The sequence below is a fragment of the Pseudomonas syringae genome, from assembly GCF_002157375.1.
In the GTDB taxonomy this organism is placed as follows: domain Bacteria; phylum Pseudomonadota; class Gammaproteobacteria; order Pseudomonadales; family Pseudomonadaceae; genus Aquipseudomonas; species Aquipseudomonas syringae_T.
Genome location: NZ_MTSA01000007.1, coordinates 57672 through 172411, shown reverse-complemented (window position 1 = coordinate 172411; position 114740 = coordinate 57672). Strand labels below are relative to the sequence as shown.

106 protein-coding genes, 2 tRNA genes, 4 pseudogenes and 1 riboswitch are annotated in these 114740 nt (G+C 57.8%); of the genes and pseudogenes, 69 read left to right on the top strand and 43 right to left on the bottom strand.

The window, feature by feature from the left end; translation table 11 throughout:
- Positions 1 to 206 precede the first annotated feature (206 nt).
- Entirely contained in the window at positions 207 to 1118 is a 912-nt protein-coding gene (locus BW686_RS10945; RefSeq protein WP_084916481.1) for an SDR family oxidoreductase, read from the bottom strand.
- Positions 1119 to 1229: 111 nt separating this feature from the next.
- Positions 1230 to 1682, bottom strand: a complete 453-nt coding sequence (locus tag BW686_RS10940; RefSeq protein ID WP_084916478.1) for a flavodoxin — start codon at positions 1680 to 1682, stop codon at positions 1230 to 1232.
- A gap of 188 nt (positions 1683 to 1870) precedes the next feature.
- Between BW686_RS10940 and BW686_RS10935 the strand changes: the two genes are divergently transcribed.
- The 7 genes from BW686_RS10935 to BW686_RS10905 all read left to right on the top strand — a co-directional run bounded on the left by BW686_RS10935 (position 1871) and on the right by BW686_RS10905 (position 5770).
- Entirely contained in the window at positions 1871 to 2476 is a 606-nt protein-coding gene (locus tag BW686_RS10935) for a hypothetical protein (RefSeq protein WP_084916475.1), read from the top strand.
- Positions 2477 to 2625: 149 nt separating this feature from the next.
- Positions 2626 to 3195: an antibiotic biosynthesis monooxygenase gene (locus BW686_RS10930; RefSeq protein ID WP_084916473.1), complete on the top strand. Its 570-nt coding sequence runs from the start codon at positions 2626 to 2628 to the stop codon at positions 3193 to 3195.
- Positions 3196 to 3430: 235 nt separating this feature from the next.
- Positions 3431 to 4141: a dihydromonapterin reductase gene (gene folM, locus BW686_RS10925; protein ID WP_084916470.1), complete on the top strand. Its 711-nt coding sequence runs from the start codon at positions 3431 to 3433 to the stop codon at positions 4139 to 4141.
- Positions 4142 to 4161: 20 nt separating this feature from the next.
- A complete protein-coding gene (folE, locus tag BW686_RS10920; RefSeq protein WP_084916467.1) occupies positions 4162 to 4725 on the top strand; it encodes a GTP cyclohydrolase I FolE in 564 nt (187 codons plus the stop codon).
- On the top strand, positions 4725 to 5096 hold the full coding sequence (gene folX / locus BW686_RS10915) for a dihydroneopterin triphosphate 2'-epimerase (protein WP_084916464.1): 372 nt from the start codon (positions 4725 to 4727) through the stop codon (positions 5094 to 5096). The genes folE and folX overlap by 1 nt, the downstream gene beginning before the upstream one ends.
- Positions 5097 to 5139: 43 nt before the next feature.
- A complete protein-coding gene (locus BW686_RS10910; RefSeq protein WP_084916461.1) occupies positions 5140 to 5436 on the top strand; it encodes a DUF1244 domain-containing protein in 297 nt (98 codons plus the stop codon).
- Positions 5429 to 5770 carry a HopJ type III effector protein gene (locus tag BW686_RS10905; RefSeq protein WP_084916458.1) on the top strand — a complete coding sequence of 114 codons (342 nt, stop codon included), beginning with the start codon at positions 5429 to 5431 and terminating at the stop codon, positions 5768 to 5770. Before BW686_RS10910 ends, BW686_RS10905 begins: the two co-directional genes overlap by 8 nt.
- Positions 5771 to 5834: 64 nt before the next feature.
- On the opposite strand, the gene trxB is transcribed toward BW686_RS10905, so the two are convergent.
- Both trxB and BW686_RS10895 read right to left on the bottom strand, forming a co-directional pair.
- The gene (gene trxB, locus BW686_RS10900; protein ID WP_084916456.1) at positions 5835 to 6797 is read right to left on the bottom strand and encodes a thioredoxin-disulfide reductase; all 963 of its coding nucleotides are present in this window, start codon (positions 6795 to 6797) and stop codon (positions 5835 to 5837) included.
- 153 nt (positions 6798 to 6950) lie between these two features.
- Entirely contained in the window at positions 6951 to 7550 is a 600-nt protein-coding gene (locus BW686_RS10895) for a peroxiredoxin (RefSeq protein ID WP_084916453.1), read from the bottom strand.
- Between the two features lie 330 nt (positions 7551 to 7880).
- Here BW686_RS10895 and cysZ point away from each other — a divergent pair, with 330 nt between their 5' ends.
- Entirely contained in the window at positions 7881 to 8642 is a 762-nt protein-coding gene (gene cysZ, locus BW686_RS10890) for a sulfate transporter CysZ (RefSeq protein WP_084916751.1), read from the top strand.
- Between the two features lie 187 nt (positions 8643 to 8829).
- Entirely contained in the window at positions 8830 to 9180 is a 351-nt protein-coding gene (locus BW686_RS10885; RefSeq protein WP_084916451.1) for a hypothetical protein, read from the top strand.
- Between the two features lie 88 nt (positions 9181 to 9268).
- Here the strand turns inward: BW686_RS10885 and BW686_RS10880 are convergent, their stop codons facing one another.
- Positions 9269 to 9865: a hypothetical protein gene (locus tag BW686_RS10880; RefSeq protein ID WP_084916448.1), complete on the bottom strand. Its 597-nt coding sequence runs from the start codon at positions 9863 to 9865 to the stop codon at positions 9269 to 9271.
- Positions 9866 to 10185: 320 nt separating this feature from the next.
- Between BW686_RS10880 and BW686_RS10875 the strand changes: the two genes are divergently transcribed.
- Both BW686_RS10875 and BW686_RS10870 read left to right on the top strand, forming a co-directional pair.
- Positions 10186 to 10491 (top strand): hypothetical protein, encoded by a 306-nt coding sequence (locus BW686_RS10875; protein ID WP_084916445.1) that lies wholly within the window; start codon positions 10186 to 10188, stop codon positions 10489 to 10491.
- Between the two features lie 84 nt (positions 10492 to 10575).
- The gene (locus BW686_RS10870) at positions 10576 to 11787 is read left to right on the top strand and encodes a glycosyltransferase family 4 protein (protein ID WP_084916442.1); all 1212 of its coding nucleotides are present in this window, start codon (positions 10576 to 10578) and stop codon (positions 11785 to 11787) included.
- Here BW686_RS10870 and BW686_RS10865 read toward each other — a convergent pair.
- The 4 genes from BW686_RS10865 to BW686_RS10855 all read right to left on the bottom strand — a co-directional run bounded on the left by BW686_RS10865 (position 11756) and on the right by BW686_RS10855 (position 14139).
- Positions 11756 to 12859, bottom strand: coding sequence for an NADH:flavin oxidoreductase (locus BW686_RS10865; protein WP_084916439.1), 1104 nt, complete (start codon positions 12857 to 12859; stop codon positions 11756 to 11758). The two genes, BW686_RS10870 and BW686_RS10865, sit on opposite strands and share 32 nt — an antisense overlap.
- Positions 12860 to 13035: 176 nt before the next feature.
- Positions 13036 to 13524 carry a glutathione peroxidase gene (locus BW686_RS10860; protein WP_084916436.1) on the bottom strand — a complete coding sequence of 163 codons (489 nt, stop codon included), beginning with the start codon at positions 13522 to 13524 and terminating at the stop codon, positions 13036 to 13038.
- On the bottom strand, positions 13521 to 13691 hold the full coding sequence (locus tag BW686_RS26820) for a hypothetical protein (protein ID WP_179149238.1): 171 nt from the start codon (positions 13689 to 13691) through the stop codon (positions 13521 to 13523). The genes BW686_RS10860 and BW686_RS26820 overlap by 4 nt, the downstream gene beginning before the upstream one ends.
- Positions 13654 to 14139: an FKBP-type peptidyl-prolyl cis-trans isomerase gene (locus BW686_RS10855; RefSeq protein WP_084916433.1), complete on the bottom strand. Its 486-nt coding sequence runs from the start codon at positions 14137 to 14139 to the stop codon at positions 13654 to 13656. Before BW686_RS10855 ends, BW686_RS26820 begins: the two co-directional genes overlap by 38 nt.
- 13 nt (positions 14140 to 14152) lie before the next feature.
- On the opposite strand from BW686_RS10855, the pseudogene BW686_RS27120 reads away from it, so the two are divergent.
- The 3 genes and pseudogenes from BW686_RS27120 to BW686_RS10840 form a co-directional block, all read left to right on the top strand.
- A pseudogene (locus BW686_RS27120) lies at positions 14153 to 14275 on the top strand (DUF3565 domain-containing protein); the annotation flags it as partial.
- 248 nt (positions 14276 to 14523) lie between these two features.
- Positions 14524 to 16614, top strand: a complete 2091-nt coding sequence (gene pta / locus BW686_RS10845) for a phosphate acetyltransferase (protein ID WP_084916430.1) — start codon at positions 14524 to 14526, stop codon at positions 16612 to 16614.
- A 63-nt stretch (positions 16615 to 16677) separates the two neighbouring features.
- Entirely contained in the window at positions 16678 to 17583 is a 906-nt protein-coding gene (locus BW686_RS10840; protein ID WP_084916427.1) for an acyltransferase, read from the top strand.
- Positions 17584 to 18115: 532 nt separating this feature from the next.
- On the opposite strand, the gene BW686_RS10835 is transcribed toward BW686_RS10840, so the two are convergent.
- The 6 genes from BW686_RS10835 to rutR all read right to left on the bottom strand — a co-directional run bounded on the left by BW686_RS10835 (position 18116) and on the right by rutR (position 24493).
- Positions 18116 to 18805: an OmpA family protein gene (locus BW686_RS10835; protein WP_084916424.1), complete on the bottom strand. Its 690-nt coding sequence runs from the start codon at positions 18803 to 18805 to the stop codon at positions 18116 to 18118.
- A gap of 113 nt (positions 18806 to 18918) precedes the next feature.
- Positions 18919 to 19845 (bottom strand): ABC transporter permease, encoded by a 927-nt coding sequence (locus tag BW686_RS10830; RefSeq protein ID WP_084916421.1) that lies wholly within the window; start codon positions 19843 to 19845, stop codon positions 18919 to 18921.
- Positions 19845 to 20954, bottom strand: a complete 1110-nt coding sequence (locus BW686_RS10825; RefSeq protein WP_084916418.1) for an ABC transporter permease — start codon at positions 20952 to 20954, stop codon at positions 19845 to 19847. Before BW686_RS10825 ends, BW686_RS10830 begins: the two co-directional genes overlap by 1 nt.
- A complete protein-coding gene (locus BW686_RS10820; RefSeq protein WP_084916416.1) occupies positions 20947 to 22458 on the bottom strand; it encodes an ABC transporter ATP-binding protein in 1512 nt (503 codons plus the stop codon). The genes BW686_RS10825 and BW686_RS10820 overlap by 8 nt, the downstream gene beginning before the upstream one ends.
- Positions 22455 to 23546, bottom strand: a complete 1092-nt coding sequence (locus BW686_RS10815) for a BMP family ABC transporter substrate-binding protein (RefSeq protein WP_084916402.1) — start codon at positions 23544 to 23546, stop codon at positions 22455 to 22457. Before BW686_RS10815 ends, BW686_RS10820 begins: the two co-directional genes overlap by 4 nt.
- Before the next feature lie 218 nt (positions 23547 to 23764).
- Complete coding sequence (gene rutR / locus BW686_RS10810) at positions 23765 to 24493, bottom strand: pyrimidine utilization regulatory protein R (protein ID WP_179149237.1); 729 nt, start codon at positions 24491 to 24493, stop codon at positions 23765 to 23767.
- Positions 24494 to 24752: 259 nt separating this feature from the next.
- On the opposite strand from rutR, the gene rutA reads away from it, so the two are divergent.
- The 6 genes from rutA (at position 24753) to BW686_RS10780 (ending at position 29901) form a co-directional block, all read left to right on the top strand.
- Complete coding sequence (gene rutA, locus BW686_RS10805) at positions 24753 to 25835, top strand: pyrimidine utilization protein A (RefSeq protein ID WP_084916400.1); 1083 nt, start codon at positions 24753 to 24755, stop codon at positions 25833 to 25835.
- Positions 25835 to 26566 (top strand): pyrimidine utilization protein B, encoded by a 732-nt coding sequence (rutB, locus tag BW686_RS10800; protein ID WP_084916398.1) that lies wholly within the window; start codon positions 25835 to 25837, stop codon positions 26564 to 26566. The genes rutA and rutB overlap by 1 nt, the downstream gene beginning before the upstream one ends.
- 19 nt (positions 26567 to 26585) lie before the next feature.
- Positions 26586 to 26969 carry a pyrimidine utilization protein C gene (gene rutC, locus BW686_RS10795; protein ID WP_002552194.1) on the top strand — a complete coding sequence of 128 codons (384 nt, stop codon included), beginning with the start codon at positions 26586 to 26588 and terminating at the stop codon, positions 26967 to 26969.
- Positions 26970 to 27028: 59 nt separating this feature from the next.
- Positions 27029 to 27844: a pyrimidine utilization protein D gene (gene rutD / locus BW686_RS10790; RefSeq protein ID WP_084916395.1), complete on the top strand. Its 816-nt coding sequence runs from the start codon at positions 27029 to 27031 to the stop codon at positions 27842 to 27844.
- A 26-nt stretch (positions 27845 to 27870) separates the two neighbouring features.
- Positions 27871 to 28416 (top strand): NADH-dependent FMN reductase RutF, encoded by a 546-nt coding sequence (gene rutF / locus BW686_RS10785; RefSeq protein WP_084916392.1) that lies wholly within the window; start codon positions 27871 to 27873, stop codon positions 28414 to 28416.
- Positions 28417 to 28704: 288 nt separating this feature from the next.
- Positions 28705 to 29901, top strand: a complete 1197-nt coding sequence (locus tag BW686_RS10780) for an HD-GYP domain-containing protein (protein WP_084916389.1) — start codon at positions 28705 to 28707, stop codon at positions 29899 to 29901.
- A gap of 14 nt (positions 29902 to 29915) precedes the next feature.
- Here the strand turns inward: BW686_RS10780 and BW686_RS10775 are convergent, their stop codons facing one another.
- The 5 genes from BW686_RS10775 to BW686_RS10755 form a co-directional block, all read right to left on the bottom strand.
- On the bottom strand, positions 29916 to 32648 hold the full coding sequence (locus BW686_RS10775) for a LuxR C-terminal-related transcriptional regulator (RefSeq protein WP_084916386.1): 2733 nt from the start codon (positions 32646 to 32648) through the stop codon (positions 29916 to 29918).
- Positions 32649 to 32870: 222 nt separating this feature from the next.
- Positions 32871 to 34235, bottom strand: a complete 1365-nt coding sequence (locus BW686_RS10770; RefSeq protein ID WP_179149236.1) for a DUF1329 domain-containing protein — start codon at positions 34233 to 34235, stop codon at positions 32871 to 32873.
- A 28-nt stretch (positions 34236 to 34263) separates the two neighbouring features.
- Positions 34264 to 36201 (bottom strand): DUF1302 domain-containing protein, encoded by a 1938-nt coding sequence (locus tag BW686_RS10765; protein ID WP_084916381.1) that lies wholly within the window; start codon positions 36199 to 36201, stop codon positions 34264 to 34266.
- Positions 36202 to 36511: 310 nt separating this feature from the next.
- Positions 36512 to 38194, bottom strand: a complete 1683-nt coding sequence (locus BW686_RS10760; protein WP_084916377.1) for a fatty acid--CoA ligase — start codon at positions 38192 to 38194, stop codon at positions 36512 to 36514.
- A gap of 148 nt (positions 38195 to 38342) precedes the next feature.
- Positions 38343 to 38975, bottom strand: a complete 633-nt coding sequence (locus tag BW686_RS10755) for a LysE family translocator (RefSeq protein ID WP_084916373.1) — start codon at positions 38973 to 38975, stop codon at positions 38343 to 38345.
- A 493-nt stretch (positions 38976 to 39468) separates the two neighbouring features.
- Between BW686_RS10755 and BW686_RS10740 the strand changes: the two genes are divergently transcribed.
- Together BW686_RS10740 and BW686_RS10735 are read left to right on the top strand one after the other, a co-directional pair.
- Entirely contained in the window at positions 39469 to 40467 is a 999-nt protein-coding gene (locus BW686_RS10740; RefSeq protein ID WP_084916367.1) for a class I SAM-dependent methyltransferase, read from the top strand.
- 39 nt (positions 40468 to 40506) lie between these two features.
- Positions 40507 to 40645, top strand: a riboswitch (yybP-ykoY riboswitch).
- A 68-nt stretch (positions 40646 to 40713) separates the two neighbouring features.
- Positions 40714 to 41298: a TMEM165/GDT1 family protein gene (locus tag BW686_RS10735; protein ID WP_084916364.1), complete on the top strand. Its 585-nt coding sequence runs from the start codon at positions 40714 to 40716 to the stop codon at positions 41296 to 41298.
- A 54-nt stretch (positions 41299 to 41352) separates the two neighbouring features.
- Here BW686_RS10735 and BW686_RS10730 read toward each other — a convergent pair whose 3' ends face one another.
- The 4 genes from BW686_RS10730 to BW686_RS10715 form a co-directional block, all read right to left on the bottom strand.
- A complete protein-coding gene (locus BW686_RS10730; protein ID WP_084916361.1) occupies positions 41353 to 42171 on the bottom strand; it encodes a M48 family metallopeptidase in 819 nt (272 codons plus the stop codon).
- A 184-nt stretch (positions 42172 to 42355) separates the two neighbouring features.
- Positions 42356 to 42985: an SOS response-associated peptidase gene (locus BW686_RS10725; RefSeq protein WP_084916358.1), complete on the bottom strand. Its 630-nt coding sequence runs from the start codon at positions 42983 to 42985 to the stop codon at positions 42356 to 42358.
- Positions 42986 to 43014: 29 nt separating this feature from the next.
- Positions 43015 to 43275, bottom strand: coding sequence for a putative signal transducing protein (locus BW686_RS10720; protein WP_084916747.1), 261 nt, complete (start codon positions 43273 to 43275; stop codon positions 43015 to 43017).
- Complete coding sequence (locus tag BW686_RS10715) at positions 43275 to 43457, bottom strand: CPXCG motif-containing cysteine-rich protein (RefSeq protein ID WP_084916355.1); 183 nt, start codon at positions 43455 to 43457, stop codon at positions 43275 to 43277. Before BW686_RS10715 ends, BW686_RS10720 begins: the two co-directional genes overlap by 1 nt.
- A 102-nt stretch (positions 43458 to 43559) precedes the next feature.
- Here BW686_RS10715 and BW686_RS10710 point away from each other — a divergent pair, with 102 nt between their 5' ends.
- Positions 43560 to 44726 carry a 1-acyl-sn-glycerol-3-phosphate acyltransferase gene (locus BW686_RS10710; RefSeq protein WP_086934808.1) on the top strand — a complete coding sequence of 389 codons (1167 nt, stop codon included), beginning with the start codon at positions 43560 to 43562 and terminating at the stop codon, positions 44724 to 44726.
- Positions 44727 to 45030: 304 nt separating this feature from the next.
- Complete coding sequence (locus BW686_RS10705) at positions 45031 to 45237, top strand: hypothetical protein (protein WP_084916349.1); 207 nt, start codon at positions 45031 to 45033, stop codon at positions 45235 to 45237.
- A 69-nt stretch (positions 45238 to 45306) separates the two neighbouring features.
- On the opposite strand, the gene BW686_RS10700 is transcribed toward BW686_RS10705, so the two are convergent.
- A complete protein-coding gene (locus BW686_RS10700; RefSeq protein WP_084916346.1) occupies positions 45307 to 45888 on the bottom strand; it encodes a YajG family lipoprotein in 582 nt (193 codons plus the stop codon).
- Positions 45889 to 46088: 200 nt separating this feature from the next.
- Between BW686_RS10700 and BW686_RS10695 the strand changes: the two genes are divergently transcribed.
- The gene (locus BW686_RS10695; protein WP_084916343.1) at positions 46089 to 46322 is read left to right on the top strand and encodes a hypothetical protein; all 234 of its coding nucleotides are present in this window, start codon (positions 46089 to 46091) and stop codon (positions 46320 to 46322) included.
- A gap of 720 nt (positions 46323 to 47042) precedes the next feature.
- Entirely contained in the window at positions 47043 to 48551 is a 1509-nt protein-coding gene (mqo, locus tag BW686_RS10690) for a malate dehydrogenase (quinone) (RefSeq protein WP_084916339.1), read from the top strand.
- A gap of 95 nt (positions 48552 to 48646) precedes the next feature.
- Here mqo and BW686_RS10685 read toward each other — a convergent pair whose 3' ends face one another.
- Positions 48647 to 49543 carry a homocysteine S-methyltransferase family protein gene (locus BW686_RS10685; RefSeq protein WP_179149235.1) on the bottom strand — a complete coding sequence of 299 codons (897 nt, stop codon included), beginning with the start codon at positions 49541 to 49543 and terminating at the stop codon, positions 48647 to 48649.
- Positions 49544 to 49653: 110 nt separating this feature from the next.
- Here BW686_RS10685 and BW686_RS10680 point away from each other — a divergent pair, with 110 nt between their 5' ends.
- Together BW686_RS10680 and BW686_RS10675 are read left to right on the top strand one after the other, a co-directional pair.
- Positions 49654 to 50475, top strand: a complete 822-nt coding sequence (locus BW686_RS10680; protein WP_084916334.1) for an ABC transporter substrate-binding protein — start codon at positions 49654 to 49656, stop codon at positions 50473 to 50475.
- On the top strand, positions 50472 to 51305 hold the full coding sequence (locus BW686_RS10675) for an amino acid ABC transporter permease (protein ID WP_084916331.1): 834 nt from the start codon (positions 50472 to 50474) through the stop codon (positions 51303 to 51305). Before BW686_RS10680 ends, BW686_RS10675 begins: the two co-directional genes overlap by 4 nt.
- A gap of 375 nt (positions 51306 to 51680) precedes the next feature.
- Here BW686_RS10675 and BW686_RS10670 read toward each other — a convergent pair whose 3' ends face one another.
- The 3 genes from BW686_RS10670 to BW686_RS10660 form a co-directional block, all read right to left on the bottom strand.
- Entirely contained in the window at positions 51681 to 51968 is a 288-nt protein-coding gene (locus BW686_RS10670) for a PA4642 family protein (RefSeq protein WP_084916328.1), read from the bottom strand.
- 66 nt (positions 51969 to 52034) lie between these two features.
- Positions 52035 to 52538 carry a hypothetical protein gene (locus BW686_RS10665; protein ID WP_084916326.1) on the bottom strand — a complete coding sequence of 168 codons (504 nt, stop codon included), beginning with the start codon at positions 52536 to 52538 and terminating at the stop codon, positions 52035 to 52037.
- An 80-nt stretch (positions 52539 to 52618) separates the two neighbouring features.
- Complete coding sequence (locus BW686_RS10660) at positions 52619 to 53176, bottom strand: hypoxanthine-guanine phosphoribosyltransferase (RefSeq protein ID WP_005615224.1); 558 nt, start codon at positions 53174 to 53176, stop codon at positions 52619 to 52621.
- A gap of 208 nt (positions 53177 to 53384) precedes the next feature.
- Here BW686_RS10660 and upp point away from each other — a divergent pair, with 208 nt between their 5' ends.
- Together upp and BW686_RS10650 are read left to right on the top strand one after the other, a co-directional pair.
- The gene (gene upp, locus BW686_RS10655) at positions 53385 to 54023 is read left to right on the top strand and encodes a uracil phosphoribosyltransferase (RefSeq protein ID WP_084916324.1); all 639 of its coding nucleotides are present in this window, start codon (positions 53385 to 53387) and stop codon (positions 54021 to 54023) included.
- A gap of 4 nt (positions 54024 to 54027) precedes the next feature.
- Entirely contained in the window at positions 54028 to 55305 is a 1278-nt protein-coding gene (locus tag BW686_RS10650) for a uracil-xanthine permease family protein (RefSeq protein ID WP_084916321.1), read from the top strand.
- 101 nt (positions 55306 to 55406) lie between these two features.
- On the opposite strand, the gene hemH is transcribed toward BW686_RS10650, so the two are convergent.
- Both hemH and BW686_RS10640 read right to left on the bottom strand, forming a co-directional pair.
- A complete protein-coding gene (gene hemH / locus BW686_RS10645) occupies positions 55407 to 56429 on the bottom strand; it encodes a ferrochelatase (RefSeq protein WP_084916318.1) in 1023 nt (340 codons plus the stop codon).
- Positions 56430 to 56452: 23 nt separating this feature from the next.
- Complete coding sequence (locus BW686_RS10640) at positions 56453 to 57355, bottom strand: TIGR01777 family oxidoreductase (protein ID WP_084916315.1); 903 nt, start codon at positions 57353 to 57355, stop codon at positions 56453 to 56455.
- A gap of 290 nt (positions 57356 to 57645) precedes the next feature.
- Between BW686_RS10640 and BW686_RS10635 the strand changes: the two genes are divergently transcribed.
- The 12 genes from BW686_RS10635 (at position 57646) to BW686_RS10580 (ending at position 67712) form a co-directional block, all read left to right on the top strand.
- Complete coding sequence (locus tag BW686_RS10635) at positions 57646 to 58632, top strand: NAD(P)/FAD-dependent oxidoreductase (RefSeq protein ID WP_084916312.1); 987 nt, start codon at positions 57646 to 57648, stop codon at positions 58630 to 58632.
- A complete protein-coding gene (locus BW686_RS10630; protein ID WP_084916310.1) occupies positions 58629 to 58844 on the top strand; it encodes a TIGR02450 family Trp-rich protein in 216 nt (71 codons plus the stop codon). Before BW686_RS10635 ends, BW686_RS10630 begins: the two co-directional genes overlap by 4 nt.
- 218 nt (positions 58845 to 59062) lie before the next feature.
- Entirely contained in the window at positions 59063 to 60019 is a 957-nt protein-coding gene (locus BW686_RS10625) for a YbgA family protein (RefSeq protein WP_084916745.1), read from the top strand.
- Between the two features lie 5 nt (positions 60020 to 60024).
- Positions 60025 to 60933: a MerR family transcriptional regulator gene (locus BW686_RS10620; RefSeq protein ID WP_084916307.1), complete on the top strand. Its 909-nt coding sequence runs from the start codon at positions 60025 to 60027 to the stop codon at positions 60931 to 60933.
- A gap of 9 nt (positions 60934 to 60942) precedes the next feature.
- A complete protein-coding gene (gene phrB / locus BW686_RS10615; RefSeq protein WP_084916304.1) occupies positions 60943 to 62391 on the top strand; it encodes a deoxyribodipyrimidine photo-lyase in 1449 nt (482 codons plus the stop codon).
- The gene (locus BW686_RS10610; RefSeq protein WP_084916301.1) at positions 62384 to 62806 is read left to right on the top strand and encodes a nuclear transport factor 2 family protein; all 423 of its coding nucleotides are present in this window, start codon (positions 62384 to 62386) and stop codon (positions 62804 to 62806) included. The genes phrB and BW686_RS10610 overlap by 8 nt, the downstream gene beginning before the upstream one ends.
- Positions 62803 to 63591: an SDR family NAD(P)-dependent oxidoreductase gene (locus BW686_RS10605; protein ID WP_084916299.1), complete on the top strand. Its 789-nt coding sequence runs from the start codon at positions 62803 to 62805 to the stop codon at positions 63589 to 63591. The genes BW686_RS10610 and BW686_RS10605 overlap by 4 nt, the downstream gene beginning before the upstream one ends.
- Positions 63588 to 64835, top strand: coding sequence for an NAD(P)/FAD-dependent oxidoreductase (locus tag BW686_RS10600; protein ID WP_084916297.1), 1248 nt, complete (start codon positions 63588 to 63590; stop codon positions 64833 to 64835). Before BW686_RS10605 ends, BW686_RS10600 begins: the two co-directional genes overlap by 4 nt.
- Positions 64832 to 65632, top strand: a complete 801-nt coding sequence (locus BW686_RS10595; protein WP_084916294.1) for a DUF1365 domain-containing protein — start codon at positions 64832 to 64834, stop codon at positions 65630 to 65632. The genes BW686_RS10600 and BW686_RS10595 overlap by 4 nt, the downstream gene beginning before the upstream one ends.
- On the top strand, positions 65619 to 66887 hold the full coding sequence (locus BW686_RS10590; protein WP_084916292.1) for an SAM-dependent methyltransferase: 1269 nt from the start codon (positions 65619 to 65621) through the stop codon (positions 66885 to 66887). The genes BW686_RS10595 and BW686_RS10590 overlap by 14 nt, the downstream gene beginning before the upstream one ends.
- Entirely contained in the window at positions 66880 to 67401 is a 522-nt protein-coding gene (locus BW686_RS10585) for a DUF2878 domain-containing protein (protein ID WP_084916285.1), read from the top strand. Before BW686_RS10590 ends, BW686_RS10585 begins: the two co-directional genes overlap by 8 nt.
- The gene (locus BW686_RS10580) at positions 67344 to 67712 is read left to right on the top strand and encodes a YkgJ family cysteine cluster protein (protein ID WP_373271000.1); all 369 of its coding nucleotides are present in this window, start codon (positions 67344 to 67346) and stop codon (positions 67710 to 67712) included. The genes BW686_RS10585 and BW686_RS10580 overlap by 58 nt, the downstream gene beginning before the upstream one ends.
- A 173-nt stretch (positions 67713 to 67885) precedes the next feature.
- Here BW686_RS10580 and BW686_RS10570 read toward each other — a convergent pair whose 3' ends face one another.
- The 6 genes from BW686_RS10570 to hemA all read right to left on the bottom strand — a co-directional run bounded on the left by BW686_RS10570 (position 67886) and on the right by hemA (position 73286).
- On the bottom strand, positions 67886 to 68404 hold the full coding sequence (locus tag BW686_RS10570; protein ID WP_005891163.1) for an acyloxyacyl hydrolase: 519 nt from the start codon (positions 68402 to 68404) through the stop codon (positions 67886 to 67888).
- Positions 68405 to 68523: 119 nt separating this feature from the next.
- The gene (gene murI / locus BW686_RS10565; protein ID WP_084916282.1) at positions 68524 to 69339 is read right to left on the bottom strand and encodes a glutamate racemase; all 816 of its coding nucleotides are present in this window, start codon (positions 69337 to 69339) and stop codon (positions 68524 to 68526) included.
- The gene (locus BW686_RS10560; RefSeq protein ID WP_179149234.1) at positions 69332 to 70102 is read right to left on the bottom strand and encodes a molybdopterin-synthase adenylyltransferase MoeB; all 771 of its coding nucleotides are present in this window, start codon (positions 70100 to 70102) and stop codon (positions 69332 to 69334) included. The genes murI and BW686_RS10560 overlap by 8 nt, the downstream gene beginning before the upstream one ends.
- Positions 70096 to 70929, bottom strand: a complete 834-nt coding sequence (prmC, locus tag BW686_RS10555; RefSeq protein WP_084916276.1) for a peptide chain release factor N(5)-glutamine methyltransferase — start codon at positions 70927 to 70929, stop codon at positions 70096 to 70098. The genes BW686_RS10560 and prmC overlap by 7 nt, the downstream gene beginning before the upstream one ends.
- A complete protein-coding gene (gene prfA / locus BW686_RS10550) occupies positions 70930 to 72012 on the bottom strand; it encodes a peptide chain release factor 1 (protein WP_084916274.1) in 1083 nt (360 codons plus the stop codon).
- Positions 72009 to 73286, bottom strand: coding sequence for a glutamyl-tRNA reductase (hemA, locus tag BW686_RS10545; protein WP_005891147.1), 1278 nt, complete (start codon positions 73284 to 73286; stop codon positions 72009 to 72011). The genes prfA and hemA overlap by 4 nt, the downstream gene beginning before the upstream one ends.
- Positions 73287 to 73512: 226 nt before the next feature.
- Between hemA and BW686_RS10540 the strand changes: the two genes are divergently transcribed.
- The 21 genes from BW686_RS10540 (at position 73513) to BW686_RS10435 (ending at position 97957) form a co-directional block, all read left to right on the top strand.
- Positions 73513 to 75240, top strand: a complete 1728-nt coding sequence (locus tag BW686_RS10540) for a tetratricopeptide repeat protein (RefSeq protein WP_084916271.1) — start codon at positions 73513 to 73515, stop codon at positions 75238 to 75240.
- 4 nt (positions 75241 to 75244) lie between these two features.
- Positions 75245 to 75862 carry a lipoprotein insertase outer membrane protein LolB gene (lolB, locus tag BW686_RS10535; protein ID WP_084916268.1) on the top strand — a complete coding sequence of 206 codons (618 nt, stop codon included), beginning with the start codon at positions 75245 to 75247 and terminating at the stop codon, positions 75860 to 75862.
- A gap of 2 nt (positions 75863 to 75864) precedes the next feature.
- Entirely contained in the window at positions 75865 to 76713 is an 849-nt protein-coding gene (gene ispE, locus BW686_RS10530; protein ID WP_084916740.1) for a 4-(cytidine 5'-diphospho)-2-C-methyl-D-erythritol kinase, read from the top strand.
- A gap of 37 nt (positions 76714 to 76750) precedes the next feature.
- Positions 76751 to 76825 (top strand) — tRNA-Gln (locus tag BW686_RS10525).
- Positions 76826 to 76870: 45 nt separating this feature from the next.
- Positions 76871 to 77812 carry a ribose-phosphate pyrophosphokinase gene (locus BW686_RS10520; protein ID WP_003317125.1) on the top strand — a complete coding sequence of 314 codons (942 nt, stop codon included), beginning with the start codon at positions 76871 to 76873 and terminating at the stop codon, positions 77810 to 77812.
- Positions 77813 to 77950: 138 nt separating this feature from the next.
- Positions 77951 to 78565, top strand: a complete 615-nt coding sequence (locus BW686_RS10515; protein WP_084916266.1) for a 50S ribosomal protein L25/general stress protein Ctc — start codon at positions 77951 to 77953, stop codon at positions 78563 to 78565.
- Between the two features lie 156 nt (positions 78566 to 78721).
- Entirely contained in the window at positions 78722 to 79306 is a 585-nt protein-coding gene (pth, locus tag BW686_RS10510) for an aminoacyl-tRNA hydrolase (RefSeq protein WP_003317127.1), read from the top strand.
- 21 nt (positions 79307 to 79327) lie between these two features.
- Entirely contained in the window at positions 79328 to 80428 is a 1101-nt protein-coding gene (gene ychF / locus BW686_RS10505; RefSeq protein ID WP_084916263.1) for a redox-regulated ATPase YchF, read from the top strand.
- Positions 80429 to 80716: 288 nt separating this feature from the next.
- On the top strand, positions 80717 to 81790 hold the full coding sequence (gene rfbB / locus BW686_RS10500) for a dTDP-glucose 4,6-dehydratase (protein WP_084916260.1): 1074 nt from the start codon (positions 80717 to 80719) through the stop codon (positions 81788 to 81790).
- Complete coding sequence (gene rfbD, locus BW686_RS10495) at positions 81790 to 82695, top strand: dTDP-4-dehydrorhamnose reductase (protein WP_084916258.1); 906 nt, start codon at positions 81790 to 81792, stop codon at positions 82693 to 82695. The genes rfbB and rfbD overlap by 1 nt, the downstream gene beginning before the upstream one ends.
- Positions 82692 to 83582: a glucose-1-phosphate thymidylyltransferase RfbA gene (gene rfbA / locus BW686_RS10490; protein WP_084916256.1), complete on the top strand. Its 891-nt coding sequence runs from the start codon at positions 82692 to 82694 to the stop codon at positions 83580 to 83582. The genes rfbD and rfbA overlap by 4 nt, the downstream gene beginning before the upstream one ends.
- A 42-nt stretch (positions 83583 to 83624) precedes the next feature.
- Positions 83625 to 84554 carry a glycosyltransferase family 2 protein gene (locus BW686_RS10485; RefSeq protein ID WP_084916253.1) on the top strand — a complete coding sequence of 310 codons (930 nt, stop codon included), beginning with the start codon at positions 83625 to 83627 and terminating at the stop codon, positions 84552 to 84554.
- Positions 84555 to 85224: 670 nt separating this feature from the next.
- The gene (rfbC, locus tag BW686_RS10475; RefSeq protein WP_084916240.1) at positions 85225 to 85770 is read left to right on the top strand and encodes a dTDP-4-dehydrorhamnose 3,5-epimerase; all 546 of its coding nucleotides are present in this window, start codon (positions 85225 to 85227) and stop codon (positions 85768 to 85770) included.
- Positions 85770 to 86597: an ABC transporter permease gene (locus BW686_RS10470; protein ID WP_084916237.1), complete on the top strand. Its 828-nt coding sequence runs from the start codon at positions 85770 to 85772 to the stop codon at positions 86595 to 86597. The genes rfbC and BW686_RS10470 overlap by 1 nt, the downstream gene beginning before the upstream one ends.
- Positions 86587 to 87954, top strand: a complete 1368-nt coding sequence (locus BW686_RS10465) for an ABC transporter ATP-binding protein (RefSeq protein ID WP_084916235.1) — start codon at positions 86587 to 86589, stop codon at positions 87952 to 87954. Before BW686_RS10470 ends, BW686_RS10465 begins: the two co-directional genes overlap by 11 nt.
- On the top strand, positions 87947 to 92611 hold the full coding sequence (locus tag BW686_RS10460) for a glycosyltransferase (protein WP_084916233.1): 4665 nt from the start codon (positions 87947 to 87949) through the stop codon (positions 92609 to 92611). Before BW686_RS10465 ends, BW686_RS10460 begins: the two co-directional genes overlap by 8 nt.
- A gap of 55 nt (positions 92612 to 92666) precedes the next feature.
- Positions 92667 to 94529 carry a hypothetical protein gene (locus BW686_RS10455; protein ID WP_084916230.1) on the top strand — a complete coding sequence of 621 codons (1863 nt, stop codon included), beginning with the start codon at positions 92667 to 92669 and terminating at the stop codon, positions 94527 to 94529.
- A 16-nt stretch (positions 94530 to 94545) separates the two neighbouring features.
- A complete protein-coding gene (locus BW686_RS10450; protein ID WP_084916226.1) occupies positions 94546 to 95655 on the top strand; it encodes a DegT/DnrJ/EryC1/StrS family aminotransferase in 1110 nt (369 codons plus the stop codon).
- Positions 95652 to 96602 (top strand): glycosyltransferase family 2 protein, encoded by a 951-nt coding sequence (locus tag BW686_RS10445; RefSeq protein WP_005771391.1) that lies wholly within the window; start codon positions 95652 to 95654, stop codon positions 96600 to 96602. Before BW686_RS10450 ends, BW686_RS10445 begins: the two co-directional genes overlap by 4 nt.
- Positions 96589 to 97539, top strand: a complete 951-nt coding sequence (locus tag BW686_RS27300) for a WxcM-like domain-containing protein (protein ID WP_084916224.1) — start codon at positions 96589 to 96591, stop codon at positions 97537 to 97539. Before BW686_RS10445 ends, BW686_RS27300 begins: the two co-directional genes overlap by 14 nt.
- Positions 97540 to 97549: 10 nt before the next feature.
- The gene (locus BW686_RS10435; RefSeq protein WP_084916223.1) at positions 97550 to 97957 is read left to right on the top strand and encodes a GtrA family protein; all 408 of its coding nucleotides are present in this window, start codon (positions 97550 to 97552) and stop codon (positions 97955 to 97957) included.
- A gap of 81 nt (positions 97958 to 98038) precedes the next feature.
- Here BW686_RS10435 and BW686_RS10430 read toward each other — a convergent pair whose 3' ends face one another.
- The 3 genes from BW686_RS10430 to BW686_RS27685 all read right to left on the bottom strand — a co-directional run bounded on the left by BW686_RS10430 (position 98039) and on the right by BW686_RS27685 (position 103723).
- Complete coding sequence (locus tag BW686_RS10430; RefSeq protein ID WP_084916222.1) at positions 98039 to 100123, bottom strand: glycosyltransferase; 2085 nt, start codon at positions 100121 to 100123, stop codon at positions 98039 to 98041.
- A 358-nt stretch (positions 100124 to 100481) separates the two neighbouring features.
- Complete coding sequence (locus BW686_RS10425; RefSeq protein ID WP_179149244.1) at positions 100482 to 101381, bottom strand: glycosyltransferase family 2 protein; 900 nt, start codon at positions 101379 to 101381, stop codon at positions 100482 to 100484.
- 284 nt (positions 101382 to 101665) lie between these two features.
- Entirely contained in the window at positions 101666 to 103723 is a 2058-nt protein-coding gene (locus BW686_RS27685) for a methyl-accepting chemotaxis protein (protein ID WP_084916734.1), read from the bottom strand.
- Between the two features lie 520 nt (positions 103724 to 104243).
- Between BW686_RS27685 and BW686_RS10415 the strand changes: the two genes are divergently transcribed.
- The 4 genes and pseudogenes from BW686_RS10415 (at position 104244) to BW686_RS10400 (ending at position 108868) form a co-directional block, all read left to right on the top strand.
- Positions 104244 to 104320 (top strand) — tRNA-Met (locus BW686_RS10415).
- A gap of 166 nt (positions 104321 to 104486) precedes the next feature.
- A pseudogene (locus BW686_RS27105) lies at positions 104487 to 104675 on the top strand (chromosome segregation protein SMC); the annotation flags it as partial.
- Positions 104676 to 105096: 421 nt separating this feature from the next.
- A complete protein-coding gene (locus tag BW686_RS10405; RefSeq protein WP_179149243.1) occupies positions 105097 to 105918 on the top strand; it encodes a phosphate/phosphite/phosphonate ABC transporter substrate-binding protein in 822 nt (273 codons plus the stop codon).
- A 31-nt stretch (positions 105919 to 105949) separates the two neighbouring features.
- Positions 105950 to 108868 carry a putative bifunctional diguanylate cyclase/phosphodiesterase gene (locus BW686_RS10400; protein ID WP_084916220.1) on the top strand — a complete coding sequence of 973 codons (2919 nt, stop codon included), beginning with the start codon at positions 105950 to 105952 and terminating at the stop codon, positions 108866 to 108868.
- Between the two features lie 445 nt (positions 108869 to 109313).
- Here BW686_RS10400 and BW686_RS27490 read toward each other — a convergent pair whose 3' ends face one another.
- Positions 109314 to 110039, bottom strand: coding sequence for a methyl-accepting chemotaxis protein (locus BW686_RS27490; RefSeq protein ID WP_373271007.1), 726 nt, complete (start codon positions 110037 to 110039; stop codon positions 109314 to 109316).
- Between the two features lie 180 nt (positions 110040 to 110219).
- Positions 110220 to 111194, bottom strand: a pseudogene (locus BW686_RS27485) (cache domain-containing protein); the annotation flags it as partial.
- A 348-nt stretch (positions 111195 to 111542) separates the two neighbouring features.
- Here BW686_RS27485 and BW686_RS27480 point away from each other — a divergent pair.
- A pseudogene (locus BW686_RS27480) lies at positions 111543 to 112583 on the top strand (methyl-accepting chemotaxis protein); the annotation flags it as partial.
- 39 nt (positions 112584 to 112622) lie between these two features.
- Positions 112623 to 113486: a methyl-accepting chemotaxis protein gene (locus BW686_RS27475; protein ID WP_373271006.1), complete on the top strand. Its 864-nt coding sequence runs from the start codon at positions 112623 to 112625 to the stop codon at positions 113484 to 113486.
- A gap of 104 nt (positions 113487 to 113590) precedes the next feature.
- Here the strand turns inward: BW686_RS27475 and BW686_RS10385 are convergent, their stop codons facing one another.
- Positions 113591 to 114355: an SDR family NAD(P)-dependent oxidoreductase gene (locus tag BW686_RS10385; RefSeq protein ID WP_084916217.1), complete on the bottom strand. Its 765-nt coding sequence runs from the start codon at positions 114353 to 114355 to the stop codon at positions 113591 to 113593.
- Positions 114356 to 114740: the final 385 nt, after the last annotated feature.

Here is a 114740-nt window from a genome sequence, read left to right as displayed (position 1 = left end):
TATGAATGGGTTCAAACTTCATATCGGAGCTGAAATGAATGAATTAACGGCATCGTGAAAATCAATACTTGCACTACATAGCCATCAGACACTTCTTACATAAAACAGTAAAGCGTCCTATATATATTTATAAACACCGATTCTTCCGACAGGCTTCGGGCCGGACAGGTACTGGCTGCCCAACCCGTTGACTGCAGCAAACGATGTTACCTGACGAACTTCTGCAGGTTGGCCATCATCTCCTTCAAGGCCTCGATATTGTCAGCAGGATGCACAGCCCCTTCAAAATCACTGATGGTCTGCCATTGCGCAGCGACATCTTCAGGGGTGAAGCCGGCCTGCGGGTCAAAGTTTGCGCCCGCACTGCGCTCCCAGCGAACCTTGCCGATCCATCCGCCACCCACTTCAAACAGCTCGCCGCTGTCCTGGCACTGCTCGCTTCCCAGGTACACCACCAGCGGGCTGACACACTCGGGCTTGAGCAACTCGAATACATTGGCCGGGATCAGCCCCTCGGTCATGCGCGTGCCACCTGTCGGCGCGATGGCGTTGACGAAAATCCGGTTCTTGCGCCCTTCCAGTGCCAGCGTGCGGGTCAACCCATAAAGCCCGAGTTTGGCCGTTGCGTAATTGGACTGTCCAAAATTGCCGTAGATGCCGGATGTCGATGACGTGAAGATCACACGCCCGTAGTTCTGCTCGCGCATGTACGGCCAGGCGGCGTGGGTCACTTTATAGGCGCCTTCCACGTGGACACGGTAGACAAGATCCCAGTCGTCATCCTCCATTTTGGCGAAGGTCCTGTCGCGCAGGATGCCGGCATTATTGACCACGACATCGACACGACCGAAGGCGTCCATCGCGTGCTGCACGATCCGCCCGCCCTCGGTCACCGAATCGTGATTGGCAACGGCATTGCCACCGGCTTCGCGGATCTCGGCCACAACGCGGTCGGCAGCAGAAGCACTGGCCCCCTCGCCGCTGGCCGAGCCGCCCAGATCATTGACCACCACCCGCGCGCCGTGCTTCGCAAACAGCAGTGCATGAGCTCGTCCGAGCCCTCCACCGGCGCCCGTCACGATCACGACTTTATCTTCAAAACGCACCGACTCGTTCATTGCTGGCTCCATGCTCAGAGGACACATGGCCGTGAGTGTCGGCCAGGCACGCGCCGGCCACAATCAACACCGGCTGCGCTGAATCATGTCCGATAACGAAGCGGGATGGTTTCACCCAAGGTGCTGGATGAATTCCGCCAGCCAGGGTTCGGCGTCGGTTTCAGGGGTGACGCTCTCGCTGCCGTCCAGACGCAGCATGCCCTGCAACTCGACAACGCCCAGCTCGGCAAACAGTTCACGCATCTGCTCGCCACCGGCACAGAAGGTGTCGCCATAGCTGGCATCACCCAATGCAATCACACCACCGGGCACGCCCCGCAAGGCGGCGGGCAGGAGGTCACGCAGTTGAGAATACAGAGGCATGACATTGTCGGGCAATTCGCCCATGCCGGTAGTCGATGTCACCGCAAGGATCGCCTGCGGCTCGAACGCCAGCAGGTCGGGCAATGCAAGCCGAGGGTTGATGAGCGTCTCGTGACCGGCGGCACGCAGCAACGTTGAAGCGTGTCTGGCAACTTCTTCGGCCGATCCGTAGACCGATCCGCACACAATGGCGACTTTCATGACTCTCCCTGCAGCAGCTTAAAAAAGTGAAACATTATGCCTTAGAATACCGTCTGATTTTTTGACTGCCTCCTGAGCCATCGGCAGTCAGGCTGAAACACTGATCTGGAAAAATATGATCAATGGTCGGAACACTTTGCGGAATCAATGGTCTTTGTTCTCAATAACCGGTTAGACCGAGCCCCGTCATGCAACCTGATTCACTCCTCACACAGGCTGAACTGGATTTCATCCAGAGCATGCAGCGCAACCCGAAGCTGAATGTGCGAGACAGCACCCGCAGCCTGCTGGTCAATGGCGGGGTTCAGATCCAGGATTTGCTGACCCGACTCGCTGCACATGAACAAGTCACGATCCACGCGCAATTCGAAAACCAGCAGATGAATTTTCCGCTGCATCTGGTGGAAGACGAGTTCCATGCGCTGCATCTGGAACTGGGTGCGCCGAGCATCTTTGAAGAAGGCCCCAAGATTCGCCCCTGGCGTCTTGTGCTGCCCGAGCCCATCCCGCTCGAGACGGAAAAAGGCTCACTGACTGCACTTTGGGTTCACGAGCTGTCGTTCAAAGGCGTGCTGCTCGAATACCGCAAGGAGGGCAAGCTGCCGAGGAGCTTTTCAGCCTGGTTCAGCCCTGTGGGTCAGTCCCCCATTCCGATGCGCGGCAAGCTGGAACGCATGATCGACACCAACTTCGGTGCGTATCATTTCAGCAAGCACGGCAAGGAAGACGGCGAGCGCCTGCGTCAGTACATCCTGCAAGAGCACCGTCGCAAACACCCTTCGTTGCACAAGTAGTCGTCAACGCACCGAAGCCCTACCGGTCGGGCGCCGTTTCAGGAATAATCCTTGCTTGCTTTTCAGTGAAGCTGTCGCGACCCACCACCCCGGATCGCGGCATGTGACCTCCCTACCCGGGAATCTCACGCCTCTACCGGAGATACACAATGTCTACCTCACCCGTCACCTTGATGGTTGCCCGCCGCGTTGCGCAGGGTCGCTACCAGGAAATGATGACCTGGCTGCATGAAGGCGAGCTGCTGGCCACGGACTTTCCGGGTTATCTGGGTTCCGGCGTACTGGCTCCCCCGCCCGGGGGTGACGAATTCCAGATCATTTTCCGCTTTACCGATGAGCACACGATGCACGCCTGGGAGCATTCCGCGTCTCGGCGCTCCTGGCTGGTGCGCGGCGGCGGTCTTTTTGCCCAGCCCTCTGAACACCGTGTCAGCGGGATCGACGGCTGGTTTGGCGCAGTCGATCAGCGCCCGCCCCGCTGGAAACAGGCCGTGGCCATCTGGCTGGCCTTCTTTCCGGTGTCGTTGATGTTCAACTTCCTGCTGGGTCCGCTGCTCAGCCCTCTGGATCTGTTGCCACGCATCATGGTCAGTACAGCGGCACTCACCCCGCTGATGGTTTACCTGTTCATTCCACTGTCCACACGCCTGCTCGCTTCATGGCTGCAAACCCCGCCAGCCCCCTCGGCACGCCCGACCCAGTCGCCTTCGCCTCGGTAACGCCCTTCAAGACCTGTACACACTGCGCGTTCAGGTACAGGTCTTGATCTGCTCAGAGCCACCGTCCCGGCCGAATAAATCATCGACACGCGCCTCGCTTCAGCGGGGTGAGTGAGTTTAATGCTGGCCAGGGTTGTACAAAGAAATTCTCTGGTATAACTTTGCCTGTAAACCGGAAGACACAATCGACCGTAGAATCCACGTCCACTCCGGACATTTGATACGTGAGCTGTCGATGGCATTATCTTCTGCACCGATCCTGATTACCGGCGCCAGCCAACGCGTCGGCCTGCACTGTGCGCTGCGACTGCTGGAGCATGGGCATCGGGTCATCATCAGTTATCGCACGGAACACGCAAGCGTGACCGAGCTGCGTCAGGCCGGTGCGGTGGCGATACACGGTGATTTTTCGAGCGAAGCCGGGATCATGGCATTCATCGAGCGGTTGAAAGCCCAGACCTCGAGCCTGCGCGCGATCGTACACAACGCGTCCGAGTGGCTGGCTGAAGTGCCAGGCGACGAAGCCGACAATTTCACCCGGATGTTCAGTGTCCACATGCTGGCGCCCTACCTGATCAACCTGCATTGCGAACACCTGCTCACCGCGAGCGAGGTCGCTGACATCGTGCATATCAGCGATGACGTGACCCGCAAAGGCAGCAGCAAACACATCGCTTATTGCGCAACCAAGGCAGGACTGGAAAACCTGACGCTGTCTTTCGCGGCCCGGTTTGCCCCGCTTGTCAAAGTCAACGGCATAGCCCCGGCGCTGTTGATGTTCCAACCCAAGGACGATGCGGCCTACCGCGCCAACGCCCTGGCCAAGTCGGCCATGGGCATAGAGCCAGGTGCAGAAGTGATCTACCAGAGCCTGCGCTACCTTCTGGACAGCACTTATGTCACCGGCACAACACTGACCGTAAACGGCGGACGGCACGTCAAGTAAGCCGCCCCGAGGACCATCTGATGAGTTCATCCCTGCCACAGCACTACCGAGACATTCTGCTCGGACTGGGCGAAAACCCCGACCGCGAAGGTCTGCTGGACACCCCGAAGCGCGCATCCAAAGCGATGCAGTACCTGTGTCACGGCTACACCCAGAGCGTCGAAGAGATCGTCAACGGCGCCCTGTTCGCTTCCGACAATGATGAAATGGTCATCGTCCAGAACATCGAGCTGTACTCGCTTTGCGAGCACCACCTGCTGCCCTTCATAGGCAAGGCACACGTGGCCTACATTCCGACCGGCAAGGTACTGGGCCTGTCGAAGATCGCCCGCATCGTGGACATGTTTGCAAGGCGCCTGCAGATTCAGGAAAACCTCACCAAACAGATTGCCGATGCCATCCAGGGTGTCACAGGCGCTTCGGGTGTGGCAGTGGTCATTGAAGCTCAACACATGTGCATGATGATGCGCGGCGTGGAGAAACAGAATTCGACCATGAACACCTCGGTCATGCTGGGCGCTTTCAGAGAGTCGAGCACCACCCGCATGGAGTTTCTGCAATTGATCGGACGGAGCAGACAATAATGGCAAGACTCGAACCCGGGACTGCCCGCATACGTGTCAAGGACCTGCGCCTGCGCACCTATATCGGTATCAACGAAGACGAAATCCTCAACAAGCAGGACGTGCTGATCAACCTGACGATTCTTTACGCCGCGCAGGAAGCCGTTCGCGATAACGACATCGAACACGCGCTCAACTACCGCACCATCACCAAAGCCATCATTCAGCATGTCGAAGGCAATCGCTTTGCGTTGCTGGAACGGCTGACACAAGAAGTGCTCGACCTGGTCATGACTCATGAGGCGGTCACCTACGCCGAAGTAGAAGTCGACAAGCCGCACGCGCTGCGTTTCGCGGAATCGGTGTCGATCACGCTCGCCGGTCAGCGCTGAACCTCTTATCATGACGCGACTCAACGACTGAACAGAGCCCGTCATGACCGAACAAGAACGCCTCGAACTCGAAGCCGCAGCCTTTCGCCGACTGGTCGCGCATCTGGACAGCCGCAAGGATGTCCAGAACATCGACCTGATGAACCTGTCCGGTTTCTGCCGCAACTGCCTGTCCAAATGGTACAAGGCCGCTGCCGACGAAAAACACATCGACATCAGCCTCGATGATGCCCGCGAAGTGGTCTACGGCATGCCGTACAGCGAGTGGAAAGCCCAGTACCAGAAAGAAGCCAGCGCCGAGCAACAGGCGGCGTTTGCCAAGGAAACCAGACATGACTGATCTGAACGCGCTGCGTGTCAGCCTGAACAGCGGCGAACACCTGTTCGCCGACACGCTGGCTTTTATTGCAGAAGGTTACGACTACCAGCCCCAACCATTCAAAAACGGCAACGTCGACAACGCCGCCGGGCAGAACGAGGGTTCATGCAAGACACTTGGCCTGGCGTTGCTCGAAGGCTTGACTGATGAAGAGGCGTTGCTGGCATTTGGCGAGCATTACCGCTCGGTACAAGCCACGCCGGAAGGCAGCGATCACGGCAACATCCGCGCACTGATCGAGAACGGTCTGGCGGGCGTGCAGTTTGAAAGCGAACCGCTCAAGCGCAAGGCTTGACCAGTCGGGATGAAATCAGAGTGACTCTCGTACCAGGGCTGGCACGAGAGTCAGGCGACGCTCATCAGAACGAAACGTCGGCCAGCCCGTCGAGGTAACGCTCGACGTCCAGCGCAGCCATGCAGCCGGCACCTGCCGAGGTGATTGCCTGGCGATAAACGTGGTCAGCCACGTCACCGGCGGCGAACACACCTTCCACGCTGGTGGCAGTTGCATTGCCTTCACGACCGCCCTGCACAACCATGTAGCCGTCTTTCAAGGCCAACTGACCTTCGAACAACGACGTGTTCGGCGTGTGCCCGATGGCGATGAATACGCCGTCGACTTTCAGCTCGTCGCTGCTGCCGTCGTTGTTTTTCAGACGCGCACCCGTCACGCCCATGTTGTCACCCAGCACCTCGTCCAGCGTGGCGTTGAGCTTGAGTTCGATCTTGCCTTCAGCCACACGTGCGTGCAGCTTGTCGATCAGGATCTTCTCGGCGCGGAACGTCTCGCGGCGGTGAACCAGCGTGACCTTGCTGGCGATGTTAGCCAGGTACAGCGCCTCTTCCACTGCCGTGTTACCACCGCCGACAACTGCAACTTCACGGTTGCGATAGAAGAAACCGTCGCACGTCGCACAGGCAGAAACGCCTTTGCCCATGAACGCTTCTTCCGAAGGCAGACCCAGATAACGGGCACTGGCGCCTGTGGCGATGATCAACGCATCGCAGGTATAGGTCGCGCTGTCACCTTGCAGGCTGAACGGCTTGCCGGCCAGGTCCACAGAGTTGATGTGGTCGAAGACGATTTCGGTCTCGAAACGCTCGGCGTGCTCGCGCATACGCTCCATCAGCGCAGGACCGGTCAGCCCGTGGGGATCACCCGGCCAGTTGTCGACTTCGGTGGTCGTGGTCAACTGACCGCCAGCCTGCATGCCGGTGATCAGCAGTGGCTTCAAATTGGCGCGTGCAGCATAGACCGCCGCGCTGTAACCGGCAGGGCCGGAGCCGAGAATAATCACTCGGGAATGACGTACGTCTGACATGACACACTCCTGTCGACCGACTGCAGGACGCCGCAGTCGGGCCGCTGAATAAAAAAGGACCGCCGAAACACTTGGGGAAGTGTCATTACACTCGGCAGGTCCTGAAAGTTCTGACACTGCGAACCGGCTTGCGTGCCGGTCCGCAGCCGTCGATTACAGATTTTTTGCGTTCGAGGCCAGGTAGTCAGCCACGCCCTGGGCGTCGGCTTTCATGCCTTTCTGACCTGGACGCCAGCCGGCAGGGCAGACTTCACCGTGCTCTTCGGTAAATTGCAGCGCTTCGACCAGACGTACCATGTCGTCCACGTCGCGACCCAGTGGCAGGTTGTTCACCACCTGGTGCTGCACCACGCCTTCCTTGTCGATCAGGAAAGAAGCGCGCAACGCAACGCCGTCATCGTGTTCGATACCGTAAGCGCGAGTGATCTCGTGCTTGACGTCAGCCACCATCGTGAACTCGACTTCGCCGATGCCACCCTTCTCGACCGGCGTGCTGCGCCATGCGAAGTGGGTGAATTGCGAATCGATGGAAACGCCGACCACTTCGACACCCAGCTCACGAAACCTGGCGATACGGTTGTTGTGGGCAATGATTTCCGAAGGGCATACGAACGTGAAATCCAGCGGCCAGAAGAACAAGACCACGTATTTACCGCGCAGCGAGGACAACTTGAAACTGTCGACGATGGACCCGTCGCCCAGCACTGCCGCTGCATCGAAATCCGGGGCAAGCTTGTTTACCAGTACGCTCATTGATAACTCCATGAAAATTTGAAGGACAGGCCCTGAAATTGCTGCCAAGCCTATCGGGGTGACAAAGGTTAAGGAAATATCGTTTCACAATCCACTCTATAGGTCACCTCTATAGCCTGCTCGTCCGATGCCCCTCCATCTGTAGCGTTATCAACGCATATTTCGCCGCGAGCATGGCATATGCCCCCCCTTGCAACAGTCGGTGCAAACGCCCTTGCGTGGTCACGTTGACCTGCCCGCCAGCAATGTCCTCTGCACAATGCACTCATGGGCTTTCATGGCCATTGCAAAGCCGGTAAGGTCACGCCTTTCGAGTACTCGGAGGCTGCCATGCCCGCTCCCGCCCTTACCGGCCCGCAATACCTCAGAGAAGGCCTGAAACTGGTCCTCAGCCCTGGCTTGCGCCTGTTTGTTTTGCTGCCGCTGAGCATCAATGTGGTGCTGTTCTGCGGCTTGATCTATCTGGCGGTGCATCAGTTCGAGTTGTGGGTCGATACATTCATGCCCACGCTGCCCCACTGGCTGAGCTTTCTCAGCTACATCCTCTGGCCGCTGTTCGTGGCCCTGGTGCTGTTGATGGTGTTTTTCACTTTCACAGTGGTCGCCAACATCATTGCCGCGCCGTTCAATGGCTTTCTGTCTGAAAAGGTAGAAGCCGTGATTCGCGGCGTGGACGAATCGCCTGCGTTCAGCTGGGCCGAGCTGTTCGCAATGGTTCCGCGCACCCTGGCACGCGAGGCACGCAAGCTGGGCTATATGCTGCCGCGCATGCTCGGGTTGTTCATTCTGTCCTTCATCCCGGTGGCCAACATCATTGCCGCGCCGCTGTGGCTGCTGTTTGGCGTGTGGATGATGGCAATCCAGTACATCGACTACCCCGCCGATAACCACAAGCTTGGCTGGAACGAAATGCTCGGCTGGCTGAAAAGCAAACGCTGGCAGAGCCTGAGCTTCGGCGGCATCGTCTACGTGGCGCTGCTGATCCCGGTGGTCAACTTGCTGATGATGCCTGCCGCCGTAGCGGCTGCGACGCTGTTCTGGGTACGCGAGCGCGGAGCAGACGCGTTACCGGTGACCCACGCACGCGGCTGAATGCAGAAATGCCGGGGCGTGCAATACGCACCCGGCACACCTGAAAGAAAAAAAACCCAAACACTATAATTATTTACCGCACTCGGCACTGACGACCAAGGTTAAATAGGGCCTCAACCAACCCGTTCATGTGAAGCCCGCTTCTATCGAACATGACGACACATGAACTTAACAAGGAAGTTAAATCATGAATAACCATGCAACCCCTAGCGCCATCGCCAAGCAAGAAAACGCTGCAGAGATCAAAGAAAAAATTCAGGCTTTTCTGGTCAGCGAACTGTCCGAGTGGTCCATCGATCCGGACCAGGTTTATATCAACGCCGTGAACGACCCGGAAGAAGGCATCGTTATTTTCTCTGCCTCGCTTGCTGAAGACGCCTGGAATCGTGTTTACGAAAACGATGCTCCGTCTTACTCCCCTCGTACCGCCGGCCTGTTCACTGTGGCGTATTCGTATGCCGATGAACATCGCCTGGCAGCACCGGACCTGGCAAAAATCAGTGAAGTGATTGGCCAGCTGGTTAATGACCTGGGCTGATAGCGCTGATTGACTGGCTCAGTCAATACAAGCTGATAAAGGTGCCGAACGGAGGATGGATAATCTGTTCGGCACTTTGACGGGCTTTCTACCCCAAGGCAGACCCGGAGAGATAGGTCGGCATACTCATCAACCACATGGCACACCCGGCAACAATCCAGAAACCATTGGCCAGCGTTAACCTTGAGTTGCTGCTCCCGTCGGGATCAAGCGCCGCGACATTCATCTTTGACTGCACCAGCATCATATTAAGCGTCTGCGCTGTTGCCAGCAGAACGGCCCACACCAGCCAGCCTCCGGGCATTTCAAATCGCAGATTCCCTGAAGCCCCTTGCGCCAGCAGCGTCCCTGCAATCGTCAACGCCAGCGACACCGAGGCGACGAGCGCCCAATACGCCAGGTGGCCGCTCCCTTGCCGCCGCAGGCTCTTGTCCACTGTACGAAACAATGCAAAAGCGTAGATAAAGGAGAACACCACCCGCGCGACAGGCCACACGTTACTGCCCGAAAACTTCTTGTTCAACGCCCAGTTTCGATAGAACCAGTAAATTGAAAAGAACCCCGACGTCAAAAAATACAGAATAAAAAACTTCTGCAGGGACACGACATAAAACTCTGGGCCTCCACTGGCCGACGCTTCCTTATCAAGACTGGCTTTGGGTGGCGCATATATTAGATCTGACATTTCATATCCTTCTGAAAAGGAGTTGATACTATCAGACCGACATAAACCCGGCAAAAAAGATAAACATAAAGACATCTCCTACAGAAGAAAAGTCCCAGCCTTACAATCAGCGCCAAAAGCGTCTAACTGACCGCTGGCAAACCGTTGCCGCCAAAGACCAAACGTTGCCAGCATTTCAAAAAGTGTCATGTAGGCAGTCTCTGTAGGTCAAACAAATCACCGCCCCGCCCGATTGATTCAAGCCTGTAGGACTACACCAATCATCTACATTGGCATTGCGTTTGCTCCTGTTGCCTCTAAACAACAGGAGCAGTAAAGCAATGGAAAACATCGTCAATACCGCAACAACCAAAGCAGTCACCACCCCACGATCTGCCAGCCTGGAGACTCTCCCGGAATCGCGCTCAGGTCGCTTTAGCCAGATATTGAACCAAATGACTACTCAGGTGGCCGACAAGCCTGCACCGGTCGCGTCCGCGACGCCAGGCAAACAGACCCAGCCCCGCTCGACCTTTTTCATGAACAGCATGAGCCTCGAGCAACGCAAGTCTGTGATCGACGAGAAGGGCTTTCTGCCAAAACCCGCTGCAATGGAGAGCATCGCCGCCCCTCAACATCGCCATTGAAATAAACCCGCGCGGTTGATGTGAAGCCACTGAAGTTCACACAACCGCCACATAACCGAAATGTAACCAGCCGAAACTGCTCCCATGAGCCAAATTCTTAATGTCACCCTGATCACTGAAACCTTCACTCCCGAGATCAACGGCGTTGCCAATACCCTGGGGCGGCTTTGTGACGGGCTGCGAATGCGTGGGCATCGGGTAGAACTGGTCCGCCCCCGCCAGAGTGAAGAGCTTCTTTCCGGCGCGGCCGATGACCTGATGTTGTGCCGGGGCTGGCCAATACCGGGTTATCCGGGTTTGCAGTGGGGTCAGTCTTCGATGCACAAACTGCTGCGACGCTGGCAGCGGCGTCGCCCTGATGTGCTGTATATCGCCACGGAAGGCCCGTTGGGGCTGTCGGCATTGCGGGCAGCAAGACGGCTGGGCATTGCGGTGATCAGCGGTTTTCACACCAACTTTCCGCAATACACACAACAGTACGGCATGGGGTTCATTACCCGGCTGCTGACGCACTACCTGCGCTGGTTTCACAACCGTTCGCGCGTCACCCTGGTGCCGAGCATCAGTCAGAAGGTGGAACTGGAACGCCGCGGCTTTGAACGGATCGAGCTGCTGTCTCGCGGCGTCGACAGCCAGCTGTTCAGCCCGTCCAGACGTTCACAGACGTTGCGCGACAGTTGGGGCCTGCAAGCCGGTGATGTAGGCGTCATGCACGTTGGACGTCTTGCGCCGGAGAAAAACCTGGGCCTGCTCAAGGCCAGCTTCGAAGCACTCAAGGAAAGTTACCCACAGCGCACGCTCAAACTGATCGTGGTCGGCGACGGGCCACAGCGTACCCAGCTTGAGCAACAAATACCCGACGCTATTTTCTGCGGTACTCAACGCGGGGAAGTATTGGCGACACACTACGCCTCGGGAGACATGTTCCTGTTCCCGAGCCTGACCGAGACATTCGGCAATGTGGTGCTTGAAGCCCTGGCTTCAGGGTTGGGTGTCGTGGCCTATGACGAAGCGGCTGCCGGGCAGCATATCCGTCATGGCCATAACGGCGCGTTGGCGATGCCGGGCGACGAAGCCGCATTCATCGACGCCGCCCGCTGGATGCTTGAAGACAGCGAAACATTGCGTCGGGTGCGCCTGAATGCCAGACAACATGCCAGCCGCCACGGCTGGACGGCTATCATCGATCAGTTCGAGCGGCAGTTGCGTGAGGCGTGCCCGAGCGGGTCTGTCAAAGAAGCCAGGCCGGTGCGCGAAAAAACCATCAGACCAGTGTCGTCAGTGCCTCTCGACTGAACGGCAGAATGTCCTGCTCGCGCCCTTCGCGCACTTTCACGGCCCAGTCCGGGTCGACCAGCAGCGCGCGCCCCACGGCCACCAGGTCGAACTCCTCGTTACCCAGCCGTTCAAGCAGGTTTTCCAGGCTGGCGGGTTGCGCGACCTTGTCGGTATTGACCATGAACTGCAGAAACTCGCCGTCCAGCCCGACGCTGCCAACGGTAATCGTTGGTTTGCCGGTGAGCTGGCGTGTCCAGCCTGCCAGGTTCAATTCGGAGCCTTCGAATTCGGGCTCCCAGAAACGCCGCGTAGAACAATGGAAGATGTCCACGCCTGCGTCAGACAATGGCTGAAGGAATTCACCCAACGCTTCGGGTGTTTGCACCAGACGTGCGGTGTAATCCTGCTGTTTCCATTGTGAGAAGCGGAAGATGATCGGATAATCCGGCCCTACCGCCGCACGCACGGCTTTGATCAATTCGATGGCAAACCGCGAGCGATTGGCAAGGCTGCCGCCGTACTCGTCGGTGCGCTGATTACTGCCTTCCCAGAAAAACTGGTCCACCAGATAACCGTGCGCGCCGTGGATCTCGACGCCGTCCATGCCTATCGCCTTGGCATCGACAGCTGCCTGGGCGAAGGCGGCAACGACGTCGTCGATGTCCTGCTTGCTCATGCCATGCACCAGCACCTGACCGTCCTTGATTTTCTCCATCGGGCCGTAAGCGGGTACGCTGCCGTCAGGCTCGGTGCCTGGACGACGAACCGCGCCCACGTGCCAGAGCTGTGGCACGATCTTGCCGCCTTCTGCATGGACCGCATCGACCACTTTTTTCCAGCCGGCCAGCGGCGCTTCGCCAAAAAACTGCGGAACGTTCGGGTAGCCGTTGGACGCCTTGTGGTTGACCGTGGTGCCTTCAGTCACGATCAGCCCGACACCGGCCGCCGCTCGACGCCGGTAGTATTCGACCACCTTGGCGTTGGGCACATGCCCCGGCGAGAACGACCGGGTCATGGGCGCCATGACCACCCGTGATGACAACTCCAGACTGCCCAGACGAAAAGGTGTGAACAAGGCTTGTGCCGGCATGCGGAACTCCGAGGAAAAATAGTCGATGGCTATACGGCGCCGGGCGCCAGATCAGACGCGCAGAATATCGCCGGGCGTCTGCGGCGGCCCAGTACTATTGATCGGGTTGATTTGAGTCAAGAAGCCGCGAATGCGGAAGTCAGCCGGGCGAGCAGGATCGCTTCCCGGCCAAGCGCTCAGCTGTGCGCCAAGGCCTTTTCGATAGCCTGGATGACGGCAGCATCGTCTGGCGGAGTGCGTGGTGAAAAACGTGCGCTGACGCCACCATTCTTGCCCACCAGGAATTTTTCGAAGTTCCAGGTGATGTCGCCTGGAAACTCGGCCCCCTCGCCCGCCAGCAGACGGTAGAGCGAATGACGGTTCGGCCCGTTGACGTCGAGCTTTTCACCCAGCGGAAAGGTCACACCGTAATTGAGCTGGCAAAACTCGGCAATTTCCTGCTCGGTGCCTGGTTCCTGCCCGGCAAACTGATTGCACGGCAGCCCCAATATCACCAGGCCTTTGTCCTTGTATTGCTGATACAGGTTTTCAAGCGCCGCGTACTGCGGTGTCAGCCCGCACTTGGAAGCAACGTTGACCACCAGAACAACCTTGTTCTTGAAATCAGCCAGTGGCAGTTCCTGACCACCCAGCGCTTTCAATTTGATGTCGTGAAAAGCACTCATGAGAACCCCTTTTGAAACAAGTAGCCCTCGGCCACAACTTCAAAAGGCACCCTGACCGAACGCGTGACAGAATCATCATCGCCGAACAGCCAGAGCGCCTTTTCAGTGACCTGAGCCTGACAGCACGAATCAGTGCTGATGGCCGCCTTCGCCGTGAACGTGGCCATGCGCCACTTCTTCTTCACTGGCGTCGCGAATAGCCACGACCTTCACGTCGAAGTTCAGACGCTGACCCGCGAGCGGGTGGTTGCCGTCAACGGTAACATCATCGCCATCCAGATCGCGAATGGTCACGATCTGCATGCTGCCGTCCGGACCCGAAGCATGGAACTGCATGCCGACTTCAAGCGTGTCGACACCTTCGAACATGCTGGCGCTCAGGGTGCTGACCAGCTCGGCGGAGTATTCACCGTAGGCATCTTCCGGCTCGACGGCAACTTTCAATTCGTCACCGACGTCTTTGCCTTCAAGGGCTTTTTCCAGGCCCGGAATGATGTTGCCGGCACCTTGCAGGTAAACCAGCGGCGCGCCACCGGCAGAGCTGTCGATGACCTCACCAGCGTCGTTGGTCAGGGTATAGTCAATGGAGACAGCCTTATTGGCGGCGATCGGCATGGGGACAGAACCTTTGCTTAAGATTGAAGAACGAGCAAGTTTAACCAAGCCATCGCCCGAAAGCGAACGCAACTCTGACGGACGGCCCGGATTGGAGAGTTCAACTGTTGTCGATTCGAGACAGGACGAGCAAGCCTGTTGAAATACGCTACTGTTCTGCTGCCCCATTCAGCCACCACGCCCGCCGCGCTCCTGGCCTCATGTGGCGGGATTCGGCACAGGATGCGCTGGCAGGTCAGGCCTTTCGTTACGGCAGGTGTGCGAATCCACAGATAACGATAATCTTGCCGGTGAGAATTCGCGCCAGACGATTTCCAGACTTTTTTGGCCAGCCGCTGTTCCATATCTGCTGCGCCCCTTGCACTGCTCAATCGAGAAGCCCGTATGCAGACGTTTTTTATTGCCCCCACGGATTTTGGTGTGGGGTTGACCTCCATCAGCCTGGGCCTGGTGCGCACCCTTGAGCGCGCAGGCCTGAAAGTGGGCTTTTTCAAGCCGATTGCCCAGCCGCATCCCGGCGACCTCGGCCCTGAGCGTTCGACCGAACTGATGGCCCGAACTCACGGCCTCAAGCCGCCCAAGCCTCTGGCGCTGTCGCACGTCGAGCGCATGCTGGGCGATGGTCAACTGGACGAACTGCTCGAAGAAATCATCGACCTTTATCAACAGGCAGCCGTCGACAAGGATGTGCTGGTGGTTGAAGGCATGGTGCCGACCCGCAGCGCGAGCTACGCCGCACGGGTCAATCTGCACCTGGCCAAGAGCCTGGATGCCGAAGTCATTCTGGTGTCGGCGCCGGAAAACGAAGTGCTGACCGAACTGTCGGGCCGGGTCGAGCTGCAGGCTCAACTGTTCGGCGGCCCCAAGGACCCGAAGGTCTTGGGCGTGATCCTTAACAAGGTCCGCACGGACGAAAGTATGGAAGTTTTCGCGGCGCGCCTGAAAGATCACTCGCCGCTGCTGCGCAATGGCGATTTCAGGCTGCTGGGCTGCATTCCCTACCGCGCCGAACTGAACGCGCCGCGCACCCGCGACGTCGCCGAACTGCTCGGCGCAAACGTGCTGAATGCGGGTGACTACGACCAGCGCCGCATGTCCAGAATCATCATCTGTGCCCGCACGGTGCTCAATACCGTTCCGCTGCTCAAGCCCGGCGTACTGGTCGTGACGCCAGGCGACCGTGACGACATTATTCTGGCCGTGAGCCTGGCAGCCATTAACGGTGTCCCGCTGGCGGGCCTGCTGCTGACCAGCGACACCGTGCCCGATCCGCGCATTCTGGAACTGTGCCGGGGCGCACTTCAGGCCGGTCTGCCGGTGCTGTCGGTCAGCACCGGCTCTTATGACACGGCTAACCGTCTCAATCAGCTGAACAAGGAAATCCCCATCGATGACCGCGAGCGCGCGGAGATCATCACCGACTTCGTCGCCAGCCATCTGGATGCCAACTGGCTGCATCAGCGCTGCGGCACCCCTCGCGAGCTGCGCCTGTCACCTGCCGTGTTCCGCTATCAGCTGATCCAGCGTGCGCAGGCAGCCAACAAGCGCATCGTCCTGCCGGAAGGCAACGAACCGCTGACCATTCAGGCGGCGGCTATCTGCCAGGCACGCGGTATCGCGCGTTGCGTGTTGCTGGCCAGGCCAGAGGAAGTGCAAGCGGTGGCTCAGGCGCACGGTATCGAGTTGCCGCCGGGGCTTGAAATTCTGGACCCCGAAGTGATTCGCGAGCGCTACGTGACGCCAATGGTGGAACTGCGCAAAAGCAAGAGCCTGAACGCGCCGATGGCCGAGCAACAACTTGAAGACCCGGTGGTGATCGGCACGGTGATGCTGGCGCTGGACGAGGTCGACGGGCTGGTGTCGGGCGTCGTTCACTCCACCGCCAACACCATCCGCCCTGCCCTGCAACTGATCAAGACCGCGCCGGGCTGCACGCTGGTGTCATCGGTGTTCTTCATGCTGTTTCCCGAGCAGGTGCTGATGTACGGCGACTGCATCATGAACCCGCACCCGAGCGCCAGCGAACTGGCCGAGATCGCCCTGCAAAGTGCCGACTCGGCGACCGCGTTCGGACTCTCGCCACGGGTGGCGATGATCAGTTATTCCAGCGGTAACTCGGCCAGTGGCGAAGAAGTCGAAAAAGTCCGCGAGGCGACCCAGCTGGCACGGGAAACCCGGCGTGATCTATTGATCGACGGACCGCTGCAGTATGATGCCGCAGCCAATGAAAACGTTGCCCGGCAACTGGCCCCTGACAGCCCGGTCGCAGGGCGCGCAAACGTGTTTGTGTTTCCGGACCTGAACACCGGCAACACCACCTACAAGGCAGTTCAACGCAGTGCCGACTGTGTAAGCCTGGGCCCGATGCTGCAAGGCCTGCGCAAGCCGGTGAACGATCTGCCGCGGGGGGCGCAGGTGGATGACATCGTCTACACCATCGCACTGACAGCCATACAGGCCGATACACTGTCCTGATACACACTCAAGACGCCGCAGGACAGCCTGCGGCGTCCGATAACTTCCGGAGCATTGTCCGTCATGGATTTCCTGCCTGCCCCACTGCGCGGCGTCATCGCTTCGCTGCTGTTGGCGCTGAACACCATCGTCTGTTGCTCGGTGCTGTTCGTGGTCGCACTCTTCAAACTCTGCCTGCCCTTTTCTGCCGCCCAGCGTTTCACCGACTGGCTGATGAGCCACATCCACGAAACCTGGATCGGCACCAACAACGCGTGGATCAGACTGCTGTGCCACACCCGCTGGCACCTGAGCGGTCTGGAACGGCTGGACTACCAACACTCGTACCTGGTCACCAGCAACCATCAGAGCTGGGTGGACATCATGGTGCTGCAATACGTACTCAACCGGCGCATCCGTCCGTTGAAGTTTTTTCTCAAGCAGGAGCTGATCTGGGTCCCGGTGATCGGCGTGGCGTGGTGGGCGTTGGGCTTCCCCTTCATGAAGCGCTACTCCAAGGCTTATCTGGCAAAACACCCGGAGAAGAAAGGCAAGGACCTGGAAACCACCCGCCGCACCTGCGCAAAGTTTCGCCACAACCCGGTGGGGATTTTCAACTTCGCCGAGGGCACGCGCTTTACAGCCGGCAAACACGCCCAACAGAACTCGCCCTTCCGCCACTTGCTCAAACCCAAGGCCGGCGGCATCGCCTTCGTGCTGGACGCGATGGGTGAACAGCTGGAGTCGATCATCAACGTGACCATCCATTACCCGGGCGGTCAGCCCGGCTACTGGGACCTGCTGTGCGGCAACGTGAAGGAAGTGGTCGCCCACTTCGAAGAGATCAGAATCCCGCCACAGTTCCTCGGCAAGAACTACGACCAGGACGGCGAATACCGCCTGGAATTCCAGCAGTGGATCAATGCGCTATGGGAAGAAAAAGACCGGCTGCTGGACGCGATGCATGAGCAGTACCCAGCGCAGCATTGATATTGACGTGTGGGAGGTGAGAGCGAGCTTGAGTGACTTGTGGGAGCGAGCTTGCTCGCGAAGAGGCCATCAAGGCCGCCGCAAACTTCGCGTTTGAACCATCGCCTTCGCGAGCAAGCTCGCTCCCACTTTGCCCCGCATTCAACCAGTCCACGGCGCAGCGGTGTTGATCAGTATTGCTGACCCGGAATCGGCTTAAGGTTGACCTCAACAGTGACTTGTGGGAGCGAGCTTGCTCGCGAAGAGGCCATCAAGGCCGCCGCAAACTTCGCGTTTGAACCATCGCCTTCGCGAGCAAGCTCGCTCCCACTTTGCCCCGCATTCAACCAGTCCACGGCGCAGCGGTGTTGATCAGTATTGCTGACCCGGAATCGGCTTAAGGTTGACCTCAACAGTGACTTGTGGGAGCGAGCTTGCTCGCGAAGAGGCCATCAAGGCCGCCGCAAACTTCGCGTTTGAACCATCGCCTTCGCGAGCAAGCTCGCTCCCACTTTGCCCCGCATTCAACCAGTCCACGGCGCAACGGTGTTGATCAGTACTGCTGACCTGGAATCGGTTTGAGGTTGACCTCTACGCGGCGGTTCTGGGCGCGGCCGTTGACGTCGGCGTTGCTGGCGATGGGCTGGTCGGGACCTGCGCCACGGACTGACAAGTGCGACTGATCGACACCTTGGGAAGTCAGGTAGGTCGCAACGCTTTGGGCGCGTTGCTGCGACAGGTCCATGTTGTGCTGACGGCTGCCGGTGCTATCGGTGTAACCGACGATTTCAATGTTGTTCTGGTTGAACTGCTTGAGCGAACTCGCCAGGTTGTTCAGCGGCGAATAGAAGCTGCTGGCGATGGCCGAAGAATCGGTCGCGAAGGTGATGTTGCCTGGCATGATCAGCTTGATCTGGTCACCCTGACGCTGCACCTCGACGCCGGTGTTGGCCATGCTCGCGCGCAATGCTGCTTCCTGTTTGTCGGCGTAGTAGCCGTAGCCTGCCGAGGCCGCGCCCGCAACGGCAGCGCCGATCAATGCGCCCTTGCCACGATGGTTGTGGTCAATGGCCGCGCCCGCCACAGCACCGGCCAGTGCGCCGAGTCCGCCGTATTTGGCCGTTTTGCTCATCCCTCCGGAGCTTTGCGCCTGGCCTTGATTGTCATAAGGATTGGAGGTCGCACAGCCAGACAGCAGGGCGACGGCAGTGGCAACAATGATCAAACGACGCGAGGTAAACATTCAGGAGCTCCTGGTTTTGACGAACGCTAATAACCGGATTAGAGCATGCCGGCTGTCAAAAATTCCTTAACCCAGGCTGAACCGCCCGCCGTACGGGCTTGCGGGCCTTTTGGTCAGCGTCGTTCTTCACGAATGAATGGCTCACCCAAGGCGCCTGGCTGACTCATCGATTGGCGCTTGCCACTGGCCACCCAGACCATCACCAGCAACGTGACCGCATACGGCGTCATCAAGACGAAGTACTGAGGAAGACGCACGCCCATCGCAGCCAGTTGCGGAATCAAGGCTTCGATACCACCGAACAACAGGGCTCCGGCCAGTGCGCGCCACGGCGACCAGCGCGCGAAGATCACCAGCGACACCGCGATCCAGCCGCGCCCACCGGTCATGTCCGCAATCCACATCTTGGTGCTGAGTACGGCGATGAAGCCGCCGGCCAGCCCCATCAGCGCCGCCCCCGCAACAATCGCTGCCAGGCGATACCCCAACACCGAAATACCCGCCGCGTCGGCGGCCTGAGGGTTCTCGCCAACCGCCCGCAAGCGCAACCCGGTGCGGGTGCGGTCAAGCAGCCAGACCACAGCGATGAAGATCACTACCGTCAGGTAAACCAACGGATTCTGGACGAAGACCTTGCCCACCACCGGCAACTCGGACAACGGCCACAGCTCGACCGCCTGCAAGCCGCTGACCGGGCGATTGGTCCAGCCAAGCAGCGTGCCCAGCAACCCGGTCAACCCCTGACAGAAGAACACCAGCGCCAGCCCGGCAATCACCTGATTGATCCGCAGCACCAGCACCATCAGCGCAAACAGCAGCGACACGCCACCGGCCGCTGTCATCGACGCCAGCAGGGACAGCCCTGGCGACCCCAGACTCAACTGCATGCCAATGCCCGCGAGTGCGCCGACCAGCATCAGCCCTTCGACACCCAGCGCCAGTACACCGCTGCGTTCGATGAGGATCAGGCCCAACGCCGCCAGCGCAAACGGCACGGCGAAATCCGGCGCGCTGCCCAGCCAATGGGAAATAAGCTCCATCAACGTTCCCCTGCCTGAATGCGCCGCAGCCGATGGCGGATGAAAAAGTCGGACGACGCAACGCAGATCACCAGGATGGCCTGAATCAGTTGCACCATCGAAAACGGGATCTGATAGAACACCTGCAAGTTGCGCCCGGCGACAAACAGCATGGCAATCAGCAGCGCGACAACAGTGGCGGCGACCGGATTGTTGCGAGCCAGAAAGGCGATGAGAATCCCGGAAAAGCCGTAGCCCTGATAGAACGACTGAGTCAGGCGGCCTTCCTGCCCCGAGGTCACAACAAAACCTGCCAAACCCGCCAGGCCGCCGGACAGCAGCACGGTGCCAATGATCATTTTGCGCACAGGCACGCCCACGGCGGCAGCGACTTTCGGGTTGGCATCAACGAAGCGCAGGTACAGGCCGGCGCGCGAGATGCCGACAAACCACAGGGTCAGACCGGTGACCAGCCACGCCAGGAGAATCGCTGCGTTGTACCCGGCAAACAGGTCGGGCAGACGCTCGAAGCTCTGGAATGCAGGCGAGTAAGGAAAATTGTCTCGCGGGTCTTTCCAACTGCCGTACACCAGATGCAGCAGGAAGTTGGCGGCGATGTAATTGAGCATCAGGGTCGAGATGATCTCGTTGACCTGCCACTTAAGCTTCAACAGCACCGGCCCCAGGCTCCACAGTAACCCGCAGATCACCGCTGTAATCATCATCAGCGGCAGGCGCAAAGACTCTGGTCCCACCTGAAACAACGAGATCGCCGTGGCACCGATTGCGCCCCAGATCATCTGGCCTTCCAGGCCCAGGTTCCAGAAACGCGCACGAAACGCCATGCAACCGGCCAGCCCCACCATGATCATCGGCGAAGCCTGAAACAGCACCGCCTTGATGTTCTGCGCATCGAACACTGTCTGAACAACGAACTCGTTGAGTAATTCGTCCGCAGGCACGCCGGCGAGAATCAGGATCGCGGTGCAGATCGCCAATCCGATCAGCAATGCCACTCCAATGATCGACGCCTGCAACGGCCAGCCGGTCTGCTGACGAAGTTCCAGCGTGTAACGTCGCGCCAGCAAAGGCTGCCGTGCAGCGGTCGGAGATTGCATTGATTCAGTCATGGCTCACCATCGCTTTGCCAATGGCCTGACGGTCGGCAGGATGATCGAATTCGGCGACGATTCGCCCGCCATTCATCACGCCGATACGGTCAGCCAGGGCCAATACTTCATCAAGGTCTTCGCTGATCACCAGCACCGCAGCGCCCGCATCCCGTGCGGCTCGCAACCGGCCATGCACCGCGTGGGTGGCGCGTACATCCAGGCCGCGACTCGGGCTGTGAACCAGCACCAATTGTGGATCACGGCTGAACTCCCGTGCGATCACCAGCTTCTGTGCGTTGCCGCCCGACAACAGGGCGGCTTTCTGGTCGAGAGAGCGCACGCCCTGCACGTCGAACGCATCCACAGCACGCTGTGCGTCCTGCTTCAAACGTTTGTAACCCAGCCGCCAGAACGAGCCGTACTGGCCGCTGTGAAGGTTGCCGATGCCGAAGTTCTCCGCCACCGACAGCGAACCCGCCAGCGCTGCGCCGTAACGATCCGCCGGGATCGAAGCAATGCGCAGTTGCCGACGCTGCTCGGCCGAGGCGGTGCGCAGGTCGCCAAAGGACGTCAGCTGAATGTCACCCTCGGTGGGTTGCGGCAGCCCCATCAGCGCATTGGCCAGTTCCGCCTGACCGTTGCCGCCGACGCCTGCAAGGCCGTAGATCTGCCCGGCACGCAAGGTCATGTTCACGCCGTTGAGCGCACGGTTGCCGATGCTGTGCAAATCCTTCACCTGCAACCGGACTTCGCCCGGCGTTGCAGGATGATGCTCGCCGACCGGCACCGATTCGCCCACCGTCAACTGCACCAGTTGCTCGACGCTGACGCCCTGCGGATCAAGCGTTTGTATCGTGCGCCCGCCCCGCATCACGGTCACACGGTCGGCGTAGCGTTTGACGTCGGCCATCTTGTGCGTCACCAGAATCACCGCAGCGCCTTGCCGTGCAAAGGCCTGCACGGTAAGCAGCAAGCGTTCGGCTTCCTGATCGGTCAGCACCGCGGTCGGCTCATCGAGAATCAGAATGCGGGCACCGGCCAGCAGTACTTTGAGAATCTCGACGCGCTGCTGTTCAGCCACCGACAGGCTGTCGACGGTCCGGGTCGGGTCGATCACGAAACCCAGCGCTTCAGCCTTGCCGACAATGTCCTGCTCCAGCGCGCGCAGACGCTTGCGATAACTGCCTTCGCCGGGTTGCTCGGGCAATGCCAACAGGATGTTCTGCGCCACCGTAAAGGGCTTCACCAGTTTGAAGTGCTGGTGAACCATGCCAATCCGGTAACGGCTGGCGTCTTTCGGGCCTTGAAGCTGAACCGGGTTGTCGTCCAGCATCAGCGTGCCGGTTTCCGGCGCATAAAGGCCCGCTGCAATATTCATCAGCGAAGACTTGCCTGCACCATTCTCGCCCAGCAGCGCATGCACTTCGCCCCAACACGCAGTGAAATCGGCATCGATCAGCGCCTTGAAACCATCGAACGACTTGCTGATACCGGTGAGTTGCAGCGCGTTGACCTGACTCATTGCTGAGTCTTCACGCCTTCGACAAACCAGTCCATTTTCCAGAGGTCCGGGTCGGACAACTGCTGACCGGCCGCCACACGCTCCTTGCCGTCGCGATCCGCCAGCGGCCCGCTGTAGACGATTTTCTTGCCTGCCAGCAGTTCAGCGCGTTCGGCCTCGATCTGCTTGCGGTTATCCGCGGAAATGATCGAGTCGTTGGTCAAGGTGATGTCGGTGCCGCCCTGCTGCATCGACAGCAGCGCGCCATTGGCGGCCGGGACCCAGTTGCCGGCGATGATTTTCTTCAGCTCCGGCCCGAGAAACCGGTCCCAGACCCAGACCGATGAGCAAACGGTCGCTTTGGGGGCGAACTCACTCAGGTCGCGATGGTGACCGGTGCCATGAATGCCACGCTCCTGAGCGACGATCTGTGGGGTCGGGCTGTCGACGTGCTGGCCGACCACATCGACGCCGTTGTCGATCAACGCCATGGTCGCGGCGCGCTCTTTGACCGGGTCGTTCCAGGCGCCGGTATAGACCACCGTGACGGTGGCTTGCGGGTTGATCTGCTTCGCGCCCATTTCATACGCGTTGATGGTCCAGTTGACCTGGCCAAACGGGTTGGCGGCAACGAAACCCAGCTTGCCGGTCTTCGACGCAGCGCCTGCCGCCATGCCGCACAGGTACTGGCTCTCGTAGGTGCGTCCGTAAAACGATTCGAGATTGGGCGCATTGGTGGTGCCCGAGCCGTTCAGAAACGCCACGTCAGGGTATTTTTTCGCCAGCGTGAGGAAGGTGTCGGAGTAGCCGAACGCGGTGCCCACGATGACATTGGCGCCGCGCGCGATGAGTCGGTCGACCACCGGCGTGATGGCTGCGGCATTTTCGGGCACGCTTTCCACGAACTGGATTTTTGTGTCCAGATCCTTTTCCAGCTTGAGGCGCGCCTCATCGAATGCCTGAGTCCAGCCGCCGTCATTGCGCGGGCTGATGTAGACCATGGCGATTTTCGCAGGCCCCTTGAGGGTCAAGCCCTCGGCCTGAGCGAAGCCAGCGGCCCCGAACGCTACCGCCGCACACAATGTCCCGGGCAACAGTTTCTTGTACATAGACGTTTCCTGAGGGTAATGGCCGATGAGCGCCCGGTCTGGGCACACAGGGCATTAGCAGCATCCATGCCACTACCCGGGAAAACGCTCTGGAACAGCGACCTGACTCGAATGCGCCACCAAAAACAGATCAAATGGTCCGAATCAGAGCACTTGGTTTGTGCATGCCGCCCATTCGCTGCGCGTCCGAAGTGCGTGCGCCGGAGCAAGCGCTGTTTTCAGGGCGTACGCGGCAGGATTCCGTCCAGGATCATGCTGCGCAGGCTCGCCAGCACTTCCTCGAAAAACGCCGGATCATCCAGTGTCCTTCCGGTAACGGCCTCGACCTGAGTGCGGAAATCGGCGTAATGCTGGGTGGTCGCCCACAGGGAGAAAATCAGGTGATGCGGGTTGATCGGCGCCAACTGGCCGCTGTCGATCCAGTGCTGGATCACCGCCACCTTGGCCTGCACTGCATCGCGCAACGGGTGCTGCAACTCGCCGTGAATCAGCGGGGCGCCCTGCATCACCTCCATGCAGAACAACCGTGATTCGGCCGGATGATCACGGGACATCTCCAGCTTGGTCCGGATATAGGTTCCGATGGCCTGCACCGGGTCTTTATCGGCGGTGAAGTTCATCAGCGGGCGGAGCCAGACCTCCAGTAACTGACGCAACACATTCAGGTACAGGTCGTCCTTGCTGCTGAAGTAATACAGCAGGTTGGTCTTGGACACGTCCGCCAGGCTCGCCACTTGATCCAGGCTGCTGCCATGTACGCCGTAGCGGGAAAAGACCTCCAGCGCCGCATCGAGAATCTGCGTGCGCTTGCCTTCCATCAGACGCATGCGCCGTTTCAGCGACGTGGCGCTGGGTTCACGGGTGGCCTTGACCACCGTATCAGGCTTGACCTTGCCTACGCGCTTGCTCGCGGACTCCGTCACGGGAGGTTTTCTGTTCACGCACATCCATCCAGTGATGCCGAAATGAGCGGGCATCTTAACGGGCGCAGCCGTTTTGTCGATACGACCCGACCGTCCGGCAAGCGCTGCCCCATCTGCGTGCGCGCCGCACAAACCAAGTGCTCTGATTCAGACCAAATGGTCTGAAACAAGCAGCATGAATTCGTAACGTGTTGAATAAAAACGCTAAAAAATTCTGGCCCGCTTAATGCAAACGACGATTCAAGTGCCTTGGCACGCATCGACCCACGCAGAGAGGCCTCATATGGACATTGGTATCTTCATCCCTATCGGCAACAACGGCTGGCTGATTTCAAGCCATGCACCGCAGTACATGCCGACGTTCGAGCTGAACAAACAGATCGTGCAGAAGGCCGAAGGCTACGGTTTCGACTTTGCGTTATCGATGATCAAACTGCGTGGTTTTGGCGGCAAGACAGCGTTCTGGGAGCACAACCTGGAATCGTTCACGCTGATGGCCGGGCTGGCGGCCGTGACCAGCAAGATCCAGCTGTTCGCCACCGTCGCCACCCTGACCATTCCGCCTGCCATCGCCGCGCGCATGGCCTCGACCATTGACTCGATCTCCAACGGTCGCTTCGGGATCAACCTGGTCACCGGCTGGCAAAAGCCTGAGTACGAGCAGATGGGCCTTTGGCCCGGTGACGAGTTTTTCCACACCCGTTACGAGTACCTCGCCGAATACGCCCAGGTGTTGCGCGACCTGTGGGCCAACGGCCGCAGCGACTTCAAAGGCGAGCATTTCAGCATGCAGGACTGCCGCGTCAGCCCGCGCCCACAGGCCGATATGAAGCTGATCTGCGCCGGCCAGAGCGAAGCCGGCATGGCGTTTTCGGCGCAATACGCCGACTACAACTTCTGCTTCGGCAAAGGCGTGAACACCCCCACCGCGTTTGCGCCGACCGCACAGAAACTGATCGAAGCCAACGCGCAGACCGGTCGCAACGTCACCTCGTGCGTGCTGTTCATGATCATTGCCGACGACACCGATGAGGCCGCACGCGCTCGCTGGGAACACATCAAGGCCGGCGCCGACGAAGAAGCCATTGCCTGGCTGAGCGAAAAAGGCGCAGCGGACAAAAGCGCAGGCTCGAACCTGCGGCAGATGGCCGACCCGACGTCGGCGGTCAACATCAACATGGGCACGCTGGTGGGGTCCTGGGCCACTGTGGCGAAGATGCTCGACGAGGTCGCCAACGTGCCGGGCACTCAGGGCGTGATGCTGACCTTCGATGATTTCGTGAAAGGCGTCGAAGATTTCGGGCAGAAGATCCAGCCGCTGATGACCAGCCGCAAGCACATCACCCAGCTCAAGGAGGTGGTGTGATGAACGCTCCGGCAACGGTCGCAGGCGTCGACCTGCCGCTGGACCCGCACCCCGCCCGCGTGCTGCCCGCCCGCCCCGAGGCACTGCGCATGAAGCTCGGGGAAACAGCGCTGGTGGTGGTCGACATGCAGAATGCCTACGCCTCGCTCGGCGGCTACCTGGACCTGGCCGGTTTCGACGTGAGCAGCACCGGACCGGTCATCGCCAATATCAAAAAGGCCTGCGCTGCGGCACGGGCCGTCGGCATTCCGGTGATCTTTTTCCAGAACGGCTGGGACCCGGCGTATGTCGAGGCCGGCGGCCCCGGTTCGCCGAACTGGCACAAGTCCAACGCACTGAAAACCATGCGCAAGCGCCCTGAGCTCGAGGGGCAATTGCTGGCCAAGGGCGGCTGGGACTATCAACTGGTCGATGAACTGACACCCCAACCCGGCGACATTGTGGTGCCGAAGATCCGTTACAGCGGCTTCTTCAACTCCAGCTTCGACAGCGTGTTGCGCAGCCGAGGCATCCGCAACCTGGTGTTTACCGGCATCGCGACCAATGTCTGCGTCGAATCGACCCTGCGCGACGGCTTCCATCTGGAGTATTTCGGCGTGGTACTGGCGGATGCCACCCATCAGGCAGGTCCGGAATTCGCTCAGCAGGCCGCGCTGTTCAACATCGAAACCTTCTTCGGCTGGGTATCCAGCGTCGACGACTTCTGCACCACTTTCAGCCCTGTCGGGTAACCTTCGTGAGGACCTCTGCATGACCAAGAAAGCGATTATCCCTGCCGGTACCACCAAGCCCATTGCCCCGTTTGTGCCGGGTTCGATGGCCGATGGCGTGCTGTATGTCTCGGGCACCTTGCCGTTCGACAAGGACAACAACGTGGTGCATGTCGGCGACGCGACCGCGCAGACCCGTCATGTGCTGGAAACCATCAAAAGCGTGGTCGAAACCGCCGGCGGCACGATGGACGACGTCACCTTCAACATGATCATGATCCGCGACTGGGCCGACTACGCCAAGGTCAACGAGGTGTACGCCGAATACTTCGCAGGCGAGAAGCCGGCCCGTTACTGCATCCAGTGCGGACTGGTGAAACCCGAAGCCCTGATCGAAATCGCCAGCATTGCCCACATCGGCTGAACACGCCTATCAAAAAGCCGCCCCTAAAACCGACCTTAAGCCCGCCCGGGAGAACGCGCATGTACCATGAAATTCACCGTTGCCAGCACGCCGACGCGCCGCTGCTGGTGCTCAGCTCCGGGCTGGGCGGGTCCAGCCGTTATTGGGCGGACGACCTGGCGGTGCTGACCCGCGACCATGATGTTCTGGTTTACGATCACGCGGGCACCGGGCGCAGCCCTGCGGTCCTGTCGCCTGAATACTCGATCCGCCACATGGCGGTCGAATTGCTGACCCTGCTCGACTCGCTCGGCATCCGGCACTTCCACTTCATGGGCCATGCGCTGGGTGGGCTGGTCGGTCTCGAACTGGCCCTGTTACGCCCGAAATTATTGCAAAGCCAGGTGCTGATCAATGCCTGGAGCCGTCCGAACCCGCACAGCGCACGCTGTTTTTCCATCCGCAAGAAACTGCTGCTGGACAGCGGGCCGCACGCCTATGTGCAGGCACAGGCGCTGTTTCTGTACCCGGCCGACTGGATTGCCGCCAACAGCACCCGGCTGGCCGATGACGAAGCTCACGCGCTGGCGCATTTTCCCGACACCGAGAACCTTCTGCGCCGCATCAATGCACTGGAGACGTTCAACGTCGAAACCGACCTGGCTGATATTCACGTCCCGACCCTGCTGATTGCCAACCGCGACGACATGTTGGTGCCCTGGCAACAATCCCGGCATATGGCCGAAACGCTGCCGGATGCCAGGCTGGTGCTGCTGGAATATGGCGGCCACGCCTCAAGCATCAGCGACCCGCCGCCTTTTCAACGGGCTGTTCTCGATTTTCTGGGCTCGGTCCGAAAAGTCGGCGAGCGCAGCCACTTTACGCACGAAGTCTGAATGCCCTTTCTGAAAGGAATCTCGCCATGCCCGCCCATCCAGATCAAACCAGTCCGATCCTGCCCGCCGACCGCGCAGCGGTAAGCCAGTCGGCCTTTCGCGAGGCCATGTCCGGCCTTGCCGCAGCGGTCAATATCATCACCACCGACGGCCCTGGCGGACGAGCCGGCTTTACTGCTACGGCGGTGTGCAGCGTGACGGACCAGCCACCGACACTGTTGGTCTGCATCAATCGAAGTGCGTCGGTTTATGACACCTTCATCGGTAACGGCACGCTGTGCGTCAACACCTTGGGGAACAGTCAGCAGGAATTGTCCAACCTGTTTGGCGGCAAAACCTCACAGCCGGAACGTTTTGCCGCGGGCCGTTGGGAAAGCGGAGTGAGCGGCGCGCCCATACTGGACGGTGCCAGACTGGCGCTCGACTGCAAGGTGACTCAATCAGTCAGCGTCGGCACTCATGACATTCTTTTTTGTGAAGTACTGGATATCAGGCATCAAAGCGAATCTGACGCGCTTGTGTATTTCGGCCGCCGATACCATCACCTGCCGGGCACAGCCGCCACGCTCTGAGGACGGTGTTTCATTGCATGGCAACGTCAGAAAACCCGCGCATTGTGTGTTTCGCTTCACGCAGGCAGAGGCCTTCTACGAGTTGTTGACGCACAATAAATAGACATGATTTTTTCCCTGTCAGCCCCGTATACTGGCATATTGAGATCAGGACGATCCTTGAAGTCAACGAGGTGAAATCATGTCGATCAATCACAAACACCCGCTGCTGGCCCACCCTGGCAGTCGATCAAAGACGCGCAGTTTCCCTTTCTCATCGCCCATGTCCCTGCACATGGGTATCTGGATATGCTGAAAAAAATACCCGTTACCCAGCTTGCTCTGGGCATGCATATTCATAAATTCTGCCGCCGCTGGACCAATGATCCGTTCTGGACCAGCCTGGTCGAAGTCATGCTCGATGACGCCGACGTGCTGAAGCGCATTCAGAGATCGGGCACCAAAGAAGTCTGGATCGAAACCGGAAAATGCCGCGTGATCGAGCCGGTGGCGGCCCCTGCCTCTTCCGGGCCTGAAACGTCTGTGTCTGATACCGCTCCGGTCAGCCTCGACAAGGAAGTGCTGCGTGCTCGGGCCATCTGCGCCAGGGCCAGGAACGCGGTCATGAACATGTTCACCGAAGCGCGCATGGGCAAGGCGATGAACGCCGAAAACGTGCAATTGCTGGTCGAAGAAATCTCCAGCTCGATTCTGCGTCACCCCCATGCACTGATCAGCCTGTCGCGCCTGAAGACGGCCGACGAATACACCTATATGCATTCGGTGGCCGTCTGCGCACTGATGGTCGCCTTGGCCAGGCGCATGGGCATGCCGGACGAACAGATACGTCAGGCAGGCGTGGCGGGGCTGATGCACGATGTCGGCAAAATGATGATCGACCCGGAAGTGCTCAACAAACCCGGACGGCTGACCCATGAAGAATTCGAGATGATCAAGGCCCACCCCGAACTGGGCGTGAATATCCTGAGAAACAGCCAGCCGGTGGCGAACGTGATCATGGATGTTTGCCTGCATCACCATGAAAAAGTCGACGGCTCGGGCTACCCGCATGGCTTGCAGGGCGATCAGATCAGCCTCTTTGCCCGCATGGGCGCGGTCTGCGACGTGTATGACGCCATCACCTCCGACCGGCCTTACAAAAAGGGTTGGGGCGTTGCCCATTCGATTCGTCAGATGGCGTCGTGGAAAGGTCACTTCGACGACGGCGTGTTTCAAAGCTTCGTCAAGACGGTGGGCATCTACCCTGTCGGCACGCTGGTAAGGCTGGAAAGCGGACGGTTGGGCATTGTGGTTGACCAGAGTGAACAGTCCTTGCTGAAGCCGAAGGTGAAGGTGTTCATGTCAGCTCATACCGGCAAGACCTTCGCGGCCCAGATACTCGATCTGGAGGACGCTGCAGAATGCGACGCGATTGTGAAAATCGAGTCGCCTGACGATTGGGGGCTGGAGAACGTTGACGCGCTGTGGGCAGGAAGCCCGAGCTGATCCGCGCCCGCCCGTCACCCCAACAAGCCCAGCACCTTCGCCCTCGCCACCGCTTGCGTACGCCGCTCGACCCCCAGTTTGCTGTTGATGTGGCTGGCGTGGGTCTTGACGGTGTGCAGGGAAATGAACAGTTGCTCGCTGATTTCCTGATTGGAGCAACCCTGTGCAATCAGGTGCAGCACGCCCAGTTCGCGCACACTCAGGCAGTCGCTGCCATGCGCAGGCTCGGGCGCCTGCGGTACGAAGCACGCGGGAAATGTTTCCAGCAGCGCGTTACGCACCTTGCAAGGTGGCGCCTGGAGCAACTGCTCGTGCAGCCACTGCGCCTGTTCGCCCAGGAGAATCCTGAAAGGCAGCAGCGCGCCTCCGGCAGCCACGCGCAGGCAGCGCAGCAACAGATGACGGGCTTCGTCATGGCGTGCCTGAGTCAGTAGAAGGCTGATCTGTTGGGTCATGGCGATCAGCTCGAGCAATTGCGCACCGACGTCACGGGCACGTTGCTCAAGTGCCCGCAGGCGTTGCTCACTGGCGATAGCGTCGCCCTGTATGCGCTCTAGCACGGCACGCTGCAGTTCGATGTGCTGCGGCAATTGCGGATGGCACTCGGGAGCGGCTGCGCCGAGGCCTGCGTTGTACGTCTGGGTCAGGCGCAGCAACCAGGCCTCGGCCAGGTCAATGCGCCCCTGCAACAGCCACAGCTCGCATTTGACCAGCGTGATCATGGCCAGGTAGTAGATCGGCGGCACGTCCCAGATGTGCATCAAGCGCTCGGCCTCGGCCAGTTCGGCGAACGCCTCGGAAAACCGGCCGGCACAGCCCTCCATCGTGGCAATCACACAATGCCCGATCAGCACGCTGATGTCCCGACAGGCGCGCGCCTCGGCCAGTCCGGCCAGCAACAGGACCCGGCCTTCGTCCACCTGCAGACGCAAGGTCAGCAAGTAACCTTCATACAGCGTCAGGCGTGCGCGCACGGCATACAGCCTTACGGCAGACAGCCCCTTGAGGCGCTGCAGACCGCGCCGCACCTCTTCAAGTGCGCGAACCACTTCGCCTCGAGCCTGCAAGACCCTGGCGCGGTCGTAATGCGCCAAGGCTTCGAACAGCGGATTGGCGACCCGCTGCGCCAGCTCCAGCGCGTCGCGGTTCAGCACCCTCGCCCGCCACAGATCACCGTCGGCAATCGCCAGGTTGGCCAGCGTCGAAAGGCACACCAGCCGTTGGCCGTAACGCTTTTGAGGCAAGGTCAACAGGGCTTCAGCGCAATAACGCTCGGTCTTTTCACTGTCGCCGCGTCCGCGCGCAATGATGCCACTGAGCGCCAGCCACTGGGCGAGCATGGATTTCTGCGCCGTCGCCGAAGGCGCAGGCAGGAACCGGCTCAGTTGATTGGCCAGCTCCTCGGCGGCGTCCAACTGACAGGCCAGCCCCAGTGCCCAGGCGTACAGGACGATCAAACGTGGCGTGCTGGTCAGCAGGTCATCCGGGAGGTCCATTTTCCAGCGCAGCAGCATGCCGACGTTCTGCTCGGCCAGCAGTTGTTCTTCGGACAGGTTCTGCACCAGATTGGCGGCTACATCCAGGTGCCCTGCGCGCAGGGCCTGCTCGACCGCTTCGTCCAGCAGACCCTGGGCACTGAACCAGCGGCAGGCGTTGAGGTGCAGTCGGGTGGGCTGCGGCCCCGCCGCCTGACGGGCGCGCAGCAGATCGGAAAACAGATGGTGATAACGAAACCAGTGGCCCTGTTCGTCCAGCGGCACCAGAAAGACCTGATGCGCCTGCAAATAACGAAGCATTTCGGCGCTGTCATGGGTGTCCCGCGCGGCATTGCACAGCTCGGCGCAAAACCGCTCCAGGCAGGCGGTGTCGTACAGAAACGCTTGAACATCGGCCGGCAGGCAGTCAATCACTTCTTCGAGCAGGTACTCGCGGATCAGCACTTCGCTGCCCCGCAACGCCTGCGGCAACGCGCACTCCTCACCGGCTTCGGACGCCGCCAGCAGCCAGAATCTTAAACCGGCGACCCAGCCTTCGCTGCGCTGAATCAGGCTCTGCAGCGTTTCGCTGTCGAGCAGGCGTCCCGGTTGGGCCAGCACCGCAACGGATTCGGCATGGGTCAGGCGCAGGTCCTGTTCGTTGATTTCAAGCAACTGCCGGGTCAGACGCAAGCGCGCCAGGTGCCAGTCAGGACGTTGCCGGCTGGTGACCATGACCACCAGCCCGACCGGCAGATGGTTGAGGAAAAATTGCAGGCAGCGGTCCAGCACCGGGCCTTGCGCCAGATGGTAGTCATCCAGCACCAGCAACAGCGGTTTGCTCAACATCAGGTGCATGGCCAGCTCGTCGAGCAGGCTGTCGAGCCATTCTTCGAACGCGAACGGTTGATGACGCTGACGCATCTTCAACAGGCCCATCGCCTGGGTGCCCAATTGCGGGAAAAACTGTTGCAGGCTGGACAGCAGGCGCTCCAGAAAGCGGCCCGGATCACTGTCTCGCGCACTCAGCCCCAGCCACACGTTCTGCCATTTGTCCGGCAAGCCCTGGCAGAACTCGACCGCCAGCGAGCTCTTGCCAAACCCGGCTGGCGCGCACACCAGCAGCAGCCGCCCGCCCAGCCCCTCATCGAGGCGCTGACACAGGCGGGAACGAGGAACATAACCCTCGGGAAGTGGTGGACGGAAAAATCGCCCTTCCAACGCAGGAATCGCGCTGTCTGTGAACCCTTGCATTCGGGACAGATCAGTCATGGGCGGCTCATGTGGGAATCGTGTGTTTCGCCATCGCGGTGTTCGGAGACTAGCGGGTAAATCTCCACTTTTGAAAGTTCATCACCGAAAAGACTGTAACAAAATTCCTACAGCTTATAAGACCGATACACAGACGCAGAAAAGCCCCATTCATGGGGCTTTTCTGCGAACTGGCTGCTTGTCGGCGTGCGGCCTGTATCAGCCCGTGTTACACGCCTTCGGTCAGCGTACGCCCTCCTGACGCAATGCGTTCGGAGTGAAGTCGCTGGTGCCTGCCGTGAAGCCGAACTCGTAGGCTTTCTTTTCCTCGTTTTTCATGCCCAGCGCCACATAGCGACCGGATTGCAGGTCATACAGGGTTTCGATCGCATACCACGGTACTTGCTTGTCGTAGTAGTTCTCGGAGTGCGCCTCGGCCACACGCCACAGCTGGCCGCGACCGTCGTAATGATCGATGACAGCGGCTTGCCAGGTGTCTTCATCGATGAAGAAGTCGCGCTTGGCGTAAATATGCCGCTGGCCTTCCTTGAGGGTGGCGGTCACGTGCCAGACACGGCGCAGTTCGTAGCGAGTCAGGTCCTGATTGATATGGCCGGCCTTGATGATGTCGGCATACTTGAGTGTCGGGTCATCGAGCTTATGGCTGTTGGACGCGATGTACATTTCCTGCTTGCCGATCAGTTTCCAGTCGTAGCGGTCGGGCGCACCGTTGTACATGTCCAGGTTATCGGAGGTCCGCAACCCGTCGGACGCCGTACCCGGCCCGTCATAAGACACCTGTGGCGCACGACGCACACGTCGCTGGCCGGCGTTGTACAACCAGGCCGAGCGCGGTTCGGCCACCTGATCCAGGGTTTCGTGTACCAGCAGCACACCACCGGCCAGACGCGCCGGAGCGGTGACTTCCTGCTTGAAGTAGAACAGCACGTTACCCGGATTTTTCGGGTCGAAATCCCTCATCTTGTCGCGGAACACGAACTGATCAGAGAAGTACACCAGGCTGTAGGAGCCGTTGGGCTGCGGCGTGGCCTGAGTCACCAGACGTTTCACGCTGCCGCCACGGTAGCGGGTAATGTGGTTCCAGATGACCTCGACACCGCTGGCCGGAATCGGGAACGGAATGGCGGTATCGAAGTTTTCCAGCCCACTGCCGCCACCGACCAGCTTGCTGGTGGTGGCGTTTTTCTTGATTGCGGCGAACACGTCATCCGGCACGGTGGCGCCACGGTGAGTCGGGTAAACCGGAATGCGGTAGCTGTCCGGGTAGCGCTTGAACATCGCGTATTGCCCGGGCGCGAGCTTGTCCTTGTACTGCTCGACGTTGGCCGCTGTGATGATGAACAACGGCTTTTCACTGGCGTACGGGTTGGCAAGGAAGCCCTTGCTGTCGACCGCCCCGGCGTTTTTCGGCATCGGGCTCCAGGCCGGAATCGTATTCGCGGCGTTGCCGGCCTTCTCCGCGCCCATTGGCGTCAGGGTCGTCCCCAGCTTTGCCGCTTCGGATTCGGACACCGCAGCCATCACTCCAGTGGCCAGCAGCGACAGGCCCAGTACACCGGCTTGCAACAGACTTTTTGTTATTTTCATGTTCATCGTCATCCTGAAAACCATGTGCTTAGAAGTTCATGCCAAAGCTGAGCGCCACGAAGTCCCGGTCATCGACGGTGGTGTATTTGCCGTCAAAGAAGTTGGTGTAGGAAAGGTTCGCGGTGTAGGTGTTCTGGTACTCGGCGTCCAGCCCCAGGCTGACGGCCTTGCGCCCTTCCTCGAAGTTGCCGCCAGGTCCCGGCGAATAGCCCTTCACGTCATGCGACCAGGCGACACTCGGCCTGAGGTTGACCCCGGCAAAAACACTGTTGTAATCCCAGATGGCACGACCGCGATAACCCCACGAGTTGGCGGTAGTGAAACCGTCGTCCTCGCAATACCGGGTCAGGTTGTTCTGCTCGGCGCCGGTCAGCGTGCCTGCGTTCAACGTCGCGCACTGACCGCCCGGCAGCGGGCCAGGCCCATAGACAGGGTCGCGGCCGTAACGGATTTTCGAGGTACTTTCCAGGCCACCCACGTGGGTCCAGCCCACTTCGCCGACCAGGGTCAGGCGTTCCGCCCCCATGACCTGATCGAAGAACTGGGTGAAGGTTGTTTGCAGCTGAGTGATTTCCTTGCGGCGGTAACCGGGCTGATCGGTATTCGGTTGCCCGCTCAGCAGCGATACGTTGGGGTTGAGCGGGGATATGCCGGAATACAGGATGTCGGTGGTGTTGACCTGAATCGGCGCGTTAGGGCGGTAGCTGATCTCGCCGCTCCACGCAGTGCCGGTGGGCAATGTGGTCGAGAAGCTCAAACCGTACAGGCGAATGTCTTCGGGGTATTCGACGTAATAGCTGGAGTTGCCTGCCACCACCACCGGCAACAACGTCGGTGCCAGTCGGGCCGCGGTTGCGGCAGGAATACCGTTGCGAACCAGCGAGCCGACCAGCCCTTGCGGACTGAACGACGCAGCCGAACCACCGCGGCCACTGAAAATCGGCGCACGGCTATGGTAATTCATCATGTATGCGCCGAACTCGGTGTCCAGCGGTTCGTAGTTGTAACGCAAGGCAAACCCGAACTGGCCGCTGTCGCGCGCGTCGCGGTCAGGGCCTCGGCGCACGACGGCACCCTCATCCGGGTTGCCGAACACCACGCCCTGCTGCGACAGCGAATTGAACACCGCGCCACGCGCACCCGCCGGCAAACCGGCCGCCGTCAACGAGCTGTTCAGGCCGCTGCGACTGCGCAGTACGGCCAGATTATTGTTGCAGCCGTCGGCAATCACGTCCGGTTGCGAGAAGAAGGTGCCGCAGTTGTCGACGACGGTCTGGTCCCATTCAAGCTGATAGAAACCTTCGGCAGACAGGTTATCGGTCAGGCTTTGCGACAGGTAGAACATGTTGACCGGAATCAGGCCTTCCTTGATTTCCGAACCTGGACGCCGAAAGGCCGAGACATCGACCGGGTTGACGCTGTTGATACCGCCCTGGATGAAGGTACTTTCGCCCCAACTGATGACCTGCTTGCCGAAGCGCACGGCACCCGGCTGATCGGCAATCGAGTAGTTGTGGTAGACAAAGGCGTCGAGCAACTGGAAACCGGAGGACTTGGCGCCCTCTTTGCGGCCAGAATCGCTGATGTCCTTGAACTCGCGGTTTTCGTCCTTGAGTTCGAAGTCGTACCAGTATTTGCCGCGCATGAAGACGCCGGTATCGCCGTACTTCAGTTCCAGATCATGAATGCCCTTGAATATCTTCGAAAACGTCTCCCCACGCTTGAAGTTCAAGTGGCCATCATCGGAAGTCTGCGACAACCCACGCCCGCCGTTGTTGGCCCCGATCAGGTTTTTGTTGGCATTTTCAGTCGACCAGCTCGCGCCCACCGACAGCGATGAGTCAAAGCTGCCTTCGATCTCGCCAACGTTGAACGTCACGCCGAACGCCGGGCCGGCCAGTGACGAAGCAAGGCTGACGGCCAGCGGCAACTTGGCCCGGCGCCAGAATGGGTATGTGGTTGTCATCGACGCTACTCCGTGTGTTTTATTGTTATGGCGGTGGGGAACTCAAAACCGACTCAGTCATTGAGTCCACTCACGCAGCCAGGTCCGCTCTTGCTCATTCCCTGTGCCGACTATAGCCAGCAGGCTACGCCGCTAGATCACTCTAAAGTGTGATTTGCAGGACCAACGCGTCTGGCCCGCCCGTTTCCGGGAGGGCACGCAAAAACGCATGGCGGGGAGGATGGCTTAAATTGGAAATTTGGCAAGTCGCCAATCAGAACCTGCGACCCAGACACTCGCCGCACCCGACGGGCACGGCCAGCAACCGGTGTCAGAGGGTGGACAGAAACGCGCTGTTACTGTTTTGCCATTCCGCGATGTCCAGACGCATGCGCTTTTTGTCGAGCTTGCCGACGCTGGTCTTGGGAATTTCCGTAACAAGCGCGATCTGGCTGGGAATGGCCCACTTGTTGATGTGACCTTGCTCGACAAATGGCTTGAGGTGTTCTTTCAGGCCCTTCGCATCAAGCTGATGCCCCTCACGAATCACCAGCAGAGCAAACGGTCGCTCGCCCCATTGCGGATCGGCGATTCCGACCACCGCCACTTCGCGCACGGCCGGATGCCGGCTGCACAGGTCTTCGAGCTCCAGCGAAGAGATCCATTCTCCTCCGGTCTTGATCACGTCCTTGATCCGATCGCGAATATCGATGAACCCCATACCGTCCAGTGTGGCCACATCGCCCGTGCGCAACCAGCCGCCGGCCCACAGTTCGGCGCCTTTCTCGGGTTCGCGAAAATAGCTTTCGGTCAGCCAGGGCGCGCGCAACACCAGCTCGCCCTGGGTTTCGCCATCGGCCGGCAGAAAATGGCCCTGCTGATCGATGATCGCCGCCTCTACCAGCATGCCGGGCACCCCGGCCTTGATGCGATAGGTAATACGCTCGTCTTCGCTGCCGGCTTTCAGCTCTTCATTGATGTGCGCCACTGAGATCAGCGGCCCGGTTTCAGACATGCCGTAAGCGGCAGTCAGCTGGATGCCCCTGGCCTTGGCGGCCTGATACAGACTGCGGGTCAGGGCACTGCCGCCAATGATGATTTTCCAGCCGCCGAAATCTGCGTTCTGGGCGCCCTTGGCATTCAGCAGCATTTGCAGAATGGTCGGCACGCAATGGGAGAACGTCACTTTTTCCTTGCGCCACAATTCCACCAGCAGCTCGGGATCGTAACGGCCGGGGTAGACCTGCTTGAGGCCCAGCATGGTCGCCGCATACGGAATACCCCAGGCATGCACGTGAAACATCGGCGTGATAGGCATGTACGCGTCATCGGTGCCGAGCAGCCGGGTGCTGTCGACGCACCCCATGATGGTTGCCACGCCCAGCGTGTGCAGGACCAACTGACGGTGGGTGAAGTAGACGCCCTTGGGGTTGCCGGTGGTGCCAGTGGTGTAGAACTTGGTGGCCGCCGAGTCTTTGACGAAATCCTCGAATTCATAACGGGGGCTGGCGGCCGACAGCAGCGTTTCATACTCGCCCACCAGGTGGGGTAAATCGGCGGTCTTGTCCGGCAGATCGGTCAACAGCAAGGTCTTTTCGACCGTGCTCAGATGACCCGACATGGCCTTGTACAGGTCTACAAATTCGCTGTTCACCAGCACCAGCCGGTCATCGGCGTGATTGATGGTGTAGGCAATCTGCTCCGGGGAAAGCCGGACATTGACGGTGTGGATCACCGCACCGATCATCGGAATCGCGAACATGCATTCCAGGTAGCGGTGGCTGTCCCAGTCCATGACGGCCACGGTGTCCCCGGCTTTCACGCCTGCCGCCGTCAAGACGTTGGCCAGACGGCAGATACGCTCATTGAGCGTCGCGTAGGTGTAACGGACAGCATCACGGTAGACAATTTCACGCGTCTTTTCATAACGACCGCCAGACAGCAGCAGGCGTTTGATCAACAGAGGGTACTGGTAAGCGCCATCGGCTGGCGGAAGAACGCGAGTCTGTAACATAGGAGTCCCTTTCAAAGTCCACAGGCGAGGCTGGAAATATGGACTCTAGAGCCTCCGGCTGCCAGTGAAATCGGTCAAAGGAATGATTTGTCGACGTGCATCGGCCCAGCTCGCCGGACGGGTGAAAGCCTGGGTTCACCCGCGCCTTTCAGCGAACTTCGGTCAGCGCCAGCTTGATGCCCAGCGCGACCAGCACACCGCCCATTGCGCGATCAAACCAGTGCCCCATGCGCGCGAACCCGGCGCGCACCCGCGCCTGGCTGAACAGCCTTGCCACCAGGCAGAACCAGACCGCCGTCGCGACCGCGAGATAAACACCGTAACCGCCCTGCACCAGCAGCGGCGTGTGCGGGTTGATCACCACAGTGAACAGCGACAGGAAAAACAGCGTGGCCTTGGGGTTCAGGCCGTTGGTGACAAAGCCGCTGATGTATGCACTCCGAGCGCTGCGCTCGCCAGGCGTCGTCTTGATCGACGCCTCGTCGCCTGCCGCAGCCGGCTTGGCGCGCAAGGCTTTGATGCCGATGTAAAGCAGGTACGCGGCGGCGGCCCATTTCAGCGCGTTGAACAGCACGATGGACTGAGAAACGATGATTCCGATACCCAGCAGCGAATAACCCACGTGAAGGAAAATGGCCGAGCCGACACCCAAGGCCGACCAGGTACCCGCCTTGCGCCCGTGGGTCACGCTTTCCCGCACCACCACGGCGAAATCAGGGCCGGGACTGGCAACGGCCAGCAGGTGGATCAGCGCAACGGTAAGAAATTCTGGCCAGTACATGAGGGACCTCGTGGAGGGTTGACGTCAGGCTTGCCAGACTACGCCCTCTGACGTGTTCGCAAAAGGTGCTGGCGTTTTTGTGAGGCAGGGAGTGCGGAACGAGGTATTTGACTATCGTGCGACGCTCCGCGTCGCATGCCTTTCCGGACGCTCCGCGCCCTCCTGGCGACGCAGAGCGTCGAGAACTGCATTCCCACGCGGAGCGTGCGGAACGATACCTCACCTATCGTGCGACTCCCCGCGTCCTCCTGACGACGCAGAGCGTCGAGAACTGCATTCCCACGCGGAGCGTGCGGAACGATACCTCACCTATCGTGCGACTCCCCGCGTCCTCCTGACGACGCAGAGCGTCGAGAACTGCATTCCCACGCTGGAGCGTGCGGAACGATACCTCAACTATCGTGCGACGCTCCGCGTCGCATGCCGTTCCGGACGCTCCGCGTCCTCCTGACCCATATCCTGTTAGACTGCGCGCTTTTTCAGGAGCCATCCCATGGACCCGCGCAGTGAAGTGTTACTCCGTCAGGCCGAGCTGTTTCAAGGCTCGCTGCTGTTGGTCGGGCTGCCTGCCGATGACCTGCTCGGAAAACTGCCGAAGGCACGTGGCTGGTGCTGGCATGCGGGTGATCAGGCGGCGCTGGATGCTCGTTTTGAAGGGCGTGTGGACTTCGGCGTTGAAGCGCCTGAGGCTGCCTTCGACGCCGCCGTGCTGTTCCTGCCCAAGGCACGCGACCTGACCGATTACCTGCTCAATGCGCTGGCCTCTCGCCTGGCCGGACGCGAGTTGTTTCTGGTCGGCGAAAAGCGTGGCGGCATCGAAGCGGCTGCAAAGCAACTCAGCCCCTTCGGACGTGCGCGCAAACTCGACAGCGCCCGACATTGTCAGCTCTGGCAGGTCACCGTCGAGAACGCTCCGCACGCCGTTACGCTGGAAAGCCTCGCCAAGCCCTATCAGATCGAGTTGCAGGATGGCCCGTTGACGGTTGTCAGCCTGCCGGGCGTGTTCAGTCATGGCCGCCTTGATCGCGGCTCTGCTTTACTGCTGGAAAACATCGACAAACTGCCGAGTGGCAACCTGCTCGATTTCGGCTGTGGTGCCGGTGTGCTTGGCGCAGCGGTCAAGCGTCGCTACCCGCACAACGACGTGATCATGCTCGATGTGGATGCCTTCGCCACAGCCAGTTCCCGCCTGACCCTGGCCGCAAACGGTCTCGAAGCACAGGTTCTGACCGGCGACGGAATCGACGCCGCACCGATGGGTTTGAACACCATTCTGAGCAATCCGCCGTTCCATGTCGGGGTTCATACCGACTACATGGCGACAGAAAACTTGCTAAGAAAAGCACGCCAACATCTGAAATCAGGCGGCGAACTGCGGCTGGTTGCGAACAACTTCCTGCGCTATCAACCGCTGATTGAAGAACATGTCGGGTACTGCCACGTCAAGGCTCAGGGCAACGGTTTCAAAATCTACAGTGCCAAACGCTCTTGAAAATAAGCACTTGCCGAAACAATTCCACGAAGGCAGAATCCGCTCCGTCCTAGGGGAGTAGTCTCCCACGAGCGCCATGCTCGTCCGGCACGTATCAACATACTTGGTCCTCAGACCATGGTACGTGCGACCCGGAATCCGCTCAGACGGATCGGTGGTTTGACAAGACCTATGACACGAACACCTTACCCGGGGCGGGAAGGCTGTACGTGTCATAGCCGTGTCGACCCGCCCCCAGGAACCCTGATGCTGGAATCATTCTTAGTCCCTACCGCCGTCGTTGCCCTCGCCGAAATCGGTGACAAAACGCAATTGCTCGCGCTCATTCTCGCCGCACGCTTTCGCAAACCCTGGCCGATCATCGCGGGTATCGTCGCCGCGACACTGGCCAATCATGCGGCAGCCGGTGCTGTCGGCGCCTGGTTCAGCACGTTCCTTTCGGATGCGGTGTTGCACTGGATCCTTGCCGCCAGCTTCACGGCCACGGCGCTGTGGACACTGGTTCCGGACAAAATGGACGATGACGAGGCCAGCACCGCGCGAAAATTCGGCCCGTTCATGACCACGCTGATCACCTTCTTCATCGCTGAAATCGGCGACAAGACGCAAATCGCCACGGTCATGCTGGCCGCGCAGTATTCGCACCTGTGGCTGGTGATTCTCGGCACCACTATCGGCATGTTGCTGGCCAACGTACCGGTGGTGCTGGCAGGAAATTTTGCGGCAGACAAATTGCCACTGACGTTGATCCGCCGTCTGGCAGCCTGCGCGTTTTTCGTGCTGGCCCTGGTGGCGGTCTACAAGGCGATGCAGGTCAGCGGCTGGGTCTGATCAAAACCGCCGGCGCGCTACGGTGAATGCCGCAGCGCTCCGGCAATCATTCGATCAGGATTTCGGCGCTTGCTGGTAAAGCGGCATGACTTTAGGAATGGCCGCCTGCAGCGAAGCGATGCGGCTTTCCGAGGCCGGGTGAGTACTCATGAACTCAGGCTGCGACCCGCCTGAGTTCTGAGTCATTTTCTGCCACAGGGTAATGGCTGCATTAGGGTTGTAACCGGCGCGTGCGGCCAGCTCCAGACCTAACAGATCGGCTTCATTTTCGTTGCTGCGGCTGTTGGGCAGCGTCAGGCTGTAGTTCACCACCGTATCGGCCATCGCCAGGCTGTCCTGCCCGAGCCCCAACAACGCGCCAGCGCCCTGCTTGGCCATCGCCACGCCGTACGCCTTGGACATCGCTTCACGCCCGTGTTCGCGCAGGGCGTGGGCAATCTCGTGGCCCATGACCGCAGCGAGTTCATCGTCGGTCAGTTTGAGGGTATCGATCAGGCCGGTGTACACGAATATCTTGCCGCCAGGGCCGCAATTGGCGTTCAGCTCATCGCTTTTGATCAGGTTGACTTCCCACTGCCACTGCGCCGAATCGGGCCGCAGTTTCGGGGCCTGGGCAATCAGCCGGTCCGCGATTGCATGCACTCGCCTGGCGTTGGCACTGGTGGTATCCAGGACGCCTTTGCTGGTCGCTTCACTGACCGTCTGCTGATAGGACTGGGCGTACATTTTGTTGACTTCATCGGTGGAGAGCATGCTGAACATGTACTGCTTGCGCTCGACACCGACCGAGTCGCCGCTCGTGGTATTGACGGCCTGACACCCGCCGAGCAGCAACGCGGCGCTCAAGGCACAGAGGGCAAATGACTGACGCATGGTGAATCTCCTTGTGTGTAAAGCGATCATTCTCGGGGGCAGCTCTCTGCGCCAGATAACCGCCAACCGGCAGCTTGGGCTTTGAGAGAGAGGGATGGTTCCCGGAGGTGTGTCGAGTTTGTATCAGATGTACTTCAAACCGGATATCGGATTCGTCTGATTAGCCGTTTTTAGCCCTGCCGGCCTAACTTGACGGCGTAAGACACTCTGGCGCGTTGAGTTTCGGATCGTTGACCAGGTTGGCCAGCGGACGCTCCCTCAGCGCAATTTGCGGCGCAGCCAGCAAGGCTTGCAGGGTCGGCAGTGGTGTATCGGCTGCCAGCCAGTCTTTCTGGCCCTGCGCATCCAGAATCAACGGCCGACGTTGCGTCGCTGCCGCTTGCGTGACCACCGCCACGCTCAGGTACGTATGCCCCTGCACCGGATACGCTTCCCATATCGCGGCGAAAAACAGCGCTGCGCCCTCCCCCGGCGTTAACCAGAACGGGCGTTTGCGCACGTTGCCACGCCATTCATAGAAGCCATTGGCGGGAAGCAGGCAACGACGATGGGCAAACGCATCGCGAAACATCGGTTGCTCGGCAACGGTTTCGGCCCGCGCGTGAGCGGGTGTTTTCGACAGGTCGGTCAGCCACGCAGGGGTCAGCCCCCAGCGGGCACGCACCAGTTCGATACCGTCCTTGTTTTCGGCGGCACGCATGATCAACACCCAATCGGCTGGCGAGATGTTCCATTGCGCCTGCTGATCGGCAGGAAAACCGGGCAAAGCGGCAAAGGCTGGGGTCCAGCGAAACAGGGCGTAGCGTCCACACATGGGGGTTAATCAGACTCTTTTGATCGTGCTCAGCACACGAGTACATCGGGAAAGTCATCCGGCTCATCACCGAACAAGGGCAAGGCGCTATTGTACGCAGTGATCAGCTCACGTGCCCGTGCGACCTGCGCATCTTCCACCTTGATAGCCAGAAGCCCCAGCCCCGGCAGCTCGCCCATCGCGCCGAGCAGGTCGCGACCGGCCAGATGTGCCTTGATACCCTCGCTGGCGAGCATCGCCTGCAAGAGTTCGGCTTCCATCAGGTTTTCGGGCTCGTAGACTTTTTGCATCATTCGTTCTCGCTGCGAACGTCCAGACTCCAGTCTTCACCGTCGGTCTGCAGATCGAAAATGATCGGGCGGCAGCAGACCTGGCAGTCCTCGATGTACTGCTGATCGCCACCGGACAAGTCCAGCAGCGCTTCGACAGGTTCGCCACAATAGGGGCAGTCGTAGCTGTGTAATTCCTGCATCAGGGTCTCCGGGATCAGTTATGCGTATAATTGCCCTATTCTTCAGAAGGCTGTTTTAACAAAACGGTCTTCTTTTACCCTATACGTTTCCGACAAGAGAGCATGATGGGCGAATTCGATGCCATTCGACCTTACAACGACGCAGAAGTCCCCGCCGTCTTGGCACGCCTGCTGAGCGACAAAGCCTTTCTCGCCATTCTGACCCGATTCCGCTTTCCCCGCCTCGCGGGCGCACTCGGCTGGATCCTGCAGCCTACCCTGGCGCGCAAGCTGCGCCGTGAATTCGCAGGCATCGACTCGGTCGCGTCCCTGCAGGACAAGGTCGAATATTATGTCGACCACACCATCGAGCGGGCTACCGACGGCGTGACCTACACCGGCGTGGAGCAGCTCAAGTCCGGTTGCGCCTACCTGTTTCTGGCCAACCACCGCGATATCGTGATGGACCCGGCATTCGTCAACTATGCCGTGTACCACGCAGGTTTGCCTACACCGCGCATTGCCATCGGCGACAACCTGTTGCAGAAGCCGTTTGTCAGCGACCTGATGCGCCTGAACAAGAGCTTCATCGTGCATCGCTCGATCATCGGGCGTCGCGAAAAAATGGCGGCTTACCAGCTGTTGTCGGCGTACATCAATCACTCGATCACCAAGGACTGTCAGTCGATCTGGATCGCTCAGGCCGAAGGCCGGGCCAAGGACGGTGACGACCGTACAGAATCAGCCATCCTCAAGATGTTCCACATGAGCCGCAAGGATGAGCCGTTTGGCGACGTGATTCGCTCGCTGAACCTGATCCCGGTATCGATCAGCTATGAGTACGACCCGTGCGACAGCGCCAAGGCCCGCGAGCTTTACATCCGGGCGACGACAGGCTCCTACACCAAAACGCCCGGTGAAGACGATGTCAGCATCGCGCTGGGGATCACGGGCTACAAAGGCCGCGTACACGTGAACTTCGCGCCACCGATCACCGAGCATTTCGAGGACACCAAGCAACTGGCTATCGAGATGGACCGGCAGATTCTCGGAGGCTATCGACTGTTCCCGGTGCATTACCTCGCCTACGCACAGTGGAGCGATGCCGACCCCGCAGTAGAAGTGCCGAAAGCTGAAGCCCTGTTCCCGTCCGATGAACTGGAGCGCGCCAGGGACGAATGGGAAAGCCGCCTTGCAGGCGCACCTGCGGAGCACCGTCCTTATCTGATTCAGCAATACGCTACGCCGGTTCGCAACCAGTACCGGGTCAAGGCGGGCCTGGCGCTTTAGAGTGTCCGGGAGAACACCGGTCGCGCCCATGCTCCCGTGCTCATCGTTATACATGAGCCCTGAGCCCCCGAAATCGGGATTTCAGGCTTCTGCCCGCAGGGCGTGGGAGCGTCGCCCGGTCTGCTCCCACAGCCTTCTGCCAGCATCAAGAGCAGACGCGTGTATCGCGATGAACGCTCTGCGTGGGCGTGAGCCCCGGAAACATCCTGCACAAAAATACCTTGCCGCTGTCACCCAAGCGTCATGCGGCACCTGCATTGTGTGGCTCCTCGAGAAACGGACTTCCCTCTTTTTGGAGCTTGTCATGCTGCATGCAAAAAATCAGGATCGCCTCTACCTCATTGCCCAAAGCGATGAGCAGCAGGAGTTGATCGACGGTCTGGCCTTCAACGTTCAGGACCGCCACTGGCTGGTCTATTGCGCTTTGGGCGGCCATGTTCATCACGACCTGCCAGACCTGGATCAGGACACCGGTTTCAGTTTTCTGAGTTTCTACCAACAAGCAGCCTGAGCCGGACATCAGAAAAACAAAAAGCCCGACCTCTTCAACAGAGGCCGGGCTTTTTTGATGCTGCGAGGGTTACTGCGCCAGGGTAGAACCGATGGTCTGGTCCTGGAAAACGCGTGTCAGTGCGTCGCTCAACACGTCACTGACCAGCTTGGTGTTGGTTTCCTGATTCGGCGCCATGCCGAAACGCTGGTCCAGAGACGCTGCATAGCGACCGCTGTAGGTACGACCGTTGTTGCGCACGTCAGCACGGAATGTCGAGCTGATCGTTGCCTCGGTCACGTACAGCCCCTCTTTAGGCGACTGATACTTCAAATCCGCCAGGGTCACGGTCAGTTGCGGGGCATTGCCGCTTTGGGTAGGCGTGAAGCCCAACAGGCGCACTGCTGCTTCGGCCTGGGCCTGCAGCTTTGGCACGATGTCGGCACCGGTGACGCTGATGGCGCTGGTTTCCGGGTACATCCCGCCGCGGGTACCCAGTGTCGGGCCGGGGCGGCCATCGACCACGCGCACCACCACAGGCTGACCACGGCCTACTGCCGCAAGCTGCGCATTGAGCTTGGGCGTGGGACTGAGTTGTTGCGGGCTGTGGGCACAGCCCGCCAGGGTCAAACTGCTTACAGCCAGCAAACCGAACAAAATGCGACGCAGCATGCTCATTTCTCCATGGGGCAGACACTGAATGTGCAGCAGTATAGCGGCGTGCGCCATGCGCTCACCAGTGGCCGCTACGGGTTAGCCCGGATTCCTGAAAGCCGCCGGTCAAGGCAGTGCGATGTAATCAGGGCGTAACATCCGCGCGGCAGACTCGCCCACATCGCCCAGACGCTCATTCACGTCAAAGGAGCTGCGCCATGAATCTGTTCCGTTCGCTGTTCACTGCACACCGTCAGCATCGCCACTATGCCCGCGTTGACCAGGCGGGTATCTGCCGCGCGTTCAAGCACTGCACCCAACGTCCATCCGGCGTCGAGTGGGTCGAAGTGACCGAACAGAGACTGGGCTGGTTGAATCAGCCATTGCCCGCCAGCGCACGCGTGGCGCAGCGTAGCGTACGTTCAACACGCGGTCAGTTGCTCACCGCCTGACCCGACAGCGAATAAAAGTCATTTAAACCGATCAATTCCTGTCATTTCATCGCTATAATCTCCCCCCGATTATAAGGACGTCTCCTGATCGGGCCTCGCAGCATCGCTAATCACCGTATTAGCACCTCCGTACCGCCCACAGAGAGCCGCCCACACAGGTCATTTGCGCACGAGTGTGCTCGATGAAAGGTGAAGAATGCTCGAATCATATCGAACCTTTCTTGCCCGCCAGCGCCTCACTCTTTATGCACCTGACTTGCCAGCGCTGTCATCGCAGCCATTTTGAGGTTTGGTTCACGTTCCCAAAAGGGCGTGAAAAACGGGTTTCACTACTTCACAAGAGTGTGGCGAGCAAATGAATAGGTATGCGTTTGTACATGCACCATCAGCATCTGAACCGTCCTTCTTGAACAGGACCGACCGCGACTGCGCCTCCATGACCGGCGCCTGACGACCTTGTCACGAGCCGGTCCTGCGACAGGCTCCCTGACGTTGGTCGAATGGCCTTGCAGGTTTGAAAATGCGTTCATGGGTCAATGATGAACCATCAACGAACCTGACCGGGACCTGCGCTTTAGATGCGAAAAATTGCGAAGAATCGGTCAGGCGATCCTGGCCAGGAAAACGAGGGCACTACCTTGATTCAGCCCCGACAACCTGGCAAACAGCCTCAGGATCGTATGCCGTCAATTTGGTGCTGCAGATTTTGGAGACGCGTTAATGGCGCATAACGAAGCAGTCGATGTGGTACTGGTCGGAGCGGGCATCATGAGTGCCACGCTGGCAGTACTGCTCAAAGAGCTCGACCCCGGCCTCAAGCTGGAAGTCGTTGAGCTGATGGATTCCGGTGCCGCGGAGAGTTCCAACCCGTGGAACAACGCCGGCACCGGTCACGCCGGCCTGTGTGAGCTGAACTACACGCCGCCTGCGGCGGATGGCTCCATCGACATCAAGAAAGCGGTCCACATCAATACCCAGTTCGAGGTGTCAAAGCAGTTCTGGGCTTACCTGGCGCGCAAAGGCACCTTCGGTTCGGCAAGGTCGTTCATCAACCCGGTCCCTCACCTGAGCTTCGTTCAGGGCGAAAAAGGCATCTCGTTTCTCAAGACCCGCTTTGAAGCGATGAGCAAGCACCACGCGTTCTCTTCGATGGAATACACCGAAGACAAGGCCAGACTGGCCGAGTGGATGCCACTGATGATGCCGGGCCGCCCTGCGGACGAAAAAATCGCCGCCACGCGCATGCTGAACGGCACCGACGTCAATTTTGGCGCGCTGACCAATCAGTTGCTCAACCACCTCGCGTGCGCGCCGGACGCGCAGATCAAGTACCGCAGCCGCGTGACCGGCCTGACCCGCAAGGGCGCTGGCTGGACCGTCAGCGTCAAGGACGTGAACAACGGCGGCACGCGTGAGATCGACGCCAAATTCGTGTTTCTCGGCGCAGGCGGTGCAGCACTGCCCTTGCTGCAAATGTCGGGCATCGAAGAGAGCAAAGGCTTTGGCGGCTTCCCGGTCAGCGGCCAGTGGCTGCGTTGTGACAACCCGGAAGTGGTCAGGCATCACCAGGCCAAAGTCTACAGCCAGGCCGCCGTGGGTTCGCCGCCGATGTCGGTTCCGCACCTCGACACCCGCGTGGTCGATGGCAAGAAATCCCTGCTGTTCGGGCCTTACGCCGGCTTCACCACCAAGTTCCTCAAGCACGGCTCGTACCTCGACCTGCCGCTCTCGGTACGCATCGCCAACATCAAACCGATGCTGGCGGTCGCCCGGGACAACATGGACCTGACCAAGTACCTGGTCAGCGAAGTGATGCAATCGATGGAGCAACGGCTTGAATCCCTGCGCCGTTTCTATCCGCAGGCAAAAGCTGAAGACTGGCGCCTGGAAGTGGCAGGCCAACGGGTGCAGATCATCAAGAAAGACCCGAAAAAAGGCGGTGTGCTGCAATTCGGCACCGAGCTGGTGTCGGCGAGTGACGGTTCGCTGGCCGCCCTGCTTGGCGCGTCGCCCGGTGCCTCGGTCACGGTATCGATCATGCTGGAACTGATTGAGCGTTGCTTCCCGGAAAAAACCCGCACCGAGTGGGCTGACAGGCTCAACGAGATCTTTCCGGCCCGGGAGAAGATTCTGGAAACCGACGCGCAGCTGTACGAGCGCGTCAGCGCCCAGAACGACGAGGCGCTGGAGCTGGTCGAGAAAAGCAGTCAGGAGCAGACGTTCGCCTGACCTGTTGGTGGCGGCGTCAACGCGCTGCCCCACCCTGTAAGACCAAAAAGCCCCGTGGACGCTTGCGCGCCACGGGGCTTTTTAATGCGTGCCGGTCAGAGGCTTTTCGACAGCACCGCAATGTGCTCCGGACCAATCCCGCAGCAACCGCCGATGTGCGTGGCGCCGCGCTTGACCCAATCCGCCGCCCATTGCTGATAACCCTGCGGGTCAAGATCTTCGCGCAACTCATCCAGACCATCGTTGGCCTTGGCGTCCTTGGGCTGCGGCGGAAACGCATTGGCGTAAGCGCCGATGGCAATGCTGACGCCTGCCGATTCGAACACTTCACGCGCCGCATCAATCGCACCGCCGATCGCTTCCGGCTGGCTGCAGTTGAACAGCAGCGTCGCAACGCCCATCTCGACGGCCGCTTTTGCCGCGTCGGCAACCGGCTCACCGGAACGCAGGCGCGGGACTTCGTCGGTGTCTTCATCCTGAAGCGTGAATGACAGCCAGAACGGCTTGCCATCGGCTGGCAGACCGGCGCGGATGGTCTGCGCTTCGAGGATGCAGCTCTGCGTCTCGGCCAGCCACAGATCCACATAGGGCAGAAGACCAGCAACCAGTGGCTTCAGTACATCGGTGGCCAGTTCCGGCTTGTACAGGTCGGGCCGATAAGAACCGAACAACGGCGGGATGGAACCGGCGACAAGGGCGCGCCCGCCAGAAGCATCGGCACACTCGCGCGCCAGTCGCCCGGCCAGCGCAGCCAGCGCCTGACCTTCGCGGGCAAAACGCGCTTCACCGATATGAAACGGGACAACCGCGTAGCTGTTACTGGTAATGACCTGAGCGCCACTTTCGATGTAAGCGGTGTGTACCGCACTGACCGCCTCAGGCGCTTCGCTCAACGCCAGCGCCGACCATTCCGGCTGGCGAAACGGTGCGCCGCGACGCTGTAGTTCGCGGCCCATGCCGCCATCGAGAATTACAGTTGTGCCTTGGGTCATAGGTGATCTGCTTATATGTATATGAAAAAAACTCATTATGAGTCAGTCTTGTATAACGTATTTAATACGTCCCTCTCATCAAACTACAAACACTTTTTCAGGGGATATCTGTGAAATATCGCGCTCTATTGGGCATTGGCCTGGTGACTCTGGCTGCCTCTACTCAAGCCCTGGCGGGCGCTACGCTGGATCGCGTGCAGAAAAACAAAGAGCTGGTCAACGTCCTGATGGAAAGTTACCCGCCCTTCTCTTTCCTGAATGACAAGAACGAACTGGACGGCTTCGATGTGGACGTTGCCAAAGCCGTTGCGCAAAAGCTGGGCGTCAAGTTACGTCTCGAAACGCCTTCCTGGGATGTGATCGCGGCAGGCCATTGGAGCGGTCGTTATGACATCTGCGTCTGCTCGATGACCCCGAGCAAGGCCCGCGCCGAAGTCTTCAACTTCCCGGTCGAGTATTACGCATCGCCTGCGGTGATCGTGGTCAACGCTACGGATGACCGCATTCATTCGGCCAAAGACCTGAGCGGCAAGAAAGTCGGGCTGACCAGCGCGTCGAGCTACGAAAGCTACCTGAACAAGAACCTGGTCATCGACGGCGCGGAAGACAAGCCGCTGCAATACCCGTTCGAAGATGTGCAGATCGCGCCGTACGACAACGACAATGTCGCGTTTCAGGACCTCGGTCTAGGTGCTGGCAAGCGGCTGGACGCGATACTCACCAACCTGGTGACGGCAAAACCGCGTCTGGATCAGGACAAACGTTTCAAGCTGGCCGGCGAAACGCTGTACGAAGAGCCCAACGCTGTGGCCATCGAGAAAGATGATCTGGAGTGGGATGCGAAGGTGCGCGAAGTCTTTGCTGAACTCAAGAAGGACGGCACCCTGAGCAAGCTGTCACAAAAATGGATCGGTGCTGACATCAGCAAATGACTTCTTTCGAGCCCCAACGCCCACCCGAGCAGGCTGATCAGGGCCTGCTCAAGCGCATCTTCGGTTTCCGCACGCGGCTCTACCTGACTTGGCTGGTCATGTTTGTGCTGTTCGCCGGTTTCTTCCTGAGTTTCGACCTGAAACTGTCGGTCATTCTCGACAAGCTGCCGAACCTGATCGGCCTGCACCTGGCGCCTAACGGGTTTCTTCAGGGTGCGGCGCTGACGCTGTTCGTGTCGCTGTGTTCGATCATCGTGTCGGTGGTGCTGGGCTTTGTCACCGCGCTGGCGAGGCTGTCCAGCAGCGCGGTGGCCTTCGGCATCGCCAGCTTTTACGCATCGTTCTTTCGCGGTACGCCGTTGCTGATCCAGATTCTGCTGATTTACCTGGGTTTGCCGCAGGTGGGGATCGTGCCCGGCGCGATCATGGCGGGGGTTATTGCCCTGTCGCTCAACTACGGGGCTTACCTGAGCGAGATTTTCCGGGCCGGTATCATCGGCGTTGCGGCCGGGCAGCGTGAAGCTGCGCTGGCCCTGGCACTGCGCCCGGCGCAAATCTTCTGGCGCGTCACCCTGCCCCAGGCGATGCGCACGATTATCCCGCCGACGACCAATCAGTTCATCTCCATGCTCAAGGATTCGTCACTGATCTCGGTGATGGGCGTCTGGGAAGTGATGTTTCTGGCACAGTCCTATGGCCGTTCCAGCTACCGATACATCGAAATGTTGACCACCGCAGCGGTGCTGTACTGGATCATGTCGATCGGACTGGAGCTGTTGCAGTCGCGGCTGGAAAAGCATTACGGCAAGGCGTATCAGGCGCGGAAATAGCTGCAACTATCGTCCCCACGCTCTGATGGGAATAGCGTCACGAACGGCATGCCAACGCGGAGCATTGGCACGATAGGCATCCTCTTACGCACCTCTCGTTCCTCACGCTCCGCGTGGGAATGCAGTTCCGGACGCTCTGCGTCCAGTTTTGCCAACGCAGAGCATTGGCACGATAGGCATCCTCTTGCACACCTCTCGTTCCTCACGCTCCGCGTGGGAATGCAGTTCCGGACGCTCTGCGTCCAGTTTTGCCAACGCAGAGCATTGGCACGATAGGCATCCTCTTGCACACCTCTCGTTCCTCACGCTCCGCGTGGGAATGCAGTTCCGGACGCTCTGCGTCCAGCCCTGGCAATGCGGTGTATTGGCACGAGATTACTTACGGGCTTTTTCGATCAGTTCGATGTATTCGTCGGCATTGCGCTGATCCTTGATCAGGGCGATAAAGTCGTTGCCCTGCTCGTCCTTGCCCTCGAAGTCATGGCCCGCTTCCTTGAAGAACACCAGAAAGCGCTCGAAATCATTGATACGCAGCCCGCGATAGGCCTTGATCAGTTTGTGCAGCGACGGCGAGGTAGCATCGTACGGTTCGAAGTTCAGGAACAACTTGATCTGCTCGTCGCCGATCTCATCCCCAATCAACTGTTTTTTATCTTTACGCATTGCAGGCTCCAGCGGGTCGCAGACACTTTCACGGGCGGGCAGTTTACCCCCCTGCGAGCGGGCGGCTCAACGCGTACGTGCTGATGTGGTGTGCAGATCGGCCCAGATATGGCCGTTGGCGTAGCTCAGGTACTGGCAATACACCTTTTCATTACGCAGCAGGTCCACCAGCACACGATACTGAGACAACGGGTAATAAAGTGTCAGGGTGCGGGACGGCTCGTCATAGGTGGGCTTTTTCAGGCTTTTACTTTCGCCGCCGTCAAAATGCACCAGCACCTGAGAGATCGACGCCCCCTTGTTCAGCGACTTCCCCTTGAGGCGCAGCGATAATGGCGACGTCACCGGAATGGGCTGCTGACTGGATTGCCGCTGGTTGCCGGCAACAATCGTGTATTCGGTGACCTGCATCAGTTGTTGCTGTTCCGGCGCGCCCTCGCGCAGGCTCAGGTCATCCGGTGGCAGGTATTGGTCATGCAGGGGGCTGGCCGATGCCGGCGCAGCAGGCGCTGCAACTGTCAGACCAGAGAACAGCACCAACGCCACAGCGCCGGGAATCAGGAGCTTCATTAAGGACTTCCAGGTAATTGCGAATCGACGACCGCGCTCTTTTCGAAGAGGCTCTTCAAGGAGGCGGCCGTCAGAATGCCTTACATCCCCTTGACCGCATAGATACCGGCAGCATTGCGCCAGTAGCCTTTGTAGTCCATGCCGAAACCGAAGATGTAACGGTCAATGCACGGCAGCCCCACGTAATCGGCTTTCAGGTCCGGGCGGGCCTTGCGGTCGTGGTCTTTGTCGATCAGCACAGCGGTGTGTACAGCACGGGCACCGGCGTGTTTGCAGAAGTCGATGATCGCGCCCAGGGTGTGCCCTTCATCGAGGATGTCGTCGATGATCAGCACGTCACGGTCGATGAACGAGACTTCCGGCTTGGCTTTCCAGAACAGGTCGCCTCCCGTGGTTTCGTTGCGATAACGCGTCGCGTGCAGGTAGGACGCTTCCAGCGGAAAGTTCAGATGAGTGAGCAGCTTGCCGGAAAAAATCAGGCCGCCATTCATGACACAGAACACAACCGGGTTGCGGTCTGCCAGTTCGGCATTGATCTGCGCGCCGACACGGGCAATGGCAGCATCGACTTCAGCCTCGGTGTACAGGCAGTCAGCCTCGCGCATGATTTGACGGATATGCTCGAGATCAGCGGACATGACGCTCTCCAGGTAAGGCGGTTCAAGAAAAGCGGGCAAAGGTACGCATCCGTTCAAGCCAGAGCAAGCGATTCTGGACTAACGTTGCGAGTGTCTTCTAAAAGCTGCGAACGTCCAGGCTTCGAGACAATACTGCACGTGCCGTAAGACAGTAACAGCTGAATAGATTAATCTAGACCGATTTTTTGCCCCGCTGGAGCTTTTCCCCATGCCCATTCGTGAAATCCGTCACCCGCTGATCCGCCACAAGCTCGGCCTAATGCGCCGCGCCGACATCAGCACCAAGAATTTCCGTGAGCTGGCTCAGGAAGTGGGCGCGTTGCTTACTTATGAAGCAACGGCCGACCTTACCCTTGAAAACTACGATATTCAGGGCTGGGCCGGTACGGTATCGGTCGAGAAAATCGCCGGCAAGAAAATCACTGTCGTGCCCATCTTGCGTGCAGGCATCGGCATGCTCGATGGCGTACTCAGCCTGATTCCGGGCGCCAAGGTCAGCGCGGTGGGCGTTGCCCGCAACGAAGAAACCCTGCAGGCCCATACATACCTGGAAAAACTGGTGCCGGAAATCGACGAGCGTCTGGCCATGATCATCGACCCGATGCTGGCCACGGGCAGCTCGATGGTTGCGACCATTGACCTGCTCAAGAAGGCCGGTTGCAAGGAAATCCGTGCGATGGTGCTGGTCGCTGCGCCGGAAGGCATTGCGGTGGTAGAAAAGGCCCACCCGGACGTGATGATCTACACCGCGTCTATCGATGAACGCCTTAACGAACACGGCTATATCATTCCGGGCCTGGGCGATGCCGGTGACAAGATTTTCGGCACCAAACAGAAGGACGCGTAACCCGATGACGCAGCAGGAGTTCAACGATCCACTGTGGCGCACGATCCTTTCCGGGGCGCAAATGCTGTTCGTGGCATTCGGCGCGCTGGTGCTGATGCCGCTGATTACCGGGCTTGATCCTAACGTGGCGCTGTTCACGGCGGGTCTGGGCACGCTGTTGTTTCAGATCGTCACAGGACGTCAGGTGCCGGTCTTCCTGGCATCGAGCTTCGCGTTCATCACCCCGATCATCCTCGCCAAGGGCCAGTTCGGTCTGGCGGCGACCATGGGCGGCGTCATGGCGGCAGGCTTTGTTTATACGTTTCTGGGCCTGGCGGTCAAAATCAAAGGCACCGGGTTCATCGACCGACTGCTGCCGCCCGTGGTCATCGGGCCGGTGATCATTTCGATCGGTCTGGCGATGGCGCCGATTGCGGCCAACATGGCGATGGGCAAGACCGGGGATGGCGTCGTGCTGATTCCGTACCAGACCGCCATGCTGATTTCGATGCCTGCACTGCTGACGACGTTGATCGTGGCGGTGTTCGGCAAAGGCATTTTCCGTCTGGTGCCGATCATCTCCGGCGTGCTGGTGGGTTTCGCGCTGTCGTTCTACTTCGGCGTGGTCGACACAAAGAAGATTGCCGACGCGGCCTGGCTGGCCCTGCCGCACTTCACCGCACCTGAATTCAACTGGCAGGCGATTCTGTTCATCGTCCCGGTGGCACTGGCCCCGGCCATCGAACACATTGGCGGCGTGATTGCGGTCGGTAGCGTGACCGGGCGCGATTACCTGAAAAAACCGGGCCTGCATCGCACGCTGTTCGGTGACGGCGTTGCCACCACGGTTGCCGGCCTGTTCGGCGGCCCGCCCAACACCACGTACGCCGAAGTGACGGGCGCCGTGATGCTGACCAAGAACTACAACCCGCAAATCATGATCTGGGCGTCGTTCTTCGCAATCACCCTGGCCTTTATCGGCAAGTTCGGCGCGCTGCTGCAAAGCATTCCGGTGCCGGTGATGGGCGGCATTCTGTGCCTGCTGTTCGGTTCGATCGCTGCGGTGGGCATGAACACGCTGATCCGCCACAAGATCGACCTGGCCGAGGCACGCAATCTGGTGATTGTTTCGGTGACGCTGGTATTCGGCATCGGCGGCGTGCTGATCGGCACCGGCAACGGCCCGAACGATTTCGGCCTGAAAGGCATTGCCCTGTGCGCCATCACCGCGATCATCCTGAACCTGATCCTGCCGGGGCACGACAGCTGGAAAAACAACAAGCCGGATGATCAGTTGCTGTGATGACGGGTGCGTGAGGAACGAGAAGTGTCGGTTCTCGTGCCTCCGCTCCGTTTAGGCATGCCGTTCCGGACGCTCTGCGTCCGCGCCGGATGTGCGGCGTGTTACAGCATCAACGGCGCGCGCTCGCACAGTCGGTTCAGCTCTTTCGCCCAGTTCGGGTCGTCGTTCAGGCAGGGAATCAGTATCAGTTCCTCGCCGCCCGCTTCCTTGAACTGCTCGGCACCACGGTCGCCGATCTCTTCCAGCGTCTCGATGCAATCAGCCACAAAGGCCGGGCACATGACCAGCAGCTTTTTCACGCCTTGCGCCGCCAGCTCGTCGAGGTGCGCTTCAGTGTAGGGTTCGATCCACTTGGCGCGTCCGAGACGTGACTGGAACGACACCGACCATTTGCCATCGGGAATGCCCATGCGTTTGGCGAACGCCGCAGCCGACTGTATGCACTGCGCGCGGTAGCAGGTGGCGAGCACCTCGGCAGGCGCGGTCATGCAGCAATCGTCCTTCAGGCAGTGCTTGCCGGTCGGGTCGAGCTTGTGCAGGTGCCGCTCAGGCAAGCCGTGAAAACTCAGCAACAGATGGTCGTAAGCCTGCTCCAGATGCGGACGTACACTTTCTACCAGCGCACTCAGGTATTCGGGCTGGTCGTAGAACGGTTGCAACACCGAGAACTGCACCTTCAGCGATTTGGCACGCACCACACGCTTGGCTTCTTCGATAACAGTGGTCACGGTGCTGTCAGCGAACTGCGGGTAAAGCGGAGCAAGCGTCACTTTCTTGAAGCCTTGCTCTGACAAACGCGTCAGCACGGTTTCAATGGACGGCTCGCCGTAACGCATCGCCAGCTCGACCGGCCCGTGCGACCATTCTTTTTTCATCGCCGCCTGCAAACGCTTGCTCAACACCACCAGCGGCGAGCCTTCGTCCCACCAGATGGAGGCATAGGCATGTGCCGATTGCTCCGGCCGCTTGACCAGAATCAGCGACACCAGCAGCCTGCGCACAGGCCACGGCAGGTCGATCACATACGGGTCCATCAGGAACTGGTTCAAATAACTGCGCACGTCGGCCACTTGAGTAGAAGCAGGCGAACCCAGATTGACCAGCAACAAAGCGTGATCGGTCATGCAACATCCTATTTCAAAGGCTTTCAGTGGCGGCCCAGCAATTCCTGCAGGGCAGTGTCGAGTTCGGTGTATCTAAACGTGAAACCGGCTTCCTGCAAACGCTCCGGCCGGGCGCGTTGACCGCCGAGGAGCAATACCGAAAGCTCACCCAGCAATACTTTCAGGGCCAGCGCAGGCATGGGCATGAACGCGGGTCGGTGCAGAATACCGGCCAGTGTCTTGGCAAACTGATGATTGCGCACCGGTGATGGCGCACACACATTATAGGGACCTTTTGCTTCATTCAGATTCAACAGAAAATCGATCGCCGCAATTTGATCATCGATGTGAACCCACGGCATCCACTGCCTGCCGTTGCCGATAGGCCCGCCCATGCCGAACCTGAAAGGCGGCAACAGGCGTTGCAGGAAGCCGGCGCGATCCGACAACACCAGACCGGTGCGTATCAGCACCACACGCACGCCCTGTGACTCGGCACGCAATGCGGTTTCTTCCCAGGCGTTGCACAACTGGCTGGCAAAGTCTTCTTTGGCAGGCGGCGAGGTTTCGTCGATTTCGCGCTCGCCACAGTTGCCATACCACCCGACGGCAGAACCGGAAATCATCACTGCCGGCTTTTGCGCGCGGGTGCCCAGCCATGTCAGCAACTGCTCGGTCAGGCCGATACGACTTTCCCACAACAGCAGACGGCGTTTGCGGGTCCAGGGGCGATCAGCAATCGGCGCGCCCGCCAGGTTGATGATTGCATCCACCTGCTGAGCGCCCAGCTCATCAAACCGGGCGATGCCCCGGACCGAGGGACCGCACAACTCGGCAACGTCAGCAGGCTTTCGGCTCCACACTGTCAGTTCGTGCCCCTGAGCGGACCAGAAACGGCAGAGCGCCCGTCCTATCAGACCAGTACCACCGGTCAGCAATATGTGCATGGCAGATAACCTCGCGTGGCGTACGTGACGATTGAGTAGTCTTATCTTTATCCATGACGCTACCCGTGACGCGCGTCCGGATGACGACACTGTCAGCTAAAGATAGGCCACACCGGGAGGGATCGCAGCCTTGGCGGCAGGCCTGCCCGATTGACTGAACGGTTCGACCCCGCGGGGTGCAATGTGACTCAACGCGCAGCGTCTAAAACCACTGCAACTTATACCAAACAAGAAGATTGTACAGGTTTTAACTACGGCGTAGTCTGTACAGACAAGGTAACGAGGCCCCTATGACTGTCCCTATCGCAATCATCGGTACCGGTATCGCCGGACTTTCAGCCGCCCAGGCACTGACATCTGCCGGGCATCATGTACACCTGTTCGACAAAAGCCGCGGCAGTGGCGGCCGGATGTCCAGCAAGCGCAGTGACGCCGGCTCGCTGGACATGGGTGCGCAGTATTTCACCGCCCGTGACCGGCGCTTTGCTGCTGCCGTAAAGCAATGGCAAGCGCAGGGTCATGTCGCCGAGTGGACGCCCCTGCTCTACAACTTCCACGGCGGCAGGCTCAGCCCCTCCCCTGACGAACAAGTGCGCTGGGTTGGCAAACCGGGCATGAGCGCTATTACCCGCGCCATGCTTGGTGATTTGCCGGTGTCGTTCTCGTGCCGTATCACCGATGTGTTTCGTGGAGAAGAACACTGGAGCCTGCTGGACGCCGAGGGCAATAATCACGGCCCGTTCAGCCATGTAATCATCGCAACGCCGGCCCCTCAGACCACCGCGTTGCTGGCTGCCGCTCCCAAGCTGGCAAGCGTGGTGGCAGGCGTCAAAATGGAACCGACCTGGGCGGTCGCGCTGGCGTTCGAAGCGCCGTTGCAAACGCCGATGCAGGGTTGTTTCGTACAAGACAGCCCGCTTGACTGGCTGGCCCGCAACCGCAGCAAACCTGAACGCGACGACACCCTCGACACCTGGGTTCTGCACGCCACCAGCCAATGGAGCAGGCAAAACCTCGACGCATCACGAGAACAGGTCATCGAACACCTGCACGGCGCTTTCGCGGAATTGATCGACTGCACGGTGCCCGCCCCGGTGTTCAGCCTGGCGCATCGCTGGCTCTACGCTCGCCCTGCCGGCTCACATGAATGGGGCGCGTTGTCGGATGCCGATCTGGGCATTTATGTCTGCGGCGACTGGTGCCTCTCGGGACGTGTGGAAGGTGCATGGCTGAGTGGCCAGGAAGCCGCGCGACGCCTGCTGGAACACCTGCAATGAATCAGATAAATCCGCGCAAACTGCTGCTGTCGAAATGGACGGCGGCAACACCCGTCAACCGGGAAAAACACTTTCTGGTGACCGAGCTGTTCAAGGACGAAGAAGGCACGGTGCTGGAGATCGAGTTGCAGGCCGTACTCACCCAACGCAGCGAGCGCATGCCGTGGCAGGTGTTACAACAGGCGGATACATGGCGGATGGGCTGGAAGTAGCCGGTTTGCGTGGATTCAGATGATTATCGTGTCGATGCTCCGCCTCCGCATGCAGTTCGTGACGATTCCAGCGCAGAGGCATTGGCTCCAGCCAGTTGGAAGCAGTCTTCAAAACCCTCTACAAAGAATTTGACTTGTATACCTATCCCCCTATGATGAGGACAAGTTGTACAGAACCACTCATCTGTACAAGTCTTCTGTAGAGGTGATCGATGCCCATGCCTGCAATGGAAAAACCCAAACTTGGCATCAGTGCCTGCCTGATGGGCGCCGAGGTTCGTTTCAATGGCGGGCACAAGGAATCTCATCTGTGTACGCAGGCGCTAAGCAAGTACTTCGATTTTGTTCAGGCCTGCCCTGAAGTCGCTATCGGCATGGGCATCCCGCGTGAGCCGATCAGGCTGGTGGGCGATGCCGAGAACCCCAAAGCGCTCGGCACGGTCAACCGCGAACTGGATGTCACCGAAGCCCTCGCGGATTACGGCATACAGATGGCCGAAGAGCTGGGCGATATCTGTGGTTACATCTTCATGCAGAAATCCCCGTCTTGCGGCCTTGAGCGGGTCAAGGTTTACCGTGAAAACGGTGCGCCGGTCGATGGCGGCGGTCGTGGGATCTATGCGCAGGCTTTTTGCGAGCGTCATCCCAACCTGCCGGTCGAGGAAGACGGACGTCTCAACGACGCCGTGCTGCGCGAAAACTTCGTGACCCGTGTGTTTGCCTACGCCGCCTGGCAGCAATTGCTGAAAAACGGCATCACTCGTCGGGCGCTGACCGAATTTCACTCACGCTACAAGTACCAACTGATGGCCAATGACCCGGTGCAATACAAGGCGCTGGGCAAGATGCTGGGCAGTATGGGCCGCAGCGATCCAAACGACATCGCCCCGCTCTACTTCAGCGAACTGATGTCAGCACTGAAAAAGTGCGCCACCCGCAGCACCCACACCAATGTCCTGCAACACCTGTGCGGCTACCTCAAACAGACCATCAGCAGCGAGGACAAGCAGGAAATCCAGCAGGTGATCAGCCAATACCATCAAGGCATCGTGCCGTTGATCGTGCCGCTGACCCTGCTCAAACATCATTTTCGCCAACACCCTGACCCCTACGTGGCGCTACAGGTGTACATGCAACCTCACCCGGAAAACCTCAGCCTGCGAAATGCGATTTGACACTCATGAATGAAGCAGAAACAGACACCGAGCTGCCGGGCGACTGGCTGCCGATTCGGGAAGTCGCACGGCAGACCGGCGTCAACGCGGTCACCTTGCGTGCCTGGGAGCGGCGTTACGGCCTGATCGTCCCGCACCGCACGGCCAAAGGTCATCGACTGTATTCGGACGACCACGTCCAGAGGGTCATGAAGATCCTGACGTGGCTGAACCGTGGCGTGTCCGTCAGCCAGGTCAAAGGCCTGATCGATGACAACCTTCAGGATGCCCTGCCCCCTACCAACGATTGGGACGCCCTGCGTCAGACGCTGCTGATCGCAATCGGCGAACTGGCCGAACGCCGTGTCGATGACGTGTTCAATCAGGCGATGGCGCTGTACCCGCCGCGCACGTTGTGCGAACAACTGCTGTTGCCACTGCTGGCCGAACTGGAACAGCGCTGGCAAGGCAAGTTCGGCGCACGGCTGGAACGCACCTTTTTCTACTCGTGGCTGCGCAGCAAATTCGGTGCGCGGATCTATCACAACAATCGCCAGCTCAGCGGCAGCCCGTTGTTGCTGGTCAACCAGTCCGATCTGCCACTCGAACCCCATTTGTGGCTCGCGGCCTGGCTCGTGAGCAGCGCCGATTGCCCGGTGGAAGTGTTCGACTGGCCGCTGCCTGTCGGTGAACTGGCACTGGCCGCCGAATACCTGAAGCCGCGCGGCATCCTGCTGTACTCCAGCAAGGCACTGAACATCGCCCAACTGCCACGGCTGCTGGCCAACATCACCTGCCCTGTGGTGCTCGGCGGACCAACGGTGCAGATCCATCATGCCGAATTGCTCGTACATGCAGACGAGATAACGGGGCTGACCCTCGCCCATGACGCGCTCAGCGCTCAGATCGAGCTAGGCAGGCTCGGACTTATCTAAGGACTTCCCATGCAACTGATTTGGCTACGCAGCGACCTGCGCGTTCACGACAATACGGCCCTGACCGCAGCGATGGAACGCGGTCCGACACTGGCGGTGTACCTGCTCAGTCCAGCGCAGTGGCGCAGCCATGACGACGCCGATTGCAAAGTGGATTTCTGGCTGCGCAACCTGGTGGAACTGCAACAGGCGCTGGGCAAACTGAACGTGCCGCTGCTGATTCGCGAAGCCGACACCTGGGACCAGGCGCCTGAAGTGCTGTCGACACTGTGCGAACAGTTCAAGGTCGAGGGCGTGCATCTCAATCAGGAATACGGCATTCACGAAACCCGTCGTGATCAGGCCGTACAGCAGGCGCTGGAAAAAGCCGGTATTCACGTCGCTCAGTACCTGGACCAACTGTTGTTCAAACCGGGCAGCGTTCTGACCAAGACCGGCAATTATTTTCAGGTATTCACCCAGTTCAAGAAGGTCTGCTATTCCCGCCTGCACGAGGCCATGCCGCGCTTGGTGCGTGCGCCTTCAGCGCAGCAACCGCTGTCGATAAACAGCGATACGGTTCCTGATCAGGTGAAGGGTTTTTCCCCGCCATCGACAACGCTGCGTGAGCTGTGGCCTGCAGGCGAAGCCGAAGCCAGTCGCCGGATGGCAGCCTTCGCAGACGAGCAGATCGGCTATTACAAGACCGACCGCGACTTCCCGGCCAAGCCAGGCACCAGCCAGCTGTCGGCCTATCTCGCGGCCGGGGTGATTTCGCCACGTCAGTGCCTGCACGCCGCGCTGGCCAGCAATCAGGGTGAGTTTGAAACCGGCGATGTCGGCACCGTGACCTGGATCAACGAGCTACTCTGGCGGGAGTTCTATAAACACACGCTGGTGGGTTATCCGCGAGTGTCTCGTCATCGCGCCTTCAGGCCGGAAACCGAAGCACTCAAATGGCGCGACGCCCCCGACGAACTGCTGGCCTGGCAGGAAGCACGTACCGGGCTGCCGATCATTGATGCTGCGATGCGTCAGTTGCTGGACACCGGATGGATGCACAATCGGCTAAGGATGGTCGTTGCGATGTTTCTCACTAAAAACCTGCTGATCGACTGGCGCGAAGGCGAGCGCTTCTTCATGCGCCACCTGATCGACGGCGATCTGGCCTCGAACAACGGCGGCTGGCAGTGGAGTTCATCCACAGGCACCGACTCGGCCCCGTATTTCCGTATCTTCAATCCGTTGTCGCAATCGGAAAGGTTCGACCCTGAGGGCGTATTCATCAAACGCTGGTTGCCGGAACTGGCCGATCTGAACAAAAAACAGATCCACGACCCCGCCTCCATCGGTGGCTTGTTTGGCGTTGCCGACTACCCTAAGCCCATCGTCGATCTGAGCAAAAGTCGCGCCCGCGCCCTGGCCGCCTTCAAGGCACTCCCGGCCCGCCAGCCCGCTTCGGGTCCCGACAATGGCTGAGTTCCTGCATAGCTTCGCCCAAGGCTTTGCCGCCCTGAACAAGGACAACCTTGAGCGGGTGGCCGAGCTTTACAGCGAGGACGTGTCATTCAGCGACCCGATGCACGATATTCATGGCCTTGACGCGATGCAGCGTTATTTCGCCCAGTTGTATGCCAACGTCCATGACCTGAATTTCGACTTCCATGCGTTCGATGAAGTCCGCCCGGGAGAGGGCTACCTGGTCTGGACCATGAGCTATTCGCACCCGCGACTGGCCGGTGGCAGAACGATAAAGGTCGAGGGCTGTTCGCACCTGAAATGGCGCGACAAGGTCTACCGCCATCGCGACTACTTCGATGCTGGCGCATTGCTCTACGAACACCTTCCCGTGATGGGCCGAGTGATCAATTGGTTGAAGAAGAGGTTGGGATGAGCACTTCTGTTGCACGACGCATCTGGTTGACTGGCGCAAGCAGCGGCATAGGGCTGGCGCTGGCCAAGGAATTGCTCGACGCCGGGCATCGACTGGCATTGACGGCAAGAACGCTGGAGCCTTTACAGAATCTGGCGACGGTCTATCCACAGCAGGTCTTGCTGGTCACTGGCGACATCACCGACGGTTTGCAAGTGAAGGCGATGGCCGACCGTATCACTCAGGAATGGGGCGCGCTGGATACGGCGATTTTCAATGCCGGCACGTGCGAATACATCGACGCCCGTCATTTCGAGGCCGCGATGGTCGAGCGCGTCGTGCGCACCAACCTGCTCGCCAGCAGTTATTGCATTGAGGAGGCGCTGCCTCTGTTGCGCAAGGGCAACCAGCCCCATCTGGTGGGTGTCGCCAGCGCGGTCACGTTCCTCGCGCTGCCGCGGGCCGAAGCCTACGGCGCTTCAAAGGCCGGCCTGCGCTACTTGTACGAAGCGTTGCGCATCGATCTGGCCAGTGAAAATATCGACGTCACGATTGTCAGCCCTGGCTTTGTCGACACTCCGCTGACGCAAAAAAACGATTTCCCGATGCCTATGCGCTGGCCGGTCAATAAAGCGGCCAGGTACATCGCCGACCGCCTCAAGCGCGGACGGCGACCGCTTGAAATCGACTTTCCCATGGCGTTCATCCTCAGCATGAAACTGCTGGCCCTGCTTCCGGCGCGTCTCAGATTCGCCCTCGGCAAACGCATGGCCCGCAGCGAGACAGGCCATAAGGACACTCAATGAAAATCGCAGTCATCGGCAGCGGCATCGCCGGGTTGACCAGTGCCTACCTGCTCAATCGCGCTCACGAAGTGACGGTGTTCGAGTCTTCCGACTGGATTGGCGGGCACACCCACACGGTCGACGTGCAGGTCGAAAGCCGCTCCTATGCCATCGACACCGGTTTCATTGTCTTCAACGACTGGACCTACCCGAACTTCATTCGCCTGCTCGGGCAATTGGGCGTCGGTTTCAAGCCCGCCGAAATGAGTTTCTCTGTCCACGATCCGCGCACGGGTGTGGAATATAACGGCAACAACCTCAACAGCCTGTTTGCCCAGCGCAGCAACCTGTTGTCGCCACGGTTCTGGGGCATGCTGCGCGACATTCTGCGTTTCAACCGTCAATCGGTAGACGACCTTGAAAACCAGCGCATTGCGGCAGACACCACACTGGGCGATTACCTGAAGAACGGCGGCTACGGCCAGCGCTTCATCGATCATTACATCGTGCCGATGGGCGCCGCGATCTGGTCAATGTCACTGGCTGACATGCTCGGTTTCCCGCTGCAATTCTTCGTGCGCTTCTTCAAAAACCACGGTTTGCTGTCGGTGACACACCGACCGCAGTGGTGCGTGATCGAAGGCGGGTCCCGTAGCTATATCGAACCGCTGACGGCATCCTTCCGGGACCGTATCCGCCTGTCATGCCCGGTCAGTCGCGTAGAGCGCGACAGTGACGGGGTGACCGTACACAGCGCCCAAGGCAGCGAGCGTTTCGACAAGGTGGTGTTCGCCTGCCACAGCGATCAGGCGCTGGCCCTGCTGAGTGATCCGTCCAGCGCCGAACAGTCGATTCTCGGCGCCTTGCGCTATGCCGAGAACGATGTGGTGCTGCACACCGATACCCGCCTGTTGCCAGACCGTCGCCTGGCCTGGGCCAGCTGGAATTACCGTCTTGGCGGCGGCGAACAGCAGTTGGCGGCTGTCACGTATGACATGAACATCCTGCAAGGCATCGAGAGCGATACCACGTTCTGCGTCAGCCTGAACCAGACGGCGGCCATCGACCCGACAAAAATACTCGGCCGCTATCAGTACGCGCACCCGCAATACAGCCTTGAGGCCATCGCGGCACAGGCGCGCTGGCAGGACATCAGCGGCGTCAGCCACACCTGGTATTGCGGCGCTTATTGGGCAAACGGTTTTCATGAAGACGGCGTGGTCAGCGGGTTGCGAGTGGCCGAAGCCTTTGGTGAATCGCTGTGAACAGCGCGCTCTACAGTGGCTGGATCAGCCACCGGCGGTTTTCGCCCCGCTCCCATGAGTTTACCTACCGGATAGGTCTGCTCTATCTGGATCTGGACGAACAGGACACCGTGCTGGGGCTTTCACCGCTGGCGGGGCGCAAGCGCTTCGCGCCGTTCTCGTTTCGGGAACGCGACTACCTGCCAGAACTGACCGGGAAGGGCACGCCGCTGATAGACGCCGTGCGCGAGCGGGTCGGCAACGCGTTGGGACGCACGCCGTCGGGTCGTGTCTGCCTGCTGACTCAGGCGCGCAGTTGGGGCCTGTCATTCAACCCGGTCAGTTTCTTCTACTGCCACGAGGCGGACGGGACGCTGGCGGCGATTCTGTGCGAAGTCACCAACACGCCCTGGGGCGAGCGCTACAGTTACGTCCTGCCTGCCAATGAAACCGGCCATCAATACTTTGCCGTGGCCAAAGCCTTTCATGTGTCCCCGTTCCTGCCGCGAGATCTCGAATACCGCATGAGTTTCAGCCAGCCCGCCGAGCGGATCGGTGTCCACATGGCTGACTGGCAAGGCGAGCTGAAGATGTTCGACGCGACGCTCAACCTCACACGCGAGAACCTCAGCCGCCAGACGCTGCACCGCTACCTGATCACGTATCCGTGGATGACTGCAAAAACCTGTCTGGCGATTTATTGGCAGGCGATGCGCTTGCTCGTAAAGCGCATTCCCATTTTTTCTCATCAGGCCGCCGACGGCGAATACCGTGCAGCCGCCGCGCAATCCAAGGATCAACGCCATGAAAAGCAGTAGCAGTAGTTTTTCTGCCAATCTGGGTACCAATGGTCTGACGGCAAACATTCTGCGACGCGGCGTGTTACGTCAGCTCGCCAGCCTGCGCAATGGCCAGTTGGTGGTCATTGAACGGGGTGAGCGCCATGTGTTCGGCAAGACGGGCGCGCTGATTCAGGCCGAAGTGCATATTCTGGATTCCGCGGCCTGGGGCATGATCGCCAGCACCGGCTCCATCGGCGCAGGTGAGGCCTTTATCCACGGCTACTGGACCACGCCGGACCTCACCGCTGTGGTTCGGGTGTTCGTCAGCAATCTCGATGTGCTGGATGCGATGGAAGGCGGCATGGCGCGTCTGGCCCGGCCACTGATTCACGGGCTGCACTGGCTCAATCGCAACACCCGCAAAGGCTCACAGAAGAATATTGCGGCCCATTACGACCTGGGCAACACGTTGTTCGAGCAGTTTCTCGACCCGACGATGATGTATTCGGCAGCGCAGTTTCTCGACGACAACGACACGCTGGAACAGGCCCAGTTGAACAAGCTGGAGCGCATCTGCCAGAAGCTGGCCCTGAAACCCGACGATCACTTGCTGGAAATCGGCACCGGCTGGGGCAGCATGGCCATTTACGCGGCGCAGCATTATGGCTGCCGTGTGACCACCACGACGCTGTCCAGGGAACAGTTCGCTTACACCGAGCAACAGTTGATCAAGCTGGGCTTGCAGGATCGCGTCACGCTGCTGCTGACCGACTACCGCGACCTGACCGGTGAATACGACAAGCTGGTGTCCATCGAAATGATCGAAGCGGTCGGTCATCGTTTTCTGCCGACCTACTTCAAACAGTGTGCGAACCTGCTCAAGAGCAACGGCATGATGTTGCTGCAGGCGATCACCATTCGCGAGCAGCGTTACGCGCAGGCCAAACGTAACGTGGACTTCATTCAGCGCTATATCTTCCCCGGTGGCGCCCTGCCTTCGGTGGCGAAGATGCTCGACATCGTCGGCAGCGACACCGACATGAACCTGTTGCACATGGAAGACTTCGGCCTGCACTACGCGCGCACGTTGCGCCTGTGGCACGACAACTTCAAACACGCGCACGGCAAACTGACCGAACTGGGTTACGACGAATACTTCCTGCGCCTCTGGGAGTTCTACCTGTGTTATTGCGAGGGTGGCTTTCTGGAGCGAACGATCGGCACCGCGCAATTGTTGCTGGCCAAACCGGAGGCACTGCGCGAACCACTGCTGGGTCGCTTCAATGCTTAAAACACTCGCCAATGCGCTGTTGTTCCAGGTTGGCTGGTTTGCCTGCGTACTGGGCGGCAACAGCTACTGGCTGTTGATTGCCGTAGGCGTACTGGCCGTGCATGTTCTGTGGACCAGCTCGTGGGCCGCCGAAGGGCGACTGATCCTGGCCGTGACGCTGGTCGGCGTCGTGATCGACAGTGCGCTGATGGCGCTCGGGGTTTTCGACTTCGGCGTCGAGGGTTATCTGCTCCCCCTGTGGCTGGCCGTGTTGTGGGCCGTCATGGGCACCACGCTCAATCATTGCCTGGCGTGGACCGCCAAGCCCCGGTGGCGAGCCGCCGTGCTGGGCGCTATTGGCGGCCCGATGTCGTACTATGCCGGCTCGCAACTGGCGCAAGTCCACCTTCCCCTCGGGATGTGGCCGAGCATGACAGTGCTGGCGCTGGTCTGGGCGGGTGTGTTCCCCCTGCTTCAATGGCTGGCCGCCCGTACGACCCGCCCTTCAGCCAGACACTCGGGAGACACGCCCTGAACGCCACGCTTATTCCGCTCGCAGAGATTCCCGGCGAAACGGAAGTCACCTGCTCGACCTGCGCGGCCTGTTGCTGCCAACTGGAAGTGATGCTCATCACCGACACCGGTGTGCCTGAACGTTATATCGATAACGATGAATGGGGTGGCGAAGTCATGTTACGGCTGGACGACGGATGGTGCGCCGCACTGGATCGCAACACCATGATGTGTACCATCTACGAACGTCGGCCGTTGATTTGTCGCGAATTCGAAGCGGGGGCGGAAGATTGCCTGAATGAACGCAAAGGGATTGCGACGGCTTATCTTTGATCAGTGTTGCTGGCTTGACGCTCGTCACTGTCGTCCCCACGCGCTGCGTGGGGATGCATTTCAGGACGCGCTGCGCGCGACTTTGAGCGTGCGGTGCAGCGCAGAAATGTGACGCGGAGCATCACGAAATGCATGCCAACGCGGAGCATTGGCACGAGACTCAACTGGCTGTATCAGAACGGCATCTTGTAGTGCAGTGCGTAGCTTTCTATACCGTCGTTCGGCTCTTTGATACCGGCGTTGGAATAGTGAGTGGCACGAATGCCGACTTCGTGTCCGCCTGCGAAGCGCAGACCGAAACCGATACGGTCTTCGAAGTTGAACGCTGAACCGAACTTGCGATCTTCAACCTGCGTGTTCGAAAACACCGAGACGCCGATACCGGCTTCTACGTAAGGCTTGACGTTGCCGTTGCCGAATTCATAAACCAGAACCGGGGAGAACGACAGGCTGTGGTTATCCTTGTAGTCCTTGCCATCCCAGTACGTGTAAGCGCCGTCCCAGTAACCGGTCAGACGGCCAATGTCGCTTTGCAACCAGGTCTTGTCCCAGTCGAATTGCACACCCAGGCGATAAGCCATAGTGGACTCGCCGGTCTGCCCAACCGAAAATTCAACGCCGTCGGCCTGCGCCAGTGAAGCCTGGCCTGCCATAAGGGCCGAGAGCACGGCCAGGCAAAAGAGTCTCTTCATGAGAAACGTCCTAAATTGTATGAAGTTGTAAGAAAGTGTTGGAATTCGTTCAGTCGCACGTATAGAAGCCAGCGAGACGAGGTTAGTTCAGCCCCCAAACGCTTTTTTTCACGTTTTTTTTACAAACGGAAGCTTCTCACATTGCAGGAGTCTTGCGACAGAAAAGGTAGGATTTTTCTGAAATTGTCCGGTATGTCACTAGACCAATACAAGGTGTCGCGCGCAGGGCCGCTGGCCAGCAGCGCGGAGCGAGACAAAAGTCGCTGTAACTGCCGCGCTACGGCGGCCCCGGTGTCAATCAGAGTGACCGACTCGGGCAGCATGTCCCGCAACAAAGGCTTGAGAAAGGGATAGTGCGTGCAGCCCAGAATGATCGTGTCGCACTGCGCTGCCAGCAACGGCTCTACGTAGTGCTGCAACAATTGGCGAATCTGCGGGCTGACCAGATCGCCGGTTTCGATCAGTTCGACCAGACCGGGGCACGGCTGCGTCACCACGCGTACGTCACTGGCAAACCGGTCCAGCAAGGCGGCGAACCGGGCGCTTTGCAGGGTCCCCGTCGTTGCCAGCACGCCCACCACGCCGCTGCGCGTGGCCTCGGCAGCAGGTTTGACCGCTGGCTCCATGCCCACAATCGGCCAGTCCGGGTAACGTTGACGCAGGTGCGCGACGCCTGCAGCCGTTGCGGTATTGCAGGCCACGACCAACGCCTTGGCACCTTGCTCGCGGAAAAAACCGGCAATCGTCAGGCAGCGCTCTATGATGAATTCAGGGGTTTTCTCACCGTAGGGAATATGCCCGCAATCCGCCACATACAGCAGCGACTCGTCGGGCAACGCCAGGCGGATTTCATTGAGCACCGACAAACCGCCGACGCCGGAATCGAAAATGCCTACCGGCGCATCGCAACCCTTGCTCACCGAAATGTCAGGCATGCTCGCCCTGCCCGCTCGCTGGACCGCACACGGCACAGGCCGGATCACGCCTGACTTTCAACTCACGAAAACGGCTGGTGAGGGCATCGATCAGCAGCAGCCGCCCGACCATAGGCTCGCCAAACCCGGCCAGCAGTTTCAGGGCTTCAAGCGCCTGCAGACTGCCCACCAGGCCCACCAGCGGCCCGATCACGCCCGCTTCGCTGCAGGTCAGTTCCGCTTCGCTGCCGTGGCCATACAGGCAGTGATAACAGGGGCTTTCGGCGCGACGCGGGTCAAACACCGATAACTGACCTTCCAGCCGAATCGCTGCGCCGCTGACCAGCGGCTTGCCCGCCGCGAAGCAGGCGGCATTGACCGCTTCGCGGGTGGCGAAATTATCCGAACAGTCGAGCACCAGATCGACTGCCTGCACCGCCACACTCAATGAATCGACATCAAGCGCCGCACGATGAGCAATCAGTTTTATTTCCGGGTTGATCGCAGCGAGCCGCGCCAGGGCCGAATCAACCTTGGCCAGCCCGATGCTCTGAGTGTCATGAATGATCTGGCGTTGCAGGTTCGTCAGGTCGACATGGTCGTAGTCTGCCAGATGCAGCTCACCCACGCCTGCCGCAGCCAGATAGAGGGCGACCGGCGAACCAAGTCCGCCGACCCCCACGATCAGCGCGCGACTGTGTTTGAGCCGCAACTGACCGTCGATATCAACAGGCTGCAATAGAATCTGCCGGCTATAGCGCAGCAGCTCCTGATCACTCAGCACGGCTTGCAGCCGAATGTGATGCGCTCGTGCTCGCCCAGATCACGGCGGGTCTGGATGCGCTCGAAGCCCTCACGAATCAGCAATTCGCGCACCGCAGGACCCTGGTCGTAGCCGTGCTCCAGCAGCAACCAGCCGTCCGCATTGAGATGCGCCGGGGCCTGTTTGATGATCTCACGCAAGTCATCGAGCCCGTCGGAACCGGACACCAGCGCACTGCTGGGTTCGAAACGCACATCACCGGCGGCCAGATGCGGGTCAGCATCGGCAATGTACGGCGGGTTACTGATGATCAAATCGAACTGCCGCCCTTCCAGCGCGCTGAACCAATGGCTGTCGAGCACTTCGGCGTTGTCCAGTTGCAACCGCTTGCGATTGCGTTCGGCCAGCGCGACCGCATCAGGCACGCGATCAACCGCCGTGACCTTCCAGTGCTGACGCTCGTTGGCCAGGGCAAGCGCAATCGCGCCAGTGCCGGTGCCCAGATCCAGAACCTGCGCAGGGGCAAAGGCAGGCACCAGCTCCAATGCCGCTTCGACCAGCATTTCAGTCTCGGGGCGCGGGATCAAGGTGTGCGGCGCGACTTCCAGATCAAGCTTCCAGAACCCTTGCTGACCGAGAATGTACGCCACCGGCTCACCTGCGCGTCGCCGCGCCAGGTAACCCGCAAACGCCAGTGCCGCTTCGGTGCTGACAATGCGCTCGGGCCATGTGTGCAGAAAACTGCGCGGCTTGCCCAGGGCAGCCGCAAGCAACAACTCGATATCGAGCCGTGCAGTCGGTGATTCGGGAAGCTCGGTGCTTCTCAACAAACTGGCGATAATGGTCATTTACTCACCCAATGCCGCAAGTTGGTCAGCCTGATATTCAGCGAGTAGCGGCTCTATCACTGCATCGACCCCGCCCGCCAGAACTTCATCCAGCGAGTACAGGGTCAGATTGACGCGGTGATCCGTTACGCGCCCCTGAGGAAAATTGTAGGTCCGTATGCGCTCCGAACGATCACCGGACCCCACCAGCAGCTTGCGCTCGCTGGCGATGGCATTGGCCGCCGCGCTGGTCTGCTGATCATTCAGCTTGGCAGACAACCAGGACATCGCCCGGGCTCTGTTCTTGTGCTGCGAGCGCTCTTCCTGACACTCGACGACAATACCCGACGGCAAGTGGGTAATGCGGATGGCCGAGTCGGTTTTGTTGACGTGCTGGCCACCGGCACCTGAAGAACGGTAGGTGTCGACGCGCAGGTCAGCCGGGTTGATCTCGATAGCCTGTTGCTCATCGGGCTCGGGCAACACCGCTACGGTGCAGGCCGACGTGTGAATGCGGCCTTGGGATTCGGTCTCCGGCACGCGCTGTACACGGTGTGCGCCGGACTCGAATTTCAGCTTGCCGTAGACACTTTCGCCTTCGACCCGGGCAATGACTTCTTTGTAACCGCCATGCTCGCCTTCGTTTTCGGACAATATTTCAACCCGCCAGCCACGTCGCTCGGCGTAGCGCGAATACATGCGGAACAGGTCGCCGGAGAAAATCGCGGCCTCGTCGCCGCCGGTGCCGGCGCGAATTTCGAGGAACACGTTACGACCGTCATTCGGGTCCTTGGGCAACAGCATGCGTTGTAGCTGCGCCTCCAGATCGACCAGCTGCTGTTTGGTCTCGCGGACTTCCTCGACAGCCATTTCACGCATGTCGGGGTCGCTGTCCTTCAGCAGAGCCTGCGCCCCTTCAAGATCGCCTTGCACCTTGATCAGCTGTTTATAGAGCGCAACGACCGGCTCCACTTCGGCGTATTCACGGGAATAGGCGCGAAAGCGTGTCTGATCGCTGATGACTTCGGCGTCGCCGAGCAGCGCGGTCAGTTCCTCGAAACGGTCGCTGAGGACATCCAGCTTATTGAGCAGTGAAGCTTTCATTGCGGGGTTTTATCCGTCGAGCCCTCACCGAGGGCAAATAGTTCCTGAGCCATAGCCAGCGCATCGACGCGGCCTTCGGCAGACAGCTTCTTGAGTTGCACGCTGGGCGCATGCAGCAATTTGTTAGTCAGGCCACGCGCCAGCTGGACCAGCACATCCTCGGCATTGCTGCCGTTGGCCAGCATCCGTTGTGCCTTGCTCAGTTCTTCGTCACGCAGCCGTTCGCTTTGCTGACGATAGGCGCGCAACACATCGACTGCCGCCAGTTCGCGCAGGCGCGACATGAAATCGTCGGCGCCGAGGCTGACCAGTTGCTCGGCAGCCAGCGCTGCACCCTGGCGACTTTTGAGATTCTCTGCCACCACTTCGTGCAGGTCATCGACGCTGTAGAGGTAAACGTCGTCCAGCTCGCCCACTTCAGGCTCGATATCCCGGGGTACGGCGATATCGACCATGAAGATCGGTTTGTGCTTGCGCAGTTTCAGCGCACTTTCCACAGCGCCTTTGCCCAGAATCGGCAACTGGCTGGCCGTCGAACTGATCACAATATCGCTGTTAACCAGCTCTGCCGGTATGTCCGACAACAGCACGGCGTGGGCACCGAACTCGGCGGCCAGCATGCTGGCACGCTCCAGCGTACGGTTGGCAACCACGATACGCTTGACGCCCAGGTCATGCAGGTGCCGGGCGACCAGAGTAATGGTCTCGCCCGCACCGATCAACAAGGCCTGACTGCGTTGCAGGTCACTGAAAATCTGTTTTGCCAGACTGACGGCAGCAAAAGCCACCGAGACCGGGTTTTCACCGATTGCGGTGTCGGTGCGCACTTGCTTGGCGGCGCTGAACGTGGCCTGAAACAGGCGACCCAGCAGCGGCCCGACGGTGCCGGCTTCGCGGGCAACGGCGTACGCGGACTTCATCTGACCGAGAATCTGCGGTTCGCCCAGTACCAGCGAGTCCAGCCCTGATGCCACGCGCATCATGTGGCGCACGGCCGCGTCATCCTCGTGGACATAGGCGCTGGCGCGCAGCTCCTCGAGACTGAGGTGATGATAATCGGCGAGCCAGGCCAGGATGCTGTCGGCCGCGAGGTGATCATGTTCGATATACAGCTCGCTGCGGTTGCACGTCGACAGAATCGCCGCCTCGCGGCTTTCGGTCAGGCGGCAGAGCTGCTGCAGCGCCTCAACCAGTTGCTCGGGGGTAAATGCCACGCGCTCGCGAACGTCGACCGAGGCGGTCTTATGGTTGATGCCGAGTGCAAGGAAGGCCATTCAGGGTCGCAGGTGGTGACGTGAAGCCGGTAATTGTCCTACTTCGATAAGCTCAGAACAACCACCGCATATTATTGTCCCACTACAATCGCTCGTTGCAGACCTTGGTTTGGGGTCCGCAACGCCGCAAACACAAGCATTGCATCAGTTTTTCCGACGGCTGTGGGTTTTGCCGACAGCCTTGTGTCATGATGCTCCCACCGCAGGTAAGCCGCCCTTCTTATATATGAATAGATCCTCCGCGTTGTTCCTTGCTCTTGCTTTTCTTGGTGGCTGCCAGTCTATGGCCCCCGCCTCGTCGCAGCCCGTGCCCGCCCAGAAAGACGCACCTCCAGCGCCTGAACCCAAGCCGCAAGTCTATGGCTCGTTCACTCAGGACACGCTGGTCAGCCTGCTGAGCGCGGAGCTGGCTGGCCAGCGCAACCGTTTCGACATCGCCCTGGATAACTATGTGACCCAGGCGATCAAGACCCAGGACCCGGGAGTCTCCGAGCGCGCGTATCAGATCGCCGAGTACATGGGCGCCGATCAATCGGCGCTTGAAACCGCGCTGATCTGGGCGAGAAACGCGCCGACCGACCTCGAAGCACAGCGCGCCGCAGCCATTCAACTGGCGCGCGCCGGTCGCTACGACGACTCTTTGGTTTACATGGAGCGGGTTCTGCAGGGTCAGGGCGATACACACTTCGATTTTCTGGCGCTGTCTGCGGCTGAAACCGACTCGGACACTCGCAACGGCCTGCTCAAGAGTTTCGACCGGCTGCTGGGCAAATACCCGAATAACAGCCAGTTGATTTTCGGCAAGGCGCTGCTGCTCCAGCAGAATGGCGATTCCGAACAGTCGCTCAAACTGCTGGAAGACAACCCGCCCAAAGAAGGTGAAGTCGCACCGATTCTGCTCCATGCCCGCCTGCTGCAAAGCATGAACCGAGGCAAGGAAGCGGTCCCGCTGCTGGAAAAAAGCATCAAGAAATACCCGGACGACAAGCGTTTGCGCCTGACGTACGCGCGCATGCTGGTCGAGCAGAACCGCATGGAAGACGCCAAAGTGCAGTTTGCCGCCCTGTTGCAGCAATACCCCGATGATGACGAGCTGCGTTTCTCTCTGGCGCTGGTCTGCCTTGAAGCCAAGGCCTGGGATGAGGCGGCGGGCTATCTGGAAGAGTTGATCGCACGTGGCGCTCACGTGGATTCGGCGCATTTGAACCTGGGCCGCATTCACGAAGAACGCGAAGACCCGCAAAGCGCACTCAACGAATACGCCCAGGTCGGCCCCGGCCCGGACTTCCTCGCCGCTCAGTTGCGCCAGGCCGATATTCTGGTCAGTAACGGCAACGGTGCCGAAGCCGCCAGGCGCCTGGCCGAAGCGCGTGCCGAAGAGCCCGACTACGCGATACAGCTTTACCTGATCGAAGCCGAGACCCTGACCAGCAACGACCAACTGGATCGCGGCTGGCAGGTCCTGAGCCAGGCGCTCAAGCAATACCCGGACGACGTCAACCTGCTCTATACCCGTGCCATGCTGGCTGAAAAGCGCAATGACCTGGCGCAGATGGAAAAGGATCTGCGCACCATCATCAAGCGCGAGCCAGAAAACGCAATGGCGCTGAATGCGCTGGGCTATACCCTTTCCGACCGCACCACGCGCTACGCCGAAGCCCGGCAACTGATCGAGAAAGCGCACCAGATCAGCCCCGACGACCCGGCTGTTCTCGACAGCCTCGGCTGGGTGAATTACCGCATGGGCAACCTGGACGATGCCGAGCGCTACTTGCGTCAGGCACTCGAGCGCTTCCCGGATCACGAAGTGGCAGCGCACCTGGGCGAAGTATTGTGGGCCAAAGGCGAACAGCGCGAAGCCCGAAAAGTGTGGGCCAAGGCCCTGGAACAACAACCCGACAGCACCGTCCTGCGCAGCACTTTGCGGCGCCTGACCGGATCAGAGAACCTTTAACGTCATGTTTTTGCGCCACGTAATCGTATTCAGCTTCATCGCCCTGCTCACTGGCTGCGCCGGGCTCACCTCCCGCGAATCTGTCCAAGGCAAGGGCGACCCTGCGCAATGGCGCGAACATAAACAACAGCTGAGCAGCCTTGATGGCTGGCAGATCAACGGCAAGGTCGGCATCCGGGCACCCAAGGACTCCGGCAGTGGCACGCTGTTCTGGCTGCAACGGCAGGATTATTACGACATCCGCCTGTCTGGCCCGCTGGGCAGAGGCGCTGCACGCCTCACCGGCAGGCCGGGTGCTGTCGTGCTCGAAGTGGCCAATCAGGGCCGCTATGAAGCGCCTACGCCAGAGACCCTTCTGCAGGATCAACTGGGCTGGAAATTGCCGGTCTCGCACCTTGTCTGGTGGGTACGCGGCCTGCCCGCCCCTGACAGCAAAAGCAGCGTGACGCTTGATGGCGACAGCCGCCTGGCGAGTCTCGATCAGGACGGCTGGCAGGTGGAATACCTCAGTTATGTCGAGCAAAACGGCTACTGGCTGCCGGAGCGCGTCAAGCTTCACGGCCAGGACCTCGATGTCACGCTGGTCATCAAGGACTGGCAGCCTCGCAAATTGGGGCAATGAGCATGCACACGCCACAACTGGTTCTGCCTGCTCCGGCAAAACTCAACCTGATGCTGCACATCCTGGGACGCCGTCCTGACGGCTACCACGAGCTGCAAACCCTGTTTCAGTTTCTGGACTACGGCGACGAGCTGGGTTTTGCCGTTCGCGAGGACGGCGAGATTCGCTTGCAGACCGACGTCTCCGGCGTTGCGCATGACAGCAACCTGATCGTCAAAGCCGCCCGCGCGCTGCAGCAACAATCGGGCTGTACGCTGGGCATGAACATCTGGCTGGATAAACGCCTGCCGATGGGCGGCGGCATCGGCGGCGGCAGCTCGGACGCGGCCACCACGTTGCTCGGCCTCAATCACTTATGGCAGCTGGGTTGGGATGAAGATCGTCTCGCCGCTTTAGGCCTGACACTGGGCGCCGATGTTCCGGTTTTTGTGCGCGGCCGCGCAGCGTTTGCTGAAGGTATCGGCGAAATCCTGACCCCGGAAAACCCGGAAGAACCCTGGTATTTGGTGCTTGTTCCGCAAGTCGCTGTAAGTACAGCAGAAATTTTTTCAGATCCGTTGTTGACACGCGACACGCCGCCCATTAAAGTGCGCCCCGTTCCCAAGGGAAACAGTCGAAATGACTGTAAAGCGGTTGTAGAGAGGCGTTACCCAGAAGTACGTAACGCTTTGAATTTGTTAGGTAATTTTACCGAAGCAAAATTAACCGGAACTGGAAGTTGTGTGTTTGGGGCCTTCCCAAACAAAGCTGAAGCTGATAAAGTCTCGGCCCTTCTTGCAGAGACCCTTACGGGGTTCGTAGCGAAAGGAAGCAACATTTCGATGTTGCATCGTAAGCTACAGATTCTGTAACAGGAATCGAGTGCAAAACACTCGAATGATTCAATACAGGGGCGTCGCCAAGCGGTAAGGCAGCAGGTTTTGATCCTGCCATGCGTTGGTTCGAATCCAGCCGCCCCTGCCATTTTCTATACTCATCCAGGTTACCCTCAGCCTCTAGGTACTGCGCGTGTCCAAGATGATGGTCTTTACGGGGAATGCCAACCCCGATCTCGCTCGGCGTGTAGTACGTCAGCTGCATATCCCACTGGGTGATGTTTCTGTTGGAAAATTTTCCGACGGTGAAATCAGCACTGAGATTAATGAAAACGTCCGCGGTAAAGACGTCTTCATCATTCAGCCGACCTGCGCACCAACGAACGATAACCTGATGGAACTCGTCGTGATGGCTGATGCCTTCCGCCGCTCCTCAGCGTCCCGAATCACTGCTGTGATTCCCTACTTTGGTTATGCTCGCCAGGACCGCCGTCCGCGTTCCGCACGTGTTGCTATCAGCGCAAAAGTCGTTGCAGATATGCTGACCGTGGTGGGAATCGACCGTGTCCTCACGGTTGATCTTCATGCTGACCAGATCCAGGGCTTCTTCGATATCCCGGTAGATAACATCTACGGCTCCCCCGTTCTGGTGGATGACATCGAAGATCAGCGCTTTGAAAACCTGATGATCGTTTCCCCGGATATCGGTGGCGTCGTGCGCGCACGTGCTGTTGCCAAATCCCTGGGCGTCGATCTCGGTATCATCGACAAACGCCGTGAGAAAGCCAATCACTCCGAAGTGATGCATATCATCGGTGATGTCGAAGGGCGTACCTGCATTCTGGTTGATGACATGGTCGATACCGCCGGCACCCTGTGCCACGCGGCCAAAGCCTTGAAAGAGCATGGCGCTGCCAAGGTATTTGCCTACTGCACACACCCTGTGCTGTCGGGTCGGGCGATCGAAAACATTGAAAATTCCGTGCTGGACGAACTGGTGGTGACCAACACCATCCCGTTGTCTGCCGCAGCTCAAGCCTGTGGTCGTATCCGCCAACTGGATATTGCCCCGGTTGTCGCCGAAGCGGTTCGCCGCATCAGCAACGAAGAATCGATCAGCGCAATGTTCCGCTAAGGGTTCTCCCTAAGCCTGCATTCCGTTGACGAAAAGCGCCCCGCCCTGACATCCGGTCAGGGCGGGGCTTTTTTGCCCATACCGCCCGAGCGCTGGTCGCAAACGCAACGGCGGATGTGGTTAATTTGGAGATACAACATGAACGAATTTACCCTGAATGCAGAACAGCGTTCCGACCTGGGGAAAGGTGCGAGCCGCCGCCTGCGTCGTCTCGCTAGCCTGGTTCCAGCTGTCGTCTACGGTGGCGACAAAGCCCCTGAGTCCATCAGCATGCTGGCCAAAGAAGTTGCCAAACTGCTCGAAAACGACGCGGCTTACAGCCACATCATCGAGCTGAACGTTGGTGGCAAGAAGCAAAACGTCATCATCAAGGCACTGCAACGTCACCCGGCCAAAGGCCACGTGCTGCACGCCGACTTCGTGCGCGTTGTAGCCGGTCAGAAACTGACCGCTATCGTGCCGATCCACTTCCTGAACGAAGAAGCTCCGGTCAAGAAAGGCGGCGAGATCTCGCACACTACCACTGAACTGGAAGTGACCTGCCTGCCGAAAGACCTGCCTGAGTTCATCGAAGTTGATCTGGGCACGCTGGAAATCGGTGACAACGTTCACCTGTCCGAGCTGAAAGCACCTAAAGGCGTCGAGTTCGTTGCTTTGGCACACGGTAATGACCTGGCAATCGCCAACGTCCATGCACCGCGCATCGTCAAAGATGAAGAAGAAGGCGAAGGTGAAGAAGGCGCTGCCGAGTAATTGGTAACGTCGGAGTTGCTCAGGAAACACCGCGAGCGATAGCAGGCAAAGCGGGCGAGATCGCGGAGTTTACATCATGGTAAATGAGCACTTTTCGCCTGTATTGCCGCTGTCGCCAGCGGTTTAACCCTCAACTCCAAAGGAAGAGCCCCTGTCGTGACCGCCATACAACTGATCGTGGGCCTGGGAAATCCAGGCGCTGAATACGAACAGACCCGGCATAACGCAGGGGCTTTTTTTGTTGAGCGTATTGCTGCGGCGCAGCGAGTCAATCTCGTTCCCGAGCGCAAATTCTTTGGCCTGACCGGACGCTTTACGCATCAGGGTCAGGATGTTCGTCTGCTGATTCCCACCACCTACATGAACCGCAGCGGCCAGGCTGTCGCGGCACTTGCCGGTTTCTACCGTATTCCGGTCGAGTCGATACTGGTGGCGCATGACGAACTTGACCTGCCTCCGGGCGTTGCCAAACTCAAAGTGGGCGGCGGCCACGGCGGTCATAACGGCCTGCGCGACATCATCGCGCAGCTCGGCAACCAGAACACATTTCATCGCTTGCGGCTTGGCATCGGCCACCCGGGCGATGCCAGCAAGGTGTCCGGTTTTGTCCTGGGACGAGCGCCACGCGCCGAACAGGAAAAACTGGACGCCAGTATCGACTTTGCCCTCGGCGTGCTGCCGGATATCTTCGCCGGTGAATGGAACCGGGCGATGAAAAACCTGCACAGCCAGAAGGCCTGACATCACTCGAGGGGAAACACCATGGGATTCAATTGCGGCATCGTCGGCCTGCCTAACGTCGGCAAGTCCACCCTGTTCAACGCGCTGACCAAATCAGGTATCGCGGCCGAGAACTTCCCCTTCTGCACCATCGAACCGAACAGCGGCATCGTGCCTATGCCCGATCCGCGCCTGGCGGCGCTGGCGGCCATCGTCAACCCGAAACGCATCCTGCCGACCACGATGGAATTCGTCGACATCGCCGGCCTTGTGGCAGGCGCCTCCAAAGGTGAAGGCCTGGGCAACAAGTTTCTCGCCAACATCCGCGAGACCGACGCCATTGCTCACGTGGTGCGCTGCTTTGAAGACGAGAACGTGATTCACGTCTCCAACAGCGTCGACCCCAAGCGTGACATCGAGATCATCGACCTGGAACTGATCTTCGCCGACCTCGACAGTTGCGAAAAGCAGCTGCAAAAAGTCGCACGCAACGCCAAAGGCGGCGATAAGGATGCAGTGGTCCAGAAAGGCCTGCTCGAGCAACTGATTGCACACTTCAGCGAAGGCAAGCCGGCTCGCAGCCTGATGAAGAGCATGAGCGCTGACGAAAAAGTCGTCATTCGCGGCTTCCACCTGCTGACCACCAAGCCGGTCATGTACATCGCCAACGTCGCCGAAGACGGCTTCGAGAACAACCCGCTGCTGGACGTGGTCCGCGCCATCGCCGAAGAAGAAGGCGCGATGCTGGTGCCGGTCTGCAACAAGATCGAAGCGGAAATCGCCGAACTGGATGACGGCGAAGAGAAAGACATGTTCCTCGAAGCCCTGGGCCTCGAAGAACCCGGCCTGAACCGCGTGATCCGCGCCGGCTACGAAATGCTTCACCTGCAGACCTACTTCACCGCAGGCGTTGAAGAAGTCCGCGCCTGGACCGTTCGCGTCGGCGCCACCGCCCCCCAGGCCGCAGGCGTTATCCACACCGACTTCGAAAAAGGCTTCATCCGCGCCGAAGTCGTGGCCTACGACGACTTCATCCAGTACAAAGGCGAAGCCGGTGCCAAGGAAGCGGGCAAATGGCGCCTGGAAGGCAAGGAATACATCGTCAAGGACGGTGATGTGATGCATTTCCGGTTCAACGTGTAAGCAACAGGCGGTTTACATACATCCCTGTGCAGAAGCCCCATTAGCTGGGGCTTTTGCGTTTTCACGCATGGGCCGGATGAACCCTGCCAACCCAATACAGCCCCTCTTAAATTATTTGCTGGGGATGTCTATTTTTCTATGTAAAATATCGTTCTTTAATCGTCGCTCATCCACGTCATTTTAAACACTCATGTTTAATACAGGCAGATGTCTCGAAAACGGCGACCGATCAGCGATTGTTTCCACGGACCGGGCAGAGCCTTGTCACAACCCTAGGTAGATACTCTTTTGAAGATCTTAGTAACAGGCGGTGCTGGCTTTATCGGTTCGGCGGTCATTCGGCATATCATTGCCAACACAACGGACTCCGTCGTCAACGTCGACAAGCTCACCTATGCAGGCAATCTCGAGTCACTTCAGTCGGCCGATCAAAGCGAGCGCTACGCCTTTGAGCACGTCGATATCTGCAACCGCGAAGACCTGGATCGGGTTTTCAAGGAGCATCAGCCTGATGCCGTGATGCACCTGGCAGCTGAATCCCACGTCGATCGCTCCATCACGGGCCCGTCGGAATTCATCCAGACCAATATCATCGGTACCTACACGCTGCTCGAAGCTGCACGCGGCTACTGGAGCCAGCTGGACGAAGCCCGTAAAGCCAATTTCCGTTTCCATCACATTTCGACCGATGAAGTGTATGGCGACCTGGAAGGCCCGGAAGACCTCTTCACCGAGACGACCCCTTACCAGCCAAGCTCGCCCTACTCGGCCAGCAAGGCCAGTTCCGACCACCTGGTGCGTGCCTGGAGCCGTACCTACGGCCTGCCTACCCTGGTCACCAATTGCTCCAACAATTACGGCCCGTGCCATTTCCCCGAGAAACTGATCCCGCTGATCATCCTCAACGCGCTGGAAGGCAAGCCACTGCCCATTTACGGGAAAGGCGATCAGGTCCGTGACTGGCTCTATGTAGAAGACCATGCCCGCGCACTGTACAAAGTCGTGACGGAAGGCGAGATCGGCGAAACCTATAACATTGGTGGCCACAACGAGAAGCAGAACCTCGAAGTGGTCAACACTGTCTGCGCCCTGCTCGACCAGTTGCGCCCTGATTCGGCTCATCGCCCGCATGCCAGCCTGATCACTTACGTTCAGGACCGTCCAGGCCATGACCTGCGCTACGCTATCGACGCCAGCAAGATCCAGCGTGAGCTGGGCTGGGTGCCGGAAGAAAGCTTCGAGTCCGGGATTCGCAAGACCGTTCAGTGGTACCTCGATAATCCTGAGTGGGTTGCTCACGTCAAGAGCGGTAGCTACCAGCAATGGATCGACAAAAACTACACAGCACGCGCCGATAAATGATGAAAATTCTTCTGCTGGGAAAAAACGGCCAGGTCGGTTGGGAGCTGCAGCGCTCGTTAGCGGTATTGGGTGAAGTAGTCGCTCTTGATCGGCATAGCGTTTCGACGGCCTACGGTGACCTTTCTGGCGACCTGTCGAACCTGGACGGGTTGCGGGACACGATTCGAAGCGTTAAACCTCAGGTCATCGTCAACGCCGCAGCCTATACCGCCGTTGATAAAGCAGAGACCGAGCAAGAACTCGCGCACACGGTCAATGCTCTGGCAAGCCAGGTCCTGGCAGAAGAAGCTCACGCGCTGGACGCGCTTCTGGTTCATTACTCGACGGACTACGTGTTCGACGGCACGGGAACCACCGCCTGGAAAGAAAGCGATGCGGTGTCGCCGGTCAATTACTACGGCGCAACCAAGCTTGAAGGCGAGCAACTGATTATTGCCTCAGGTTGCAAACACCTGATATTCCGCACCAGTTGGGTATACGCGGCACGCGGCAACAACTTTGCCAAGACCATGCTGCGGCTTGCAAAAGATCGTCCGACACTGAGTGTGATCGCCGATCAGATAGGCGCACCGACCGGTGCAGAACTGCTGGCCGACATAGCGACAGCGGCCTTGCAGCAAACACTTGCAAGGCCTGAGCTGTGTGGCATCTACCACCTGGCGCCTGCTGGTGAAGTGTCATGGCATGCCTATGCGCAATACGTAATTGATTTTGCCCGCGCCAATGGGGAACCCCTGGCGGTGGAAACAATCAACCCAATCGGTACGATTGAATACCCGACACCCGCGCAACGCCCTCTGAATTCGCGTTTGAACACAGACAAGCTGCGCCACAATTTTTCTCTGCACCTGCCTGAATGGCAAAGTGGTGTGGCCCGAATGCTCATGGAATCCCTGAATAAATGACCACCATTAATCGTAAAGGCATCATCCTGGCCGGCGGCTCGGGCACTCGTCTTCACCCGCTCACCCTTGGCGTGTCCAAGCAGATGCTGCCTATCTACGACAAGCCGATGATTTTCTACCCTCTTTCGGTGCTGATGCTGGCGGGTATGCGTGAAGTGCTGATCATCTCCACGCCGGAAGACTTGCCGAGCTTCCGCAAGCTGCTGGGCGACGGCAGCCAGTACGGCATTCAGCTTACCTATGCCGAACAGCCTACACCTGACGGCCTGGCACAAGCCTTCATCATTGGCGAAGAGTTCATTGGCAAAGATCCTTGCTGCCTGATCCTGGGCGACAACATCTTCTATGGTCAGCACTTCTCCGACAACCTGCGCTCCGCCAGCCAGCAGACCAGCGGTGCCACCGTTTTCGGTTATCACGTTTCCGATCCGGAGCGCTTTGGCGTTGTCGAGTTCGACGACACCGGTCGCGCCCTGAGCATCGAAGAAAAGCCTGCAGCGCCAAAGTCGAGCTACGCGGTAACAGGTCTGTACTTCTACGACAATCAGGTTGTCGAAATCGCGAAGAACATAAAGCCTTCGGCGCGTGGCGAGCTGGAAATCACCGATGTGAACCGTGCGTATCTTGAACAGAAGAGCCTGACCGTAGAGATTCTGGGGCGCGGGTTCGCCTGGCTCGACACCGGCACTCATGAGTCGCTGCTGGAGGCGAGCCATTTTGTGCATACCATCGAGCAACGTCAGGGCTGGAAAGTGGCCTGCCTGGAAGAAATTGCCTACACCAACGGCTGGATTACTTCCGCGCAGTTGGGTGAGCAAGCTCAAAAGCTGAAGAAGACCGGTTACGGGCAGTACCTGCAGAAGCTGCTTGATCTGGGCTCGTTCTAAGGCCGCAAACCTCTATTCCCCTACCGCAAGGCTGCGAACAGTATGTCATCTGTTTTTCCGAAGGTAGCCGTGCTGCTGGCGGCCTATAACGGTATGGCGTGGATAGAGGCGCAACTTGATTCCATTCTGAAGCAGGCCAATGTCTGCGTAAGCGTGTTCATCAGTGTCGATACCTCCACGGACGGCACTGAAGCGTGGTGTGCCGACTATGCACAGCACCGCGCAAACATAATCCTGCTACCGCCCGCCGGACGATTTGGCGGAGCATCGCGCAATTTCTTTCGCTTGATTCGAGATGTCGACTTCTCATCGTTTGATTACGTAGCCTTCTCCGATCAGGACGATATCTGGCACCCCGACAAGCTGGAGCGCGCCGTATCGATTTTGCAGTACGGCACCCATCAAGCCTATTCCAGTAATGTCATCGCCTTCTGGCCGGATGGCAGGCGAGTATTACTGGACAAGGCACAGCCTCAAACCCGGTGGGACCATTTTTTTGAAGCCGCCGGTCCAGGCTGCACCTATGTACTAAATCGCCCACTCGCGGATGCGTTCAAGGCATCGCTCACGTCACACTGGAACGAGGCTCAGGCTGTCAGCCTGCATGACTGGTATTGCTATGCATTTGCGCGCAGTCACGGCTATCGGTGGTTTATCGACCCTGCTTACAGCCTGGATTATCGTCAGCATGCCGATAATCAGGTCGGCGCCAATACCGGACTCGCATCACTCATCACACGCTTGAAAAAGATTGCCGATGGCTGGTGGGCGGGACAGGTGCTGCTGATCAGCCAACTGATCGGGGGTAATGAGACGCCATTTTCAAGAAAGGCAAACGGTACACGCTGGTTATTTTTTCGGCTCGCCTTCAAGGCCGGACAATGTCGCAGAAGACCCCGAGACAAGATTTTCTTCATTGTCGCCTGCCTGGCAGCGATGCTGAACAAGCCTGAGCAGCGAAATAATCAGTAAGCAGTGCATGGGGTCTCTTCAGAGCCATGTGACTCATGACGCCCGCAAAACTGATATCGCAACCCATTGAAAAGACTCGCTTTCACGCTCCTGGCCTGACGATGGCAGCAGCATGAGCATACGCACGTCCGGGGATCGGGCGGCGCGCTGTAATCGCTTAATTTCACAGGCCACTGAATGTTCTCCAGCAGCGGCTTATGTTAATGTGCAGGCCTTTGTTTTCGGTATCAGAAGCTCCACAAAGCCGGCAGCCGGGGTGAGCGGAACCAGAGTCCAAAGGCAGGGTCACTTATACTGCCCGCCCAAGGATGACAGGCCCCCAGTCGCCTTTACGGCAATGAGTTCAGATGCCGGATGCGCTTTATTTCGTAAAACCGTCCTGCAATGAAGACCTCGTGTTACTCATCGTCGGAACCTACGTCGGAAAATCACAAATAGACGATGCCTGCTCCGCGCCCCTCAGTGACAGACCTACCCTCTTATCCAGCGCAGAGACACTCCGCTCAGGTGGACAGTCTATGGCGCAACCGACGCGGATGAACGTCGATATCGTAAAACGCCTTTTACTGGCGCACTCAAATTCCATGGCACAGGCGTTTTCCAACATACGCCTGCCCCAGCCAGGACCGCACAAGCAGGTCCTGATGAGCATTTCGGAGATACGTTACCTATGAATGCAACACGCCTCGCCATACCAGACGTCATCGTATTCGAGCCTCAAATCTTCGGCGACGATCGCGGTTTTTTCTTTGAAAGCTTTAACCAGAAGGCATTCGAAGAGGTCGTTGGCCGGCCTGTGAAGTTTGTTCAGGACAACCACTCTCGCTCGGTAAAAGGCGTGCTTCGGGGTTTGCATTATCAAATTCAGCAGCCGCAGGGCAAGCTGGTCCGGGTGACTGTGGGTGAAGTGTTTGACGTCGCAGTCGACCTGCGCAAAAGCTCACAGACCTTCGGCCAATGGGTGGGCCTGCACCTCACCGCCGAAAACAAAAAGCAGCTATGGATCCCGGAAGGTTTTGCTCACGGCTTCGTCGTGCTGTCCGAAAGCGCCGAATTTCTTTACAAGACCACTGACTACTGGGCGCCGGAACATGAGCGCAGCCTTGCCTGGAATGACGCGACGGTAGGTATCGAGTGGCCATTCAGCGAAGCACCTTCCCTGTCCGCCAAAGATCAGAAAGCCGTCGTGCTCGAAGACGCTGAGGTGTTCGCTTAATGAACCCTCATCAAACCCCTTCGGCAGGTCCTGTGCGACTGGTCACCAGCCTGTGGACGAACCGGTCGTTGATTTCGCAGATGACCAAACGGGAAGTCATCGGCCGGTACCGCGGCTCGGTAATGGGCCTGGCCTGGTCATTCTTCAATCCGGTCTTGATGCTGGCAGTTTACACCTTCGTCTTTTCTGAAATTTTCAGCGCACGCTGGGTCGGCGTAGACACCGGCAAAGGTGGATTTGCCATCCTCCTGTTCGTCGGGATGATCGTGCATGGTCTGTTCGCGGAGTGCGCCAACAGAGCACCGTCTCTGGTGATGAGCAACAGCAATTACGTCAAGAAAGTGGTTTTCCCGCTGGAGATCCTGCCGGTTATCACCTTGGGGTCTGCGCTCTTCCACAGTTGCATCAGCCTGATCGTACTCGTTATTGCACAACTGTTGATCTCACACACACTTTTCTGGACAGCGCTGCTGTTTCCGCTGATTCTCGTGCCGCTCATCCTGGGCACGCTGGGTATCAGCTGGTTTCTTGCATCACTGGGCGTGTACTTGCGCGATGTCGGCCACGTGATCACGGTACTGACGACAGTTCTATTGTTTCTCTCGCCGGTTCTTTATCCGGTGGCGGCGCTTCCCGAAGTTTATCGCCCGTGGCTACAAATGAACCCGCTCACCTACATTATCGAAGAGAGCCGGAGCGTACTGCTGTTCGGCAACCTCCCTCATTGGGGCAGCCTGGGCATTGCCATTGCCATTGGCGCAGTCATTGCTGCCGCAGGGTTCTGGTTCTTCCAAAAGACACGTAAAGGATTCGCTGATGTCATCTGATCAACCGGTTATCAGCGTACAAAACGTCTCCAAGTGTTTTTACACCTACGACAAGCCCCATGACCGCTTGAAGCAAGCGTTGGTCCCTAGGCTACAGCGCTGGTCTGGCCAGGAAACCACGACCACTTATGGCAAGGAGTTCTGGGCGTTACGCGACATCAACTTCGAGGTCGGTAAAGGTGAAACGGTCGGTATCGTCGGCCGCAACGGCTCCGGCAAGTCCACCTTGCTGCAAATCATCTGCGGCACGCTGAGCCCTACCGTCGGCGAAATTCAGACCCGTGGACGAGTGGCTGCATTGCTGGAACTCGGATCTGGCTTCAATCCCGAGTTCTCAGGTCGTGAAAACGTTTACCTGAACGCGGCCGTGCTGGGCCTGACGCGTGACGAAGTGGACGAACGCTTTGACGCGATCGCCGGCTTTGCCGACATCGGCGAATTCCTTGATCAGCCGGTCAAGTCATACTCGAGCGGCATGGCTGTCCGCTTGGCATTTGCAGTCCAAGCCCAGGTCGATCCAGAAATCCTCGTTGTGGATGAGGCCCTCTCTGTCGGAGATGCACGGTTTCAGGCAAAGTGCTTCGAGCGCCTGAGGCAATTAAAGGAAAACGGCACAAGCATTCTGCTGGTCACTCACTCCAGCGAACAGGTCGTCACTCATTGCAGTCGCGCGATTTTGCTCGAGAAGAGCAGGATCGAGATGATTGGCGAATCGCGGCCCGTCATCAATCGCTACACCGACCTTTTGTTCGGACGCGACAAGAGCCCTATCACCGACAAGAGCCTGGACCTCGCTGAAGCAGAGCGAGTGGAAACGCCCCCCGCCGAAGCCGACAAGATTGCGTTGCGTTTCGACGAAGACGTGTACGCCAGCAGGCCCGGCTACAACCCTCATGAATACCGCTGGGGGGACGGCGCAGCAACATTACTCGACTTCCATATGAGTGCTTCGGGGCGAGAATTCCCCAACAGTGTCGAGTCCGGTGAGGAAATAGCCCTTGATCTGGCGTTGCAGTTCAACCGTACGGTGGTCAACCCGATTATTGGCTTTACGATCAAGACCAAAGAAGGCGTGACCGTGTACGGTACTAACTCGTACATGCAGGATTGCGAAGGCACAGGCTTGATAGGCCATGCTGGCAACCAAGCGAAGGCTCGTGTCAAATTCAGAAACGCGCTGGCAACCGGTGATTACTTCATCTCCATAGGCATTGCCTCCCGGCAAAGCGAAGACATCGTGCCCCACGACAGACGCTATGATTCCATCCATTTCGTCGTAGAACCTACTCCGAAGCTTCTGGGCTTGATAGACCTGGGTGCCTCCATGGAAATTGAACCGGTACCTGTTGATGTTTGAACTTGATAAATACGGCTATAACCTTGATGCAGACACAGGCGTGTGGGTGCGTTCGGATTATCAAGGCATCGCCTACAGCGACGGCGACAATTCTGAAAATGAATTGGCCAGAATCGTGCGTGAGGCGAAGGACGTATCCGTACTGTCCAACGAGCTTCCGCAATATTGCACTGATTGGCCCAAGCTCTACCACCTGACCTCCAGTCGTGGAAATATATTCCGTCCGTTCGAGGGTTTGCTTGAAGGCAAATCAGTCCTCGAGATAGGTGCAGGGTGTGGTGCGATAAGCCGCTATCTTGGCGAGGTTGGAGCCAGCGTGCTGTCTCTGGAAGGCAGCCCTCGCCGCGCCGCGATCGCCGCGAGCAGAACCCGAGATCTTGATAACGTCACCGTACTTGCTGAACGATTCGACGACTTCAACGTCGACAAACAGTACGACGTGGTGACGCTGATTGGGGTTCTTGAATACGCCAGCATGTTCAGTGCCGATCAAGATCCGGCGTTCGGCATGCTGAGTCGGGTCCGCAAACTGTTAAAACCTGACGGCCACTTGTTTATCGCCATCGAAAATCAATTGGGCCTCAAATATTTTGCAGGCGCGCCTGAAGATCATGTCGGCGTGGCGATGTATGGCATTGAAGGGCGCTATGTCGATCGTCAACCAAAGACATTCGGTCGAAAAGAACTGCAGGCGCTCATTGCTCGTGCAGGTTTCATGGCATCAGACTTTTTGTCACCTTATCCCGATTACAAGATCCCGAATTCAATCATCACTGAAAACGGCTTCAGGTCCAAAGACTTCGATGCCGCTGCTCTGGCCTGTCAAAATACGCGCAAAGATCCACAGCTGCCTGCGAACACCACATTCAATCTGGAAAGAGCCTGGCCTGTCGTCATCGATAACCACCTGGGTATGGAGCTTGCCAACTCTTTCCTCGTGGTCGCCTCATGCCAAACGGAACAGGTGGTGCCGTCGGATATACTTGCGTATCACTACAGCACAGGGCGCAATGCCGAGTATTGCAAGGCATCTGTTTTCGTCGAAACGCCCGAGGGCATTGAGGTTCGCTACCACCGCCTCAGCGACGCTGCCGTTCCGCAAAGCCTGGGCGATGCGCACAGGTTCATTCTTCCAGACGCTCATGGTTATGCCAAAGGCTCGCTGCTCAGCCTGAAGTTCCATGAAGCTGCGACTACCCAGGACTGGAAAGTCGAAACCTTCACGCCGTTTCTGTCACTGTACCTGGACAGCCTGAAACAACTTCTCGCGTCGGAAGGTCATACCACTGCGCTTGATCACGTGGAAGCACGCCTGCCGGGGCACTACATTGACGCAATCGCGCAGAACATCATCCTGGACAGTGATGGCCGGCCACACCTTATCGACATCGAATGGGAAATGCTCGAAGGTGTCGAGCTGGGTCATTTGTTGATGCGTGGGTTATTGCTGCTGATTGCCAGCGCAGTGCCTTTCCATCCCACCGCTACCATGATCAGCAGACGCGATTTCATTATCCAGCTGATGGCCAGCGTCGGCTTGACAGTCACCGATCAAGAGCTGAATCGCTTTGCCGTGCTCGAGGCAATGTTCCAGGAAAGAGTCACCGGCCGTGAAGCCGCCAGCTTTTTGAACTGGGCGCCCGACGCAACGATTCAGAAAACAGGCTCACACGTACTGAACGAAGCACCTAAACTGGCGACGCTCTATCTTGGCGATGCAGAAGGCGGATTCGCTGAAGACCGGACAAAAAACCAGCGTGTCCATGACGGTTTTCAGACAGTCATTTTTGACGTCCCAACGTCAGCCCGATGCGCATCGCTACGTTTCGATCCAACGAACGTCAGGCAATCATTTTCGATAAGAGCCATCAAAGTTTACAGCGCAAACGCAGAGCTGTGGGCGTGGCACGACAGTACGGATGCTCCACTGGCAGCCGCAGGGGTCACAGCATTTTCCAGCGATGCCAACGGCACATTGTTCATGGCACTCAATGATGATCCGCACGTGATGTTACCTGCGGACCTCAATACGCTGATCACCGGTAAATCATTCAAAGTCCAGATCTCGTTTACCCTGCTTACCGAAGCTCAGGTCGCTGAACGACTTCTTCAACAAGAAGAAGAACTCAAACAGGCACTTGAAACGACCTCAGATCAGAGCCTTAAAGAGCACTCTGCTCTTGAGGCTATCGAGGCGGCCACTCTGGCGGAGCAAGAGAATCATCGCCAGGCGTTGGCCAACATAGAAATCGAAAACCTTTCCCTTCAGGAAAGCCATCACTTGGCACTGATGGAACTCGAAGCTGCAAACGCGACGCTTCAGGAAAACCACAGCCATGTATTGGCGGGTCTTGAAGCTGAAAAGCGGGCGATGCAAGAAATCCACCAGCAAGAGCGGGAGGAGCTTGAAGCTCAGAACCTCGCCATTCAGGAACGTCATCGGCTTAAGTTGATGGAAGCTGAAAGTGAGCATCTGGCAGCCTTGGAATCCCACCGCGCCGCGCTAAGAAGTCTTGAAACCGATAATCTGTCCTTGAAAGAAAGTCATCATCTGGCACTGACCAGCCTTGAGGCCGAAACGCTCGTTCTGAAACAAAATCAGCGCCGTGAAGTGACCGGGCTTGAAAGCAAAAACCTGACGTTGATGGAAAATCAGCGCCTCGAGCTGGAGGCCAAAGATACTCATATTCATAACCTGAATCTGAATATCATCTCGATGCAGTCCTCCTATAGCTGGTGGGTGACAGCCCCCCTCCGGAAAGTGACCAGGGCGCTCTACAGGCTAAAAAGTAACGTCGCTTCGTTGCCTATGATCATTCGCCGCGGAGGCGGTCTCTTCAGCACAGCCGGAAAAGCATACCGGGTATGGCAGGTGAGGGGCGTTGCTGGTGTCATCGCTCAAGCTCGATGGGCCAAAGGCAACGCCGCGCATGCACTGGATGGAAACAGGCATGACTACGCGCTGTGGGTGCAGAAGTACGACACTCTCGACGATGAGAAGATTGATCGTATTAACGATGATATCCGTGACTGGGGCAATGGCCCGGTCATTTCCATCATCATGCCGGTCTACAACCCGCCGCTGGATTTGCTGCGTGAAGCAGTAGAAAGCGTTCGCGCGCAGCTCTACCCACAGTGGGAGCTTTGCCTGGCCGACGACGCGTCAACTGATCAAACCGTCATTGATTACCTGAGGTCTTTGAATACGCTGGATGAGCGGATCAAGGTGATCTTCCGTGAGCACAACGGGCATATCTCAGCGGCCAGCAACTCAGCGCTCGACGTGGCTACAGGCGAATTTGTCGCGCTGATGGATAACGATGATTTGTTGCCCAGACATGCGCTTTACTGGGTGGCGCGAACGATTCGTGAAAATCCTGATGCGGGGCTTATCTACTCCGATGAGGACAAGATCAGCACCAATGGCACGCGTAGCTCGCCCCACTTCAAGTCAGACTGGAACGAGTTTCTGTTCCGCTCACAGAATATGGTCTGCCACCTGGGTGCCTATCGCAGGGACCTGATCAATGAAGTAGGGCAATTCCGAATCGGCTTTGAAGGCGCTCAGGATTATGACCTTGCATTGCGATGCGTCGAAAAGCTCGAGCGAAATCAGATTATTCACATCCCTCGTGTGCTTTATCACTGGCGCATACACGCTGGCAGCACGGCGATGGCGGGCGATGAAAAACCTTATGCTGCGCTGGCTGGCGTAAAAGCGCTGGATGAACATCTGGAGCGCAAAGGCGGAGTCGGAATCGCAGAGCTTTCTTCTTTGGGTATGTACCGTGTTCACTACTCACTGCCTGCGTCGCCGCCACTGGTAAGCTTGGTAATCCCGACCCGAAATGCCCATGTCCTGGTCAAACAGTGCATCGACAGTATCAAACGGCTCACGACGTACGCTCATTACGAAATTATTCTGATAGACAATGGCTCTGACGAGCCGGAATCGCTTGAGTATTTTGCTCTGCTTGATCAGGAAGAGAACATTCGCGTCATGCGCGATGATGGCCCATTCAATTACTCGGCGCTCAATAACGCTGCCGTGCGTATTGCGAACGGCGAGTTGATCGGGCTTATTAATAATGACATCGAAGTCATCTCGCCTGATTGGCTGAGTGAAATGGTGTCCATAGCGCTGCAGCCTAACGTGGGTGCCGTAGGCGCGCGTTTGTGGTATCCCGATGATCGACTGCAGCACGGTGGCGTTATCACCGGTCTGGGCGGCGTGGCTGGCCACTCCCATAAAAACCTTCCCAAAGGCGCACCTGGTTATTTCTGCAGAGCAGAGTTGATTCAGGAATTATCAGCCGTGACGGCAGCCTGCCTGATTATCAAAAAATCAACGTTTGAACAGGTTGGCGGGTTGGAAGAGGAGCATTTGAAAATTGCCTTCAATGACGTGGACTTCTGCCTCAAAGTCAGAGAGGCAGGCTATGTCAACGTCTGGACACCTTTTGCAGAGCTGTACCACCATGAGTCGGCGACACGCGGACTGGAAGATACACCGCAAAAACAGGCGCGTTTTACGAAAGAAATCGAATACATCAAGTCGCGCTGGCCTGATATTCAAACTGATTACGCCTATAGCCCGAACCTGACACTGGATTACGAAGATTTTAGTATGGCCTGGCCACCTAGAACAAAGACATAGCGATGAATAGACACTTCAAAACTATTACATCAAGAATCGACAGCAAGGGTATGCAATGAATGTAGTACAGAAACACCCCGACAAGTTAATGACCGCGCTAAGGTGGGTGCTCATCACCTTACCTCTCATTAGCCTTTTTATCAGCATTTGGTCGTGGCTTAGATATGGGGTCGATATTCCCGTTTATGATGACTGGCGTCAGTACAAAGCTAATGAGATGGGACGCCTGGATTTAGCTTATCTTTTTACTCCGCACAACGACACACTGTATTCGTTCGGCCTGCTATTGGACTCCCTCGCTTTCCGATTCCTTGACGGGAACACTGTCGTTTATCAGTTCTTGAGCCTGACTTCAGTCCTAGGGGGTCTTCTTCTTCTGCAATGGAAGCTTCTTAAAAGGTATTGCACCGATAAAAACTGTCTCGCCGTAGCATTTTCCTTCACCCTTTTGATGCTACAACCGGATACCTACTGGGGCTGGCAAAATCTGGCTTATCATCAAGCCTTGCCCCTTGTATGCGTACTTGGGATTCTGATGCTAGCGACAAGCAAAACACTCAATTCAAAGGTAGCAATACTTGCAGCGATCAGTATGGGCTTCATTGCCGGACTTTCCTACATAAGCGGCGCTTTTTCAATCCTGGCACTGTGTGCAGTATCCGTGATTTATGGACTTACTTCCAACACGGCACAGCATAAACGTGCTTTAGATATTGGACTAGCGCTAATAGCACCTGCAATTATTACTACTGCGGCACAATTGTGGGTCATCATTGAAGTACAGCACGGCACGCACCGTGCTGATGCTCCAATGGCGTTTCCGTGGGAAGCTGATTTCTGGCTATTTATGCTTGGAAAAGTTGCACGTTCTTTAATGCTCCCACTGGAGCACCCAATATTATCGCTAACTATCACACTGCTTGCACTATTCTGCTTGGCAATTGTACTCTTTAAAAGCACACTGATCATTGCGAGAAAGAAAACCTCTACACCTCCGGAGCCTTTATATATATTCATCAGTCTCTGCGCAGTAGTATTTTCCTATCTCCTCCTTATATCTGCCGGACGAACTAACCTTCGCCCAGAAACAATGACTGCGCCGTTAGAAATTTTTATTTCTGGCTTCTATAGATTCCACTTCTTTTGGATTACATTGCTTTGGCCTTGGATTGTTTACATCATATTCAATTGGCTACAGCATAAAATGAAGGCAAAGCGCATTACAAAAATAGCGCTCTTTTCAACAACAATTTTATGGGCGGCAGCATGCGTTTATACCCCGATCATTGCCAATGATAGCTTTTACAAATCAACCATGGCGCAGCGTGTTAGTGGACTTAATTGCATCATAGAAAAAATTCAACAACCAGGTCCTGTCAGATGCGTTGGAATCGACCTTGAAGATATTGCAGAAGGCATAAAGAATGGCCGCAATAAAAATGCGTCTTTTGCAAGATTAATGCACATCATGCCTCTGCCGCTTGGCACAAATTCGCCTAAACCAGACTATAGATTGTCAGAAAACCTGGACACGCTGAAAATAACCAATGCAAGTCCAGCTCTAGGTAAAGCGACGCCGCTCGCCTTGACGGCAGACAACGACATTAACTTAAATTTTAAAGTCAATAGCGACCTCTCGAGTTGCAGCATGTTAGATATTTCGGCATCCTTGATATCCACCAACGGCAGTATCGCTCAGCTTTTTTATCTGATACCTGGCGATACTGGCTTTAGCGAGCTACACTCCATGACCGCTATGGTGGCGGGTTCAAAAAAGCCTCAGCAAGTAAATTTCTTTATCAATAGCCCAACAGGCTTTGAAAAAGACATGCGGTTCGATCCAGTGGCGGCAAGTCAAAACATTACGATAAATGATCTTGAAGTCCGCTGCCGCTCGCACGTTAATGTTACCCAATAATTTATAGGTCGCTATTATGCTCTCGTCCATCATCCCTCTTTTCTCAGCAACAACAGCTAACGCTGGACTTGACTTCACCACCCCGTTGAAGGCCGTACTGGACAGCCACTGGTATGTTTTGGGTAATGAAGTGAAGCTGTTCGAGGAAGAGTTCGCCGCCTATGTGGGCGTACAACATTGCATCAGCGTAGCGAACGGGTCAGACGCACTGGAACTTGCCCTCAAAGGTCTGGGTGTTGTCGTTGGTGATCGCGTTGTCGCCGTGGCAAACGCCGGTTTCTATGGCAGCACAGCTATTCATGCAGTTGGCGCCACTCCCGTTTATGCTGATGTCGACTCAGCGACGCTGACTCTTTGCAAAAATTCGCTGAAAGCGGTAATTGCCAAAGAAAAACCAGCGGCAATCATTGTTACGCACTTGTACGGTCAACTGGCGAACATCGAAGAAATCGTTCAAATCGCTTCTGCCGCTGGTATTCCGGTTCTTGAAGATTGCGCACAATCCCACGGTGCTCGACGCAACGGCAAACAAGCAGGCAGCTTCGGCACCATTGCTTGCTTCAGCTTCTACCCGACCAAAAACCTGGGCGCTCTGGGTGATGGCGGCGCGGTGGTTACTAATGACGACGCTCTGGCGGCACGTATTCGCCAGCTTCGGCAGTACGGCTGGGACCAGAAATATCGTATTGCCATCCCGGGCGGCCGTAACAGCCGACTGGACGAGATGCAAGCCGCAATCCTGCGCATCAAGTTGCCTCATCTGGACACCTGGAACGAGCAACGTCGTTCAATCGCCAAGCGCTATAACGAAGCGTTTGCCGGGCTGGATATCCAGATTCCTTCCTCGGTTTCGGATGATTACGTCGCCCATCTGTATGTAATTCGCACAAAAGATCGGGCCGCACTTGCTGCTGCGCTCAAAGAAAAGTCGGTCAGTACGGATGTTCACTATCCAATCGCCGATCACAAGCAGCCCGCGTACTCAGCCACGCCTTCCACGGCTCTGGACGTTACCGAGCGTACATGCGATACCGTCATCTCGCTGCCCTGCTTCCCCGGCCTGAGCGACGAAGAAGTTGATCGCGTCATTGATGCGGTCACCGCATACTTTTCAAAGGAGATATGATTTTGCTGACGTTGGTCATTCCCGTTTATCGCAATGAGAGCAATCTTCCGGATTTGCTCGTTGCCGTAACGGCGCTGGACAAGCAACTCGGACACGAGCTTGAGGTCGTGTTCGTTGTGGACGGCAGTCCCGATCGCTGTTACGAAATACTCAGGGAACAACTGCCGTCGCAATCGTTCAAGTCAAAGCTGATCCTGCTGTCCAGAAACTTCGGCTCCTTCATGGCTATCCGCACAGGCCTGCAGCATGGAACCGGCGAGCGTTTCGCGGTAATGGCAGCAGATCTTCAGGAACCACCAGAACTGGTTCTGGAAATGAACACGGTTCTGATGCGCGGCGACATCGACGTGGTGGTCGGTGTGCGTGAAGGCCGTCAGGATCCGTGGGCAACACGCACTGCTTCAAAGATTTTCTGGGGCTTTTACCGCCGTTATGTCATCCCTGAAATACCACCAGGCGGTGTCGACATGTTCGCCTGCAACAAAGCTTTTAGGGATACTCTGCTGACCCTTGAAGAGCGTCACAGCTCTCTCATCGCCCAGATATTCTGGATGGGCTATCGCCGCGAAGTAGTCACCTATACCCGGCAGGAGCGCGTTCACGGTACATCTGCGTGGACCCTGCGTAAAAAAATCAATTACCTTATGGACAGCGTATTCTCCTTCACGGACATGCCCATACGGATATTGACCCGAGTCGGCGCGTTCGGCTCGGCCCTTGCTGCGCTGTTTGGTGTGTTTACACTGATTGCCAAGCTTGAAGGCAGAATTGAAGTGCCTGGCTACGCGATGATCATGCTGGCCATCACCTTTCTCGGCTGCTTGAACTTGCTGGGACTGGGTATCGTCGGTTCCTATGCGTGGCGCACTTACGAAAACACAAAGAATAGACCCTTGGCCATCCCTATGCGGATCGAAGGATTTGGAGAAACTGATGAGCAGCGGTAAGGATTTTTTCGTTCACAGCCACGCCCTGTGCGAGTCCGAGAATATCGGTAAGGACTCACGTGTATGGGCGTTCGCTCATATCTTGCCTGGCGCCCGTCTGGGTAGCGAATGCAACGTCTGTGACAATGTATTTATCGAAAATGATGTTGTCATCGGCGATAGAGTGACGCTGAAGTGCGGTGTACAAGTCTGGGATGGTATTACCATTGAAGACGATGTGTTCATTGGCCCCAATGCCACCTTTACCAATGACTTGTTCCCACGCAGCAAGGTGTATCCGCAGACCTTTGCTCGAACCATCATTAGAAAGGGCTCATCGCTGGGCGCGAACTGCACAATCCTCCCAGGCATCACCATCGGCATCAATGCAATGGTTGGCGCCGGTGCAGTGGTAACACGCTCTGTGCCGCCCAATGCGATCGTGGTGGGCAACCCGGCGAAGATCATTGGTTATGTAGACGCCAAGCCTGTCAATGCCAGCAGCGAAACACGTCCAGAAAAAGCAGCACCTGGCGTATCCCCAACGTCAGTGAAAAACGTGACGCTGCACACGATGAATGAGGTAGCTGACATACGCGGTAGCTTGTCGGCGGGTGAGTTCGAGCGCTCGGTGCCATTCAAGTCCGAGCGTTACTTCCTGGTGTATGACGTTCCAACCGCCGAGACCCGGGGTGAGCATGCACACCGTATCTGTCACCAGTTTCTGGTTGCCGTAAAGGGCTCGGTTCACGTTGTGGCAGACGACGGTGTCAACCGAGAAGAGTTTATTCTCGACAAACCGAATCAAGGCATACATCTGCCTCCGATGACGTGGGGCATACAGTATCGTTATTCTCAGGATGCCGTGTTGCTGGTATTTGCGTCGCACTACTACGATGCCGGGGACTACATTCGTAATTACGAAGAGTTTAAATCCCTGATCGCAAACGCCCTGTAATGGCTCGATTATGAATCAGGCAGTTTCAAAATTCCTGAAGCAGGACTTTGCCCGATTTTTGATGTCAGGCGGTTTCAACACCGCCCTGACCTATGGCATCTATCTAATCCTGTTAATGTTCTTGTCTTATAAAACAAGTTACACGATATCTTATGCGACGGGCATTCTGCTGGCCTATGTTCTCAATCGATTCTTTGTCTTCAAGAGTCATCAGGGGTTACGCTCAGTTATTTTGCTCCCTCTGATTTACGCCATTCAGTATGGCTTGAGTCTTGTCATACTCTGGTGCTGGGTTGAAAAGCTAAAGTTTGATGAAAGACTGGCGCCGCTGGCAGCGATCGCGCTGACACTACCAGTCACGTTTGCTCTTTCAAAACTTGCATTTTCTGTCAAAGATAAAAACGCTCAGCAGCCATAAAACCGCGGCAGTAATATCCTTAGCGAATCTTGCCGCAGTGTAACTGCCGACTAAAACGGCAGTTACACTCAGGTTTATTGACTACCCACCTGCCGAATCACTGACTCTTGGAGGAAAAGCAACCGAAAAGTCTTCCGCAGCTAACGTAAGGTTAGGGTTGTAATACGGGTCGTGCTTGATAACAGCTCGCCACTTATTCTGCATGTACTCGACTTCGCTAATGAACCTCTTGATTTTTTCCGGCGTGTCTTCAAAACCACGTGTGGCAGATTCATGGTGGTACAGGTCTGCGTTAGGGGTCCAGATGTTCTGGTAGCCAGCCTGCATTATTTTCAGGCACAGGTCCACGTCATTGAATGCAATCTTCAGGTCTTTGGCGTTGAGCCCACCCACTTCCTGGAAAACTGATTTTTTGACAACCAAGCATGCTGCAGTGACGGCAGACATTCCCTGTATCAAAGACGCTCGCCCGAAATATCCATGATGGCCTCTAGGAAGCATTTTATGAGCATGCCCGGCCAACGTCAGCGGCCCCATGATCACGCCGCCATGCTGCAGTCGCTCATCGGGGTACCACAACCTTGCGCCAATCGCGCCGGCATTCGGTTGCAGCGCCAGAGAGACCATTTCACTCAGCCACTCAGGGTTGATGACTTCGATATCGTTGTTGATCAACCCGATGAGTTCGCCCTTGGCATGCTCCACAGCATTGTTATTAAGCGCTGAGTAATTGAATTCGCCGTCATCACGCAGCACGGTGACACCCGTCAGGCGTGAAAGCATTTCGAAATACTGCAACGACTGCGGGTCATCAGATCCGTTATCAACCAGAATGATTTCGTAGTTGGGATAAAGCGTTTTATGACGAATGCTTTCTATGCACTGCTTCACCAACGCATAAGCATTACGCGTCGGGATGATCAAACTCACCAGCGGCTTTTCGGCGGGCAGGTCGTAATGAACCCGGTACATACCGAAGTCAAGCAACTCGGCATGCCCGGCTATCCCGGACCGCTTCAAATGCTCTTCAAGCGCCTTTTGCCCGGCATTCTGTGCGTAAGGCTTTTCATCGGTGGACATGGCAGTGCTGCCGGCATGCATGCGCCAATGATAAAGCACTCGAGGAATGTGAATAATCTGAGTGGCATCAATCTGCTCAACGCAACGAAGTGCCAGATCATAATCCTGCGAACCTTCCATGCCGACACGGAAACGCCCTACCCGCTCAACGAGTTCTTTACGGTACACGCCCAAGTGACTGATCATGTTGTGCGAACGGAACAGGTACGGGTTCCAGTCAGTTTTAAAGTACGGTGCTGACCGGACGCCCTGTTCGTTTATCTTGTCTTCATCCGAATAGATAACCGCGGCATCCGGATGTTTATTGATCGTCTTGGCCACCCAGAACAGTGCATGCTCAGGGAGCGTGTCATCATTATCCATGAGAACAATGAATTCACCGGTTGCGATATCAAGCGCCGAGTTACTGGCCTTGGAAATATGGCCGTTTTGTTCGCGATAGGTCACTTTTATACGGTGGTCTGACTTGGCGCTCTGCTCAAGAAACAACCGAACACGGTGATCCGTTGAGGCGTCATCGGCGATGCACAATTCCCAATTAAAATAAACCTGGGTTTTGATGCTTTCAATGGCCTCTCTCAGCATATCGATAGGCGGGTTGTACACGGGCATGATGATGGACAGTAGCGGCTTGGCTTTCCAGGCCCCCATTTCTTCATACATGCAGAGACGGTCAATATCGTCAATCGTGTCGAACTCTTCGACCCATCGCGAGTAAGTGTCGAGGTGCTCCGGTGCGTGTTCTGAGTGAACAACCGGTGTCATTTCTGGTTCAACGGTATGCGGAAGCGCGCCATGAGCAGGAAAGGCCACCGCTGCTGGCTCGCCACTGCTCGCGCGTCTGATAGCTGCAACTATTTTTCTAAGCGGAGAGGTTATCTTCCAGCTGGTCGAGCCTTGCAACTCCATAATGGTGAGGTTCAGATTATGAATATGCGTATCGCGCTCGATTAAAGTAGCCACGAACACCGCTTCTTTTTTGGCCCGCTCTTGTTGTTCTGAGACCAGCTCTCGCTGCAGCCTCTCTATGACAGCAGAAGATTGCTTTTTCTGAAGCGAGTTCTCTTGGCGGAGACGCTTAAGCATGACTCGATGACCTCGTAATTTCTTTTAAATTCTTTCGAATACACCACGTTGCTCCCAAGCAAGACGGTCACTCGCACACCTTTCGACGGTTCGTATATTACACGACTTGTCTATGACGGTTTGGCTTCTGACACAGCATCAACACTATTAAACTTGCGCAGGCCTCCTTATCGGCGGTCTGCCCAGGCCGGAGGCGATGGGAAGGAGCAGGCTCCCGACGGATTCGCCACGCTGTCCTGAAGCACGGCTCAAAAGCAATACAGTGCCAAGGCCAAGCGTCACTGCACTGAAGGCTTGCCTGAGAGCACCGGTAGTTTTAGAAGTCGCTGGGAAGCTGAGGAGGACTCCGGTATCGTTTTTAAACCCGCCCCAAACACACTGCCAGCATCAGGCTAATATTGCCTTGCACGGTCTGTCGGTAAATCCCGGACTTTCGAAGCGTGGTGATTCGCTTGGAAAACGACTGCCTGCGCCCGTTGTCGAAATACGCCAGTACGCGCTTGCTTTCATCAGTGAGCGCGCCTTCCATCCCCTTCAATATCGCCACATTCGCATCGTTCCACTCCGCAAAACGCCCGGAAAGCATTTTACGGAATCGGACCAGCCTGTCGCGCGTACTGGCGTTGGCGCCGATCAAATTACCACTGTGCTGACGATAGTGAAGGCAGGGTTCAGCATCATAGAAAACCTCGCCCCCGCACCCCGTCACCAACAGATAAGTCAGCCAGTCATGAGCAATTAAAGGAGACCGCTCAGGCAGTTGGACCAATAACTGACGGGTTGCCTGATTGATCAACATGGTATTAGCGCCTGCCAGGCTTTGAACCAACGCATTTTTAAAAGACGGTGGCTTGCTGAACAGCGGCGAAACCCCGATCACGTTCAGCTTCGCATCGACCAGCCGGGTTCTGGAGCAGTAGAGCGCAGGCTTGTTGCTGTCGAAGCGCTCAAGACAATCAACACTTCGCTCCAGCTTGTCAGCAAACCAGACGTCATCCTGATCGCTGAAGGCAAAATAGTCAGCTTCTATTTCAGGACGCTGAACGAGGGAAATGAAGTTTTCTGCGAAGCCTTTGCAGGGGCCGTTGAAAATGACCAGCCGATTCTTGCCCCAGCGAGCCTGATAGTCGGACAAGATACGATGCGTGTCATCAGTCGATGCATCGTCGGAAACATAAAGGGTCCAGTCAAAAAAGGTCTGAGCAGCGAACGACTCAAGCTGCTCACGAAGGTACACAGCGCCGTTATAGGTACACATCAGAATGGCGACGCGTGGACGACATGACAATAGATCGTCGGCCTCGGAGGAACCTCGATCTTGCAGCGGGCTGGCACTGTCCGCCCTGTGTTTTTGGGTGAGCTGCGTTCTCAAGAAACCTTTCGCCTGCAAAAACCGAGCATTTTACGCCTTGTCTCGTCTTCCGTCAGTCATCAAATGATTAATAGGCGCCGCCGATTCAACTTTTTCTGTCACAACTACAAAAACGGTAAAGCCGGCGGGATCACCACGCCGGTTTTTCAGTACGGAGAGGAATCATTCAATCACCCCAACCGAAACCGAGCCGTATTGTCATTCAACGCGCGACTGCCCTGGCTCAGCGTACCCGCCGCCTGATTGACCGCTCGTGCGCCTTCCAGCAAGCGGCCTGCAGCCTGATCGACCTGCTGGATATTGCTGCTGACTTCATCGGCGGTCGAGGCCTGTTCTTCCACGGCGGTCGATATCTGCGCCAGCGTATCGGCGACGCCCTGCACTGCCGTTGCGATCTCGCCCAGGCGAACACCCAGCCCGGTCACGGACTGCGCATCGTTGACGGCCTGTCCGCAGGCGGCTTCCATCAGCGTCACGGCCTGGGTCACGGTGGAGCGCAAGCTGTCGACGGTCCCTGCGATCTGCGCAGTGGAAGCCTGTGTGCGCTGTGAAAGGCTGCGCACTTCATCGGCCACTACGGCGAATCCGCGTCCCTGCTCGCCTGCCCGTGCCGCTTCGATGGCCGCGTTGAGCGCCAGCAGGTTGGTTTGCTCGGCAATGCCGCGAATGGCGTCCACCACCGATTGAATTTGTTGACCTTGCTCGCTGACGCGCCCCAGGGCAGCGGCCGTTTCGGTCAGGCGCTGATTGAGCTGCTGGATGCTGTCGGTTGTGCGCTGGCTGTCCTGACTGCTTTGCTCGGCGATCCGGCGGGTGTGCCGCGCGCTCTCTGAGGCTTGCTCACAGCTTCTGGCTACACCTTGGGACGTGGCCGCCAGCTCGGTAGCTGCGGCGGCAATCTGGCTGATCTGCTGTTGCTGATCTTCGACCTCGTTGAGCGTCCCGCTGGACTGAGCGGTCAGGGTCAGCACGGCATCGCCGACCCGCACGGTCTCCTGATTGACGCCTAACAGGCTGGTGCGCAATTGCACGACCGCCACGTTCAACGCCCGGCTGATGGACGCCAACTCGTCACGCCCTTGCACCGGCACTTCGACACACAGATTGCCGTCACGCAGGGACTCAGCCAGGGTGGTAATGCCGCTGGCGCTGTTACGGATGGAAGATTGAAGGCAGGCGAACAGGTAAATCGCCATAGCGACCAGAATCCCGAAGATCACTGCCAGCGGGATGAACTCCATATTGGAGGACTCATGGTAGTAATCGAGCCGGCCATTAAGCGCGTCAAGCGACTGCTTGCGCAGATCAGACGTGCTCGCGGTCAGGGTGTCGATGCTCTTTTCGAACTCCTGCGGTTTGAGCTTGATGCTGCCGCCAAAGACACCGTCGTCAATCACCTTCAGTTCGCTTTCCAGCACCTGCTTGACGGCCGCGTACTTGTCGGCCCAAGGCTGCAGTTGCTCGGGCAGTTTGGATAACAGCAGCGTGGCCGCCTTGTTCATCTGCTCTTTGGAGTCGTCGATACGGCCACGCAGATCACGCATTTGCAGGCGGCTTTGCAGGCTGAACTGACCTGAAGCCACTGACGTCTGGCCAACGCTGGAGAGGCGGCCGATACGCTCGATCAGGTCGGGGACTTGCTGCGTGGAAAGCTGCATGAGCATGTAGGTTTCAAGCCACGGATCCAGGATCAAACCGCTGTCCATAGCGATCTGCTCACGCAGGGCCTGGACCAGATTCAATACGGTCGAGAATCGATCATAGCCGTCCGGCCACCAGCCCACAGTGCGCAACGATGCGGTATCGAGCCCCGTCACGGCGGCCTGCAAATCCTTATAGCGCGCCATCGTGTCGGCCGGTGCATTTTCCTGAACCAGTGCAGCATTCACGCCTTCCAGCGCTTTGGTAATGCGTGGAATTCCGGCATCGACACTGACCATTGCTTCCTTGGCTGCCGGGGTCGGTTCGCGAAGAATATCGGCAGCTTTCCAGCGCGCGGCGTGATCACGCTGGGCAGACAACTCGACGTTCAGGACATCAAGCGCCAACAATTGGCGCACGCCGGACTGCTCGCCTGAAATCACGTCGAGCTTGTTGCGATAGTCCTTGGTAATGAACCAGGCGCTGCCCGCTAGCGGCAGGATAAACAGCAGAAACAAGACCTGAAACTTGCGAGCAAACCCAAAGCGCCCCATCAGGCGCATGCCCGGTGACAAAAGACTGTTCATGCCCTGCAACTCCCCGTGAACACCGGCCGGATCTGAACAAACAGAGGCGATGCCTTTATTTTGGAAAAACACTGACAGCAAAATGCCATGTTCTTGTTTCATTGGCGATACACACCGCCTCGGATTGTGGCGAAAATACGTGTCGGCTATTCGTTTGGTACCAAATAGCGATGTAATTGACGCCTCAAACCAAGGCCAAGCAAGAACCGGACCGCCGAGAGTGCAGGAAAGCACTTTTACCGCAGCACATTATTCGCCTCTGAAGAGTCCCGAAAAAAAGCCGAACAGGCGCAAAACGCCCGGAAGCCGAAAAAGCCCACTGCCAGTGACCTGCGCCGCGGGCAAGAAGCGTGGAAGGGTTATCACGTGAAATCTACCGCAAGCTGGTCAACGCACGGCACCAGGACCGAGAGAAGGATGCAAAAGCGCGCGCTGCCACCTAACCGGTTGATCGCACGTCATTATTTTTCACATCAACGCTTGACACATATCCGCTTAGCGCGAATAATGCGCGCCACTTGGCTACATAGCTCAGTTGGTTAGAGCATAGCATTCATAATGCTGGGGTCCGGGGTTCAAGTCCCTGTGTAGCCACCAAGTACCGGTCTGAAGACTTTTCGAAGTCTGCAGACCAAACAAGAAGCCCGCCTCGTGCGGGCTTTCTTGTTTCTGGCTGTTCATCTTTATCTCCCTTATCCTTCCCAGCCGCGTATGCCGATCTGCGCCGTCGACCGGGCCAATTCGTTGCTGCTGCTTGAAGACCGTTCCACAAGCGGGCGAAAGGGTCGGAAACAGGACGTGGCATGAACCATCCGACCGGGCGCGCAGATACAGCGCGCAGGATCTGCTACAGCTCAACGGTATTTCGACACCTCAACAGGCTGCACTCGTGAGCCAACTGGGGCAACGAACGGATGAAATCAGTGAACAGCAAGGCGCTGATGTCGTGTAGGTATGAGTGAAGACAAAAATCTGCTTCACCTGAAAAAGGGTCCAGACGGGTCCTTTTTGGTGTAAACGCTATTTCTAGCCCATGGCATCAAGATAATGCTCCATAGGGTGCGCGGATCTCTACCTATCTAGTCACTTTTGTCATGCATTGAACCTAACCGCGGTATATCACTCGGCGAGTCCTTAAGCGAGGGTGAAGCAGTTGAGCGACCGCTTCTGGCCGGTAGCCGCCTTTGGCGGGGGCAGGCAGGTGTGCTGGCTGACCATTAACATTTATTCATGCAATCGGTGCTTAAGATTCAAGGGGCGCGGCCGATTATACGATATTGCTGAGATTAAGTTGGCTCTAATCATCGTTGGATAAGCCGTTATTGTACAGCCGGAGTTGACAAGTGAAGTTACGCCTAAGTTGCAAAGCTATCATGATCGCCCTGTCGTTTGCCTTGTCGAATGTGGCGGTCTCTGAAGAGCTTAAAGTGTACAATTTTTCGCCTGTCAATCAGTACAATCTTAATCTTTCAGCCAGTTTTTGGAATCCAATCATAAAGTATGTGTCCGAAAAAAGCGGCGTGAATCTCACGCTGAAATTAGGGCGAACGTCCTCTGATACAACGAGTTATGTGCTCGCACAAGAAGTTGATTTCGCGCTTACCAATCATCTTTTTAGCCCGGAACGCGACAAGATGGGCTGGAAGGTGTTTGGTCGCCGTGACGCGCCTGCGCTTGAGGGGCAAATCGTGGTGCCTGCCGACTCGCCCATTCATAGCCTTTCGGAGCTAGAGGGCAAGGAAGTCGTGTATCCGGGACCGGAAGCGTTCATTGCTTATAAAGTCACAAGCTCGGAATTAATCAAGAAAGGGATCAACACGTCTACTGTATTTGCAGGAAACATGGACGGTGCTTTCAGCCAACTTCTTAGTGGTAAGGCTCAAGCGATGGGGGCTAACTCACAGCTGGTAAGCGGCTACACGGAGAGAGAAGGGAAGTCGTTCCGCGTACTGTGGAGTTCGGCCTCGTTCAATGATTTGGCCCTCATGGCATCCCCTCGGGTTTCTAAAAAAGAACGTGATGCGGTAGCCAACGCATTTTTTAATATGCAAAACGATCCCGACGGTAGCAGGGTTCTTCGTGAGGCGACCGAGCGGGTCCATGCACCGGCACCGATTACCTTCATTCCTGCGACGGAAGCGGATTATGCGTCCTATCGTAATTTTTATAACAGTTTGCCAGCAAACCTTAAGTAACTAATTTCAACGTAAGCTGGAGAGGCTGTTAATGAATTTCTTTAAAAGCCTGCTACCCAAATCACTGACGTCGCGAATACTGGCGATGCTGTCCATTCTGATACTGACTTTTCTGACGACGGGTCTGGGTCTGTTTTATAAAAACCAGCTGCTTCAGCATATTGAAGAGATACAAGACACCGCTAACATGCTCATTGAGGTTGCGGCGCAAGCGGTTGAGGAAAGTGTCGTCATCGGCGATTACGACACCATTAAAAGAACCCTCGAAAAAACCCTGGCTCGCTCGCCGTTCAAGTCGGCACTTTTTATTGACCTGTCGGGTGGCGTGATTCGCCTTGAGGCCGCCAGCGCGCCTGTTGGAAGAGCGCCTGCGTGGATAGAGTCTGAAGTCGCTGCACGATTATTCGATGTCAATCGTCCGATCACTGTTGGCGGGAAAGATTATGGCGTGATGCGTCTGTCTTTTAATGCCGAGAGAATTGCTGCCGAACTTTATAGCCTTGTGATTCAGGCTACATTATTTGCGGTATTTTTTCTGCTGATAAGTTTGATTTTGATGGGGTTCATGATCAAGCGTTCGCTTGCTCACCTGGGCAAGCTTCACTCTTATGAGGCAGAAATCGCTTCAGGCGCAGTGGCAGCAGAGGCGATGTTGGTCGCTGATGCTCCCATGGAAATACAGGAGGCTATAAAAGCGGTAAACCGTACTGCCGCAAGTATGCGCAATCACTTTGGCCTGCGTATCGAATCGTTGATGAATACCTTGGTGCAGCATAAAAATGCCCTGGATGAGGTGTCCATCGTTTGCGAAGTGTCGGCCTCCGGACGTATCACCTACGTTAACGAGCGATTCGTAACAAGCTCACAGCACTCGCGAGCCGAGCTTTTAGAGTTGACGATCGATGAGGTCTGGACCGGCATGTCTTCAACCACTGAACCGTGGCAATGGGCACCGGAAAATGAGGTGTGGAACGGTGAGATCAGGCTCTCAGGTCGCAGCGGCAAGGTTGCATGGCATCGGCGCACTATCATACCTATTCTCGATGACTTGGGCGGCGTTGAAAAATATATCTGCATCGATATCGATATCACCGATCGCAAAGAGTTTGAGGTGGCGATTCTGGATAACGCCAGAAGGCAAAACCTTATCGCCTTGTTTGGCCAGCAGGCGTTGACAGAGGAAAGCGTCAGTGCTCTGGGTGAACTGGCAACACTGACTGCGGCGCAAGGATTGAACTTGAGCAAGGCCGCTTTACGGGTCGTTGATCGAGTGAATCATGAGGTCATCCTCACCGCGGAGGTTGGCTTCACCGATGTTGAAATCCGCAGTGGTTATCACAATGATTTTTTGAGCGGGACTGCTGCTTCTGCCGGGTTTGTCATTAATGCTGATACGCCTGATAGCAGGTACGCGTTGCTTCCTGGTGAAACAGTAGAGGTTTGCACTATTAGAAGTGGCCTGGAGGTTGATATCTCTTGCCGGGAGGTCTTCAAGGGCGTTCTTGGCGTGTACGCCAGCACGGATGACCCCTTTACACGTGAAGATGTCAGCTACCTTCAAACACTTGCCAACCTCTTGGCTGCCGCGCTTGAAAGGTATGACGCAAAGAGAAAGCTAACCTACCTGGCCGAAAATGATTCGCTCACCCATCTGCCTAATCGCTGGTTTCTCAGCAATTATCTGCGCGAGATAATCAGTCGGACAACGTCAACGCCAGATGCAGTAAGCGTCATATTCATAGATTTGGACAGGTTCAAGGCCGTCAATGACACCATGGGGCATTCAGTAGGCGATCAATTGCTTATCCAGGCAGGTCGACGCTTGAAAGGCTGCATTGATGAGAACAGTGTAGTTGCGCGGCTGGGAGGCGATGAATTTTCGATCGTCGTCACACACACCGTCTATTCCGAGAGCCTCATAAAATCGCTGGCGACCCACGTTGTTGATGCGCTGGGCAAACCGTTCAACCTTGGAGGTCAGGATATATTCGTTTCAGCGAGTGTAGGCATCGCTAATTATCCGTTTGACGGGCGTGACACTGGCGTTATCTTGAAGAATGCGGACACCGCCATGTACCATGCGAAAAAAAGTGGCCGTAACAATTTCAAGTTCTACAACGCCAGCATGAACGAAAGTTTAACCAGGCGCTTGCAAACTGAAACGCTATTGCGGGGTGCGCTTGATCGCGATGAGTTTATTCTGCATTTTCAGCCAAAGGTCAGCCTCACCGATGGCAGGATAAGTGGTCTAGAGGCTTTATTGCGCTGGAATCACCCGGAGCAAGGTATGATTTCTCCGGCCGATTTTATCCCTATTCTTGAGGACACTGGCCTGATCATTCCTGTCGGCGTGTGGGTTATCCGCAAAGTCTGTGAAACCCTAAAAAGCTGGGAAGAGAACAATATAAGGCTGGTGCCGATCGCCATCAATCTGTCCGTCAGGCAGCTTCAAGTCAAAGGCTTGGCTGAGACCGTCAAGCACGTCGTTGAAGCATACGGTATCAACCCCGCTCTTTTAGAGTTCGAACTGACCGAGTCGATGCTGATGATCGATCCCGAGTCGGCGGTTGAGATACTTCGAGATATAAAATCGTATGGTATAAGCCTCTCCGTCGATGATTTCGGAACGGGCTATTCCAGTTTGGCCTACCTGAAGCGATTCTCTCTTGATGCCCTCAAAATCGACAGGGCGTTCATAAAGGATATCACCAGCAATCATGAGGACGCCGCGATCACCAGGGCAGTAATCGTACTGGCGCACGAATTGGGTCTTAAGGTCATTGCAGAAGGCGTTGAAACAGTCGACCAGCTAGAGCTGCTCGTAACGTATGGCTGCGATCAAATGCAGGGTTATCTTTTCAGCAAGCCTGTCATCAGTGATGAGTGTGCTGCGATGATCAAATCGTCACGCAGTCTGGATATAGGGTTTTCTGAAAGCGGTGTGGCGTAGCGTAGTAGTGATAGCGCCTGCGAGAGCGGTCATGGCAGGGCGCTGCACGCAGCGGCTCCCGTCAACTGTCAACCAACGTCAACCGATCAGCAGCTACCAAGTCCACGCGGGTTCCCTGCCCCCCATATGTCTCAGCTCCTCAGAGGCCCCGCCAGTTTCCGGCATTAGCCCCGAGCAACTCCGCCTGCTGCATGCCACTCAGGTGCCGGCCTGAAGACTTTTCGAAGTCTACAGACCAAACAAGAAGCCCGCCTCGTGCGGGCTTTCTTGTTTATGGGCGGTGCTTCTTCGTTCTGAGATTTATCCTCTCCGGCATGACGCTGTGCTGCGCCCACCCCCCTTCAATACAGCCGCTGTCAGCGGTCGGCAAGCAGGCTCTTTATATTTTTCGCGGGTTTTAAGGGTCAACCGATTATCGGATGTCCCCCCAAACACCGGATCACGGTCAAATCTTGAAGCTGTCTACCAACTGTTTCAAACGCCCGGCCTGTTGTGAAAGTGCAGCACAATCCTTGAGGGTTTCATTCAGGTTGGCCACGCCCTGCTGATTAAGCGTGTTGATCTGGTTGATGTCGATGTTGAGCGTTTCGACAACGGCGGTCTGTTCTTCGGTGGCGGCGGCCACTGACTGGTTCATGCCGTCGATCTCGCCTATACGGCGGGTTACGTCGCGCAGACGACTGCCCGCCTGATTGGCGACTTCGACACTGTCCTGGCTCGACACCTGGCTTTCGTTCATGTTGAGCACGGCGTGCTGGGACCCGGTCTGCAGGCCACCGATCATTTTATGAATCTCGTCTGCCGAGGTCTGGGTGCGATGGGCCAGGTTGCGTACCTCATCGGCGACCACTGCGAAACCGCGTCCGGCTTCACCGGCGCGCGCGGCCTCGATGGCGGCGTTGAGGGCCAGAAGGTTGGTTTGTTGCGAGATGCCTTTGATCACATCGAGGATGTGGCCGATATTGTCGGTGCTGGCATTGAGTTGCTCGATCTGCGTGCAGGATTCACTGATCTTGGTCGACAGCTCGCTCATGGCATGGATGGTTTTCTCTACCACCACCTGACCGTCTTCAGCCTGAGTACGGGCTTCACTGGCCTGGATCGACGCATCGGACGCATTGCGGGCGATCTCCTGGGTCGCAGCGCCCAGTTCATTGATCGCTGCCGCCACGCTGTTGGTGCGCGCACTCTGTTCATCGAATCCGACGATCGAGGAATTGGAAGAGTTGACGACACGCTGCGACAGGTCATGCACCTGCAACGTGGCGGATGACACTTCAGCGATGGACGCATGCACGCGCTCCACGAACTGGTTGAACGAGCCGCCCAGTTCAGCGAACTCATCCTTGCCTTGAATACTCAGGCGACGGGTCAGATCGCCCTCACCCTGAGCAATGTCCTGCATGGCGCGGCCCATGTCAGTCAGCGGCCGCATCAAGGCACGAATCAACAGGCTCAACAGCAAGGCAATCACTGCCACAGCAATCAGCACAGCCACAATCGCGGAGCTGCGGAACTGGCTCAGCGGTGCATAGGCTTTGTCTTTGTCGATCGACAAACCGATGTACCAGTTGGCAGAAGGCAGCCCGGTGATAGGGGTAAACGACAGCAGCCTTTGCTGACCCTTCAGCGTGACCTCACGCAAACGCGCATCCAGACTGAGCGTCTGCCCCGGATAGATGTCTTTCAGGTTTTTCATGACCTGGTCTTTGTCCGGGCTGACAATGATCTGCCCGTCACCGTTGACCAGAAAGGCATAACCGATGCCGCCGAACTCCACCGAGTTGATGATCTTGACCAGTGTGTCCAGGCTCAGGTCGCCGCCCACCACACCGGACACCTGACCGTTGATCTTGACCGGGCTGGCGATCGTCACCACCAGACCGCCCACGGACGCCAGGTAAGGAGCACTCAAGATGGTTTTGCCGGCCTCGACCGTGGACGTGTACCAAGGCCGCTGACGAGGATCGTAGCCCGCCGGCATATCGACGTTGGGCCGCTGAGTGAACGTGCCTTTACTGTCACCGACATAGGTGAACTGAAACGTCGAGACCAGCGCTGATTGAGACACCAGGCCGCTCAGGTCCGAATTCACACCCTGATAGGCGACGTTCTGGGTGAGGTTTTCCAGCACCAGAATGCGTCCACTCAGCCAGTTTTGCACACTGCTGGCGGTCAACTGCCCGGCCTGCTCTACCGAGGACTCCAGGTTCTGATTGATGGTCGCGCGCTGCAGATAATCGTTGTACAGGGTGAACAGGGCAATGGCCAACACCACAACACCAGACGCAGCCAGAAGAATCTTCTGACGAAACTTCAAATTCATTATGAGGCATCTCAACAAGACAGTGGGAGTTTCAAATGTCTGGGCGACCTGTAACGCAGGGCATTATTCCCCATCAAACACGGCACCCAGAAAAGATAAGGGTATGACGGCCCGAGTATAGACGGCGATTCCCTTTTTTCATGAAGGGACCGCTCTATTTCAATAGGTACGGGCATTCTTTATAACGGCACCCGACGGCAGATGACCGTATGGGAACAGCGCAGTGGGGGCCGCTTGAAACTTTCTATTGTTTTTGTTTCAGCTTGGCGGACGCCGGCCGATAGCGTCTGTATATCACACCCGTCCCTGACCTGTATGCCATGCCTTTCAGGGGCATTACTGCTTTAAATGGCTGTTATGGAGAATTCGATGAGTAGCTGGTTTGCAAACATCAGCGTTAACATGAAACTGGCCGTCGGGTTCGGTCTGGTACTTGTATTTACGGCCATTCTGGCGCTGACCGGCTGGACCAGCATGAGCGGATTGATCAACCGCAGCAACTGGATGAGCGATATCACAGCGCTCAATGCACAGTTGACCAAACTGCGGGTGACCCGCCTGCAATATATGGTCGCCGACGGTGACGAGAAAGTCGCCGAGACCGTTCAGGCTTCACTGGAAAGCTTCAAGGCCCAGCAACAAAAACTGCTGGTCGCGTTCAAGAGCCCCGAGAACGTGAAGATGCTTGAACAACTGTCGGCGGTCATCGCTGACTATCAGACATCCCTGAATAATATGCGCAGCGGCTATAAAGCCAGCAATGCGGCGCGGGATGAACTGACCACGCACGCCGTTAAAAGCATCAATGTGTTCGAACAGTTACAGGCTGACGTCAAAAAACTCGACCCAACTGATACCAACCGGTTCGAGCAGTACCAGATTGTCACCGATGCAAAGGAAAACCTGAGGCTTGCCCGTTATGACGTGCGTGGCTATACCACCAATGTCACGCCCGAAACCGAGCAGGCAGCCGTCTCGAAACTGGACACGGCCATCAAGGATCTGGACACCCTGAAAACAACGTTCAGCAGCACTCAGGCCGATCAGCTCAAGCAGCTGGAGACCTCGCTGATGGCGTATCGCGCGACCCTGCAGAACTTCAAGGCCGCCAGCGCCCAGATTGCCCAGGCGCGTAAGGAAATGACCGTCCAGGGCCAGGACATCGTCAAGATCAGCGAGGACATGTACAAGCTGCAACTGGATCGCCGTGATCAGGAAAGCGCGCAGGCCCGTACCACTCAGATCATCTGCACGCTGCTGGCCATGATCCTGGGCGTCATTGCCGCCGTGATCATCACCCGACAGATTACCCGCCCGCTTCAGGAAACCCTGGCAGTGGTCGACCGTATTGCATCCGGCGATCTGACCCAGACGCTGGCAGTGACGCGCCGCGACGAGCTCGGCGTTCTGCAGCAAGGCATTCAGCGGATGGGCAGCACATTGCGCGAGCTGATCGGCGGAATCCGCGACAGCGTTGTGCAGATCGCCAGCGCCGCTGAAGAACTCTCCGCTGTCACCGAGCAGACCAGCGCTGGCGTCAACAGCCAGAAAGTGGAAACCGATCAGGTGGCCACTGCCATGCACGAGATGTCCGCCACGGTTGCCGAAGTTGCCCGCAACGCCGAGCAGGCTTCACAGGCAGCGTCGAACGCTGACCGCGAGGCACGCGATGGCGACAAGGTCGTGGGTGAAGCGATTGCCCAGATCGAGCGCCTGGCCACCGAAGTGGGTCGCTCGGCCGATGCCATGAACCACCTGGAACAGGAAAGCGACAAGATCGGCAAGGTCATGGACGTCATCAAGGCGGTGGCCGAGCAGACCAACCTGTTGGCCCTCAACGCGGCGATTGAAGCGGCACGGGCCGGTGAAGCCGGACGTGGTTTTGCCGTGGTTGCCGACGAAGTCCGCGGCCTGGCGCAACGCACGCAACAGTCAACGGTGGAAATCGAGACCCTGGTGGCCGCCCTGCAAAGCGGTACGCGTCAGGTTTCCAGCATCATGCTCAACAGCCGTGAACTGACGGTCAGCAGCGTGCAGTTGAGCCGTCAGGCAGGTACGTCGCTGGGCAGCATCACCCAGACGGTCTCCAGCATTCAGGCCATGAACCAGCAGATCGCCGCTGCAGCCGAAGAGCAAAGCGCCGTCGCAGAAGAGATCAGCCGCAGCATCATCAATGTTCGCGATGTATCCGAACAGACTGCGTCGGCCAGTGAAGAAACAGCCGCCTCCAGCGTCGAACTGGCACGCCTTGGCGGTCAGTTGCAGACGATGGTCAGCCACTTCCGGATCTGATCCCTCGCAATCACCCGCAAGCCCGGTATTTACCGGGCTTGTTGGTTTCCGGCAGGCGCAAAGACAGCGCTCACTCCACCTGACTCATGAACTCGCCTGACGCCTCAAGCCTGCGGCGGCTGCCCGTTGGAGGCTGACAGCCCTCCATCCACCGGCAGGTTGACGCCCGTCACGAAGCGCGCGTCGTCGCTGGCCAGGAACGCGATGACGTCGCCAACGTCTTCCGCCTCGCCAGGCCGCCCCAATGGGATGCGCTCCATGAACTTGGCGATAAGTGCCTTATCGTCAAACATGTCTTCGGTCAGTTCGCTGCGAGTCAGCGACGGGCAAACCGCATTGACCCGCACGCCGTCTGCGCCATGATCCATCGCCAGCGCCCGGGTAAAGTTGGTGATCGCGCCTTTGGCCGCGTTGTAGAAGCTCATGCCCCAGTCGCCCCCCATGCCGGAAACCGACGACACGTTGACGATGTTGCCTTGGCTGGCAATCAGCGCTGGCATGGCAGTGCGCGTGCAATAGAACACTCCATCCAGATCCACTGACATCAAGGCTTTCCAGTCTTCTACGCCCAGCTCGGTCACTTTGCCGGATTTGACGACACCGGCATTGTTGACCAGAACGTCCAGACGCCCGAAGCGTTCGGCCACTTCCTTAAACAGCGCTTCTACGTCAGTCAGATCCGCCACGTCAGTGGCCCTGACCAGATGCTCTGCGCCCTTCAGTTGGGCGGCCACTTTGGCAAGCTTGTCGTGATTGCGGCCGACCAGAACCACGCTTGCGCCTTCCTGCGCGAAACGCTTGGCGGTGGCTTCACCAATCCCGGAGCCCGCTCCAGTGATGACGACGACTTTCTGGGTGAAACGATTCATGTGGTAGCTCCAAAAAAAGAACGGGGTTACCGGGTGGACTGCTGACTCGCCCACAGCGTTCATTCCCATTCAAGGAGTGCTCCGAGACCGCTTAAAAATCCAGGTGAATCGGTAAACCTCGACTAACAGCGCGTTGACAAAGGCCGCCTGCGCTGTAAATATCCCTCACAGTTGTACGACAACCTATAACGCCAAAAAATAAAAACAAGACAGGGCCACCCTATGAAATCGCTCGCCTGCACGCTCGCTCCACGAATGATTGAATCTTCGTCCGGCTTGTCCGCGCTGCCTCATCCGACACCCGTTCATATTCTGAGTATTCGCTGAGGCCTGGCGAACGGTACTCGATCGCCTGTCGGTCGGGGCCGTGTCTGGCCACCACGTA

Bases quoted from the DNA above. Each gene is read 5' to 3' on its own strand.
- BW686_RS10945 (WP_084916481.1), bottom strand. From the start codon at position 1,118: ATGAACGAGTCGGTGCGTTTTGAAGATAAAGTCGTGATCGTGACGGGC.
- BW686_RS10940 (WP_084916478.1), bottom strand. From the start codon at position 1,682: ATGAAAGTCGCCATTGTGTGCGGATCGGTCTACGGATCGGCCGAAGAA.
- BW686_RS10935 (WP_084916475.1), top strand. From the start codon at position 1,871: ATGCAACCTGATTCACTCCTCACACAGGCTGAACTGGATTTCATCCAG.
- BW686_RS10930 (WP_084916473.1), top strand. From the start codon at position 2,626: ATGTCTACCTCACCCGTCACCTTGATGGTTGCCCGCCGCGTTGCGCAG.
- folM (WP_084916470.1), top strand. From the start codon at position 3,431: ATGGCATTATCTTCTGCACCGATCCTGATTACCGGCGCCAGCCAACGC.
- folE (WP_084916467.1), top strand. From the start codon at position 4,162: ATGAGTTCATCCCTGCCACAGCACTACCGAGACATTCTGCTCGGACTG.
- folX (WP_084916464.1), top strand. From the start codon at position 4,725: ATGGCAAGACTCGAACCCGGGACTGCCCGCATACGTGTCAAGGACCTG.
- BW686_RS10910 (WP_084916461.1), top strand. From the start codon at position 5,140: ATGACCGAACAAGAACGCCTCGAACTCGAAGCCGCAGCCTTTCGCCGA.
- BW686_RS10905 (WP_084916458.1), top strand. From the start codon at position 5,429: ATGACTGATCTGAACGCGCTGCGTGTCAGCCTGAACAGCGGCGAACAC.
- trxB (WP_084916456.1), bottom strand. From the start codon at position 6,797: ATGTCAGACGTACGTCATTCCCGAGTGATTATTCTCGGCTCCGGCCCT.
- BW686_RS10895 (WP_084916453.1), bottom strand. From the start codon at position 7,550: ATGAGCGTACTGGTAAACAAGCTTGCCCCGGATTTCGATGCAGCGGCA.
- cysZ (WP_084916751.1), top strand. From the start codon at position 7,881: ATGCCCGCTCCCGCCCTTACCGGCCCGCAATACCTCAGAGAAGGCCTG.
- BW686_RS10885 (WP_084916451.1), top strand. From the start codon at position 8,830: ATGAATAACCATGCAACCCCTAGCGCCATCGCCAAGCAAGAAAACGCT.
- BW686_RS10880 (WP_084916448.1), bottom strand. From the start codon at position 9,865: ATGTCAGATCTAATATATGCGCCACCCAAAGCCAGTCTTGATAAGGAA.
- BW686_RS10875 (WP_084916445.1), top strand. From the start codon at position 10,186: ATGGAAAACATCGTCAATACCGCAACAACCAAAGCAGTCACCACCCCA.
- BW686_RS10870 (WP_084916442.1), top strand. From the start codon at position 10,576: ATGAGCCAAATTCTTAATGTCACCCTGATCACTGAAACCTTCACTCCC.
- BW686_RS10865 (WP_084916439.1), bottom strand. From the start codon at position 12,859: ATGCCGGCACAAGCCTTGTTCACACCTTTTCGTCTGGGCAGTCTGGAG.
- BW686_RS10860 (WP_084916436.1), bottom strand. From the start codon at position 13,524: ATGAGTGCTTTTCACGACATCAAATTGAAAGCGCTGGGTGGTCAGGAA.
- BW686_RS26820 (WP_179149238.1), bottom strand. From the start codon at position 13,691: ATGGCCACGTTCACGGCGAAGGCGGCCATCAGCACTGATTCGTGCTGT.
- BW686_RS10855 (WP_084916433.1), bottom strand. From the start codon at position 14,139: ATGCCGATCGCCGCCAATAAGGCTGTCTCCATTGACTATACCCTGACC.
- pta (WP_084916430.1), top strand. From the start codon at position 14,524: ATGCAGACGTTTTTTATTGCCCCCACGGATTTTGGTGTGGGGTTGACC.
- BW686_RS10840 (WP_084916427.1), top strand. From the start codon at position 16,678: ATGGATTTCCTGCCTGCCCCACTGCGCGGCGTCATCGCTTCGCTGCTG.
- BW686_RS10835 (WP_084916424.1), bottom strand. From the start codon at position 18,805: ATGTTTACCTCGCGTCGTTTGATCATTGTTGCCACTGCCGTCGCCCTG.
- BW686_RS10830 (WP_084916421.1), bottom strand. From the start codon at position 19,845: ATGGAGCTTATTTCCCATTGGCTGGGCAGCGCGCCGGATTTCGCCGTG.
- BW686_RS10825 (WP_084916418.1), bottom strand. From the start codon at position 20,954: ATGACTGAATCAATGCAATCTCCGACCGCTGCACGGCAGCCTTTGCTG.
- BW686_RS10820 (WP_084916416.1), bottom strand. From the start codon at position 22,458: ATGAGTCAGGTCAACGCGCTGCAACTCACCGGTATCAGCAAGTCGTTC.
- BW686_RS10815 (WP_084916402.1), bottom strand. From the start codon at position 23,546: ATGTACAAGAAACTGTTGCCCGGGACATTGTGTGCGGCGGTAGCGTTC.
- rutR (WP_179149237.1), bottom strand. From the start codon at position 24,493: ATGTGCGTGAACAGAAAACCTCCCGTGACGGAGTCCGCGAGCAAGCGC.
- rutA (WP_084916400.1), top strand. From the start codon at position 24,753: ATGGACATTGGTATCTTCATCCCTATCGGCAACAACGGCTGGCTGATT.
- rutB (WP_084916398.1), top strand. From the start codon at position 25,835: ATGAACGCTCCGGCAACGGTCGCAGGCGTCGACCTGCCGCTGGACCCG.
- rutC (WP_002552194.1), top strand. From the start codon at position 26,586: ATGACCAAGAAAGCGATTATCCCTGCCGGTACCACCAAGCCCATTGCC.
- rutD (WP_084916395.1), top strand. From the start codon at position 27,029: ATGTACCATGAAATTCACCGTTGCCAGCACGCCGACGCGCCGCTGCTG.
- rutF (WP_084916392.1), top strand. From the start codon at position 27,871: ATGCCCGCCCATCCAGATCAAACCAGTCCGATCCTGCCCGCCGACCGC.
- BW686_RS10780 (WP_084916389.1), top strand. From the start codon at position 28,705: ATGCTGAAAAAAATACCCGTTACCCAGCTTGCTCTGGGCATGCATATT.
- BW686_RS10775 (WP_084916386.1), bottom strand. From the start codon at position 32,648: ATGACTGATCTGTCCCGAATGCAAGGGTTCACAGACAGCGCGATTCCT.
- BW686_RS10770 (WP_179149236.1), bottom strand. From the start codon at position 34,235: ATGAAAATAACAAAAAGTCTGTTGCAAGCCGGTGTACTGGGCCTGTCG.
- BW686_RS10765 (WP_084916381.1), bottom strand. From the start codon at position 36,201: ATGACAACCACATACCCATTCTGGCGCCGGGCCAAGTTGCCGCTGGCC.
- BW686_RS10760 (WP_084916377.1), bottom strand. From the start codon at position 38,194: ATGTTACAGACTCGCGTTCTTCCGCCAGCCGATGGCGCTTACCAGTAC.
- BW686_RS10755 (WP_084916373.1), bottom strand. From the start codon at position 38,975: ATGTACTGGCCAGAATTTCTTACCGTTGCGCTGATCCACCTGCTGGCC.
- BW686_RS10740 (WP_084916367.1), top strand. From the start codon at position 39,469: ATGGACCCGCGCAGTGAAGTGTTACTCCGTCAGGCCGAGCTGTTTCAA.
- BW686_RS10735 (WP_084916364.1), top strand. From the start codon at position 40,714: ATGCTGGAATCATTCTTAGTCCCTACCGCCGTCGTTGCCCTCGCCGAA.
- BW686_RS10730 (WP_084916361.1), bottom strand. From the start codon at position 42,171: ATGCGTCAGTCATTTGCCCTCTGTGCCTTGAGCGCCGCGTTGCTGCTC.
- BW686_RS10725 (WP_084916358.1), bottom strand. From the start codon at position 42,985: ATGTGTGGACGCTACGCCCTGTTTCGCTGGACCCCAGCCTTTGCCGCT.
- BW686_RS10720 (WP_084916747.1), bottom strand. From the start codon at position 43,275: ATGCAAAAAGTCTACGAGCCCGAAAACCTGATGGAAGCCGAACTCTTG.
- BW686_RS10715 (WP_084916355.1), bottom strand. From the start codon at position 43,457: ATGCAGGAATTACACAGCTACGACTGCCCCTATTGTGGCGAACCTGTC.
- BW686_RS10710 (WP_086934808.1), top strand. From the start codon at position 43,560: ATGATGGGCGAATTCGATGCCATTCGACCTTACAACGACGCAGAAGTC.
- BW686_RS10705 (WP_084916349.1), top strand. From the start codon at position 45,031: ATGCTGCATGCAAAAAATCAGGATCGCCTCTACCTCATTGCCCAAAGC.
- BW686_RS10700 (WP_084916346.1), bottom strand. From the start codon at position 45,888: ATGCTGCGTCGCATTTTGTTCGGTTTGCTGGCTGTAAGCAGTTTGACC.
- BW686_RS10695 (WP_084916343.1), top strand. From the start codon at position 46,089: ATGAATCTGTTCCGTTCGCTGTTCACTGCACACCGTCAGCATCGCCAC.
- mqo (WP_084916339.1), top strand. From the start codon at position 47,043: ATGGCGCATAACGAAGCAGTCGATGTGGTACTGGTCGGAGCGGGCATC.
- BW686_RS10685 (WP_179149235.1), bottom strand. From the start codon at position 49,543: ATGACCCAAGGCACAACTGTAATTCTCGATGGCGGCATGGGCCGCGAA.
- BW686_RS10675 (WP_084916331.1), top strand. From the start codon at position 50,472: ATGACTTCTTTCGAGCCCCAACGCCCACCCGAGCAGGCTGATCAGGGC.
- BW686_RS10670 (WP_084916328.1), bottom strand. From the start codon at position 51,968: ATGCGTAAAGATAAAAAACAGTTGATTGGGGATGAGATCGGCGACGAG.
- BW686_RS10665 (WP_084916326.1), bottom strand. From the start codon at position 52,538: ATGAAGCTCCTGATTCCCGGCGCTGTGGCGTTGGTGCTGTTCTCTGGT.
- BW686_RS10660 (WP_005615224.1), bottom strand. From the start codon at position 53,176: ATGTCCGCTGATCTCGAGCATATCCGTCAAATCATGCGCGAGGCTGAC.
- upp (WP_084916324.1), top strand. From the start codon at position 53,385: ATGCCCATTCGTGAAATCCGTCACCCGCTGATCCGCCACAAGCTCGGC.
- BW686_RS10650 (WP_084916321.1), top strand. From the start codon at position 54,028: ATGACGCAGCAGGAGTTCAACGATCCACTGTGGCGCACGATCCTTTCC.
- hemH (WP_084916318.1), bottom strand. From the start codon at position 56,429: ATGACCGATCACGCTTTGTTGCTGGTCAATCTGGGTTCGCCTGCTTCT.
- BW686_RS10640 (WP_084916315.1), bottom strand. From the start codon at position 57,355: ATGCACATATTGCTGACCGGTGGTACTGGTCTGATAGGACGGGCGCTC.
- BW686_RS10635 (WP_084916312.1), top strand. From the start codon at position 57,646: ATGACTGTCCCTATCGCAATCATCGGTACCGGTATCGCCGGACTTTCA.
- BW686_RS10630 (WP_084916310.1), top strand. From the start codon at position 58,629: ATGAATCAGATAAATCCGCGCAAACTGCTGCTGTCGAAATGGACGGCG.
- BW686_RS10625 (WP_084916745.1), top strand. From the start codon at position 59,063: ATGCCTGCAATGGAAAAACCCAAACTTGGCATCAGTGCCTGCCTGATG.
- BW686_RS10620 (WP_084916307.1), top strand. From the start codon at position 60,025: ATGAATGAAGCAGAAACAGACACCGAGCTGCCGGGCGACTGGCTGCCG.
- phrB (WP_084916304.1), top strand. From the start codon at position 60,943: ATGCAACTGATTTGGCTACGCAGCGACCTGCGCGTTCACGACAATACG.
- BW686_RS10610 (WP_084916301.1), top strand. From the start codon at position 62,384: ATGGCTGAGTTCCTGCATAGCTTCGCCCAAGGCTTTGCCGCCCTGAAC.
- BW686_RS10605 (WP_084916299.1), top strand. From the start codon at position 62,803: ATGAGCACTTCTGTTGCACGACGCATCTGGTTGACTGGCGCAAGCAGC.
- BW686_RS10600 (WP_084916297.1), top strand. From the start codon at position 63,588: ATGAAAATCGCAGTCATCGGCAGCGGCATCGCCGGGTTGACCAGTGCC.
- BW686_RS10590 (WP_084916292.1), top strand. From the start codon at position 65,619: ATGAAAAGCAGTAGCAGTAGTTTTTCTGCCAATCTGGGTACCAATGGT.
- BW686_RS10585 (WP_084916285.1), top strand. From the start codon at position 66,880: ATGCTTAAAACACTCGCCAATGCGCTGTTGTTCCAGGTTGGCTGGTTT.
- BW686_RS10580 (WP_373271000.1), top strand. From the start codon at position 67,344: ATGGCTGGCCGCCCGTACGACCCGCCCTTCAGCCAGACACTCGGGAGA.
- BW686_RS10570 (WP_005891163.1), bottom strand. From the start codon at position 68,404: ATGAAGAGACTCTTTTGCCTGGCCGTGCTCTCGGCCCTTATGGCAGGC.
- murI (WP_084916282.1), bottom strand. From the start codon at position 69,339: ATGCCTGACATTTCGGTGAGCAAGGGTTGCGATGCGCCGGTAGGCATT.
- prmC (WP_084916276.1), bottom strand. From the start codon at position 70,929: ATGACCATTATCGCCAGTTTGTTGAGAAGCACCGAGCTTCCCGAATCA.
- prfA (WP_084916274.1), bottom strand. From the start codon at position 72,012: ATGAAAGCTTCACTGCTCAATAAGCTGGATGTCCTCAGCGACCGTTTC.
- hemA (WP_005891147.1), bottom strand. From the start codon at position 73,286: ATGGCCTTCCTTGCACTCGGCATCAACCATAAGACCGCCTCGGTCGAC.
- BW686_RS10540 (WP_084916271.1), top strand. From the start codon at position 73,513: ATGAATAGATCCTCCGCGTTGTTCCTTGCTCTTGCTTTTCTTGGTGGC.
- lolB (WP_084916268.1), top strand. From the start codon at position 75,245: ATGTTTTTGCGCCACGTAATCGTATTCAGCTTCATCGCCCTGCTCACT.
- ispE (WP_084916740.1), top strand. From the start codon at position 75,865: ATGCACACGCCACAACTGGTTCTGCCTGCTCCGGCAAAACTCAACCTG.
- BW686_RS10515 (WP_084916266.1), top strand. From the start codon at position 77,951: ATGAACGAATTTACCCTGAATGCAGAACAGCGTTCCGACCTGGGGAAA.
- ychF (WP_084916263.1), top strand. From the start codon at position 79,328: ATGGGATTCAATTGCGGCATCGTCGGCCTGCCTAACGTCGGCAAGTCC.
- rfbD (WP_084916258.1), top strand. From the start codon at position 81,790: ATGAAAATTCTTCTGCTGGGAAAAAACGGCCAGGTCGGTTGGGAGCTG.
- rfbA (WP_084916256.1), top strand. From the start codon at position 82,692: ATGACCACCATTAATCGTAAAGGCATCATCCTGGCCGGCGGCTCGGGC.
- BW686_RS10485 (WP_084916253.1), top strand. From the start codon at position 83,625: ATGTCATCTGTTTTTCCGAAGGTAGCCGTGCTGCTGGCGGCCTATAAC.
- rfbC (WP_084916240.1), top strand. From the start codon at position 85,225: ATGAATGCAACACGCCTCGCCATACCAGACGTCATCGTATTCGAGCCT.
- BW686_RS10470 (WP_084916237.1), top strand. From the start codon at position 85,770: ATGAACCCTCATCAAACCCCTTCGGCAGGTCCTGTGCGACTGGTCACC.
- BW686_RS10465 (WP_084916235.1), top strand. From the start codon at position 86,587: ATGTCATCTGATCAACCGGTTATCAGCGTACAAAACGTCTCCAAGTGT.
- BW686_RS10460 (WP_084916233.1), top strand. From the start codon at position 87,947: ATGTTTGAACTTGATAAATACGGCTATAACCTTGATGCAGACACAGGC.
- BW686_RS10455 (WP_084916230.1), top strand. From the start codon at position 92,667: ATGAATGTAGTACAGAAACACCCCGACAAGTTAATGACCGCGCTAAGG.
- BW686_RS10450 (WP_084916226.1), top strand. From the start codon at position 94,546: ATGCTCTCGTCCATCATCCCTCTTTTCTCAGCAACAACAGCTAACGCT.
- BW686_RS10445 (WP_005771391.1), top strand. From the start codon at position 95,652: ATGATTTTGCTGACGTTGGTCATTCCCGTTTATCGCAATGAGAGCAAT.
- BW686_RS27300 (WP_084916224.1), top strand. From the start codon at position 96,589: ATGAGCAGCGGTAAGGATTTTTTCGTTCACAGCCACGCCCTGTGCGAG.
- BW686_RS10435 (WP_084916223.1), top strand. From the start codon at position 97,550: ATGAATCAGGCAGTTTCAAAATTCCTGAAGCAGGACTTTGCCCGATTT.
- BW686_RS10430 (WP_084916222.1), bottom strand. From the start codon at position 100,123: ATGCTTAAGCGTCTCCGCCAAGAGAACTCGCTTCAGAAAAAGCAATCT.
- BW686_RS10425 (WP_179149244.1), bottom strand. From the start codon at position 101,381: ATGTGTACCTATAACGGCGCTGTGTACCTTCGTGAGCAGCTTGAGTCG.
- BW686_RS27685 (WP_084916734.1), bottom strand. From the start codon at position 103,723: ATGAACAGTCTTTTGTCACCGGGCATGCGCCTGATGGGGCGCTTTGGG.
- BW686_RS10405 (WP_179149243.1), top strand. From the start codon at position 105,097: ATGATCGCCCTGTCGTTTGCCTTGTCGAATGTGGCGGTCTCTGAAGAG.
- BW686_RS10400 (WP_084916220.1), top strand. From the start codon at position 105,950: ATGAATTTCTTTAAAAGCCTGCTACCCAAATCACTGACGTCGCGAATA.
- BW686_RS27475 (WP_373271006.1), top strand. From the start codon at position 112,623: ATGGGCAGCACATTGCGCGAGCTGATCGGCGGAATCCGCGACAGCGTT.
- BW686_RS10385 (WP_084916217.1), bottom strand. From the start codon at position 114,355: ATGAATCGTTTCACCCAGAAAGTCGTCGTCATCACTGGAGCGGGCTCC.